This is a genomic window from Silicimonas algicola, assembly GCF_003148765.1.
Taxonomy (GTDB): domain Bacteria; phylum Pseudomonadota; class Alphaproteobacteria; order Rhodobacterales; family Rhodobacteraceae; genus Silicimonas; species Silicimonas algicola.
The window spans coordinates 1-110844 of record NZ_QGGV01000008.1 but is presented as its reverse complement, the minus strand read 5'-3'; the positions used below and the strand labels follow the sequence as shown (position 1 = coordinate 110844).

Annotated in this window: 110 protein-coding genes, 4 tRNA genes and 3 pseudogenes (1 of these 117 only partly in view); 65 read left to right on the top strand and 52 right to left on the bottom strand. The window is 64.9% G+C overall.

Going from position 1 to position 110844, the window contains the following annotated elements:
- The 3 genes in view from pepN to C8D95_RS16180 are tightly spaced (at most 52 nt apart) and all read right to left on the bottom strand, a layout consistent with a single transcriptional unit that may run on beyond the window.
- Positions 1-845, bottom strand: partial view of an aminopeptidase N gene (pepN, locus tag C8D95_RS16190; RefSeq protein ID WP_109760235.1) — the start only. 1774 nt of this gene lie to the left of the window's left edge; only the first 845 of its 2619 coding nucleotides appear in the window; its start codon is at positions 843-845; its stop codon lies off the left edge, out of view.
- Positions 846-897: 52 nt separating this feature from the next.
- On the bottom strand, positions 898-1368 hold the full coding sequence (locus tag C8D95_RS16185; RefSeq protein WP_109760234.1) for an SRPBCC family protein: 471 nt from the start codon (positions 1366-1368) through the stop codon (positions 898-900).
- On the bottom strand, positions 1365-1706 hold the full coding sequence (locus C8D95_RS16180) for an ArsR/SmtB family transcription factor (protein WP_109760313.1): 342 nt from the start codon (positions 1704-1706) through the stop codon (positions 1365-1367). Before C8D95_RS16180 ends, C8D95_RS16185 begins: the two co-directional genes overlap by 4 nt.
- 163 nt (positions 1707-1869) lie before the next feature.
- Here C8D95_RS16180 and C8D95_RS16175 point away from each other — a divergent pair, with 163 nt between their 5' ends.
- The 3 genes from C8D95_RS16175 (at position 1870) to C8D95_RS16165 (ending at position 5233) form a co-directional block, all read left to right on the top strand.
- Positions 1870-2115, top strand: a complete 246-nt coding sequence (locus C8D95_RS16175) for a hypothetical protein (RefSeq protein ID WP_109760233.1) — start codon at positions 1870-1872, stop codon at positions 2113-2115.
- A gap of 110 nt (positions 2116-2225) precedes the next feature.
- A complete protein-coding gene (locus C8D95_RS16170; protein ID WP_109760232.1) occupies positions 2226-4346 on the top strand; it encodes a malate synthase G in 2121 nt (706 codons plus the stop codon).
- A gap of 116 nt (positions 4347-4462) precedes the next feature.
- Positions 4463-5233 carry a gamma-glutamyl-gamma-aminobutyrate hydrolase family protein gene (locus C8D95_RS16165; protein ID WP_109760231.1) on the top strand — a complete coding sequence of 257 codons (771 nt, stop codon included), beginning with the start codon at positions 4463-4465 and terminating at the stop codon, positions 5231-5233.
- Positions 5234-5251: 18 nt separating this feature from the next.
- On the opposite strand, the gene C8D95_RS16160 is transcribed toward C8D95_RS16165, so the two are convergent.
- The gene (locus C8D95_RS16160; protein ID WP_109760230.1) at positions 5252-7234 is read right to left on the bottom strand and encodes a Hint domain-containing protein; all 1983 of its coding nucleotides are present in this window, start codon (positions 7232-7234) and stop codon (positions 5252-5254) included.
- Positions 7235-7420: 186 nt separating this feature from the next.
- Positions 7421-8614, bottom strand: coding sequence for a kynureninase (gene kynU / locus C8D95_RS16155; protein WP_109760229.1), 1194 nt, complete (start codon positions 8612-8614; stop codon positions 7421-7423).
- Positions 8615-8795: 181 nt separating this feature from the next.
- Between kynU and C8D95_RS16150 the strand changes: the two genes are divergently transcribed.
- On the top strand, positions 8796-10367 hold the full coding sequence (locus C8D95_RS16150; protein WP_109760228.1) for a Re/Si-specific NAD(P)(+) transhydrogenase subunit alpha: 1572 nt from the start codon (positions 8796-8798) through the stop codon (positions 10365-10367).
- A gap of 16 nt (positions 10368-10383) precedes the next feature.
- Positions 10384-11862 (top strand): NAD(P)(+) transhydrogenase (Re/Si-specific) subunit beta, encoded by a 1479-nt coding sequence (locus C8D95_RS16145; RefSeq protein WP_109760312.1) that lies wholly within the window; start codon positions 10384-10386, stop codon positions 11860-11862.
- A 44-nt stretch (positions 11863-11906) separates the two neighbouring features.
- On the opposite strand, the gene C8D95_RS16140 is transcribed toward C8D95_RS16145, so the two are convergent.
- On the bottom strand, positions 11907-13379 hold the full coding sequence (locus C8D95_RS16140; RefSeq protein ID WP_109760227.1) for a glycosyltransferase family 39 protein: 1473 nt from the start codon (positions 13377-13379) through the stop codon (positions 11907-11909).
- 212 nt (positions 13380-13591) lie between these two features.
- Here C8D95_RS16140 and C8D95_RS16135 point away from each other — a divergent pair, with 212 nt between their 5' ends.
- Positions 13592-14149: a DUF4453 domain-containing protein gene (locus C8D95_RS16135; protein ID WP_109760226.1), complete on the top strand. Its 558-nt coding sequence runs from the start codon at positions 13592-13594 to the stop codon at positions 14147-14149.
- Between the two features lie 40 nt (positions 14150-14189).
- On the opposite strand, the gene C8D95_RS16130 is transcribed toward C8D95_RS16135, so the two are convergent.
- Both C8D95_RS16130 and C8D95_RS16125 read right to left on the bottom strand, forming a co-directional pair.
- A complete protein-coding gene (locus tag C8D95_RS16130; protein WP_109760225.1) occupies positions 14190-14594 on the bottom strand; it encodes an SET domain-containing protein in 405 nt (134 codons plus the stop codon).
- Between the two features lie 140 nt (positions 14595-14734).
- Positions 14735-15274: a pseudouridine synthase gene (locus C8D95_RS16125; protein WP_109760224.1), complete on the bottom strand. Its 540-nt coding sequence runs from the start codon at positions 15272-15274 to the stop codon at positions 14735-14737.
- 243 nt (positions 15275-15517) lie between these two features.
- Here C8D95_RS16125 and C8D95_RS16120 point away from each other — a divergent pair, with 243 nt between their 5' ends.
- The 4 genes from C8D95_RS16120 (at position 15518) to C8D95_RS22100 (ending at position 19474) form a co-directional block, all read left to right on the top strand.
- Positions 15518-16684: a type III PLP-dependent enzyme gene (locus tag C8D95_RS16120; RefSeq protein ID WP_109760311.1), complete on the top strand. Its 1167-nt coding sequence runs from the start codon at positions 15518-15520 to the stop codon at positions 16682-16684.
- A gap of 135 nt (positions 16685-16819) precedes the next feature.
- On the top strand, positions 16820-18028 hold the full coding sequence (locus tag C8D95_RS16115) for a TsoY family (seleno)protein (protein WP_241239824.1): 1209 nt from the start codon (positions 16820-16822) through the stop codon (positions 18026-18028).
- A gap of 90 nt (positions 18029-18118) precedes the next feature.
- Positions 18119-19228 carry a pyridoxal phosphate-dependent aminotransferase gene (locus tag C8D95_RS16110; protein ID WP_109760222.1) on the top strand — a complete coding sequence of 370 codons (1110 nt, stop codon included), beginning with the start codon at positions 18119-18121 and terminating at the stop codon, positions 19226-19228.
- 78 nt (positions 19229-19306) lie between these two features.
- On the top strand, positions 19307-19474 hold the full coding sequence (locus tag C8D95_RS22100; RefSeq protein ID WP_164721598.1) for a hypothetical protein: 168 nt from the start codon (positions 19307-19309) through the stop codon (positions 19472-19474).
- A gap of 3 nt (positions 19475-19477) precedes the next feature.
- Here the strand turns inward: C8D95_RS22100 and C8D95_RS16105 are convergent, their stop codons facing one another.
- Positions 19478-20674: a pyridoxal-phosphate-dependent aminotransferase family protein gene (locus C8D95_RS16105; RefSeq protein ID WP_109760221.1), complete on the bottom strand. Its 1197-nt coding sequence runs from the start codon at positions 20672-20674 to the stop codon at positions 19478-19480.
- A 136-nt stretch (positions 20675-20810) separates the two neighbouring features.
- Here C8D95_RS16105 and C8D95_RS16100 point away from each other — a divergent pair, with 136 nt between their 5' ends.
- On the top strand, positions 20811-22592 hold the full coding sequence (locus tag C8D95_RS16100) for an ABC transporter ATP-binding protein (protein ID WP_241239825.1): 1782 nt from the start codon (positions 20811-20813) through the stop codon (positions 22590-22592).
- Here the strand turns inward: C8D95_RS16100 and C8D95_RS16095 are convergent.
- Positions 22579-23274 (bottom strand): glycosyltransferase, encoded by a 696-nt coding sequence (locus tag C8D95_RS16095; protein WP_109760220.1) that lies wholly within the window; start codon positions 23272-23274, stop codon positions 22579-22581. The two genes, C8D95_RS16100 and C8D95_RS16095, sit on opposite strands and share 14 nt — an antisense overlap.
- 57 nt (positions 23275-23331) lie before the next feature.
- Here C8D95_RS16095 and ygfZ point away from each other — a divergent pair, with 57 nt between their 5' ends.
- The gene (gene ygfZ / locus C8D95_RS16090) at positions 23332-24075 is read left to right on the top strand and encodes a CAF17-like 4Fe-4S cluster assembly/insertion protein YgfZ (RefSeq protein ID WP_109760219.1); all 744 of its coding nucleotides are present in this window, start codon (positions 23332-23334) and stop codon (positions 24073-24075) included.
- Here the strand turns inward: ygfZ and C8D95_RS16085 are convergent.
- Positions 24066-25283: a LysR family transcriptional regulator gene (locus tag C8D95_RS16085; RefSeq protein WP_164721599.1), complete on the bottom strand. Its 1218-nt coding sequence runs from the start codon at positions 25281-25283 to the stop codon at positions 24066-24068. The two genes, ygfZ and C8D95_RS16085, sit on opposite strands and share 10 nt — an antisense overlap.
- Positions 25284-25389: 106 nt before the next feature.
- Between C8D95_RS16085 and C8D95_RS16080 the strand changes: the two genes are divergently transcribed.
- From C8D95_RS16080 to C8D95_RS16055, 6 genes are all read left to right on the top strand, one after another.
- Positions 25390-26124, top strand: a complete 735-nt coding sequence (locus C8D95_RS16080) for a PIG-L deacetylase family protein (RefSeq protein ID WP_109760309.1) — start codon at positions 25390-25392, stop codon at positions 26122-26124.
- Between the two features lie 10 nt (positions 26125-26134).
- Complete coding sequence (locus C8D95_RS16075; RefSeq protein ID WP_109760217.1) at positions 26135-27103, top strand: VOC family protein; 969 nt, start codon at positions 26135-26137, stop codon at positions 27101-27103.
- A gap of 67 nt (positions 27104-27170) precedes the next feature.
- Complete coding sequence (locus C8D95_RS16070) at positions 27171-27842, top strand: 4-carboxy-4-hydroxy-2-oxoadipate aldolase/oxaloacetate decarboxylase (protein WP_109760308.1); 672 nt, start codon at positions 27171-27173, stop codon at positions 27840-27842.
- Positions 27835-28902 carry a 4-oxalomesaconate tautomerase gene (locus C8D95_RS16065; RefSeq protein ID WP_109760216.1) on the top strand — a complete coding sequence of 356 codons (1068 nt, stop codon included), beginning with the start codon at positions 27835-27837 and terminating at the stop codon, positions 28900-28902. The genes C8D95_RS16070 and C8D95_RS16065 overlap by 8 nt, the downstream gene beginning before the upstream one ends.
- Positions 28903-29073: 171 nt before the next feature.
- Entirely contained in the window at positions 29074-29592 is a 519-nt protein-coding gene (locus C8D95_RS16060; protein WP_109760307.1) for a sigma-70 family RNA polymerase sigma factor, read from the top strand.
- Positions 29589-30224, top strand: coding sequence for a ChrR family anti-sigma-E factor (locus C8D95_RS16055; RefSeq protein WP_109760215.1), 636 nt, complete (start codon positions 29589-29591; stop codon positions 30222-30224). The genes C8D95_RS16060 and C8D95_RS16055 overlap by 4 nt, the downstream gene beginning before the upstream one ends.
- On the opposite strand, the gene C8D95_RS16050 is transcribed toward C8D95_RS16055, so the two are convergent.
- Together C8D95_RS16050 and C8D95_RS16045 are read right to left on the bottom strand one after the other, a co-directional pair.
- A complete protein-coding gene (locus C8D95_RS16050) occupies positions 30221-30946 on the bottom strand; it encodes an SDR family NAD(P)-dependent oxidoreductase (protein WP_109760214.1) in 726 nt (241 codons plus the stop codon). The genes C8D95_RS16055 and C8D95_RS16050 overlap by 4 nt on opposite strands.
- Entirely contained in the window at positions 30943-31716 is a 774-nt protein-coding gene (locus C8D95_RS16045; protein ID WP_109760213.1) for a DUF1365 domain-containing protein, read from the bottom strand. The genes C8D95_RS16050 and C8D95_RS16045 overlap by 4 nt, the downstream gene beginning before the upstream one ends.
- Positions 31717-31829: 113 nt before the next feature.
- Between C8D95_RS16045 and C8D95_RS16040 the strand changes: the two genes are divergently transcribed.
- Positions 31830-33134: an NAD(P)/FAD-dependent oxidoreductase gene (locus C8D95_RS16040; RefSeq protein ID WP_109760212.1), complete on the top strand. Its 1305-nt coding sequence runs from the start codon at positions 31830-31832 to the stop codon at positions 33132-33134.
- 97 nt (positions 33135-33231) lie between these two features.
- Positions 33232-34488 carry an AGE family epimerase/isomerase gene (locus C8D95_RS16035; protein ID WP_109760211.1) on the top strand — a complete coding sequence of 419 codons (1257 nt, stop codon included), beginning with the start codon at positions 33232-33234 and terminating at the stop codon, positions 34486-34488.
- Here the strand turns inward: C8D95_RS16035 and C8D95_RS16030 are convergent.
- Together C8D95_RS16030 and C8D95_RS16025 are read right to left on the bottom strand one after the other, a co-directional pair.
- Entirely contained in the window at positions 34485-36134 is a 1650-nt protein-coding gene (locus C8D95_RS16030) for a sulfatase-like hydrolase/transferase (RefSeq protein ID WP_109760210.1), read from the bottom strand. The two genes, C8D95_RS16035 and C8D95_RS16030, sit on opposite strands and share 4 nt — an antisense overlap.
- Positions 36131-36592, bottom strand: coding sequence for a MarR family winged helix-turn-helix transcriptional regulator (locus C8D95_RS16025; RefSeq protein WP_109760209.1), 462 nt, complete (start codon positions 36590-36592; stop codon positions 36131-36133). Before C8D95_RS16025 ends, C8D95_RS16030 begins: the two co-directional genes overlap by 4 nt.
- A gap of 94 nt (positions 36593-36686) precedes the next feature.
- On the opposite strand from C8D95_RS16025, the gene C8D95_RS16020 reads away from it, so the two are divergent.
- On the top strand, positions 36687-38621 hold the full coding sequence (locus C8D95_RS16020) for an FAD-dependent monooxygenase (RefSeq protein ID WP_109760208.1): 1935 nt from the start codon (positions 36687-36689) through the stop codon (positions 38619-38621).
- Here C8D95_RS16020 and C8D95_RS16015 read toward each other — a convergent pair.
- The gene (locus C8D95_RS16015; protein WP_109760207.1) at positions 38607-38867 is read right to left on the bottom strand and encodes a TFIIB-type zinc ribbon-containing protein; all 261 of its coding nucleotides are present in this window, start codon (positions 38865-38867) and stop codon (positions 38607-38609) included. The genes C8D95_RS16020 and C8D95_RS16015 overlap by 15 nt on opposite strands.
- A gap of 480 nt (positions 38868-39347) precedes the next feature.
- Here C8D95_RS16015 and C8D95_RS16010 point away from each other — a divergent pair, with 480 nt between their 5' ends.
- Both C8D95_RS16010 and C8D95_RS16005 read left to right on the top strand, forming a co-directional pair.
- The gene (locus C8D95_RS16010) at positions 39348-40586 is read left to right on the top strand and encodes a tyrosine-type recombinase/integrase (protein WP_109760206.1); all 1239 of its coding nucleotides are present in this window, start codon (positions 39348-39350) and stop codon (positions 40584-40586) included.
- Positions 40587-41160: 574 nt separating this feature from the next.
- A complete protein-coding gene (locus C8D95_RS16005; RefSeq protein WP_126918525.1) occupies positions 41161-41790 on the top strand; it encodes a hypothetical protein in 630 nt (209 codons plus the stop codon).
- Between the two features lie 882 nt (positions 41791-42672).
- On the opposite strand, the gene C8D95_RS16000 is transcribed toward C8D95_RS16005, so the two are convergent.
- Positions 42673-43227, bottom strand: coding sequence for a recombinase family protein (locus C8D95_RS16000; protein ID WP_109760204.1), 555 nt, complete (start codon positions 43225-43227; stop codon positions 42673-42675).
- A 609-nt stretch (positions 43228-43836) separates the two neighbouring features.
- Between C8D95_RS16000 and C8D95_RS15995 the strand changes: the two genes are divergently transcribed.
- Complete coding sequence (locus C8D95_RS15995; RefSeq protein ID WP_109760203.1) at positions 43837-47331, top strand: CheR family methyltransferase; 3495 nt, start codon at positions 43837-43839, stop codon at positions 47329-47331.
- Positions 47321-47689, top strand: a complete 369-nt coding sequence (locus C8D95_RS15990) for a response regulator (protein WP_109760202.1) — start codon at positions 47321-47323, stop codon at positions 47687-47689. Before C8D95_RS15995 ends, C8D95_RS15990 begins: the two co-directional genes overlap by 11 nt.
- Before the next feature lie 744 nt (positions 47690-48433).
- Here the strand turns inward: C8D95_RS15990 and C8D95_RS15980 are convergent.
- The 9 genes from C8D95_RS15980 to glpX form a co-directional block, all read right to left on the bottom strand.
- Positions 48434-51106 (bottom strand): bifunctional DNA primase/polymerase, encoded by a 2673-nt coding sequence (locus C8D95_RS15980; RefSeq protein WP_109760200.1) that lies wholly within the window; start codon positions 51104-51106, stop codon positions 48434-48436.
- A 66-nt stretch (positions 51107-51172) separates the two neighbouring features.
- A complete protein-coding gene (locus C8D95_RS15975; protein ID WP_109760199.1) occupies positions 51173-51466 on the bottom strand; it encodes a hypothetical protein in 294 nt (97 codons plus the stop codon).
- Between the two features lie 63 nt (positions 51467-51529).
- A complete protein-coding gene (locus tag C8D95_RS15970; RefSeq protein ID WP_109760198.1) occupies positions 51530-52117 on the bottom strand; it encodes a hypothetical protein in 588 nt (195 codons plus the stop codon).
- Positions 52110-52478, bottom strand: a complete 369-nt coding sequence (locus C8D95_RS15965) for a hypothetical protein (protein ID WP_126918526.1) — start codon at positions 52476-52478, stop codon at positions 52110-52112. The genes C8D95_RS15970 and C8D95_RS15965 overlap by 8 nt, the downstream gene beginning before the upstream one ends.
- Positions 52479-52609: 131 nt before the next feature.
- Positions 52610-53098 carry a hypothetical protein gene (locus C8D95_RS15960; RefSeq protein WP_109760196.1) on the bottom strand — a complete coding sequence of 163 codons (489 nt, stop codon included), beginning with the start codon at positions 53096-53098 and terminating at the stop codon, positions 52610-52612.
- Between the two features lie 8 nt (positions 53099-53106).
- Positions 53107-53679: a hypothetical protein gene (locus C8D95_RS15955; RefSeq protein WP_126918527.1), complete on the bottom strand. Its 573-nt coding sequence runs from the start codon at positions 53677-53679 to the stop codon at positions 53107-53109.
- A 259-nt stretch (positions 53680-53938) separates the two neighbouring features.
- Positions 53939-54013 (bottom strand) — tRNA-Glu (locus C8D95_RS15950).
- 82 nt (positions 54014-54095) lie between these two features.
- Complete coding sequence (gene recJ, locus C8D95_RS15945) at positions 54096-55850, bottom strand: single-stranded-DNA-specific exonuclease RecJ (RefSeq protein ID WP_241239827.1); 1755 nt, start codon at positions 55848-55850, stop codon at positions 54096-54098.
- A gap of 112 nt (positions 55851-55962) precedes the next feature.
- Entirely contained in the window at positions 55963-56928 is a 966-nt protein-coding gene (glpX, locus tag C8D95_RS15940) for a class II fructose-bisphosphatase (RefSeq protein WP_109760193.1), read from the bottom strand.
- 183 nt (positions 56929-57111) lie between these two features.
- Between glpX and C8D95_RS15935 the strand changes: the two genes are divergently transcribed.
- On the top strand, positions 57112-58404 hold the full coding sequence (locus tag C8D95_RS15935; protein ID WP_109760192.1) for an adenylosuccinate synthase: 1293 nt from the start codon (positions 57112-57114) through the stop codon (positions 58402-58404).
- Positions 58405-58469: 65 nt separating this feature from the next.
- On the opposite strand, the gene C8D95_RS15930 is transcribed toward C8D95_RS15935, so the two are convergent.
- Positions 58470-58691 (bottom strand): hypothetical protein, encoded by a 222-nt coding sequence (locus C8D95_RS15930; RefSeq protein WP_109760191.1) that lies wholly within the window; start codon positions 58689-58691, stop codon positions 58470-58472.
- Between the two features lie 291 nt (positions 58692-58982).
- Between C8D95_RS15930 and C8D95_RS15925 the strand changes: the two genes are divergently transcribed.
- Positions 58983-59207, top strand: a complete 225-nt coding sequence (locus C8D95_RS15925) for a DUF2842 domain-containing protein (RefSeq protein WP_109760190.1) — start codon at positions 58983-58985, stop codon at positions 59205-59207.
- Positions 59208-59284: 77 nt separating this feature from the next.
- Positions 59285-59731, top strand: coding sequence for a DUF302 domain-containing protein (locus C8D95_RS15920; RefSeq protein WP_109760189.1), 447 nt, complete (start codon positions 59285-59287; stop codon positions 59729-59731).
- Positions 59732-59740: 9 nt separating this feature from the next.
- Here C8D95_RS15920 and hisA read toward each other — a convergent pair whose 3' ends face one another.
- Entirely contained in the window at positions 59741-60460 is a 720-nt protein-coding gene (hisA, locus tag C8D95_RS15915; RefSeq protein ID WP_109760188.1) for a 1-(5-phosphoribosyl)-5-[(5-phosphoribosylamino)methylideneamino]imidazole-4-carboxamide isomerase, read from the bottom strand.
- Between the two features lie 155 nt (positions 60461-60615).
- Here hisA and C8D95_RS15910 point away from each other — a divergent pair, with 155 nt between their 5' ends.
- Together C8D95_RS15910 and C8D95_RS15905 are read left to right on the top strand one after the other, a co-directional pair.
- A complete protein-coding gene (locus C8D95_RS15910) occupies positions 60616-61005 on the top strand; it encodes a DUF2147 domain-containing protein (protein WP_109760187.1) in 390 nt (129 codons plus the stop codon).
- A 158-nt stretch (positions 61006-61163) separates the two neighbouring features.
- Positions 61164-61724 carry a VPLPA-CTERM sorting domain-containing protein gene (locus C8D95_RS15905; RefSeq protein WP_170121489.1) on the top strand — a complete coding sequence of 187 codons (561 nt, stop codon included), beginning with the start codon at positions 61164-61166 and terminating at the stop codon, positions 61722-61724.
- Between the two features lie 78 nt (positions 61725-61802).
- Here the strand turns inward: C8D95_RS15905 and C8D95_RS15900 are convergent.
- A tRNA-Thr gene (locus C8D95_RS15900) sits at positions 61803-61877 on the bottom strand.
- A 90-nt stretch (positions 61878-61967) separates the two neighbouring features.
- On the opposite strand from C8D95_RS15900, the gene C8D95_RS22095 reads away from it, so the two are divergent.
- The 19 genes from C8D95_RS22095 to xylA all read left to right on the top strand — a co-directional run bounded on the left by C8D95_RS22095 (position 61968) and on the right by xylA (position 78549).
- Positions 61968-62117, top strand: coding sequence for a hypothetical protein (locus tag C8D95_RS22095; RefSeq protein ID WP_164721600.1), 150 nt, complete (start codon positions 61968-61970; stop codon positions 62115-62117).
- A 2-nt stretch (positions 62118-62119) separates the two neighbouring features.
- Positions 62120-63388 carry a UDP-N-acetylglucosamine 1-carboxyvinyltransferase gene (gene murA / locus C8D95_RS15895; protein ID WP_109760185.1) on the top strand — a complete coding sequence of 423 codons (1269 nt, stop codon included), beginning with the start codon at positions 62120-62122 and terminating at the stop codon, positions 63386-63388.
- The gene (locus C8D95_RS15890; protein WP_109760184.1) at positions 63385-63870 is read left to right on the top strand and encodes a DUF2948 family protein; all 486 of its coding nucleotides are present in this window, start codon (positions 63385-63387) and stop codon (positions 63868-63870) included. The genes murA and C8D95_RS15890 overlap by 4 nt, the downstream gene beginning before the upstream one ends.
- A gap of 58 nt (positions 63871-63928) precedes the next feature.
- Positions 63929-65230, top strand: coding sequence for a histidinol dehydrogenase (gene hisD / locus C8D95_RS15885; RefSeq protein ID WP_109760183.1), 1302 nt, complete (start codon positions 63929-63931; stop codon positions 65228-65230).
- Between the two features lie 35 nt (positions 65231-65265).
- On the top strand, positions 65266-65745 hold the full coding sequence (locus C8D95_RS15880; protein WP_109760182.1) for a UPF0262 family protein: 480 nt from the start codon (positions 65266-65268) through the stop codon (positions 65743-65745).
- A 3-nt stretch (positions 65746-65748) separates the two neighbouring features.
- Complete coding sequence (locus C8D95_RS15875) at positions 65749-66222, top strand: arsenate-mycothiol transferase ArsC (RefSeq protein ID WP_109760181.1); 474 nt, start codon at positions 65749-65751, stop codon at positions 66220-66222.
- Between the two features lie 96 nt (positions 66223-66318).
- Positions 66319-66537 carry a translation initiation factor IF-1 gene (infA, locus tag C8D95_RS15870; protein ID WP_011455993.1) on the top strand — a complete coding sequence of 73 codons (219 nt, stop codon included), beginning with the start codon at positions 66319-66321 and terminating at the stop codon, positions 66535-66537.
- On the top strand, positions 66534-67124 hold the full coding sequence (locus tag C8D95_RS15865; RefSeq protein ID WP_109760180.1) for a Maf family protein: 591 nt from the start codon (positions 66534-66536) through the stop codon (positions 67122-67124). Before infA ends, C8D95_RS15865 begins: the two co-directional genes overlap by 4 nt.
- Positions 67121-68152 (top strand): ribonuclease E/G, encoded by a 1032-nt coding sequence (locus C8D95_RS15860; protein ID WP_109760179.1) that lies wholly within the window; start codon positions 67121-67123, stop codon positions 68150-68152. The genes C8D95_RS15865 and C8D95_RS15860 overlap by 4 nt, the downstream gene beginning before the upstream one ends.
- On the top strand, positions 68149-68331 hold the full coding sequence (locus tag C8D95_RS15855) for a DNA gyrase inhibitor YacG (protein ID WP_109760178.1): 183 nt from the start codon (positions 68149-68151) through the stop codon (positions 68329-68331). Before C8D95_RS15860 ends, C8D95_RS15855 begins: the two co-directional genes overlap by 4 nt.
- Before the next feature lie 84 nt (positions 68332-68415).
- Positions 68416-68490 (top strand) — tRNA-Phe (locus C8D95_RS15850).
- A gap of 64 nt (positions 68491-68554) precedes the next feature.
- Complete coding sequence (locus tag C8D95_RS15845) at positions 68555-70300, top strand: sensor histidine kinase (RefSeq protein ID WP_109760177.1); 1746 nt, start codon at positions 68555-68557, stop codon at positions 70298-70300.
- The gene (locus tag C8D95_RS15840) at positions 70297-71517 is read left to right on the top strand and encodes a sigma-54-dependent transcriptional regulator (RefSeq protein ID WP_109760176.1); all 1221 of its coding nucleotides are present in this window, start codon (positions 70297-70299) and stop codon (positions 71515-71517) included. The genes C8D95_RS15845 and C8D95_RS15840 overlap by 4 nt, the downstream gene beginning before the upstream one ends.
- A gap of 215 nt (positions 71518-71732) precedes the next feature.
- Positions 71733-72734 carry a DctP family TRAP transporter solute-binding subunit gene (locus C8D95_RS15835; protein ID WP_109760175.1) on the top strand — a complete coding sequence of 334 codons (1002 nt, stop codon included), beginning with the start codon at positions 71733-71735 and terminating at the stop codon, positions 72732-72734.
- Between the two features lie 78 nt (positions 72735-72812).
- A complete protein-coding gene (locus C8D95_RS15830; RefSeq protein ID WP_109760306.1) occupies positions 72813-73493 on the top strand; it encodes a TRAP transporter small permease in 681 nt (226 codons plus the stop codon).
- Position 73494: 1 nt separating this feature from the next.
- The gene (locus C8D95_RS15825; protein ID WP_109760174.1) at positions 73495-74889 is read left to right on the top strand and encodes a TRAP transporter large permease; all 1395 of its coding nucleotides are present in this window, start codon (positions 73495-73497) and stop codon (positions 74887-74889) included.
- A 78-nt stretch (positions 74890-74967) separates the two neighbouring features.
- Positions 74968-76023: a sugar phosphate isomerase/epimerase family protein gene (locus C8D95_RS15820; RefSeq protein WP_109760173.1), complete on the top strand. Its 1056-nt coding sequence runs from the start codon at positions 74968-74970 to the stop codon at positions 76021-76023.
- 10 nt (positions 76024-76033) lie between these two features.
- Positions 76034-77209 (top strand): Gfo/Idh/MocA family protein, encoded by a 1176-nt coding sequence (locus C8D95_RS15815; protein WP_109760172.1) that lies wholly within the window; start codon positions 76034-76036, stop codon positions 77207-77209.
- 29 nt (positions 77210-77238) lie between these two features.
- Entirely contained in the window at positions 77239-78549 is a 1311-nt protein-coding gene (gene xylA, locus C8D95_RS15810; protein WP_109760171.1) for a xylose isomerase, read from the top strand.
- 329 nt (positions 78550-78878) lie between these two features.
- Here xylA and C8D95_RS15805 read toward each other — a convergent pair whose 3' ends face one another.
- Genes C8D95_RS15805 through C8D95_RS15775 form a run of 7 tightly spaced genes read right to left on the bottom strand, consistent with a single transcriptional unit; the run spans position 78879 to position 85413 of the window.
- Complete coding sequence (locus C8D95_RS15805; RefSeq protein ID WP_109760170.1) at positions 78879-79808, bottom strand: AEC family transporter; 930 nt, start codon at positions 79806-79808, stop codon at positions 78879-78881.
- A 4-nt stretch (positions 79809-79812) separates the two neighbouring features.
- Positions 79813-80610, bottom strand: coding sequence for an MBL fold metallo-hydrolase (locus C8D95_RS15800; RefSeq protein ID WP_109760169.1), 798 nt, complete (start codon positions 80608-80610; stop codon positions 79813-79815).
- On the bottom strand, positions 80598-81398 hold the full coding sequence (locus C8D95_RS15795; protein ID WP_109760168.1) for a TatD family hydrolase: 801 nt from the start codon (positions 81396-81398) through the stop codon (positions 80598-80600). Before C8D95_RS15795 ends, C8D95_RS15800 begins: the two co-directional genes overlap by 13 nt.
- 42 nt (positions 81399-81440) lie before the next feature.
- Entirely contained in the window at positions 81441-82556 is a 1116-nt protein-coding gene (locus C8D95_RS15790) for a DNA polymerase III subunit delta' (protein WP_109760167.1), read from the bottom strand.
- Complete coding sequence (gene tmk, locus C8D95_RS15785) at positions 82553-83173, bottom strand: dTMP kinase (protein WP_109760166.1); 621 nt, start codon at positions 83171-83173, stop codon at positions 82553-82555. Before tmk ends, C8D95_RS15790 begins: the two co-directional genes overlap by 4 nt.
- Complete coding sequence (locus C8D95_RS15780; protein WP_109760165.1) at positions 83170-84348, bottom strand: D-alanyl-D-alanine carboxypeptidase family protein; 1179 nt, start codon at positions 84346-84348, stop codon at positions 83170-83172. Before C8D95_RS15780 ends, tmk begins: the two co-directional genes overlap by 4 nt.
- A gap of 24 nt (positions 84349-84372) precedes the next feature.
- A complete protein-coding gene (locus C8D95_RS15775) occupies positions 84373-85413 on the bottom strand; it encodes an SPOR domain-containing protein (protein ID WP_241239828.1) in 1041 nt (346 codons plus the stop codon).
- A 273-nt stretch (positions 85414-85686) separates the two neighbouring features.
- Between C8D95_RS15775 and C8D95_RS15770 the strand changes: the two genes are divergently transcribed.
- Positions 85687-85774 (top strand) — tRNA-Ser (locus C8D95_RS15770).
- Between the two features lie 20 nt (positions 85775-85794).
- Here the strand turns inward: C8D95_RS15770 and C8D95_RS15765 are convergent.
- Positions 85795-86007, bottom strand: a complete 213-nt coding sequence (locus C8D95_RS15765) for a hypothetical protein (protein ID WP_109760163.1) — start codon at positions 86005-86007, stop codon at positions 85795-85797.
- 75 nt (positions 86008-86082) lie between these two features.
- Positions 86083-86418, bottom strand: a complete 336-nt coding sequence (locus C8D95_RS15760; protein WP_109760162.1) for a hypothetical protein — start codon at positions 86416-86418, stop codon at positions 86083-86085.
- 162 nt (positions 86419-86580) lie between these two features.
- On the opposite strand from C8D95_RS15760, the gene C8D95_RS22595 reads away from it, so the two are divergent.
- Genes C8D95_RS22595 through C8D95_RS15745 form a run of 3 tightly spaced genes read left to right on the top strand, consistent with a single transcriptional unit; the run spans position 86581 to position 87438 of the window.
- Positions 86581-86721 (top strand): hypothetical protein, encoded by a 141-nt coding sequence (locus C8D95_RS22595; RefSeq protein WP_241239829.1) that lies wholly within the window; start codon positions 86581-86583, stop codon positions 86719-86721.
- Positions 86718-87242, top strand: coding sequence for a hypothetical protein (locus C8D95_RS15750; RefSeq protein WP_109760161.1), 525 nt, complete (start codon positions 86718-86720; stop codon positions 87240-87242). Before C8D95_RS22595 ends, C8D95_RS15750 begins: the two co-directional genes overlap by 4 nt.
- The gene (locus C8D95_RS15745; RefSeq protein ID WP_109760160.1) at positions 87235-87438 is read left to right on the top strand and encodes a hypothetical protein; all 204 of its coding nucleotides are present in this window, start codon (positions 87235-87237) and stop codon (positions 87436-87438) included. The genes C8D95_RS15750 and C8D95_RS15745 overlap by 8 nt, the downstream gene beginning before the upstream one ends.
- 594 nt (positions 87439-88032) lie before the next feature.
- Here the strand turns inward: C8D95_RS15745 and C8D95_RS15740 are convergent.
- On the bottom strand, positions 88033-88602 hold the full coding sequence (locus tag C8D95_RS15740) for a hypothetical protein (RefSeq protein WP_109760159.1): 570 nt from the start codon (positions 88600-88602) through the stop codon (positions 88033-88035).
- A 414-nt stretch (positions 88603-89016) separates the two neighbouring features.
- Here C8D95_RS15740 and C8D95_RS15735 point away from each other — a divergent pair, with 414 nt between their 5' ends.
- The 4 genes from C8D95_RS15735 to C8D95_RS15720 all read left to right on the top strand — a co-directional run bounded on the left by C8D95_RS15735 (position 89017) and on the right by C8D95_RS15720 (position 91031).
- Entirely contained in the window at positions 89017-89475 is a 459-nt protein-coding gene (locus C8D95_RS15735) for a phage terminase small subunit P27 family (protein ID WP_109760158.1), read from the top strand.
- Between the two features lie 152 nt (positions 89476-89627).
- Complete coding sequence (locus C8D95_RS15730) at positions 89628-90050, top strand: DUF6884 domain-containing protein (protein ID WP_109760157.1); 423 nt, start codon at positions 89628-89630, stop codon at positions 90048-90050.
- Positions 90034-90735 (top strand): GIY-YIG domain-containing protein, encoded by a 702-nt coding sequence (locus C8D95_RS23035; RefSeq protein WP_109760156.1) that lies wholly within the window; start codon positions 90034-90036, stop codon positions 90733-90735. The genes C8D95_RS15730 and C8D95_RS23035 overlap by 17 nt, the downstream gene beginning before the upstream one ends.
- Positions 90732-91031 carry a phage terminase small subunit P27 family gene (locus C8D95_RS15720; RefSeq protein WP_109760155.1) on the top strand — a complete coding sequence of 100 codons (300 nt, stop codon included), beginning with the start codon at positions 90732-90734 and terminating at the stop codon, positions 91029-91031. The genes C8D95_RS23035 and C8D95_RS15720 overlap by 4 nt, the downstream gene beginning before the upstream one ends.
- A gap of 203 nt (positions 91032-91234) precedes the next feature.
- On the opposite strand, the gene C8D95_RS15715 is transcribed toward C8D95_RS15720, so the two are convergent.
- Together C8D95_RS15715 and C8D95_RS15710 are read right to left on the bottom strand one after the other, a co-directional pair.
- The gene (locus C8D95_RS15715; RefSeq protein ID WP_109760154.1) at positions 91235-91738 is read right to left on the bottom strand and encodes a hypothetical protein; all 504 of its coding nucleotides are present in this window, start codon (positions 91736-91738) and stop codon (positions 91235-91237) included.
- 28 nt (positions 91739-91766) lie between these two features.
- Entirely contained in the window at positions 91767-91970 is a 204-nt protein-coding gene (locus tag C8D95_RS15710; protein WP_109760153.1) for a dodecin family protein, read from the bottom strand.
- A 404-nt stretch (positions 91971-92374) separates the two neighbouring features.
- On the opposite strand from C8D95_RS15710, the gene C8D95_RS15705 reads away from it, so the two are divergent.
- Positions 92375-93082 carry a hypothetical protein gene (locus C8D95_RS15705; RefSeq protein WP_109760152.1) on the top strand — a complete coding sequence of 236 codons (708 nt, stop codon included), beginning with the start codon at positions 92375-92377 and terminating at the stop codon, positions 93080-93082.
- Between the two features lie 465 nt (positions 93083-93547).
- Entirely contained in the window at positions 93548-94219 is a 672-nt protein-coding gene (locus tag C8D95_RS15695; protein WP_126918529.1) for a hypothetical protein, read from the top strand.
- Between the two features lie 55 nt (positions 94220-94274).
- Here the strand turns inward: C8D95_RS15695 and C8D95_RS15690 are convergent, their stop codons facing one another.
- Positions 94275-95243, bottom strand: coding sequence for an alpha/beta hydrolase (locus tag C8D95_RS15690; protein ID WP_164721601.1), 969 nt, complete (start codon positions 95241-95243; stop codon positions 94275-94277).
- A 479-nt stretch (positions 95244-95722) separates the two neighbouring features.
- Here C8D95_RS15690 and C8D95_RS22785 point away from each other — a divergent pair, with 479 nt between their 5' ends.
- Entirely contained in the window at positions 95723-95851 is a 129-nt protein-coding gene (locus C8D95_RS22785) for a hypothetical protein (RefSeq protein ID WP_277601038.1), read from the top strand.
- A gap of 310 nt (positions 95852-96161) precedes the next feature.
- Here the strand turns inward: C8D95_RS22785 and hemN are convergent, their stop codons facing one another.
- Together hemN and C8D95_RS21780 are read right to left on the bottom strand one after the other, a co-directional pair.
- Positions 96162-97517 (bottom strand): oxygen-independent coproporphyrinogen III oxidase, encoded by a 1356-nt coding sequence (gene hemN / locus C8D95_RS15685; protein ID WP_109760149.1) that lies wholly within the window; start codon positions 97515-97517, stop codon positions 96162-96164.
- Positions 97518-98099: 582 nt separating this feature from the next.
- Complete coding sequence (locus tag C8D95_RS21780) at positions 98100-98342, bottom strand: hypothetical protein (protein WP_126918530.1); 243 nt, start codon at positions 98340-98342, stop codon at positions 98100-98102.
- A gap of 113 nt (positions 98343-98455) precedes the next feature.
- On the opposite strand from C8D95_RS21780, the gene C8D95_RS15680 reads away from it, so the two are divergent.
- Positions 98456-100003, top strand: a complete 1548-nt coding sequence (locus C8D95_RS15680) for a winged helix-turn-helix domain-containing protein (protein ID WP_126918531.1) — start codon at positions 98456-98458, stop codon at positions 100001-100003.
- Positions 100004-100308: 305 nt separating this feature from the next.
- On the opposite strand, the gene C8D95_RS15675 is transcribed toward C8D95_RS15680, so the two are convergent.
- A complete protein-coding gene (locus tag C8D95_RS15675) occupies positions 100309-100926 on the bottom strand; it encodes a DUF1989 domain-containing protein (RefSeq protein ID WP_241239831.1) in 618 nt (205 codons plus the stop codon).
- Between the two features lie 563 nt (positions 100927-101489).
- Positions 101490-102242, bottom strand: a pseudogene (locus tag C8D95_RS15670) (IS5 family transposase); the annotation flags it as partial.
- A 270-nt stretch (positions 102243-102512) separates the two neighbouring features.
- Here C8D95_RS15670 and C8D95_RS15665 point away from each other — a divergent pair.
- Together C8D95_RS15665 and C8D95_RS15660 are read left to right on the top strand one after the other, a co-directional pair.
- Positions 102513-102956 (top strand): c-type cytochrome, encoded by a 444-nt coding sequence (locus tag C8D95_RS15665; protein WP_164721602.1) that lies wholly within the window; start codon positions 102513-102515, stop codon positions 102954-102956.
- Positions 102957-103051: 95 nt separating this feature from the next.
- Complete coding sequence (locus C8D95_RS15660) at positions 103052-103612, top strand: zinc metalloprotease (protein ID WP_211312653.1); 561 nt, start codon at positions 103052-103054, stop codon at positions 103610-103612.
- 2 nt (positions 103613-103614) lie between these two features.
- On the opposite strand, the gene C8D95_RS15655 is transcribed toward C8D95_RS15660, so the two are convergent.
- From C8D95_RS15655 to C8D95_RS15635, 5 genes are all read right to left on the bottom strand, one after another.
- Positions 103615-104373 (bottom strand): substrate-binding periplasmic protein, encoded by a 759-nt coding sequence (locus tag C8D95_RS15655; RefSeq protein ID WP_170121488.1) that lies wholly within the window; start codon positions 104371-104373, stop codon positions 103615-103617.
- A 62-nt stretch (positions 104374-104435) separates the two neighbouring features.
- Positions 104436-105269: an ABC transporter permease gene (locus C8D95_RS15650; RefSeq protein ID WP_241239832.1), complete on the bottom strand. Its 834-nt coding sequence runs from the start codon at positions 105267-105269 to the stop codon at positions 104436-104438.
- Positions 105266-106261 carry an ABC transporter ATP-binding protein gene (locus C8D95_RS15645; protein WP_109760144.1) on the bottom strand — a complete coding sequence of 332 codons (996 nt, stop codon included), beginning with the start codon at positions 106259-106261 and terminating at the stop codon, positions 105266-105268. Before C8D95_RS15645 ends, C8D95_RS15650 begins: the two co-directional genes overlap by 4 nt.
- The gene (locus C8D95_RS15640; protein WP_164721603.1) at positions 106261-107052 is read right to left on the bottom strand and encodes a substrate-binding periplasmic protein; all 792 of its coding nucleotides are present in this window, start codon (positions 107050-107052) and stop codon (positions 106261-106263) included. Before C8D95_RS15640 ends, C8D95_RS15645 begins: the two co-directional genes overlap by 1 nt.
- Before the next feature lie 149 nt (positions 107053-107201).
- Complete coding sequence (locus C8D95_RS15635; RefSeq protein ID WP_164721604.1) at positions 107202-108893, bottom strand: pyrroloquinoline quinone-dependent dehydrogenase; 1692 nt, start codon at positions 108891-108893, stop codon at positions 107202-107204.
- Between the two features lie 260 nt (positions 108894-109153).
- On the opposite strand from C8D95_RS15635, the pseudogene C8D95_RS15630 reads away from it, so the two are divergent.
- A pseudogene (locus C8D95_RS15630) lies at positions 109154-110222 on the top strand (IS1380 family transposase); the annotation flags it as partial.
- Between the two features lie 214 nt (positions 110223-110436).
- Positions 110437-110634: pseudogene (locus C8D95_RS15625) on the top strand (hypothetical protein); the annotation flags it as partial.
- On the opposite strand, the gene C8D95_RS22330 reads toward C8D95_RS15625, so the two are convergent.
- On the bottom strand, positions 110621-110844 hold a 224-nt coding region (locus C8D95_RS22330; RefSeq protein WP_211312657.1), incomplete at its 5' end, for a hypothetical protein. The pseudogene C8D95_RS15625 and the gene C8D95_RS22330 overlap by 14 nt on opposite strands.

Genomic DNA, 110844 nt, shown 5'->3' with positions numbered 1-110844 from the left:
GTCGCGGTTTCGGGCGAGGCAAGGACGTACTTGGAGTTGAAGATGTTCAGCCCCTTGTTCTCCATCGCGCCCATGTTGAAGTCGTCGACGGCCACGAGGTTGAAGACCTCGAGGTCGTAGGCGCGGCCATAGACCCGCTCGTCCCATTCCATCGACCGTTTCAGGGCATCGAGGGCATAGCCGGTGCGATCCTCGTCGCCGGGCCGGACCCAGACGTTCAGCGTGGCGTCGCGGCCTTCGGAGGTGCGGTGCGTCGTCGATGTCGCGCGCAACTCTCCGGCGACGAGGGCGAAGAGGTAGGCAGGCTTGGGCCAGGGGTCGTGCCATTCGGCCCAGCCATCGCCCGAGGCGGTCGGATTGCCGTTCGACAGCATCACGGGCTGATCGCTCTCGATCCGCACAGTGAAGGGAGCCATGACGTCAGGGCGGTCGGGGTAGAAGGTGATCCGGCGAAACCCCTCGGCCTCGCACTGCGTGCAGTACATGCCCTTCGACATGTAAAGCCCCTCGAGCCGCGTGTTGGCCTTCGGGTCGATCTCGACCTCGCACTCCCAGATGAAGGCGTCGTTCGGCGCGTCGACGCTCAGGCCTTCCGCGTCGATGCGCGGCTCGACCGCGCGACCGTCGATGCTGGCTGACAGGAGCTTCAGATCCTCGCCGTCCAGCCGAAAGCCGCGGTCCGCGCTGTCGGGGTTCGGGCGAAAGCGGATGCGGGACGTGACGCGGGTGGCCGTGGGGTGCAGGCGAAAGGTCAGATGGACGTCCTCGACCAGCCAGTTCGGCGCCTCGTACTGGGCGAGGCGGACAGGGTCGCTGCGGACGGTCTGGGGGGTGGCGTCTTTCAAGGGAAGCTCCGGCGTTGTTCGCGCCGGAGCCTAGGACGGGCCGGGGGTGGCCTCAAGCCGCTCGGTCGGCTCCGACCGCGCGGGCCAGCTTGCCCAGGGTCTGGAGCCCAAGCTCGACCGCCCCGAAGCCCTTGGCATTGTCGTGCTCCTCCTGCGTGACGAAGGTCATCTCCATCAGAACGTGCGTGCGCCCGCCCTGGTCCTCGAAGGTCACGACGCTGTCGGCGTGCTTGGGGCCGTCCTTCCCCCAGTGGAGCGTGTACTCGATGCGCTCGTTCGGGGTCATCCGCGTGTACAGGTGCCAGTTCGGATAGACGGTGCCGTCGGGACCGATCATGTCGAAGACCCATTCTCCGCCTTCCCGCAGGTCGATGCGGTCGGTCCGGCACGAAAATCCGTCCGGTCCCCACCACTGGGGCAGGCTGTCCGCGTTGGTCCAGGCGGCCCAGATGCGGTCGACGGGCGCGTCGATCACGCGCTCGATCCTCATGGTGCGTTGCGCGGCGGGGGTCTGGACGTTCATGTCCGGGGTCCTTTCGGTGTGTCGGTGACGAATGTCTCGAGGCGGTCGAGGCGGGCCTCCCACAGGTCGCGCTGGTCGTCGAGCCAGGTGCGGACGGGGGTGAAGGCGCCGGGGACGAGGGTGACGGTGCGCGTGCGACCGTCTTTCGAGGTCAAGACGAGGCCCGAGGCTTCCAGCTTCCGGATGTGGAGGAGGAAGGAAGGCAGCGTCATGTCGAAGGGGCGGGCGAGGTCAGACACCGTCGCCGGACCCGCCGCCAGCCTGTGGATCAGGGCGCGCCGGGTCGGATCTCCCAAGGCCTGAAAGAGGGCGTCGAGGCGTACGGGCGAAAGGTCCATGACGAGCACGATAGTTAGGGCGTTGCCTAACTGTTATCTCCGGGGTGGGGTAGCCGCAAGCGAAAACTTAGGCCGCACCCTAAGTGTCTTCACGGAACGAAGCGCCTCGGCAGGCGTTGAGTCCCCAAATCCCGATTCCCGCAAATTGAGAGGAGCGCTTTCCATGTCCGCACCCGATACCAATGTCGATCGCCAGGCCCGGCGCCACCGCACCCCTCTCGTGGGCATGGCGCTGGCTGTAGGTTTCGCCGCCGTTGCACTGTTCATCTGGCTTTCCTGGGAGGCTGCTGACGGCAACACTCCCGGAGAGGACAGCGTCGTGACCGACACCGAGCAGGTGGCGCCCGGCGTCGTTGTCGAAGAGACTGAACCGGTCGCTGATGGCCTTCCCGCCGTGACCGGAAACTGACGTCAGACCAACCGGAAAACAATGGTTCGAAGGGGCGGCAACGCCCCTTTTCCTTTTCGCATTCGAGGCCTAGCTTCGACCTTCGAAACTGAAAAACAGGAGAGGCAGGCATGGCGCGAGTTGAACGGCACAGGCTTCAGGTTGCGGCGGACCTTGCCGCATTCGTCGAGGAGGAGGCGCTTCCGGGCACCGATATCGACCCTCAGACGTTCTGGGGCGGGTTGAGCCGTATCGCGCATGACATGGCCGGCGAGAACCGCGCACTTCTGGACAAGAGGGCGGCGCTTCAAGGCAAGCTCGATGCGTGGCACCGCGACAATCCCGGGCCTGTTTCCGACATGGCAGCCTATCGCGCAATGCTGGAGGGCATGGGCTACCTCGTGCCCGAAGGACCTGACTTCTCGATCGGCACCGAGCGAACGGACGCCGAGATCGCGTCGATTCCCGGACCGCAACTCGTCGTGCCGGTGACAAACGCGCGGTATGCGCTGAACGCGGCCAATGCGCGATGGGGATCGCTGTACGACGCGCTTTACGGCACCGATGCGTTGGGCGACACCCCGTCAGGTGGCGGATACGACGCGCTGCGCGGCGGTCGCGTCGTCGCCTGGGCCAAGGCGTTTCTGGATCAGGCCCTTCCGCTGGCGAAGGGGTCTTGGGCGCTGGCGGCAAAGGCCGACGCCCACGGCGGTCGGCCATTTCCGAAGTTGGAGGACGAAAGCCTGTTCCTTGGCCGGAAGGGAAGCGAATTTCTGTTCCGCCACAACGGACTGGGGATCATTCTTGATTTCAGCACAGGAACCGAGATCGCTGCCTCCGACCTCCTCGGCCTTGCCGACGTCAAGCTCGAGGCCGCGGTGACGGCCATCATGGACCTCGAGGACTCCGTCGCCTGTGTGGACGCCGAGGACAAGATCGTGGCCTATCGGAACTGGCTGGGCCTGATGAAGGGTGACCTGACCGAGGTGGTGACGAAGGGCGGCCGGACCTTCACCCGCGCCCTCGTCCCCGACGATGCCTTCGCATCGGACGCCGGAGAAGTGCGGGTCAGGCGGCGTGCGCTCATGCTGGTGCGGAACGTCGGGCTTCTGATGACGAACCCCGCGATCCTTCTCGAATCCGGAGACGAGATTCACGAGGGCCTGATGGACGCGGCGGTCACGGTGCTGATCGCCATGCACGACCTGGAAAAACCTGTCTCCGATCTCCTTAAGAACAGCCTCGAAGGTTCGGTTTACGTTGTGAAGCCAAAGCTGCACGGGCCCGAGGAGACGGCGTTCTCCTGTCGGGTTTTCGACCGGGTCGAGGCCTTGCTCGGTCTGCCGGCCAACACCGTGAAGCTGGGCATCATGGACGAGGAACGGCGGACGAGCGTTAACCTCAAGGAGTGCATCCGGGCCGCGAAGGACCGCGTGGCCTTCATCAACACAGGCTTCCTCGACCGCACCGGCGACGAGATCCGCACCTCGATGGAGGCCGGACCGATGATCCGCAAAGGTGAGATGAAGGGGTCTGCCTGGATCAAGTCCTATGAGGATCGAAACGTCGACATCGGACTTGCCTGCGGGCTGTCGGGCCGCGCTCAGATCGGCAAGGGGATGTGGGCGATGCCGGACCGCATGGCCGACATGCTAGCCGAGAAGGGGGCGCATCCCCAGGCAGGCGCGAATACGGCGTGGGTTCCGTCGCCCACGGCCGCGACCCTGCACGCGACGCATTACCATGAAACCGACGTCTTCGACCGCCAGCGCGAGCTCGCCGCGCAAGGCCCGCGCGGCTCGCTCGACGACCTCCTGACGATCCCGCTCGCCGGGAATGCACGGTGGTCCGAGGACGAGATCCGCGCCGAGGTCGAGAACAACGCGCAAGGCATCCTTGGATACGTCGTGCGCTGGATCGACCAGGGTGTCGGCTGCTCGAAGGTGCCCGACATCCACGATGTGGGGCTGATGGAGGATCGCGCGACCTGTCGGATTTCTTCGCAAGCGCTCGCGAACTGGCTGCGTCACGGGGTGGTGAGTGAAGACGAGGTACGCGACGCGCTGAAGCGCATGGCCGCCAAGGTCGACGCTCAGAACGCGAACGATCCAGCTTACCGTCCGATGGCCCCCGGCTTCGACGGGGTGGCGTTCCAGGCGGCCTCGGACCTCGTCTTCGAAGGGATCGACCAGCCTTCGGGCTATACCGAACCGATCCTGCACCGCCGCCGCCTTGAGCTCAAGCAGGGGTGAGGCAGGCGGAAACGCCACGATTTCAGGCGTTTCTTCACTCATCCGTGCGATTGGATTGCCGTTCCTCCACGATTCGGCAAGACTGGGGTCAAGGGCTCGGAAAGGATAAGGTCCACATGGCGGTCGTCGGTATCATCGGTAACTCGTACCTCATGAACGATCAGTACCCCGTGCATGTCGGCGGTCAGATGAACAGCTGGGCGGTTCGACACGTCGCCGGGGCGCTGCCCCTTATCGTGCCAAGCTGCCCCGACCTTGTCGATCTGGCCGAACTCCGCCGGGCCTGCGACGGCTTCGTCTTCACCGGCGGCCGCGCCAACGTCCACCCCGAGGAATACGGCGAGGACGAGACGCCCGCGCATGGCACCTTCGACCGCTCACGGGACAGGCTGGCGCTGCGCCTGATCCGCGAGTGCGTGGCCGAGGGACAGCCGATCCTGGCCATCTGTCGCGGCTTTCAGGAGCTGAACGTCGCCATGGGCGGCTCGCTTTATCCCGAAATCCGCGAGCTTCCAGGGCGCATGAACCACCGTATGCCGCCCGACGGCACCATCGAGCAGAAGTTCGAGCTTCGGCACGAGGTGACGTTGACCGAAGGCGGCGTCTTCCATCGTCTGTTCGGCAAGCCGAAGGTGATGACCAACACGCTGCACGGGCAGGGGATCAAGGCAAAGGGCGAGCGCATCGTGATCGACGGCCACGCCCCCGACGGCACGCCCGAGGCGATCTATGTCGAGGGCGCGCCTGGCTTCGCGCTCGGCGTGCAGTGGCACCCGGAATACAAGGCCGACCAGGATCCCGTGTCGAAGCCCCTGTTCGAAGCGTTCGGCGACGCGGCGCGGTCCTGGGCCAAGGGCGACCGTCCAGCGAGGCTGAAGAGCGCCTGACGCGGCCCGCGCCGCGGCTCAGACCATTGCGAGAGCGCGCGCCTCCGAACCCTTCACGCAGGTGCGGCTTGCCGGTCCATAGGACCCGGCGTCCGACCGAAGGGTTGGGAACAGCCTGAACAACTCATCCCGCGACGGATCGGACAGGCTATCGAGTCCGCACCTCCCCGGATAGAAGCTTTCGGACGGGGCGCCGTTGGCGATGACGATCTCGTGCCGGTCGAACAGCATGTGGACATAGGTCACCATCCCGCCGTAGTCGATCGTCACCTGGAAATCGTCGACGAGGGATTTCGCGGGGGCCAGCACCTCGGTTTCGCCGAACAGAAGCTGCGCCGCATAGCCCCGGCACAGCATCCTGTGCTGCGGCGACACCAGAAGGTCGCGGTGGTTGCCATAGCTTCCGGTGGCGAAGCGGATCGGCGCAAGAACCCCCGTCGCGGGAACGGTGCGGCGCCCGATCCAGCGCAGAGGTTGCTCACCGCGGTCCAGCGTCGTGACCATGTCGCCGGGCTTGAGCGTCTCGATCTGCCGCTCGCCGCGCGGCGTGCGGATCATGGTGCCCGCCGTGAAACAGATGATCGTCTCGATTTCCGAGAAGGTGAGGACGGAACCGTCGATCAGCGTCGCCGTGCCGGAAAGGCCGCCCGCGCCGTCGTCGAGGTTGGAATAGACGATCGACCCCTTCTGGAGGACGCCGGTAAGGTCGAGTGTGTCGCCCGCACCGGATTCCGCGCTCTCGCCGCCGGCCACGGTTATGGCCGCCCCCGTCAGCGCGGCCGCGTCGATGGTGAAGGTGTCGTTGCCGTCGCCCCCCTGTCCGATGTCGCCGCCGCCGAGGACGATCACGTCGTTGCCCGCCCCGCCGTCCAGCGTGTCGGCCCCGTCGATCTCGACCGGCTGAAAGTGGACGTCGGTGACGAACACGATCTGGCTGCTTGCGGTGAGGTTCGAGTAGACGATCTCGATCCGCGCGACGGGGCCGGCGATCTGCACGAGGACCGATCCGTCCGGCTCGTTCGAGCTGTCGCCGCCGGGGCCCGCGATGATGGTACTCCCGGATACGGTGTCGTTGCCGGCGGCGCTCAGCGTGACCGGCACGGCGTTGCCGTCGGCGTCGTAGGCCAGCACCACGATCTGGTCCTGCCAGCCGCCGGTGTCGACGTCGTTGATGCGGAACCTGACGTTGGCGACCTCGTCCGAAACGTCTGGATCGTTGCTCGAGAATTCCAGCGTGGCGGTCGACGTGGCGCCATTTCCCGTGCCGCGCAGTTCCAGCGAGGAGTTGGTCGCGAAGGGTTCGCCCCCTGCGACGTACTGCACCGACCCGGTTTCGACCTGCCCGGAATCTCCGGCGCCATCGTCGGAATAGGTGAAGGTCACGGAAATCGTGCCGGTGTCCTGGGTGAACCCAGCCTCGAGCCCGGTTTCGTCGCCGCCCTGCTGGCTCCAGTTCAAGGATTTCTCGGCACGAAGTGAACTTGCGACCCCGCCGCCGCCGTTCAGCGTGTCGCTTCCGGAACCGCCCGAAATGCTGTCCGACCCGGTCCCGCCCGAGATGGAATCGCCGCCATCGCCTCCGAAGATCGTGTCGTCACCGGCACCGCCCGAGACGGTGTCGTCGCCTGTGCCAGTCGTCGGGTTGGGCAGGGTGCCGCCATAGATCGTATCGTCGCCGATGGTTCCCGTCAGCGCCGCGTCGTTGCCGGTGGTGCCGTAGATGGGTCCGGTATAGGCGGGCGTCGCCGTGGTCTGGGCCGAGACGATGGTTCGGCTGTCGGCGTTCGAGGCACTGGGGTCGAAGTAGACGTATCCATCGGTGGCAAGGTAGTACGTGCCACCGCCATTCGCGTTCACATTGAAAAAGCCGTTGAAATACGTGTAAGACCAGTTCCCGGTACCGATGGTCTCAGCCGCAGTGAAGGTGATCGGTGTGGTCCCGACGGAATCGCCGGGATCAAGCGTATTGCCGCCCAAATTGACGCGATAGCCGACAGGCATGGCAGAAAACTCCCGGCGGCCGTAATGCCGCTTGCCCCCAGTTTCTTGTAGACTTCCTTCAAGCTCGAGCTGGCAGCAGGGCGAAAAGGAATCGTTGAAGCTGACCCTGCTACAGCTTGTCGTATGTCGCAAGACATATGGAAAAAGGAGAATTCTCCCTCTAGATGTAGTGGAAGCGCCCGAGGATCACGTCACCGCAGCCCGGCGATGAAATCGAGGGTCGTTCCAGCTCCCCGAGCCTATGATCTCGGCAAGTTTTTCTGCGGCCCGGTCGATATCGCCTTCGGAGAGGTAGAGCGGCGTGATCCCGAACCGCAGGAGATCAGGTGCCCGGAAATCTCCGACGACCCCGGCTTCGATCAGGGCCTGCATGACCGCGTACCCTTGGGGATGTCGGAACGACACCTGGCTGCCGCGCGCTGTCGGGTCCTCGGGCGAAGCGAGGGCAAGGTCGGGGCAGCCTGCGAGGACGGCCGAGACGAACCGTTCGGACAATTCCATCGATCTCTGCCGAAGGTCGGCCATGTCGACCCCCTCCCAGACATCCAGCGCGGCGTCGAGCGCGGCCATCTGCAGGACCGGCGGCGTACCGACGCGCATCCGGTCGATGCCGTCCGCTGGCCGATAGTCCGGGTCGAAGTCGAAGGGTGCGCGGTGGCCGAGCCAGCCCGCGAGGGCAGGGGTGACGTTCGGAAGGTGGCGCGGCGCGACATGGATGAAGGCCGGGGCGCCCGGACCTCCGTTGAGATACTTATAGGTGCAGCCGACGGCGAAATCCGCCCCGGCGCCCGTCACATCGACCGGAATGGCCCCGGCGGAATGCGCGAGATCCCAGACGGTCAGCGCCCCTGCGGCCTTCGCCTGCGCGCTCAGGGCGGCCATGTCGTGCAGCCGTCCGGTCCGATAATCGACCTCGGTCAGCATCAGGACCGCCACGCTGTCGTCGATGGCGCTTTCCACCTCGTCCGGGGCGACCACGCGCAGATCGTGCCCGCGTCCGAGCGTGCGGATCAGGCCTTGGGCCATGTAAAGGTCAGACGGGAAGTTGCCGGAATCGCTCAGGATCACCCGCCGGCCGGGGTTCAGGTCGAGAGCGGAGGCAAGCGCCTGCCAAAGCCGGATCGACAGCGTGTCGCCGACCACCACCGACCCCTCCGGGGCACCGATCAACCGGGCGATGCGGTCGCCGAGCCGGCGTGGCATGTCCATCCACCCCGCGCGATTCCAGGCGGTGATGAGCATCCCGCCCCATTCCTCGCGCGCGGCGCGGTCGAGGCGGCGCACGGCGGCGCGCGGCAGCGGCCCCAGAGAATTGCCGTCCATGTAGATCACGCCTTCCGGCAGGTCGAACAGGCGGCGCGTGGCGGCGAAATCGGTCATGGGCCAAGTCGTAGCGGTGTCGCTCCGCATGTGCCAGACGGCTCTCTCCGGAATGCCGCGGTATACTGGTATACCTGCGCCAAAAGGCGCAGTTCCAAGAGCTTGGCAAAGCGTGGGGCCGCCTTTAGACAGGTCGGGCGGGCGTCGTACCGGACGGCCACCTAACGGGGGGATGCGACCCATGAGAATCGGAGCGCCGAAGGAATCGGCGGCGGGAGAGGCGCGCGTGGCGATGACGCCCCAAAGCGCCAGGGACCTTCAGAAGCTTGGCTACGAATGCCTGATCGAAAAGGGCGCGGGCGAGAAGGCGGGCTTCACGGACGCGGCCTACCAGGAGGCGGGCGTCAAGGTCGTGACCGGCGCGAACCTCTGGAAAGAGGCCGATATCGTCGCCAAGGTCCAGCCGCCCTCCGAGGCGGAGGCGAAGAAGCTGAAGGAGGGGCAGACCCTCATCTCGTTCTTCTGGCCGGCGCAGAACGGCGCTCTCATGGAAACGGCAAAGGCGCAGGGCGCCAACGTCATCGCGATGGACATGGTGCCCCGCATCAGTCGCGCGCAGAAGATGGACGCGCTGTCGTCCATGGCGAACATCGCCGGCTACCGTGCGGTGATCGAAGCGGGAAACAACTTCGGACGCTTCTTCACCGGCCAGATCACGGCGGCGGGCAAGGTGCCTCCTGCCAAGGTGCTGGTCATCGGCGCGGGCGTCGCGGGTCTTGCCGCCATCGGCACGGCGACCTCGCTCGGCGCGATCACCTATGCCTTCGACGTGCGTCCCGAAGTGGCCGAGCAGATCGAGAGCATGGGCGCGCAATTCGTCTATCTCGACTTCGAGGAGACATCCCAGGACGGCGCCGCCACGGGTGGCTATGCCGCACCGTCGTCGCCCGAGTTCCGCGAGAAGCAGCTCGAGAAGTTTCGAGAGCTAGCCCCCGAGGTGGACATCGTCATCACGACGGCGCTGATCCCCGGTCGCGACGCGCCCGTGCTCTGGACGCAGGACATGGTCGAGGCGATGAAACCGGGCTCGGTCATCGTCGACCTCGCAGCCGAACGCGGCGGCAACTGCGAGCTGACCGTCAAGGACCAGAAGATCGTCACCGACAACGGCGTGACCATCGTCGGCTACACCGATTTCCCGTCACGCATGGCGACGCAGTCGTCGCTGCTCTACTCCACCAACGTGCGCCACATGATGACGGACCTCACGCCGGCCAAGGACGGGCAGGTGGTCCACAACATGGAGGACGACGTGATCCGGGGGGCCACCGTCACGCATGGCGGCGACATCACCTGGCCGCCCCCGCCTCCGAAGGTGCCGGCCATCGCGGCGCAGCCGAAGAAGGACAAACCGAAGGAGTTGACCGTCGAGGAACGGCGCGCGAAGGAGAAGGCCGACTTCGCCGACGCAACGAAGCGGCAGGTGACCCTGCTCGTCGTCGGCGCTGCGGTCATGCTGATGATCGGGGCCTACGCTCCCGAGAGCTTCATGTCGCACTTCATCGTCTTCGCGCTGGCCTGCTTCGTGGGCTTCCAGGTGATCTGGAACGTCAGCCACGCGCTTCACACGCCGCTGATGGCGGTGACCAACGCGATTTCGGGCATCATCGTCGTCGGCGCGCTGCTTCAGATCGGGGCGTCGAGTTTGCTGGTGGTGCTTCTGAGCTTCGTGGGAGTGCTGATCGCTTCCATCAACATCGTCGGCGGGTTCCAGGTCACGCGCCGGATGCTCGCCATGTTCCAGAAGTCGTGAGGAGGAGGTAGTCATGCTGTCCAACGGACTCGTCTCTGCCGCCTACATCGCGGCATCCGTCCTGTTCATCCTGTCACTCGGCGGGCTGTCGAACCAGGAAAGCGCCAAGCGCGCGGTCTGGTACGGCATCGCCGGCATGGCCGTCGCGGTGCTGGCCACAGTGCTTGCGCCGGGCGTCCAGAACCTCTGGCTGATCGTCGTGGCCATCGCGGCGGGCGCCTTCGCCGGCCAGTACGTGGCCGGTCGCGTCCAGATGACCGAGATGCCGCAACTCGTCGCGGCGCTGCACTCTTTCGTCGGTCTCGCGGCGGTGTTCATCGGGCTCAACGCCGACATCATGCTGAGTGCGGTGAACGAGATGAAGGCGCAGGGCGTCAACATGTTCGCCGCCGACCTGACGGCCTTCGGCGAGACGCTGTGGCACAAGGACCCGACCGAGGTCGCAATCCTGAAGGTCGAGGTGTTCCTCGGCATCTTCATCGGGGCCGTGACCTTCACCGGCTCGATTGTCGCTTTCGGAAAACTCGCGGGCAAGATCGATGGCAAGCCCAAGAAGCTGATGCTGCCGTCGGATGAAAGCCCGGTGCCCTTCATTTCGGGTCACTGGCTGAACGCGATCTCGCTGGCGCTCTGCCTGATCCTGGGGCTTCTGTACTTCAACGGCGCGGGCATCTGGACGATGGTTCTGGTGGCGCTGATCGCGGGCTTCATCGGCTGGCACCTGATCATGGGGATCGGCGGCGCGGACATGCCGGTCGTCGTCTCGATGCTGAACAGCTATTCTGGCTGGGCGGCGGCGGCCATCGGCTTCACGCTTGGCAACGACCTCCTGATCGTGACCGGCGCCTTGGTCGGCTCATCGGGCGCGATCCTGTCCTACATCATGTGCAAGGCGATGAACCGGCACTTCGTGAGCGTGATCCTTGGCGGATTCGGCGGCACGCAGGGCCCGGCGCAGGACATCGAGGGCGAACAGATCGCCATCGACGCCGATGGCGTCGCGGCGGCGCTGAACGAGGCGGACTCCGTCATCATCGTGCCGGGCTACGGCATGGCGGTGGCGCAGGCGCAGCAGTCGGTCAGCGAGCTGACGCGCAAGCTTCGCGCGCAGGGCAAGGAGGTCCGCTTCGCCATCCATCCCGTCGCGGGACGTCTTCCGGGGCACATGAACGTGCTTCTGGCCGAGGCGAAGGTGCCCTACGACATCGTGCTCGAAATGGACGAGATCAACGACGACTTCCCCAAGACCGACGTCGTCATCGTCATTGGCTCGAACGACATCGTGAACCCGGCGGCGCAGGACGACCCGAACTCGCCGATCGCCGGGATGCCGGTGCTCGAGGTCTGGAAAGCCAAGCAGGTCTTCGTGTCGAAGCGCGGCCAGGGCACGGGGTATTCGGGCATCGAAAACCCGCTGTTCTACAAAGAGAACACGCGGATGTTCTATGGCGACGCCAAGGCCAGCCTGGACAACCTGATGCCGAAGATCGACTGAGACGGTCTGGACTTCGGGCGCCCCATGCGGGCGCCCGACGTCCGTCAGGACCGGGAGAGCCGCAGGGCGCCCGAAGTGTAGTAGCAGCCCTGTGAGAACGTCCCGTCGATTTCGGTCGACTGGTAGGATTTCGACAGCCGTTCGAGGTCCTCTCCGAGCCTCTCGCAGCTTTCGTTCAGAAACAGCAGGATGAAATCGGGCGGCAGGTCCGCCTCGCCCTCCGCATACTTCATGGCTTCGGCCTGGTCCGGCTCGGACAGGTAGAAAGCCATGATGTCGCGAAAGACCGGCGCCTTCACGTCATAGAGGAAAAGGGGCACGTCACCGGCCTCGGCCGCGGCCTCCGCATGGGCGAGCAGGGCTTGGTAGGGATGCGAGGGGTTCTTGCGCACCGCCATCTGAGTGGCGCTGTGCGAGATCGAGACGGTGGCGTAGAGGGCGCAGAAGGCCATCGCCGGGACGGACGCCCACACCGGTCCCCGTAATGCCCGCGCCAGCGGGATAGCGAGCGCCAGAGCACCGAACGGCACGAGTTCGATGAAGTTGCGCGACGTCGCGAGCGGCGTGTGCAGGCTGAGGGCGCCGACCACGAAGACAAGCGCGCCGACGGTCCCGCCCGCCAGCATCAGAAGTTTCGCATCCCGGCGCGCGAAAAGGACAACGGCAAGACCAAGCATGGTGACCACGGCCACTACCCCGAGGGCCGCCACGGTCTCCGCGGTCTCGCCCGCAAGTCCGAGCGCGCCCGAGACCTTCCCCATGAGCAGGTCCAGACCCGGCCAGGCGGCGGCGATTCCCAGTTCGACGGCGTGCCTGGACCCAGTACGGATCCAGAAGTTGCCGCCGAGAAGGTCGGCCGTGGATCCGGCCGCAAGCTGAGCCGCAGGCCAGGCCGCGATCAGGCAGAAGACAGCCAGCGCGGCAAGGAAGGTACGAGGCGTCGGGCGCGTCAGCACAAGATAGGTCAGCGCCAGGGTGCCGAGGATGGCGCCAAAATAGTGCGTCAGGCCCAGAAGCAGGGCCGAGACGTAAAGCAGACGCCGGTCACGGGTCACGAGGGCGCGAAGGCAGAGACAGCCGAGGAACAGCAAAAGCGCGTAGCTGCGCGTCTCCTGCGCGTAATACACGGTCTGAGGGCTAAGAAGGACGAAGGCCGAGAGCACCAGCGTCGTCGTCAGCCCGAGGTGCCTGCGTAGGCTCAGAAGGACACCGAGACCCGCAAGCATGGCCACCACCGACAGCGCGCGGGTCGCGCTTTCGCCGCTGCCGAAGAGCGACATCCACGCCCAGAGGATGACCTGATAGAGCGGAGGGTGGACGTCCTCGAACGTCAGGCGAAGGGCGCTGCCCAGATCGTCGCGGCTGATGACAACGCTGTAAAGTTCGTCGAACCAATAGGAATAGGCGGCCTGAAGTCCTGGCACGGTCGCGGCCGCAAACCAGACCAACGCAGGGGCCAGGAGCGCCATGGCGGCGACCTGTGCGGTGCGGGGGTTGCGATGGTGTGTCGACTGCATGACCGGATCGATTCATGTTGACGCGCAGACGGTTGACCGCCTGACACGCTCGGGCGGCCGATGCTTGATGATGTAGGGTGCTCCTGCCTTGGGCACAGGGCGGGAGGCCCCGGAAAGGGTGCAAGAACTGTTTCCGCACACGAAAATTGACGATGCCGCGAGAGGCGGAAAGCCGCATTGATCGAACCTCTGCCGATGGTTAATTCACGACAATGCGATTCATTCTCTTCTTCCTGTTGGTCCTGTTTCCATTCGCCGCCCGCGCGGATGCGGTCTGCGATGACCTCTGGTTCACGCGAAACCTGGTCATGGACCGGGGGGGATACTGCTTTGGCTCCACCCTGGGCCAGTCCGTGTTCGGCAATGAGGGCTGCACCGGCAAGACCGCGGCCGTGTCCCGGCGCGACGCCGGTCTCGTCGAGCGCCTGATGGCTCGCGAGGCCGAGGAGACATGTCAGGTCGACACCTCGCGGCCTGCGCTCGACCTCGACGATCTGGCCGTGCGGCAACGGCTTGTCGACCTGCCCGTGCGGGACTTGACGGATTCGCTTTGCCTCGGCTGGAACGGACCCGAGACGCCGCTCCGCGCCGGACGCTCGGACGCGGCCGAGGCCTTGGGCGCGATCGCCACCGCGGACGTCGTTCGCTTCGCGCATTGGGAAGAGGAGGGGTGGCAGTACGTCACCGTCTTCAACAGCGATCTGTCCGTGAAAGCTGGCGGCTGGCTGGCGCCGGGTCTGGATGCAAACTGCACCGCCTACGCCGGCTGAGGCCGCCCGGGTTCCTCGCGGGACCCGGGCGGTGATCCTGTCAGGCGTGAGCCGAAACGCGGTGGCGCGGCGGTTGCATGACGATCGGGCCTTCGGTGAAGGTCGAGTAGTGGCAGGTCAGTTCGGTTCCGGCGGGGATATCCCTGACGGCATAGCCGTGGGTCCCGTCCGAAAAATCGAGGTTCGGCTCGTCGGCGTGGTTCATGAACCGGCCCTCGTCGGTCTCGAGGATGACGTAGCCGGGGTTGTTCCAGTCAGGATAGGCGTAGCGGTCGACGAACTCGCGCACGTGCTCGGGCAGCGTCGAAACCTTGTCGGCGGGGATGCGCTGGTCGAGCGTATCCTCGTGGGCCCAGACGTTCTGTCCGGCCTTGATGTCGTCGTGGCAGAAGACGCCCAGACCCTCGATCGAGGACGGGGCGAGGTAGCAGCGCACAAGCATCATGCGCCAATCCTCCGAAGGCGCCGGGCCGCCGGCCGGACGTTGTTTACCCGGACCGTCCGGTCCGACGCGGGGCGGTCCGCGCGTCGTGAATGTGCGCGCGTTTCGAGGAATTGCAAGTGGGGTCGGAAGGCGTCGGCGGATCAGATCTCGCGCCACTCTCCGGGGGCCAGTCCGTCCAGCGTCCAGTCGCCGATCCGCCACCTCACGAGGCGCAGCGTGGGAAGCCCGACGGCGGCCGTCATGCGCCGGACCTGGCGGTTCCGGCCCTCGGTGAGGGTGACCTCGATCCATCGGTCAGGCACTGATAGCCGGACCCTCACGGGCGGGTCCCGCAGCCACAGATCCGGCGGGTCGATGAGACGGACGCGCGCCGCCCGTGTCGGTCCGTCCTTCAGCATCACGCCCCTGCGCAGCGGATCGAGATCGGCGTCCAGCGGATCGCCTTCGATCTGGACGAGGTAGGTCTTCTCTGTCCGGGCAGTCGGCGACGCGATCCGTGCCTGAAGGCGCCCGTCGTCGGTGAGCATAAGCAGCCCTTCGGAATCGCGGTCGAGGCGCCCGGCGGGATACACGCCCGCAGGCAGGCCGAACGTCGACAGCGTCGGGCGGGGCGAGGGCGATTTCGCGTCGGTGAACTGGCTGAGCACGCCCCAGGGCTTGTTGAACAGGATCAGGGTCATGGCCCTTGGTAGCAGGGTGCGGGGTGATGCGAAAAGCGCACAAAACCGCCGACGACGAAGCCTGTGAAAATCCGTGCGAATTTCCTCTTGCACGACTCGGGCACAAGCCCCATATCACCCGCTCAAGACGCCAACGCACGCGCCTCTGGCCGGCATCGTCAAACGCCCGCGTTTACGCAGCGACGGTAACGTCTCCCTTGGAACTGAGCGGTCATATCTTGGCCGGGTCTTTTGGAGATGAACATGACGATGCATGACGTTGGGCTTCCCGCCCGCGATGACCTGTCGCCTTCCCGTGCCGAAGTTTATGCCCGCGTCCACGCCTTCGACAGGCCGACGCTCGTGCTGGACGTCGATCGGGTCGAGCACAACTTCGACGCTCTCCAGGCAGGTCTGGGCGACGCGCACATCCACTATGCCGTCAAGGCGAACCCGGCGCGCGAGATCATCGAGCGTCTGGTTCAGGTTGGCTCGCACTTCGATGCCGCCTCGCGCGGCGAAATCGAGCTTTGCCTCAGCCAGGGTGCCCGGGCCGAGACGATCAGCTTCGGCAACACCGTGAAGCGTCCGTCGGACATCGCCTTCGCCTACGAGGCGGGTGTGACCCTCTTCGCGGCCGACGCCGAGGAAGAGCTGCAGAAGATTGCCGAGAACGCACCCGGCGCGGGCGTCTACATCCGCCTGATCGTCGAGAACAGCCAGGCCGACTGGCCGCTCAGCCGCAAGTTCGGCTGCCACGGCGAGATGGCGCTGGCGCTTCTCGACCGCGCGAAAGAGCTTGGCCTCGACCCGGCCGGTTTCTCGTTTCATGTCGGTTCGCAGACCCGCCGGTCGGAAATGTGGGGCCCGGTTCTGGATCAGGTCCTGGCGGTCTGGGCTGCCGCGCATGAGGCGGGTCATAAGCTGCGCCTCCTGAACATCGGCGGCGGCTTCCCGGCGTTCTACGGCGAAGTCATCGAGCCTGCGACCGCCTATGCGGCCGGCGTCATGCGCCAGGTGCGCGCCCGCTTCGGCGACGTGCTTGTGATGGCCGAGCCCGGCCGTGGCATGGTCGCGGACGCGGGCGTGATCGCCGCCGAGGTTCTGCTGGTGAGCCGCAAGTCGGCAAACGAGCTGCACCGCTGGGTCTATCTCGACATCGGCAAGTTCTCGGGTCTGGCCGAGACGATGGACGAGGCAATCCGCTATCAGTTCGCCACGCCCCGCGACCACGAGGCGATGGGCCCCTGCATCCTCGCGGGTCCGTCCTGCGACAGCGCCGATGTGCTTTACGAGAAGAAGATGGTGTCGCTGCCCGTGGGCCTCACCGCCGGGGACCGCGTCGTGATCCGCAACTGCGGCGCCTACACCTCGAGCTATTCGTCGGTCGGCTTCAACGGCTTCCCGCCGCTGGACGTCTGCGTCATCTGAGCCTTGGCCTCATACGAGGACCTGAGAACCCCGGCCCCCGCGGCCGGGGTTTCGCATTCAAGACTTGATATACGTCAATGCGGGCTCGGTTCGCGCATCATATTCGCATTACAGAATATGATGCAGGAGGCTCTCATGGCCCTTTCGACTTCACCCGCCGTCACTCGCTGGTCGCCACTGTACTTCCTGTCCTCTGTCGGGGCAGGGGGCCTTGTGGTGACGTTCTTCATGTACCTGATGTTCTGGGTGCCGCACCCAGACAGACCTGTGCCCGTGTTCGAGGATATCTCGGCCGCCTTCGCAAGTGGTCAACCCGCTCTTCAGGCTTCCATCGCTATCGCTCTTCTGGGTGTGGCATGGTTCGCCTGGCGAACGTTCGCGCTTCTCGCCTTCAACCTCCGCAGGGTCGGTGCCTTCCGCGCCTCCGAAGCTGGTCGGGCGCACGCGGCATCGAACGCAGGTACACAAATGATGGCTCTGCCGCTGGCGCTCGCCATGGCTGTCAATGTGGCGTTCATCGTGGGCCTAGTCTTTGTTCCAGGTCTGTGGGGCGTTGTCGAACTTCTATTTCCCTTCGCCCTTGCGGCCTTCGTGCTGATCGGCGCCATGGCGTTCCGACAACTCGGCGCGTTCCTCGGACGGGCCCTGTCGTCCGGCGGTTTCGACTGCGCGGCCAACAACTCGTTCGCGCAGCTGCTGCCTGCCTTCACTTTGGCGATGGTCGGCGTCGGCCTCGCCGCTCCGGGGTCCATGAGCGGCTCGGCCACAGTTGCGGGGATCAGCGTCATCCTCTCGGGGTTCTTCCTCGTCGCCGCCATAGTGATCGGCGCCGTGGCGATGGTTCTCGGGGTCAGGTCGATGATGGAGAATGGCGTCTCGGTCGAGGCCGCGCCCACCCTCCTGATCGTGCTTCCGCTCGTTACGGTGGCCTCGATCCTTCTCCTGCGCCAGTGGCACGGGCTTCACGTTCACTTCGACGGCCACAGCGGTCCGGCCGAGACGCTCGTTTTCCTCAGCCGCATGGTGTCGCTGCAAGTCCTCTTTGCGATGTTCGGCCTCCTCGTCCTGGCCAGGGTCGGCTACTGGCAGCGCTTCGTCTTCGGCGCCGAGACCTCGGCGGGGTCCTATGCGCTGGTCTGTCCGGGCGTCGCCTTCTCGGTCCTTCTCCAGTTCTGGATCAACAAGGGTCTTGTCGCGACCGGCCTGATCGCGAAGTTCGGCATCGCCTATTGGGGCCTGACGGCTGTAGCGCTGGTCGCGCAGGCGGCGATGATCGTCCTTGTGCTGCGGCTGAACCGGCAGCACTTCGGGCAGTCGAGTGTGGCGGCTGTCCCCGCTGAATGAGCCAGGTCGCGAGTGAGGTGGCCTCGTCCCTTGTGCGGGGCGAGGCCGTTTCTCTTGTCAGCACCGAGGGTTCCGTGCTTCCTCAACGGCATGAAAGCCCCCTCCGAGACACCGCTCTGCCAGTCGCTTCCCGCCACGGTTCCCTTCGTGGGACCGGAGGCTCTCGAGCGCTGCCGGGGCAAACGCTTCGCGGCGCGGCTTGGCGCGAACGAAAGCGTCTTCGGGCCCTCACCGCAGGTGATCGAGGCCATCCGCGCCGCCGCACCCGAGGCCTGGATGTATGGCGACCCCGAGAGCCACGACCTGCGTGCCGCGCTGGCCCGGCGCCTTGGCATTGCGCCGGACGAGATCGTGGTCGGCGAGGGGATCGACGGCCTTCTCGGCTACGCCGTTCGCCTCTATGTGGAGCCGGGCGACGCCGTCGTGACCTCGGACGGGGCCTATCCGACGTTCAACTATCACGTCGCCGGCTTCGGCGGCCGACTGGTCAAGGTGCCCTACGTCGACGATCACGAGGATCCGCAGGCGCTGCTGGACGCGGCGCGCAGCGAGCGGGCCAAGTTGATCTATCTCGCCAACCCGGACAACCCGATGGGCTCCTGGCACGACGGCGCGCGCATCGAGGAGATGATCGCCGCCCTTCCCGACGAGTGCCTTCTCGTGCTCGACGAGGCTTACGCCGAGTTTGCGCCGAAGGGCACGATGGCGCGGATCGACGTTGCCGACCCCCGCGTGATCCGGATGCGCACCTTCTCGAAGGCGCACGGGCTGGCGGGAATGCGGGTGGGCTATGCCTTCGGCCATGCCGAGGTGATTCGTGGCTTCGAGAAGGTCCGCAACCACTTCGGGATGAGCCGGATCAGCCAGGCGGCGGCGCTCGCGGCCCTGGGCGACGAAGGCTGGATCGGCGAGGTCCGCATCGAGGTCGAGGCCGCACGCGCCCGGATCGCGGCCATCGCACGGGACAACGGCCTGACGCCGCTGCCGTCGGCCACCAACTTCGTGACCATCGACTGCGGGCGGGACGGAGCCTTTGCGCGGGCGGTGCTCGAGGCGCTCGCGGACCGCGACGTCTTCGTCCGGATGCCCTTCGCCTCGCCCGGAAACCGCTGCATCCGCGTCAGCGCCGGCCGCACCCCCGACCTCGACCGGCTGGAAGGCGCGCTGCCCGATGCGCTGAAGGCTGCGCAGGCGGGCTGAGCTAACGCAATTTTCAGCCTGACCGACGCACATTCCGCGCTATGATCCGCGAGAAAGGATCTTGCGAAGGTGCCGCGCATGAGGGTTCCCGACTACACGAACGCCTTCCTGGTGTCCGCCTTCGTCCTTGTCTTCATGGCGCTGGTTTCGGTCTGGGCCATGTGGGGGCTTCTGATCGCCGGGCTTGTCAGCTGGATCGCCGACCGCCTGATGACGGTCGACTTCCGCAATCGACGCTCGAGCTAGGCGTCACGCCTCGGCGGCGATGACCTCTGCTGCCTTGACGACGCCGCCGGGTGCGTGCGGCAGGCCAACGGCCTTCATCCCCGCCTCCATCGTGGCGAGCGCGCCCAGGATCATCTGCGCGCTGACGTGACCCATGTGGCCGAGGCGGAAGAAGTGGTGCCACGCCGGGTCGTCCGGCTCGGTCATGCCGAGGCCGATGCCAAGCGTCAGGCCCGCCTTGTCCTCGCACCAGCGCCGCAGCGCCGTCGCCCTTTCCGAGCCCGCGCGGAAGGCGGTGACGGAATGGCCGCGCAACTCGCGCTGGCGGACGTTGAGTTCGAGCGTGCCCTCGGTCCCCCAGTGCTCGGCCGCCGCCCACACCGCGCGGGCGAGGCTGGCATGGCGCGACCAGACGTTCTCCAGCCCTTCTTCCTCGATCATGTCGAGCGCCTCGCGCAGCCCATGAAGGTGGAGCGTGGGCGCGGTGCCGCCGAAGTAGTTCGAGAAGATCTTGGGGAAAGCACGCGGCCGCCAGTCCCACGCCCATGTCACGCAGTTCGCCGTGTCGCGCGCGCGGTCTGCCTTGTCGTTGAACCACACGAAGGCGAGTCCCGGCGGCGTCATCAGACCCTTCTGCGAGCCGGCGAGCATGACATCGACGCCCCAGGCGTCCATCTCGAAGCGGTCGCAGCCGAGGGACGCCATGCAGTCGACCATCAGAAGAGCCGGGTGTCCGGCGGCGTCGATGGCGGCCCGCACGGCGGGAATGTCCGTGCGCAGCGACGTCGAAGTGTCGGTGTGGACGGCGAGCACGGCCTTGTAGCCCCGGTCGTCCGTCTTCAGCCGCTCGGTCAGCGCCGCCATGTCGATCGGGTCGCGCTTGCCGAAGTCCATGATGTCGACCTCGACGCCCAAGACCCGCGCGATCTCGGCCCAGCCATGCGAGAAGCGGCCCGTCGCCGGGACGAGGATGCGATCGCCGCGCGACAGCGTGTTGGTCAGCGCCGCCTCCCAAGCCCCGTGACCGTTGGTGATGTAGATCGTCACGTTATGCTCGGTCCGCGCCACCGCCTTCAGGCTGGCCACCAGTGCGGGCATCATGGCAGGCAGGGCGCCTTCGTAGATGTTGGGCGAGGTCCGGTGCATGGCGCGCAGTACGCGCTCGGGCGTGACGGAGGGGCCGGGAATGGCGAGGTAGCTGACGCCGTGGGCGAGGGACATGGGAAACGGGCTCCGAAAAGGCAACGCCATCGATTAGGCGGCGCGCGCGGAAGGGTCAATGACCTCCGGGGGCGCGGTGCTTGTGCGCGGGGGGAGCGAAGGTTAGTCAGTCGTGACTGAGCAAGCACGAGGCAGCGTGGCCGACACCGTCACAACCGGATCCGGATACACGGGCAGCGCCACCGAGCGCGGCCTTCTGTCGTGGGTCTGGCACGACTACCTGCGCCCGCACATGGGTCGCCTGGCCATCGCGATGATCTTCATGGCGATCGAAGGCGCAATGCTGGGTGCGATCTCGTATATAGTGCAGCCGATGTTCGACCAGGTCTTCGTCGCCAAGGATCGGGGCGCGGTCTACTGGGTCGCGGGTGCTCTGGGCGGGATCTTCATCCTTCGCGCGATCTCGGACTTCTCGCACCGCGTCATCATGAACGGCATCGGGCTCGACATCATCACCGCGATGCAGCGCGACATGGTGCGCCACCTCCTGACGCTCGACAGCGCCTATTTCCAGGCCAATCCGCCGGGAACGCTGATCGAGAGGGTCCGGGGCGACACCACGGTGGCGAACCAGATCTGGATGCAGGTCCTCGGCACCGCCTGGCGCGAGGTCGTCTCCATCGCCGCACTGCTCGCGGTCGCGATCTCGGTCGACTGGCGTTGGACGCTCGTCGCAATCGCGGGTCTTCCAGTGCTGATCGGGCCGATCCTGGGGATGCAGCGCTATGTCCGAAAGAAGTCTTTCGCCGCGCGCGAGGCGGCGGCGAAGCTGTCGACCCGGCTCGACGAGATATTCCACGGCGTCAACACCATCAAGCTGAACACCTCCGAAGCGCACGAATCCGAGCGTTTCGAAACCGTGATGCGGCGTTACATGGGGCAGGAGATGAAGGCCCGGATCGGGCGCGCGGGCGTGCCGTCGACGATGGACGTCGTCGCGGCCTTCGGTTTCGCGGGCGTGGTGATCTACGGCGGCAACGAGATCATCGACGGCGAGAAGACCGTGGGCGAGTTCATGTCCTTCTTCACCGCCATGGGTCTTCTGTTCGAACCCATGCGCCGGATCGCCAACATCTCGGCCAACTGGCAGTCGGCCAGGGCCAGCCTCGAGCGGATCCAGTCTGTGTTCCAGGCCGCACCGACGATCCTGTCGTCCGCCCGGGCGTCCGCTGCGCCGTCCGATCCGGGTGGGGCGGACGTGGTCTTCGAGGACGCGGTCGTGGCCTACGGCGGGGAGCGCGCGTTGAACGGCGCGACCTTCACAGCCAGGGCGGGCGAGACGACGGCGCTCGTGGGCGCGTCGGGAGCGGGCAAGTCGACGCTCTTCTCGGCCCTGACGCGGCTGGTGGACGTCGAGGCGGGACGGATCCTTGTAGGCGGAGTGCCAGTGCGCGAGATGAGCCTGCCGGACCTTCGCGCCCTCTTCTCGGTCGTGACGCAGGACGCGCCCATGTTCGACGAAACCCTGCGGGACAACATCACGCTCGCGACCCCCGGAGTGGACGAGGCGCGTCTCAGGTCCGCGCTGAACGCGGCGCACCTCGAGGCTTTCGTCGACGGGCTTCCCAGGGGGCTGGACACCCCGGCCGGGCCGCGCGGCTCGCAGCTTTCGGGCGGACAGCGCCAGCGCGTCGCCATCGCGCGGGCGATCCTGCGGGACGCGCCGATCCTTCTGCTGGACGAGGCGACAAGCGCCCTCGACGCCGAAAGCGAGGCCCGGGTGCAGGAGGCTCTGGAGACGTTGTCCCAGGGCCGCACGACACTGGTCATCGCACATCGGCTGTCGACCGTGCGGCGCGCGGACAAGATCGTCGTGATGGAGGCGGGACGGGTCGTGGACGAGGGTCGCCACGACGAGCTCATGGATCGCGGCGGTGTCTATGCCCGGCTGCACGCGCTTCAGTTCAGCGCGACCTGAACCTGTCGTAACGCCGTAGCAGCGTTTCGGGGTCCGCCCCGGCGGCGAAGCGTGCAAGCGTAACAAGGTTGCCGGACACTCGGCGTGTCCATCCTTCGCTTTCGTAACGGTCGGCCAAGGTCAGCGCGTCTGCCCGGAGCGGCATCAGGCGGCCCTTCAGCCGACGGGCGAGCGCCACGTCCTCCATCAGAGGCAGTTCGGGGAAGCCGCCCACATCCTCCAGCGTCCGGCGTGCAACGAGCAGCCCCTGGTCGCCATAGGGCAGGCCAAGGAGGCGCGACCGCAGGTTCGCCCCCCCTGCGACGACCCCCGGAGCAAAGCCCGAGGCGCGGAATCTCAGGCGGAAATATCCGGCGCGCGTCGGATGGTGCTCGATGAGCCGTCGCGCCTCCATCGTCCAGCCTTCCGACAACCAGGTGTCGGCGTGGAGGATCAGGACGAAGGGGGCCCTCGCCGCCGCCACGCCGCGCGCGATCTGGCCGCCGCGCCCGGGCGCGCCGGTCACCAGAGTCGCGCCAAGGTGATCCGCGATTTCCTTGATCCCATCCGTCGAACCGCCGTCCGAGATGACCATGTCGCGCACCAGCCCTTCCGTCGCGCCCAACAGAAGCGCGTCGCAGGTCGCGGGCAGGGATGCCGCGGCGTTCAGCGTGGGAATGACGATGGAAAGCGGTGCGGGCATGGGTGGTGACTGGAACGGTTGTCCCTATATTGGGTCCAAACGTCAGGGGAGGCCAGCATGGCCGCGCGCAGGGTCTATCGCATCACCGGAACGGACCGCGAGACGTTCCTCCAGAACCTCGTCACAAATGACGTCGGCCGCCTGAAGGACGGACTCGTCTGGACCGCGCTTCTGTCGCCGCAGGGCAAGTACCTCGCGGACTTCTTCCTGGTGCCGGACGGCGAGGCGATCCTCCTCGACGTCGACGCCGACCTCGGGCCGGGACTGGCGCAGCGGCTGGGAATGTATCGGCTGAGAGCGGACGCGAGGATCGAGGAGACGGACATAGCTGTCGCGCGGGGGACAGGGGACGCTCCGGATGGCGCCTTCGCCGACCCGAGGCATCCGGAGCTAGGCTGGCGCGCCTATGACGGTCGCGCCGGAGAGGAGGCCGACTGGGAGGCCGTCCGCATCCGCGCAGGCGTGCCGGAAAGTGGCGTCGACCTGATCCCGAACGACAGCTATCCGCTGGAAACCGGCTTCGAGCGGTTCCACGGGGTCGATTTTCGCAAGGGCTGCTATGTCGGGCAGGAGGTGACGGCGCGGATGAAGCACAAGACCGATCTGAGGAAGGGACTTGCGCGGGTTTCGCTTGCGGGGAACGCCAGGCCCGGAGCGGCGATCATGTCGGACGACGGACGCGAGGCGGGTGTCCTCCGTTCGGTCGCGGGAGACCGGGGGCTGGCCTACCTTCGCTTCGACCGCACCGGCGGATCCCTGACGGCTGACGGTGCGGCGGTCGAGGTTCTCGATCAGATCTGAGATTCCTTCCAGTCCGCGGCGACGGTTCGAAGGGCGGCGAGAACCGCTGTCTGGGCTGGCGTCGGCACCCAATCCGCGCGACTTGTGATCCCGATCGGTCTCGGACGATCGGCGAGGGTGACGGGCAGTTCCCGCATCAGCCCCGTCCGGACCTCCGTCGCGACCTGGTTCCGCGAGATGATGGTGAGACGCCGACCCGACTGCAGAAGCCCGCGCACCATCACCATCGACGACGTCTCGACCAGTTCGGGCAGGGCGGCGCGCAGGAGGTCGGGCAGCGCGGCCTCGATCCAGGTTCGCGTCGGGGTCCCGAGAGGCGAGAGAACCCAAGGAAAGTCTGTGAGGCGTCCTGTCGGATCGGGCAGGCCCAGAAGCGGATGTCCCGGCCCGCAAAAGACGCCGAGACGGTCCGCGAACATCGGCTCCTGCACCATGTCGGGCGGGCAGGGGTCGCGCAGGGCGCCGACCATCAGGTCGAGGTCGCCTTGCCGCAGCGCCCGGAGGAGGTCGGGGTAGGGTCCGTCGATGATCTGAACGCGCAGCGGCCCGGCGCCTGCCGTCACGCGATCGACCACCTCGGGAAGCACGGTCGACCGGGCGAGGGGCAACGCGCCGATCCGGATGCCCGGCAGCGCCCGCCCATGCCGCTGTGCGATCTCGCTGAGGCCCTGTCGCAGTTCCGCAAGCATCAATCGCGTCGCCCGCGACAGACGCAGCGCGGCGCGGGTGAGCGCCGTGCCCGAAGACGTTGTCTCGAAGAGCGCGAGGCCCGTCGCCAGCTCCAGATCCCGCGCGGCGCGATGCACGGACGGCTGAGCGAGCCCGAGCGCACGGGCGGCCGCCGAGAACGAGCGTGCGTCGTCGATGGCCACGAGCGCGCGCAGATGCGCTGCCGTCAGCCGCGCCGCCACCTTGGATGGCCTCGGTGTCCGCGCGCGACGGTACGCCTCGGTCAGGCCGGTCTCGAGGGTGTCGAGGCCGCGTTCCGACCTGAATGCGAGGATGCGCCCTTCGTCGCTCGGCGTCAGACCGCGGCCGTGCCGCACGAAAAGGGAGGCCCCGACGGCGGCCTCGAGCCGCGCAAGACCCTGCGTGATCGCTGGCTGCGACAGGTGGACGACCTCGGCCGCGCGTGTGATGCTTCCCGCTCGGCAGATGGCAACGAAGGCTCGCAGATGGCGCAGGTTCAGATGGGCGGGATCGATCATGTCCGGAGGGTCTATAGCCTGACTGAATATCGCCCGTACGATACGAATTGGCAATTCCGGGCGGTTGGACGGACTTTGCGAAGCGACAGGGAAGAGGAGAGATGCGATGTCCGCAGGCAATACCGCGCTGGTCATTTCGGCGCACTCGGCCGATTTCGTATGGCGCTGCGGCGGGGCCATCGCGCTGCATCAGCAGATGGGCTACGCCGTAACCGTCGTCTGCCTGTCCTATGGCGAGCGCGGCGAAAGCGCCAAGCTGTGGAAGCAGGAGGGAATGACACTCGAACGTGTCAAGGACGCGCGCCGGGCCGAGGCCGAGGCCGCCGCGCGCGCTCTAGACGTCCACGACATCCAGTTCTTCGACTGCGGCGATTATCCCCTCGACCTCGATCGCGCGCAGAAGGACCGGCTGGTCGATGTCATCCGCACAGTGCAGCCGAGCTTCATGCTGTCGCATTCGCAGTACGACCCTTACAATACCGACCACATGTACGCGACGAAACTCGCCCTCGAGACGCGGATGATCGCCCAGGCCTGGGGTCACAACCCCGGCCAGCAGGTGCTTGGCGCGCCGCAGCTCTACCTCTTCGAGCCGCACCAGACCGAGCAGATGGGCTGGAAGCCGAACACCTTCCTCGACATCACGCCGGTGTGGGACAAGAAGCGCGCCGCGATCGAATGCATGGAGGGGCAGGAGCACCTGTGGGAATTCTATACCCGCGTGGCGCAGCAGCGCGCGAACCACTTCAAGCGCAACTCGGGCGGGCAGTCGGGCGGGCGCGACTGCAAATATGCCGAAGGCTTCCAGTCGATCTTCCCCCGCACGGTGGACGAGCTGTGAGGGCCGCGACATGAGCCGCCCGACCATGCCCGTCGCCGACCTCGCCCACCTCGGCCATGTCGAGGTGCTGACCGACCGTTACGACGAGAGCCTCGACTTCTTCACCCGCGTCTATGGGCTGAAGCTGTCGGGCGAGGAGGGCGGCTCGGCCTATCTGCGGGCCTGGGACGACTACGAATTCCATTCGATGAAGCTGACGGCAGCCGACACGACCGGGGTGGGACACATCGCCTACCGCGTCTCGTCGCCCGAGGCGCTGGAACGGCGCGTCGCTGCCATCGAGGCGTCGGGGTATGTCACGCACGGCTGGACCGACGGCGACCTCGGCCACGGCCGGGCGTTCCGCTTCGAGGATCCCTTCGGGCATGTCTTCGAGATCTATTGGGACACGGTGCGCTACGAAGCCCCCCCTGATGATGCTTCGGCGCTCAAGAACCTGTCCTCGCGCTACCACGCGCAAGGCGTTTCGCCGCGCCGTATCGACCACGTCAACGTCCTCGGCGGGGACGTCACGGCCTTCCGCGACTGGGTCGACGCCTGCCTCGGATCGCGCGTGACCGAGTACATCCAGCTCGACAACGGAAGGATCGGCGGCTGCTGGTTCTCCTGCAACAACAAGACATACGACCTCGTCTGCTCGGAAGAGCGCGGCGGAGGCGCGGGGCGGCTGCATCACGTCACCTACGCCACCGACACGCGCGAGGACATCCTGCGCGCGGCCGACATCTATCTCGAGAACGGGGTCCACATCGAGACGGGACCGCACAAGCATGCCATCCAGGGCTCGTTCTTCCTCTACGCCTGGGAGCCGGCCGGAAACCGGATCGAGCTGGCGAACGCCGGCGCGCGTCTGATCCTCGCGCCCGACTGGGAGCCGGTCGTCTGGACCGAGGCGGATCGGAAAAAGGGACAGGCCTGGGGGCTGAAGACGATCGAGACGTTCCATACCCACGGGACGCCGCCGGTGAAAAAGGACTGAGGAGCGGGGCGTCGCCTCCGTCTCGCCGTCGGCCTTCGCCGCGGCGGGTATTTGGAAAGAGATGAAGATGGGAAAAGTCGTCACCGACATCCGGCGCGCCGACGCCGACCTGATCCGCCGCCTGGGAGAGGCGGGCGTCGCCACGGTTCACGAGGCGCAGGGGCGCAAGGGTTTGATGGCGGCGAACATGCGGCCGATCCAGCGGGATTTCGGCATGGGGGGCAGCGCCGTCACGATCAGCGCGCCACCGGGCGACAACTGGATGATCCATGTCGCCATCGAGCAACTCCGCGAGGGCGACGTGCTGGTGCTGGCCACGACGGCGCCGTCGCCCATGGGCTATTTTGGCGATCTTCTGGCGACCTCGGCCATGGCCCGTGGCTGTCGCGCGGCGGTTCTGGACTGCGGGGTGCGGGACACGCGCGACTTGCGTGGCATGGGTTTCGCGGTGTGGTCGACGGCGGTCTCGGCCGCGGGCACGGTGAAGGAGACCGTGGGCAGCGTGAACGTACCAGTCGTCTGCGCGGGCGCGCTCGTGAACCCGGGCGACATCGTGGTCGCGGACGACGACGGCGTCTGCATCGTTCACTTGGCGGAGGCCGAGGCGGTGATGGCGCAGGCCCAGGCCCGCATCGATGCCGAAGCCGGAAAGCGCAAGCGGCTGGCCTCCGGTGAGCTTGGGCTCGACATCTACGACATGCGCGGCCGGCTGGCCGAGAAAGGCCTTAGGTATGAGTGACGGCCTCCGCTGCATGTGGATGCGCGGCGGCACCTCGAAGGGCGGATACTTCCTCGCGGCCGATCTGCCTGAGGATGCGAAGGCCCGGGACCGCGTGCTTCTGGGGGTCATGGGCTCCCCCGATCCGCGGCAGATCGACGGGATGGGTGGCGCCGACCCTTTGACATCGAAGGTCGCGGTGGTCCGTCCGTCGCAGAGGCCGGGCATCGACGTCGACTACCTGTTCCTCCAGGTCTTCGTCGACCGAGCGGTTGTCTCGGACGCGCAGAACTGCGGCAACATCCTTGCCGGCGTCGGGCCCTTCGCCATCGAGCGAGGGCTTGTCGCGCCGCAGGGCGACGAAACGCCCGTGACGATCTACATGGAGAACACGGCGCAAGTGGCCGTGGCGCGGGTCGCGACGCCCGCCGGCAAGGTTCGATACGAGGGCGAGGCCCGGATCGACGGAGTGCCCGGCACCGCCTCTCCGGTGCCGATCGAGTTTCGCGACACGGCGGGATCGACCTGCGGCGCGCTCTTTCCTTCGGGTCGCGTGATGGATGTCATCGACGGGATCGAGGCGACGCTCATCGACAACGGCATGCCCTGCGTGGTCATGCGCGCCTCGGACCTGGGTATCGCGGGAGACGAAACGCCCGAGGCGCTGGAGGCCGACGACGCGCTGCGCGCACGGCTCGAGTCCCTCCGTCTGGCGGCGGGACCGCTGATGAACCTGGGCGATGTGGCGCAGTCCTCGGTGCCGAAGATGACGATGGTCTCGGCTCCGCGTGCGGGAGGGGCGATCTCGACCCGGACGTTCATTCCACACCGATGCCATAAGACCATAGGCGTTCTGGGCGCGGTCAGCGTCGCTACGGCCTGCCTGACGCCGGGTGCGGTGGCGCACGACCTGGCGGTCCTGCCGGACGGCGAGGCGCAGGCGCTGTCAGTCGAGCATCCGACTGGAGAAATGACGGTCCTGGGTCACGTAGAGGACGGCGTCGTGACCCGCGCCGAAGTCCTGCGCACGGCGCGCAAGCTCATGGACGGCACGGTCTATCTCGTAATCCACCGCAATTGAGAGATTTACGCGCCCTCGTGTGATCCGGGGGGTGTCGTGGCGCGTATCGAGGCTATGATAACGCTCGAGATCGGCATCGCGCGGTCGGGACGACCCCCGTCTGCGGCGGTGGTAACAAGGACGCTGCGGAAGGAACGGACGATTCCGACACCCTCGGAACAGACCGGATGGATGATCGCCGTCAGGGATCGGCGTGACCGCGCAGCCTTTTGCGCGCTCTTCGACCATTTCGCGCCCCGCCTGAAGGGCTTCGTCATGCGCTCGGGCACCACGGCCGCCGAGGCCGAGGACATCGTGCAGGACGTGATGCTGTCCGTCTGGCGAAAGGCGCATCTGTTCGATCCGCATCGGGCCGAAGCCTCGTCCTGGATCTATCAGATCGCGCGGAATCGTCAGATCGACATCATCCGCAAGGCCCGCCGCCTGGTGCCCGAGGAGCTTGCGGAGCCGCCTGGCACCGAGCCCGATCCGGCCCAGATCGTCGCGGTGGAACAGGAGACGGGCAAGCTGCGCGCCGCCTTGAGGCGGCTGAAGGGAGAGCAGCGCGAGGTGATCGAAAAGGCCTATCTGGGGGAACTGTCTCATCAAGAGATCGCGAACCAGACGGGGCTGCCGCTCGGGACGATAAAATCACGCATCCGGCTCGGGATGCAGCGTTTGAGACACGAACTGAAGGATCTGGAAGAATGACCGCCATTGGCCATCACACGCCTGACGCGATGTTGGCAGCCTATGCCGCCGGAAGCCTGCCGCATCCGTTCGCGGTGGTGATCGCGACACACGTCTCGATGTGCGAGGACTGCCGTGCGGCGCTCGAGGCGCATCAGGCCGCGGGCGGTGTCGTTCTGGACGAGACCGCGGGCGAAGCGCTGTCAGAGCGTCTGCGCGACCGGGTTCTCGGCCATCTGGACGATGCCGTAGAGGATACGCCGGTCCATGCCCGGACCGGCATCTATCCCGCACCGGTCGTCGCGGCGATGAGCGGCCGTGCCCCGCGCTGGAAGGCCCTGGGCATGGGCGTGAAGCAGGACATCCTGTCAGCGGATGGCGAAGGATCGCTGCGGCTGCTCTATATCCCTTCCGGCCAGGCCGTTCCCGATCACGGGCACCGGGGGACCGAGCTGACGCTTGTCCTTCAGGGCAGCTTCAGCGACGTCACAGGGCGCTTCGGCGTCGGCGATGTCGAGGTCGCGGATGAGGATCTGGAGCATACGCCGACCGCGGATGAGGGCCTGCCCTGCATCTGCCTTGCCGCGACTGACGCGCCCCTCCGCTTCAGCGCGCTGCTTCCAAGGCTTCTTCAGCCCATCTTCCGGATCTAGCGGCCTCGATAGGCCGCAAGGTCGGGCAGAAGGTCGAACGCGCGGATGGCCCAGGCGAAGGGTTTCGGGAAGTCGGTGCGGAAGCGCCGGCTTTTCATCGCATCCAGGACATGACGCGCGGCGTCTTCGGGCTCCATGATCTGCGGCATCTTGAAGGCGTTCTTCGCCGTCAGGCGCGTGCGGATGAACCCGGGATTGACGAGCCGGACCGTGACGCCGGTGTTCTTCAGATCGTGGCGCATCGTCTCGGCCAGGCTGATAAGTCCCGACTTCGATGCGCCGTATCCTATGTTGGCCGGCAGGCCGCGATATCCGGCAAGCGAGCCGACGATGGTGATGTCGCCCGCTCCCCTCCGGACGAAACGAGGTACGACTTCGCCCAGAACGCGGAGCGCGCCCATGAAGTTGACGTCGGCGATCTTCAGCGCCTGCTCGGTGTCCCAATCGCTTGCAGCCATCGGCTCGTAGGCGCCCGCGTTGTAGATGAGGCCGTCGATCTCGCCAGCTTTCTCGACCGCCGCTCGCACGGCATCGAGGTCCGTCACGTCGAGCGGCAGAACGCGAGCGCTGCCCAGATCAGCGGCCAGGCTCTTCAGCCGGTCCTCGCTACGGGCGGACAGGACAAGATGCGCGCCTTCCCGATCAAGCCGCTTTGCCAGGTCGCGACCCAGGCCCTCCGAGGCCCCGATCAGCCAGAATGTCTTATCTTTCAGGTCGGTCATGGGCGTCTTTCAAGTGAATGAGCGTCGGTGACGAGGTCGTTGGGTGGGGGCGGAGCGCTGGAAAAAGGCGCTCGCTTCGCCCACAGCTTGATCGCCTGCCAATGGATCAGCCCCACCACCCGAGCAGCCCCCAGAGGACGGCGGAGGGCGGCGGCCAGCAGCGAGGCGGCGGTGGCGGGACGTCGACTGCCGGACAGGGTCGCCAGCACGCCGTCCTCGCCGTTGCGAAAGTCGATCCGGACGCGGACGGCGTCGTCGTCGAGCCCGATATTGAAGCGATAGGAGCCCTCGACCTTCTGGAACGGCGAGACGTGCATCGCCTTTTCGGCCTCCAGCGTGTCATCATAGCCGATGGGCTCGAAACCTGGCCGGACGCAGACATAGCAGTGCCTGTGACCGAAGGTATTGTCGACTTCGGCGATCACGGCGCGGGGCACGCCCTCGACCAGGGCGAACCACAGACTGATGGGATTGAAGTGCAGGCCGAGGAATGTCGGCTGGGTGAGAAGAAGAATGCGCGCATCCGGATAGGGAAAGCCGCGTTCCGCCAGAACCTCGCGCGCCCAGGCCGCTGCGCGTCCCTCTCCGCGCGGTCCGCCATGACGGATGTCGTGGACGGACCAGAGATTGAAGCGGTTCCGCGAGAAGGGGATCGGCGTGGCGGCGGCTTTCTCGGGCTCGAGCAGCACGTAGTCCACGCCATAACGGAACGCATTCGATACGCGTCCCCGGCGCGCGTGGGTGGTATGGCCCTGGATGTGGTCGAGCATGATGGGTGAGTTACGCACAACCATCGGTCGCGGTTCAACTTTTTCCATCACGAATGAACCGGATAGCCGTACGCCGCGTATCATGCGAAGGTAAAAAGAAAGGCGAGGCAGTCATGTTCGACACGGCAGAGGCCCCCGGCCGCAGGATCGCGGTCATCGGGTCGGGCATTTCGGGACTCGCCGCGGCGCACTACCTCTCCTCCGATCACGATGTCACCCTCTACGAGGCTGCCCCCCGTCTCGGCGGACATGCCCGCACCGTGATGGCGGGCCGGAACGGCGACGTGGCCGTGGACACGGGCTTCATCGTCTTCAACTACGCCACCTATCCGCACCTTACCCGCCTTTTTGGCGAGCTCGACGTCCCCGTGATGAAAAGCAACATGAGCTTCGGCGCCAGCATCGACGGCGGGCGGATCGAGTACGGCCTGACCACGCCGCGCAGCCTCGTCGCGCAGAAGCGCAACCTGTTTCGGCCTCGTTATTACGGCATGATCGCCGACATCCTCCGCTTCGGGAAGCGCGCGGTCGCGGCGGCGACGGACGACGACAAGACCATCGGAGAGCTGATCGAGGAGCTTCGGCTGGGCTACTGGTTCCGCCACTACTACCTGATGCCCATGTGCGGCGCGATCTGGTCGACGCCGGTGTCCGAGATCGACGGTTTCCCCGCACGCTCGCTGGTCCAGTTCTTCCGGAACCACGCGCTCTTGGCCTTCACGCCCGAGCACCAGTGGTTCACCGTCAAGGGGGGCAGCATCGAGTATGTTCAGCGGATCGAGGCCTCGCTTCTGCGGAACCGGGCGACGATCCTCAAGGGCACGCCTGTGGGGAAGGTTCACCGCACGGACGTGGGCGTCATCGTGTCCTCGCCAGCGGGCGAGCAGGCGTTCGACGAGGTGGTCTTCGCCTGCCACTCCGACCAGGCTCTGAAGATCCTGGGCAGCGAGGCGACGGCGGATGAGCTCTCGGCCCTGTCCGCCATCCGCTACCAGACGAACAAGGCCGTGCTGCACCGCGACCCGAACCAGATGCCGCGCCGCAAGGCCTGCTGGTCGTCCTGGGCCTATCGAAGCCAGGACGGAGCCATCGGCGTCACCTACTGGATGAACCGCCTCCAGGGGATCCCGGACGACGAACCGATGTTCGTCACCCTGAATCCGCCCGTGCCGATCCCGGACGAATTGGTCTATGACCGCGTGGATTACGAGCATCCGATGTTCGATCGCGCCGCGATGAACGCACAGCGCCGGATACGTACGCTGCAGGGGCGCAATCGAACCTGGTTTGCCGGCGCGTGGAACCGGCATGGTTTCCACGAGGACGGAATCCACTCTGCCGTCGAAGTGGTCGAGGCGCTGCGCGCGCGGGAAGCCGCCGGCGCCCCCCCTGTCGATGCGGTGACGATGCCCGCCTAATCCTTTTTTGCGGTCCTTATGCCCCGTGGCGCCGCTTGTGTCGCATCGAGCCCAAATCTAGGATTGCGCCGTGACGGGTTGCGCCGGGAGGGGCGGAATGGGCACCGAGATCGCAGAGGCGTCGGGGACCGGCGAGGTATTCTGGATCGACAGCCCCGGCCACCGACGATGGCTCGCCCGCGACGCGCTGCGCTCTCTGGATTTCTTCCGACCAACCATCCGCGACGACGGCGGGTTTCACACCCTCGATGTGGACGGGACGCGCCTGGCTTCAGGCGTGCAGGAGTTGCACACGACGACCCGCCTCGTCCACTCCTTCGCGCTGGGCCACCTCGCCGGCGTTCCGGACTGCGCCGGAGTGATCGACGCCGGCATGCGCTATCTGGTGCAGGGTCACCGCGACGCCGACTTCGAGGGCTATCTGTGGGCCCGGAACGGCGCGTCGATCGTGGATGACCGCAAGCTGGCCTACGGGCACGTCTTCGTTCTTCTCGCCGCGTCGAGCGCTCTCATGGCGGGTCATCCCGAAGCCGACGCGCTGATCCTCGATGCGACGTCGAACCTCGACCGCCACTTCTGGGAGGAGGGGCCGGGTCTCTTCGCCGACGAGTGGACGCGCGAGTGGCTGCCGTTCTCGGATTACAGGGGATTGAACGCCAACATGCATGGCGTCGAGGCGCTGCTCGCGGCGTTCGAGGCCACGGGGCACGAGGTCTATCTCGAGCGTGCGGGCCGCATTCTAGACTTCTTCATGGGACGCATCGCCCCCCAGCACGGATGGCGTCTGCCGGAGCATTACCACGCCGACTGGACGGTCGATCCGTCCTACTCGGGCAACCCGATGTTCCGTCCCGCAGGAACGACGCCGGGCCATTCGTTCGAGCTGTCGCGCCTGGCGTTGCAGCATTGGGACCTTGCCGGTCGGCCGCACAGCAGCGCGCCCGACGCGGCCCGGCGGGTCACGATGCAGGCGCTGGCGGACGGCTGGGACGACGCGCGGGGCGGCGGCATCGTCTACACCCTCGATCACGACGGCACGCCCGCGATCCGCGACCGCTACTGGTGGCCCGTGACCGAGGCGATCGGGGCCATTGCCTCCCTCATCAAGCTCGATCGGACGGCCGAGGACGAGGCGTGGTACAGGCGTCTGTGGACCTTCGCCGACGCGCACTTCGTCGATCATGCGAATGGCGGCTGGTTCCACGAGATCGACGGCGGGGGGCGGCCGACGGCGACGCAGTTCACGGGCAAGCCCGACATCTATCACGCGCTTCAGGCTGACCTTTTCCCGCTGGCGCCAGGGCTGTCGCAACAGGCGGCCGGGCTGCCGAAACTGACGGAGGTGGCGGCCTAGTCGCTGTCGCGGTGATCCTGCCGGGCGGGACCTCGATAGCGTTCCGTCAGGTCGGCCGGAACCTCCGAACCGTCGACGAGGAAGGGAAGGATGCCGCGCCTCGCCGACTTGCCGCGGCGGTTCCGGATCTGGTCATCGGAAATAGTCACACGCTGAGACATGCGGCGGGACCAACGGGCGAGGTGGTCGTAAAGCCTCGCGATCTCTCCCGAAGCTTCAGTGTCGTCTCCCAGGTCCTTGAATTCGCCGGGATCGTTCGCAAGATCGAAGAGCATCGGACGAAAGCCACCCTCGGCGTGGATCAGCTTCCAGCGCCCGTCGAATACCATGAAGAGGCGTGCGTCTCGGGGACTGACACCGAGCGCTTCGGCACGGGGTGTAACGGAATAGTCGTATTCGCTGACGACGACCTCGCGCCACGTCTTCGGCGGCTGGCCGTGAAGCCAGGGCATCAGCGACCGGCCTTCGACGATGTGGTCGGGCACCGCGCCGCCCGCGGCCTCGATGAAGGTGGCGCAGAGGTCGATCGCCTCGACAAGCGCGCCGCAGGTTGTGCCGCGCGTCGCATCGGCGTCGCGTCGGGGGTCGAGGATGATGAGCGGAATCTTCACCGAGGCTTCATGGAAAAAGTCCTTCTCGCCCAGCCAGTGATCCCCCAGATAGTCGCCGTGGTCGGAGGTCAGGACGATCATCGTGTCGTTGGCTTCTCCTGACGCCTCGAGATGATCGAGGAGGCGGCCGAGCTGGTCGTCGCACTGGCGGATGAGACCCATGTAGGCGGGGATCACCTTGCGCCGCACCTCGTCCTGCCGGAAGGCCTGAGAGACGCGCGTATCGTGATACGCGGCGAGAACGGGGTGCGGGGCTTCCAGTTCGGACGCATCCCGCACGGGCGGCAGGATGTCGTCGGGCCCGTACATCGCATGATAGGGCGCGGGCACGATGTAGGGCCAGTGGGGCTTGATGTAGCTGACATGGGCGCACCATGGCGCCATCGCCTGATCGACGAAACGCATCGCCTCGCGCGTGAGCCATGGCGTCTCGCTGTCCTCCTCGCGCACGTTGGCCGCGCGTTCTGCGTTCTCGAACATCCAGCCCGACGCCATCTGCGCCTCGTCCGAGACGCCGGCGTTGGCGTAGTCGGCCCAGGGGTTCTCGCCGTCATAGCCCTGCGACGCGAGGTACTCGTTGTAGGGCGACCGTTTCTCATCGTACCAGCCGTCCGGGCCATAGCCCCAGAGACCGTCGTCGCGCACGAAGGCGTCGAAGCCGCACTCGGCCTGGCGCGCGCCGATCAGGCTGTCGGACGCGAGACCGAGGCGACCCATCCCTTCGGCATCGGCCTTCATGTGCGTCTTGCCGATCAGCCAGCAGCCCATGCCGAGCGCGCGCAGGTGATCTCCTAGCGTCAGTTCCCCGACGCGCAGAGGATAGCCGTTCCACTGAGCGCCGTGGGACGAGACATACCGGCCGGTATAGAAGCTCATCCGCGACGGGCCGCAGACGGGGGACTGGACATAGGCATTGGTGAAGCGGACGCCGCGCGCCGCGACGCGGTCGAAATTCGGCGTCTTCAGGTGCGGATGGCCCGAGCAGGATAGGTAGTCGAAGCGAAGCTGGTCGTACATCACGAAGAGGATGTTCACGGCGTATCCTCCGCGCGGCCAAGGGTCAGGGACTTGCGCATCAGGCGCACCAGCGTGCGGCGCTCGTCTGCATCGAGACCGTCGAGGATGGTGCGCTGAAGTGCTGCGACGAGAGGCAGGAGGCGGGAGTGCAGGGCGAGACCCTCGGGCGTCAGCGCAAGAACGCGGGCGCGGCGGTCCTGCGCGTTGACCGAGCGCTGGATCAGGCCGCGTCGCTCCAGCCGGTCGACGACGCCGCCCATGGTCGCCCGGTCGCAGGCGACGAGATCGGCCAGCCGCGCCTGATCGATGTCGGTCTGGTGTTTGAGCGCGTCGAGGGCGGCGAACTGGACGGGCGTCATGTCGCCGTCGGCCTCGCGCATCGCCGCCTGGAAGCTCTGGGTGGACCGCTGGTTCATGCGGCGCAGCAGGTGCCCCGGCATGTCGAGAAGGTCCGAGACGATGGGTCTGTCCGTCATGGAACCACGAGTAGCCCAAAACGGTAGTCATTCAAACGGTTTGACGCCTGACAAGCAGTAAGCATACATACTAATATTCCGGCAGGAGTCGTCGATGCAGTTCCACCTCAACGGTTTCCGGCCCGGAGATCCCGACTGTCTTCCCGAAGATGAAAAAGCTCGCGACGCCGCGCGCGGCTCGGAGATCGACGTCCTGATCGTGGGCGCTGGACCGGCAGGGCTGACGCTTGCCGCACAACTCGCGCGCTTCCCCGAAATCGTGACGCGTCTTGTCGAAGTGAAGCCGGGTCGGATCGAAAAGGGGCAGGCCGACGGCATCTCGTGCCGGTCGATGGAGATGTTCGCGGCCTTCGGCTTTGCCGACCGCGTCGAGCGCGAGGCCTGCGCCATCACCGAGACTGTATTCTGGACGCCCGACCCTCACGACCCGACGCGCATCCGCCGTGCGGGCCGGGTGCAGGACGTCGAGGAGGGGCTGTCGGAGATGCCCCACGTCATCCTGAACCAGGCGCGCATCCACGACATGCTTCTGGAAGAGGTGCAGCGCGGTCCGGCCCGCATGGAGCCCGACTACGGTTTCCGTCTTATCTCTCTCGAGACGGACGAGATGGCCGAACACCCTGTCGCGGCGACGGTCGAGATGGCGACGGGCGAGATCGAGGTGATCCGCGCGCGCTACGTCGTTGGATGCGACGGCGCGCGCAGCGTCGTCCGGCGCGAGATAGGGCGCGAGCTTCGGGGCGACAGCGTGAACCGCCTGTGGGGCGTCATGGACGTCCTTGCCGTGACCGATTTTCCCGACATCCGCTTCAAGGGCGTAATCCAGTCCGCTTCGGACGGGACCATCGTCGTCATCCCGCGCGAGGGCGGCTACCTTGTCCGGCTCTACGTCGAAATGGGCGAACTCGAGGAGGGAGCGAGGGCCGGCGAGACCGGATTGACCGCTGAGACGATCATCGCCAAGGCGCAGGCGATCCTGAGGCCGTTCCGTTTCGAGGTGAAGGACGTGGTCTGGTGGTCGGCCTACCAGATCGGACAGCGGGTGACCGATCGCTTCGACGACAGCGAGGGGGACGGCTTCCCACACGTCTTCATCGCCGGCGACGCCTGCCACACCCACAGCCCCAAGGCCGGGCAGGGGATGAACGTCTCGATGGGGGACGCCTTCAACCTGGGTTGGAAGCTGGCCGCCGTCCTGCGGGGGCACGCGACACCCGCCTTGCTGCGCACCTATTCGGAGGAGCGACAGGCCGTGGCGCAGGAGCTGATCGACTTCGACCGGCACTGGGCGCGTGCGGTACGAGAGGCGCAAGCCGACGGCACCGACGAAATACCGGCCGTTCAGCGTCAGTTCATCAGGCAGGGTCGCTATACCGCCGGTCTGGGGGTCACCTATGCACCCTCGATCCTGACCGGCGCGGCGACCTGCCAGGATCGGGCGTCCGGGTTCGAGATAGGGGCGCGCTTTCACTCCGCGCCCGTCGTGAGGCTGGCGGACGCGCGCCACATGCAGCTTGGTCGCGTGGTCGAGGCGGACGGACGTTTCCGGTTGTTTGTCTTCACGCCCGAGGGCGACAGGGGCGGTCAGGGAGGCGTTCTCCGCAGCCTCTGCGACTGGCTTCGGGACGACCTCGCGTCGCCTCTCGTGCGCGCGACGCCGGAAGGCGCGGATCCGGATGCAAGGATCGACGTTCGCGGCATCCTGCGTGCGGATGCGCGCGGTATGGACGTCACGGACCTGCCCGATCTTCTTCTGCCCGCGAAGGGGACTTTTGGCCTTCTCGACTACGAAAAGGCGTTCTGCGCCGACCCCGCGTCCGACGTCTTCAGGATGCGGGGCGTGTCGCCAGAAGGCGCCTGCGTGATCGTCCGCCCGGACCAGCATGTGGGCCACGTCCTCCCGCTGGAGGAGCGGGAGGCCATCGCGTCGTACTTCGAGGGCATATTCAAACCCTGGACGCGGGGCGCTGCCCTGGATGTCCGGCAGAACCGTCGGACGGAAGGGTCGGGCGACCTAGAAGTCGAATAGCTCGCCGAGAAAGCCCTCGCGCTTCTTCTTGTAGGGCCGGCCCCCCTGTGCATCCTGCCGATAGTCCTGTCCCCGAGGATCCTGCGACCGATGCTCTTGCGACGGCATGGAGGGCGGCGCGCGGTCGATGATCTTGTCGAGTTCGCCGCGATCGAGCCACACGCCGCGACACTTCGGGCAATAGTCGATCTCGACGCCGCTTCTTTCGGCGATGACCAGGATTTCTCCGTCAACCGGACACTGCATGGGGTTCTCCGTTCCTGCTAAGCTTCCCGAAAGCTAATCACTCGTCGCAAAATTCCAACGGGCGGCGGAGGCTCCGGCGCTGCGGCGCCCAATGTATCCGTTACGGCCAAGACAGATACTGACCCCCTGCCTGCGGAGACCGTTTTCCGTCCGTGAAGTGCGCTGTCTTCGCCAAAAAAACACGCAGCTGGCCCTCGCGTCGATCATCGGCGACGTCGGCCGCCTCGAACTCCTCAAGGTGTCCGTTCTACTCACGCCGGCGTCTTGGCAGGAGGTCTAGAAGGTCGGATGGGGATCGGAGGAGGACATGGCAGCCCGTAGGAGTATCGTACGGGAACGGAACCACAACATATAGCGAACAGCGCTCTCGCCATATTCAATTATTTCAATGAGTTAGATATTCGTTGCGACTCTGCCATACCACCTGTACCCTGTACATATTTCGTACATATCCGGGTTCGACTGTAGTGGAGAGTGGTGATGGCGCGACGGTCTCTTGGAGGCAAGCTTTACGTCGAGGAGCGGGAGGGAGGCGGCAGCTACCTCTACCGCTATCGGCTCGACGGACGGGACAACTGGATGAGCGTCGGCAAGGTCGCGGACGTGTCGGAGGAGCAGGCGCGGCAGGAGCTGGCAAGGCAGTCGGAGATCGTCCGCGAGGGCAGGGATCCTGTGAGAGAGCGGGTCGCCGTCAGGCGAAGGGGTCTGACGGTGGAGGACGCGGTGCGGGAGTACTGGTCGCTTCACTGCCGACACCTCGCGAAGCACGAGGTATGGATACGCATGTTCGAGATTCACGTCTTCCCGAAGGTGGGGCGCGTGCCAGTGGCGCAGTTGACGGCTGACGAGGTCTTGAAGGTCTTAAAGCCGATCTGGAAAGATCAGTACCCGACCGCGAAGCGGTTGCGGACGCGTCTGGGGCTGGTCCTCCGCCACGTCAGTATCGACGACCCCCGCGTGGACATCGCGATCCCCGACCGCGTGAAGGCGCGGCTGGGGACCGTCCAGTGGCAGGAGAGGCCGCACCCGGCGTTGCCGTGGGAGAAGGTCCCTGCCGTCTTCGAGGCGCTGTCGTCGTCGGTCGCGCACAACGCGCTGAAGCTCCTGATCCTCAGCGGTGTCCGCGTCGCTTGTGTGACGCGCGCGGAGTGGAACGAGGTCGACTTCGACGCTGCCATCTGGACCGTGCCCAAAGAGCGGGTGAAAGGTTGGAAGTCAGGCTTCAGGGTCCCCCTGACGGGGGGCATGATCGACGTCCTGCGACGGCAATGGCACCGCCGCGGCGAGTCGAAGTTGGTCTTCGCGTCGAAGGATGCGTGGAAGCGGGCCTACGTGTCGGAGAACACCTTCAACAAGTGGCTGCGTGAGAATGACTGGAAGGACGAGCAGGGCGAGGCGGTGACCGCCCACGGGTTCCGGTCCTCCTTCCGCGACTGGGCCTCTCAGGCGCGCGTGGAGCGGGATCTGGCTGAGCACTGCATCCAGCATGTCTCGGCGCAAGGCACCCGCGTAGAGCGCGCCTACTGGCGCGAGGACCGCCTTGAGGCGCGGCGTGGCGTGATGGAGGCGTGGAGTGCCTTCGTCACCGGGATCAGTGCTGAGGAGCGCCGTGAGGCGCTGGCGCAGAAGTCCGAGGCGCTGCACCGGTGGCATCGGGACGTGCCATACGTGGAGGCCGACCTGCGTGGCATCAAAGCGGACTGGGATGACGTTGACTAACCTATTGTAATCCGTGGTGCTTCGTATGCGGACTTATGCGACCCTCGCCGAAGCATCTCCACCGTCAGATTCGGCTATTGGCGCACGTTGACCCGTTCTCGGGGCGAAGCCGGCGGCGGGCTCAGACCAGAAGTTCATGGGCCCCTCACGCCGCAGTGCATCATCCTCATTGCCGACTTTCAAACATGGAAGAACTTGAATGCGAATAGACGTTCCTCACGATTTGTCGCCCACTTGCCTTGCAGGGTTTGCATGCGTGCTTCGAGACCTCCCTGAGGCCGCTGAGTACGAGTTCCATTTCGGGGAGGAACGTTGGTTTCCACCGTTCTCTATGCTGCTACTTTCCGCGATGCTTCGTCAGTTCCGGACAAGCAGGCCAGAGGCCCGAAGGCGTGCGCGGGAGCACGAGAAACATACCTACGCGGCCCATTTCGGATTCTTTCGGTCCTTCGGACTCCCTCACGGCAAAGCGCCCGGCGAGGCACCGGGAAGCTCTAGATACGTCCCTATCAGCGAACTCGACGCAAATGAGATACGGCAAGAGGCTTTCGACTCATTCCAAGAGGTCGGTGACGTGATCGAAGGCAAAGCTGCCGAGCTGGCCGGAATACTAACCCGCCAGCAAGCGGGAGAACTGCAAGATACCCTCACCTATTCTATCCGCGAGATTATGCGTAATGTTGTCGAGCATAGCGGCTCTGACAAGATCCACCTTTGTGCCCAGTACTGGCCCCTACGCAACGAAGTCGAAGTCGGGATTGTTGATGATGGCGTTGGCATCCACAGGGCTTTGACCGAGAACCCCGCCTTTGAATGGCTGACTGAAGTCGAGGCGCTCCAGATGGCGCTAATGCCGGGCATCTCGGGCAATCCACTCGCTGGTCGCGGAAATGACCAGTGGAACAATTCTGGGTACGGCCTCTACATGACCAGCCGCATTTGCCGAAACGGCGGAAGTTTTCTGCTGTGCTCTGGCACTGGGGGTATCGAACTTGACCACGATGGAAAACGGACCTTCGAGACCGATTTCCAAGGAACTGCGATCCGGTTGGTGATCAACACGGCTGACCTCAGTGCACTTCGAGAACGCCTCCAACATTTCGCGGAGGAAGGGAGGGCGGCAGCCGCACAGATCGCAGGAGCGAACCTCAACGTGGCATCCACTGCGTCTCAAATGCTGACAAGGGATTTCCGCAAAGAGTAGTCAGAGAGGTCGTGATTCAACCAACTGCCTGAGTTCAACCACGGCCTTAAGGTGTCATTCCCGAGCGAACACCATGCCGTAGCCCGGCTTCCCGTGGACCGCCAGTCACTGCACGCGGAAGATATCCAACGTTGCAGCTCGCGCGTCGCCGGTGCACAGAAGTTCCCATTCGTGGTGATGGCGGGCGCGCCGCGAGCGGGGGACCACAACATCTGGCGTCCGATCCGGATGAGAGCGTAGCCACCCCACCACCAAGACATCGTGCCAATGCCCGCTGTCTCCAGATGGAAGGGCTCCACGAAACGTTTGGCGGCGTGCGCGACGCGCTCCTTCGGGTGTGGACGGTCTTGCAGCCAATCGCGTGGAGCGCGGATAAGGCTGTCCGCCAACGCCTGCTCATCGGGTCGAGTGAGGCTCTTCGAATTCTGTCGCAATAGCCGTTGCTTCAATTGATAGGACGTGACGCGACACGGCCGACCGGAGGGTGTCAGCCAGAGAGGACTGGCTGATCTTACTCTGATGTGGGGCTGCTGTTGAGATTCATAACGGAATAATGTGCCCGTAGCACCCGTAAGCCTGCATCACCCACGGGGGGTATCCCCCTTTGGGTCCCTAGGTGCTTTGGGCGTCGGACGGGCGAGTCGCGCAGAGCTGGCAAGGCGAGTTTTCAGGCAGACCTTCGCCAAGGTCCAGTCTACCGGATGGCACCGTCCCGGACGGGGTGCGCCTGTGTCAGATGGTCGGGGCCTAAGGCGGGCGCAGTCATGCAGCGCCGTGACGCCACAGGCGTGGCGTCGGCAGTCTCAGGTCCTGACGTCGCGGCCTTCCGTCAAAACGAGCACGGATAAAATCGAAAGCCCGCTGACGCGGGCCTTCACTTAATCACTGAGCCAGCAACCGATACACGCTGTCACGGCTGATCCCGAGCGCCTTGGCAGCCCCCAGCTTCGATCCGGCCTCCTCGACCGCCTTCAGCACCGCAGAGCGCTTGATCGACGGCGGACGACCCTTGAACGGGCTGTCAGGACCCTTTGCCAGTGCGGCTACGATGCCTTCACGCTGACGCTCGGCGCGGAGCTGGGTCTCGAACTGACCTATGGCGGCGAGGATGGTGAAGAACAACTCGCCTGCAGGGGTGTTGGTGTCGACGTCCTGTTCGAGGACCTTCAATGCGACGCCCTTCTCTTTCAGCGTCGCGCCGATGTTCAGCAGGTCCCGCGTCGAGCGGGCAAGGCGGTCGAGCCTCGTGCAGACCAGCGTGTCGCCTTCGCGGACATAGTCCAACATGCGCTCCAGTTCCTCGCGACCTTTCCGCTTGGTGCCGCTACGCTTCTCGGCGAAGAGCTTCTTGCAACCGGCGCGCGTCAGCGCGCTCTCTTGCACGTCGAGCGACTGGCCCGTGGTCGAGACCCGCGCGTATCCAATCAATTCTCCCATGATCGCCTCCTTCTGTCCGTTTAGAGTTCCTGTCATCGTACATACTGTACGAAAACGTGATTCGGAACTCTAATCGTACAATAAGCGTGCCTAAATCGACTGCACGGCCTGAGTATACTCAATTAGGACACTCCCGATGACGCGGGTGCATCGAAGAAGTCGCGAGGAAGTGAGACTGTCTTAGAACTTACAGCGATGGCAGGTTAATGAGACGGCCCTACCCAGCTTCAGTGGGTGTCTTTGATTGCGTCCCTAGTGAGACGCGGTCCCGCATAAGGCGAACCCCTAGATAGGCAGCTCAGTGGTAATACGTGCATTTGCCCCATACATGCGCACACCACACGCTTATGTAGCTCTGGGATTGGGAGATGATGCGTGCTGGAGCCGCTACTCCCTCGCAACGTATGCGTCTTTATGCATACGTCTGAGTTGAACAGCGAGATCCCCCTATAGTTCAACGGATTCTTAGTACTCGAAGGCGCGCAGCCGCTAGACGACGTTTTCAGCGCACGTGCCGGTCCAAGGTGGAACAAACTTCTCTGTTGGTTTCTTGTTGAAAGGATTGCGGCAGAAGAAGAGGCTTCCAACCGAACAACCCAAAGGTGCTCAATGGTTGATGTGACCAAGAAGGGGCGATCCGAAGGGCCGCTGACACCGGTCTGCGCCATCGGCGCTTCGGCTGGTGGAGTTCGGGCGCTTCAGAAGTTCTTCGAGAGCATAGACCCCGAACTCGGGCTGGCCTACGTCGTCATCGTCCACCTGTCGCCTGACCACGAAAGCCAGTTGAGCGAGATCCTGACCGGCCGCACCAAGATGCCGGTTCTTCAGGTCGAGGACTCGCCGAAGCTCGAGCCGAACTGCGTCTACGTCATCGCGCCGGACCGCGAGCTTTTCATCGACGGCAACAGCGTCGCGTCGCGCCCCTTTACCGAGCCGAGGGGACACCGCGCGCCGATCGACATGTTCTTTCGGTCCGTCGCCAGCGGGCGGGGCGACGGCTTTGCCGTGGTGATGAGCGGTGCCGGATCCGATGGCGCCGTGGGTGTCCGCAAGATCAAGGAGGCCGGCGGCGTCATCTTCGTGCAGGACCCGAGCGAAGCCGAGTTCAGCATGATGCCGCGAAGCGCCATCGCCACCGGCGTCGCCGACTTCGTCGAGCCGATCGAACGCATGACCGAACTAATCGCCGAGGTTGCGCGAAGCAAGGACGCTCTCCGTCGGTTGAAAGATGACGAGGCCAAGGACGCCGTGCGGCAGATCCTGGCGTTCCTCCATGGGCGGACGGGGCACGATTTCTCGAACTACAAGCGGGCGACGGTGATGCGCCGGATCGCACGTCGCATGCAGGTGACGCGGCGGACCAGTCTTGCGGCCTATGTCGAGTACCTGCGCGAGAACCCGGAGGAAGCGCAGGATCTCTTCGGCGACCTGCTGATCTCGGTCACCGCGTTCTTCCGCGATCCGGCAGCCTTCGAATCCCTGGTCGAGAAGGCCCTGGAACCGCTTATCCGGAACCTCGACGGGGACTCGAAAATCCGTGTCTGGTCGGCTGGCTGCGCCACCGGAGAAGAAGCCTATTCCATCGCCATGCTCGCGGTCGAGGAGGCCGAGCGGCAGCAGGTGGTGCCTGCGGTCCAGATCTTCGCAAGCGACCTTGACGATGGCGCGCTGGCCACTGCGAGGGAAGGGCGATACCCGAAGGCCATCGAGGCCGACGTCTCCCCCGAGCGGCTGAAGCGCTTCTTCGTCGAGGAAGGCACGCACTATCGGATACGGAAGGAAATCCGGGAGATGGTCCTCTTTGCGCATCACAGCGCGCTCAAGGACCCGCCCTTCATCCATCTCGACCTCGTGGCCTGTCGCAACCTGCTGATCTACCTCGAGCGCGAGGTGCAACATCAGCTTCTCGCCCTCTTTCATTATGCGCTGGAGCCGGGCGGCTATCTCTTCCTTGGATCGGCCGAAAGCGCCGATACCGATCCCAAACTGTTCGCGCCCTGCGACCGCGAGGCACGGGTCTATTCCGCGAAGCCCAAGAACAGACGCAGCATCGACCTTCTGATGCAACTGCCCGCCGAACACCGGCCGCCGCTTCCTTTGACGCGCGACTACGAGGGACGCGTGCAGGCAAAGCCATCCCCCGTGGTACACGCCGCGGCGCTGGAACAGTTCGCGCCGCCAAGCGTGCTGGTGGACGAGGAACACCGCATCCTCAACCTCTCCAAATCCGCCGGCCAATTCATCCGGCTGCCCGAGGGGCCCTTCACGTCGGACCTGCCCTCGGTCCTCCGCGCCGAGTTGCGTCCCGAGGTTCTTCTGGCGCTTGACCGCGCGTTCGAGGCCGGAGAGCCGACGCTGACGTTGCCGGTCAATGTCGGGCTGAACGGCGACGCGAGGCGGGTGGTGATGCATGTCCAGCCCGTCGTCGCCGAAGGGCAGGGGGGGAAGCAGGCGCTGGTCCTTTTCATCGATACGGGCGCTGCGTCCGGCGATCGGGCGCCGGACGTCCTCGATGGAGATGTGGCAAGCATCGAGCGCATCCGCCAACTCGAATCCGAACTCAGGACCACGCAGGACCGTCTCAGCTCCAGCCGGCGCGAGCACGAGAGGTCGAACCAGGAGCTTCGCGTCGCGAACGAAGAGCTTCAGTCGATCAACGAGGAGTATCGCTCGACCGCCGAGGAACTGGAAACCAGCAAGGAAGAGCTTCAGTCGATCAACGAGGAGCTTTCGACCGTCAACAGCGAGCTCAAGGACAAGCTTGACGATGTCGCCTCGGCCCACAGCGACCTTCAGAACCTGATCAACGCGACCGACATCGGCACTCTGTTCCTTGACGCCAAGCTTCGCATCAAGATGCTGACGCCTGCGGTCGAGCAGCTTTTCAGCGTCACCGACAGCGATGTCGGCCGGCCCATCACCGACTTCACGCACAAGCTCGCCCACGACGGGGTGGCGCGCGAGGCCGAGAAGGTCCTGCGCGATCTTGTCCCGATTGAATCCGAGGTCGAGACCAAAGACGGCCGCTGGCTGATGATGCGGCTGCGTCCGTACCGGACGGTCGACGACAAGATCGAGGGCGTCGTCCTCAGTTTCGTGGACATCACCGTGCGCCGCCAAACCGAGGAGCGGCTGCGCGAGAGCGAGGCGCGCTATCGCCGGCTCTTCGAGTCGATGGACGAGGGATACATCCTGGCCGAGGTCATCCGCGACGACGCGGGCAAGGCCGCCGATGTCCGTTACCTCGACGCCAATCCCGCTGCCCGCCGGCTGGTGAACACCGATTTCATGGGCAAGCGTCTTTCGGACGTCGGCGGCGACTTCGAACGCCATTGGTACACGCTGCCGGGCCAGGTCCTCGACACCGGAACACCCGAGCACGCCGAGCTTTTCGCCAAGCCGCTGGATCGCTGGTTCGGCGCCAGCTTCAGCAAGCTTGACGACAGCCGCGTCGCGATCCTGTTCCAGGACATCAGCGATCGGAAACGCCACGAGGCGGAGCGCGAGATGATGATGGGCGAGTTGAACCACCGCGTGAAGAACATGCTGGCGGTGGTCCAGTCGATCGCCAGCCAGACCCTTCGGTCTTCGTCCGATCCCGAAGCGTTCGTCTCGGCTTTTCAGGACCGAGTGCAGGCTCTGGCACGGACGCATGGCCTCCTGACCAAGGAACGCTGGCTCGGCACCGACCTGCGCGAGCTTGCCGACGCCGTTCTGGGAGGCTTCGTGGACGGACAGGACAGGCTGGTGTTCGAGGGGCCGGCTGTCCGGCTGTCGCCGAACGCCGCCATCACGATCTCGATGGCGCTGCATGAGCTGTCCACCAACGCGCTGAAGTATGGCGCGCTTAAAAACTCCGACGGGACGGTGAGCCTGTCCTGGGAATTGCGGAAGGACAAGGAGGGCCAGCGGCTGGACGTGTCCTGGAGCGAACACGACGGCCCGAGGGTCGAAAAACCGGAGCGCGACGGATTCGGAAGCCGGATGCTGGAGCGGGGCATCGCCTACGAGCTCGACGGCAAGGTAACGCTCGACTATGCGCCGACGGGACTTACCTGTCGTATGTCGTTTCCTGCTGAAAGGATCTTGAGCGATGACGGATGAGCCCCTCACGATCCTCGCGGTAGAGGACGAAGCGCTGATCGCGATGGAGCTAGAGGATCTTCTCAAGGATCTCGGACACAACGTCATGGGGCCCGCTTCCACGCCGGCCGCAGCGATTGAGCTGCTTCAATCGCGTAAACCTGATGTTGCCGTCGTTGATGCGAATCTCGCTGGCAAAAGCGCACAACCCGTCGTCGATGCTTTGAAAGACGCCGGGGTCCCCGTCATTCTTGCTTCAGGCTATGAGCCAAATGAGTTGAAGCAATTCGGCTTAGAAGGTCTGCTTGTAAGCAAACCTTATCGCGCAAAAGATCTTGCACGAGCGCTGGAGCACGTACTCAGGTCAGGAAAGGATTAGAGACGACGTGAGCCCTTCCTCTGTCGTTCTTAATCCGCCACGTTTGGCTGTAGTCGATCGACCGCTTTCGCGCTTTCAATACTTTCGTTGGCTCTAGCGTCAGAACCTCAGGCCGAAGAGCGTCGCTCCAGTGAAACCGGTAGGCGATGACACCGCGACGGTACGGCTGAGAGAGCCCTTGGAAGCGCTCAAGATCCCCGCCGGGGTTCGCGCTCATCGAAGCCGCTGACGCGGTCCCGTACCAGTCTCCGTGTCGCCTCGGCGTGAGGACGATGACGTGGAACAACTGGAACAAAATGTTCCACGCTAGGTCCCTGTACTTCCTTGCTTGTTCCTCTTGTTCCTTTTGTTCCTTTAAGAAGAAGAGAAGAAATAAGTAGAGCAGGTAAGGCGGCGGCGGACGCATTCGCTCGCGCGGGGGAACTGCTTCTCAAAATCGGGAACTTGCGGAACATCCGGTATTTGCCCTATAAACTCAATGGCTTATCATGGAACAAAGACGGTCGGTTCGTGGAACACCGGAACAAAATGGCGGGTGCAGGGGGTCGAAAAGGAAAGAGGCCGCTAACGCGGCCCCTTGGCATGTTGGAACTTCTCTGTATCGCTGGCGTGGTGGCGTGTCGTGGCGCTGTCTCGGGAAGGATACTGATCCGCTTCGATACTGATCCGCCTGAGCCGCCCCGCACAGAGGCCACGCCCCGCCGTCAGGCGGCAGCGTCCCCCTCGTACTCGTCCTCGTCGGCATCAGCGGGCGTCAGCGGCGCGGGGGTCGCCCCGGCGCTTGGCGATGACCTCCAGCATGTGCTCCAGCTTCGGGAGACGGTAGCACCACCTGTTGCCCTCGTACTTCTCCCATTCACATCCGGTGAGGCGCACCCGCCCCTCGAAGCGGGTCCGCTTGCGGGGAAGCTCCTCGCCGAAGACGTGCTCGAACACGGCAGCAGCGCATGCCTCGTTCTCGTTCCGGATGTCGCCGGTCTTGGCAGCGATAGCGTCGAGAAGCTGCGTCGGGATGCGCGTCTCGTTGTCCGCGTTCAGCGGGAAGCTGTAGGTCTCGCCACCGTCGCGCCAGACGATCTCGCCGTCTTCGATCATGCGGACCAACTGGCGGTGGACCGGGCGCAGGCTCTGGAACCACATGGCCCTGCGGTCGTCGGTCTCCGGAGCAAGGCGGACGTTCCCCCACTCCAAGCCCGCTGACGCGGGGTCGTAGCTCATCAGCTCATACAGCAGGGCCTCGAGCTCCGGCCCCTCGATCATCGCGTGCAGCATGTCGAAGTAGGCCTTGTCGCCCCGCCGCTCGTCGCTGACCTCCAGCACCTCGTAACGCCGGTCGGAGCCATTGTTTTCGATCATGATGGCGTCGGCGAAGTTGGAGTCGAAGACGTACCTCATGTACGACTTCATCCAGATCGGCTGGACGTTCTTCACCTCGACCTTGATCATCTTGGCGTCGACCTTGGTCTTCAGCGCGTTGGAGATGCGGCGGTCGCCCGAGAAGACGGCCTCCTCAGACACTCCAAGGATGTTCATCGTGTGGACCGGTCCGGAGAACCGCCCGACGATGTCATCGGGGTCGGCGAACTGGACGCCGTAAGGCGCGACCAGCGCGCGCAGGAGCGTCCCGAAGGTGCCCTTGCCTGCCCCGCCCTTGCCCCAGATCACGAGGGCCGTTCCCGGCTTCTCTCCGGGGCGCTGGACCATGTGCGCCATCCAAAGCCAGACCCACGCGAAGATGGCGTCGTCGCCCCGGCAGATGATGTCCTTGATGAAGCGCTTCAGCTCCTCGCAGTTGCCTGCGGCAGGCGTCCGGGCGAAGCCCCGGAACAGGTTGTAGGCGTTGCGCGGAGTCTGGGCGGGGTACGGTGCGAAGACGATATCGCTCCAGCGCTGGCACTGGGTGAAGAAGATGGGAACGGGGTTGGCCCACTCACCGCTGTGCGTCTCGAACTTCTCGTGCGCGTACCACTTCCCCAACTGGACCGTGTCCCAGAGATCGAGAGCGGGAGCCTCACCGCGCGGCTGGACCCGCAGGAAACGCCCGCCGCCCGGAACCCGGACGTACTTGAACCCAAGGTCGAGAGAGACGAGTGCTTCGTCGAGGCTGCGTCCCAGAGGGGCGGACATGTCGAACGCAACGTCCTCGTCCTCACACTCCTCCTCTTCCCGCGTCGTCTCTGCATAGGCGCGCGCGCTTTCGATCCGCTCGTCGAGATACTCGTCGGTCGCGTAGCGCTCTTCGGCCCGGTCGTCCTCGCAAGGCGCATCGAGGATGGCGTCGCGAAGCAGTTCCTTCAACTCGTCCGCGTCACCGTTCGGGTTCCTGCCCCACCATGCGACCGCCGCCCGGTTGATGGGCGCGTCGAAGCCTTCCCGGTCGTCACCGTCGCCGATGGACTCGACGATGGCGTCGAAGCCTGCCGCGCGGGTTCCGGTGGACGGCTTGTGCTGCCTCGGTGCCCGCACCTTCGGCTTCTTGGTCTGGTTCTTCTTGCTGGCGGTCCAAGCCAACTCTTCGAGCCACTCAGGTGCCTCCGCGATCTCGACGTCCCACGGCGCGCGACCCTCCGCCCACCGGTAGAAGTTTCCGCTCTCGTGGATCGAGGGCGCGGCGATGATCTGCCCGCCCTGACCACGGACGTCGACCTTCGGTGCGACGGCGCTGGCGGTGTTGCGAAGCTGGCGCTTGGCGCGGAACAGGTAGTGCGCCCCGCCGGAGCCGCTGATGCTGGTCGGGGTCACGGGGAGAGCGCCGTGCTCCGCCTCAAGTGCGGCGAGATTGGCCGCACCCTCTGCGCCGTCGATGTCGAGGACCCAGACGGCCTCGCCCTCTGAGAACACGATGGACACGTTGCGCGGGGCCGTGGCACTTGCGTAGCCGAAACCGTCCGGGTGCTTCTTGGTGCCGGGGTAGGTTCCCTCGCCCCTCCAGAAGGCGATGATGTCGTCGCGGTCGGTACTCGCCCTCTTCTGCCACTCAGAACCGCGCGGGAGCTTGGCGGTGGCATTGCCTCCGCTCTTTCCCGTGCCCTTGCCGGTACTGGGATCAATCGCATGGCTGTCGACCACGTGAAGCCCGTGGTCCGCATAGGCGAGGGCGTGCGCGAGGGTGAAGAGGTTATGGTCGGAGACATCGGCGATGTCAGCCGCGTGACGCTTGATCACGCCGTCGAGGGCAGCGCGCGCTTCCTCGACGTACTTCTGCGGGATCACCAGAGGATCGCGACAGGCGGCGCGCATGCTCGCGGCCCGCTTGGTGTGATAAAGGCTCGCTTTCGGGGGCGCTCCGAAGAAGCGCTTGCACGGCAGGCGGTCGAACGGGACCGCGTGGATGGGGTTTTCAATGTCCACAAGTTCGCCAGCCGCACCAGCTCCGGCGCGCGCGAATGGATTGTCTTCGGTAGCGTAGGAGATCATTTCTTGTATTCTTCTCTACGGGTTATGGTCGTCTGTTAAGGTCGTCGGGCCAAAGGTTAAGATTGGCTAACGGAGCGTCCGGTAGGCCTTGAGGACGTCCTCGGGGTCGAGTTCGCACAGGGCGTCATCGCAGTCCTGCGCCAGCCGCTCAGGCGTCTGCCCACAGGCTGTGGGATGGCTCCAGAGGCCGCGCTCTTCCTTCGGGACATACCCAGCGCGGCGAAGGCTGAGGCGCGTCAGGCGCGTGCCCAAGCTCGCTGCGAGGGTGTCTGCGTTGATGATGTGGGAGTTGCTCTCGATCAGGATGGCGACGATCTCTGCGATCACGGAATCCTCGATCCATTCGATGGCAAGGCTCATGGTTCTCTACCTCTTCATTTCGGTGATCTCCTTGTGGGGTGTCGGGTGTCGGGTCGGCGTCGCCTAGGAGAGGGTGCGACGGCGTCTCTTCTTCGGGGGCTGAGCGGGCAGACCGCATTCAGGACAGCAGGGGGTTTCGGGCGGCAGGATCGGTCCGCCCAACCTCGCGAGGTCTACGGCCTCTGCGTCCGAGAGGACGCCAATTCTACGGCGGATAGAGAGCCACTCGCGCCGGTCCAGCACTTCCGCACCGATTACGGCGTGGCCATCCCCGGTGTCGACGCCCTCGTGTGCGTCGAGGTCGCGTGCCAAGCGCTGGATGCGCTGATCGGCAATAACACCTGCTGCATAAGAGAGCGCCGAGCCTTCGAGGTGATTAAGGGCGGCTGCGATCTTGCTATTCGCGCGCGGCACGGGGACGACCATCTTTCTGTCCACGGTACCCACGTCGGCAAGGGCCACAGCCAGCTTCGACACGGCCTTCGAGCAATTCTGCGCATCAGACATACACACACGCAAAGACGAACTCGGGTCGGGGGCGGTCCGAGCCATCTGCATATGCGAGCGGAGGCTCCTCAAAGAGTCCTGAAGCACTTTGTAGACGTGCTTGACCGTCGCGGACTGCAGGACGTCGTCGGGGATCTTACTCACAAGCGCACCTCGTGGTCAGGACGCGCACGGCGACGTCCGTCATTTCGTCGTCGACGATCACCCCGGCAGAGCGGTCGAGAGCTTTGATGGCCTCGATGTGCGTGAGGGTCCTTGTGGTACTCGTCAGGATCCCAGACCGGATCTGCGATGCGTCGGCGTAGAGGCCGTGGTGGACGCAGAGTTCGACGAGTTCGTCCATGCATCCCAGCACGTCGAGGATGCTCTGCTCGAACCCGGCGAAAGGTTCGTCGGCGTCGATGGCGCTCAGCTCTTCGGCGTGCTTGAAGCGCAAATACTTGATCCGCGCGGCGACCTCGGGCCTTTTGGACAGGTTGGAACCCGCCTGAGCGGGCGTCTTCACCTGCCCGTACACTGCGAGATACGCGGAGCTTTTCGTGCTTCCACTTGCACAAAGTGCGGAGAAGCGCTCGTGCTTCAAGCTGGCCAGCGCAAACGACCCATCTGGTGCAAGCGCATTTTCCGCTTTGCGCGTCACTTCGTGAGTCCGAGCTTGCGGGCCGCGGCGATCCTGTCCGCCGGGCGCAAAGACGCGAGACTTTCAAAAATGGCCCTACTGCCGGAAGCGTCGGCGATTGAACCTCCGGACTTCGGCCCCTCGTTCTGAGCCTGCAGGTGGGTACGCGCGTATTCCATGCGCTGGACGCGCGAGAGGGAATTCACGCGGTCCAGCTCTTCCTTGTCGCCCGCCAGAACCATGTCGGCGCGGCTGCGCTCGGCAAGCTGGGTCTGGGTCTTGGTCAGCTTGCTGGCGTCTACCAACAGGCTGACGAGGTCGAAATCTTCCCCAATGACGGCGGCGAGGCGGACGCGGTCGAGGTCGAGGACGTCATCGGCGGTAAGGTCGATGCCAATGCTGGCCTTCACCTCCGCGATGGCGGCGTTGGCATAGGCGTCGAAGCGCGCCTTGATTTCAGGGCTGCTTTCGCAGATGGCGGCGAACCGCTGGCGGTGTTCAGACATGGGTGCTCCTAGGCAGCGTTGGCGGCGTGGAAGGGGTTCTGAGTCCCTTCGAAAAGGTTGGAGAGGACGAAGCTGACGGCCCAGCCGTTCTCCACTTCGGGGGCGGTGGTGTTTCCGAGCAACACGTGTGCCGCCACCTCGCCGTTGAGGATCGTGGCGTCCAAATAATCGAGAAGCGAGGAGAACACGGCCTGCTGCCAGAACGTGGCGGTGAGGCTGGTGGTCATCTTGCGGCGGAAGGTCTCGAAGCGCTCACGCTCGTCCGGCGTCAGCGCGCTGATCACGTACCGGGCGCGGCGTGCGGCGTCTTCACCTACGTGCAGGCTTCGGTCGGCCTGACGCGCGCGAAATTCGACATCACGGACGGCGAGTTCTTCGATCTGCTCAGCGGTCGGCTTTTTACCCGGTGAAAGCCTGAGCCGCGCCACGGTCTCGGGAAAACTGTGGTGCCACTTGCCAAGCGGCCCAGCGAGGACGCGAGCGATGCTGCCCTCCGGTGCGTAATTCAACCGGTTGCGGATAGCTGCGTCCGTAAGCGACATGCTCCTCGCGACACACGGGATGGTCAAACTGTAGATCATGTTCGGTCCTTGGTAGGGAAGGTCGGCGTCAGATGAAGAATGCATCTTGACTTTCCAGAAAACCGTACCACAGAAACCCGGTTTTGTCGAATCGCCACGGTAAAACGGGTCACGGGGCGAACGCTTGACGGCGGCATGACGGGCAGGGCAGGGGGAAACGAACCTCGCCCGCTGACGCGGGCGCTGTACAAAACTCCGTACAGCCGCTTTTTCAGGGACCTGTTTTAGTGAATGATTTCAGGGGTTTAGGGGGGTTTACTGGCAGCCCGTAGGGGAATCGAACCCCTCTTTCCAGGTTGAAAACCTGGCGTCCTAACCGATAGACGAACGGGCCGCGCTGTGGGGGGCTAATTAGGCGGCTTCGAGGGGCGTGGCAAGTGGAATTTCGAGGAAATTCTCAGGCGCGAAAGAGGTCTTCAGGACCCCGCGCGGGCAGCGTCCTCGAGCCTCAGTTCGACGCGTTGCCGGCCTCCCCAATGGCTGACCTCGATGCGGCCGGCGAGGTGGAAACGCGCGCCGCCGTGACCGGCGAGAGCCTGGCCGAGAGGGCTCTCCCAGGCGTCGAACGCGATGCCGTCGAGGCGCGCGCCGAGGCCGTCGCCGAAGCTGACCTTGAGGTGGTTCGCGCCGACCTGGCGGCAATTCAGGATGGCGACGTCGGGAAACGCGAAGCGCGGCGCGGGCGATCCTTGCCCGAAAGGGCCGGCGGCTTCGATCCGGGCGACGAGTTCTGGCGTCGCCGCGCCCGGCATCAGCGGCGCGTCGAGGCGCAGGTCCCGCGGACCGGTGCTCCCCGCGCCTTCGCGGGCAAGAAGGTCGCCGAGCCGGGCCATGGCGTCTTCGATCCGGTCCTGCTCGACAGTCAGGCCCGCGGCCATGCGGTGCCCGCCACCCTTCAGGAGAAGCCCTTCGGCGGCGAGCCTCTGGATGGCGTGGCCGAGGTCGACGCCGTGGACCGACCGTCCCGACCCCTTGCCGACGCCGCCCTCGAGACCGATCACCACCGCCGGACGGTTCGTGGCCTCTTTCAGACGCGCGGCGACGATGCCGACGACACCGGGATGCCAGCCTTCGCCGGCGGCCCAGACCAGAGGCCCGTCGAGCCCCCGCGCCTCGGCCTGCGCGAGTGCGGCGTCGCGGACCGCCGTTTCGATCTCGCGCCGTTCCCGGTTCAGTTCGTCCAGCTTGTCGGCCAGGGCGCGCGCCTCGTGCGGATCGCGGGCCGAAAGGCAGCGGGCGCCAAGGTTGGCGCGCCCGACGCGTCCGCCGGCGTTGACGCGGGGGCCGAGGACGTACCCCAGGTGATAGGCCGTCGGCGCCGTGCCCAGGCCCGCCACGTCGGAAAGCGCGGTGAGACCGGGCCGTGCGCGCTGCGCCATGACCTTGAGGCCTTGCGTCACAAGAGCTCGGTTCACGCCGATGAGCGGGGCCACGTCCGCCACGGTCGCCAGCGCCACGAGGTCGAGCATCTGCATCAGGTTCGGCGTGGCGCGGCCTGCGTCCCGCAACTGCCGGTTGGCCTCGACGAGAACCAGAAAGACGACCGCCGCCGCGCAGAGGTGGCCGAGGTCGCCCGTTTCGTCCTGGCGGTTGGGATTCACGATGGCCAGCGCCTCGGGCAGGGTCTCGGCGCCGAGGTGGTGGTCGATCACGACGACATCCGTTCCCCTGGCCGCCGCGATGGCCTCGAACGAGAGGGTGCCGCAGTCGACGCAGACGATCAGGTCATGCGCCCCGGCCAGCGTTCGCATGGCGGTCGGGTTGGGACCGTAGCCTTCGTCGATGCGGTCGGGGACATAGAGCGTGGCGTCGCGGCCCTGGGCGCGGAGCCAGTCGAGAAGGAGGGCGGCGGACGCGCCACCGTCGACGTCATAGTCGGCGAAGATCGCGATCCGCTCGCCCGCGGCCATGGCGCGGACGATGCGCTCCGCCGCGATGCCCATGTCGCGCAGGCTGCGGGGGTCGGGAAGAAGCTCGCGCAACGTCGGGGTCAGATACCCCAGGGCCTCCTCGCAGGCGACACCGCGCGCGGTCAGCACCCGGCAGACTGCCGCATCGAGGCCTGTCGCCTGGACCATCGCCTCGGACAGCCGGATCTCTTCTCCGGCGGGGCCGGTCCAGCGGCGCCCGGAAAGCGAGGTCTCGACGCCGAGAAAGGCGAGCGGCTTCATGTCGTTCGGCAAGGATCCTACCATATGTGGTGGCGCGGTTCTGCGCACACCATACCTGAGGGATAGTGGTTCGCAAAGCCCGAGTCTTGCCGCAACGGGAGTCCGGCGCGTCCTATTTGTCGAGTGGATGCCGGTAGGTCATGCGCCGGACCGATCCCGTCTTGGACCGCATCAGGATCGTCTCGGCGGTCAGGACGCCCGGTTCGCGCTTGATCCCCGGAAGGATCGAGCCGTCCGTCACGCCCGTCGCGGCGAAGATCACGTCGCCCGTCACCATGTCGTCGCGGGTGTACACACGGTCGAAGTTGGTGATGCCCGCCTTCTTCGCCCGGCCGCGCTCGTCGTCGTTCCGGAAGAGCAGCTTGCCGAAAATCTGCCCGCCCATGCACTTGAGCGCGGCGGCGGCGAGAACGCCCTCGGGTGCGCCGCCCGAACCCATGTACATGTCGATGCCGGTCGTGGGCTCGGCGCAGTGGATGACGCCCGCCACATCGCCGTCGGTGATGAGCCGGATCGCGCAGCCCGTCGTGCGGAGTTCCGCGATCATGTCCTCGTGACGGGGGCGCTCCAGCACGCAGACGGTGATATCCTCGGTCGACACCCCCTTGGCGGTCGCGAGCGCCGAGACGCGCTCGGCCGGGCTCATGTCCATCGTGACGACGCCGCGACGGAAGCCCGGCCCGATGGCGAGCTTGTCCATGTAGACGTCGGGGGCGTGCAGCATCGAGCCGCGCGGGCCCATGGCGATGACGGTCAGCGCGTTCGGCATGTCCTTCGCCGTCAGCGTGGTGCCTTCCAGCGGATCGAGCGCGATGTCGACCTCGGGGCCGGTGCCCGAACCCACCTGCTCGCCGATGTAGAGCATCGGAGCCTCGTCGCGCTCGCCCTCGCCGATGACCACGACGCCCTTGATGTCGAGTTGGTTGAGCTGGTTCCGCATCGCGTTGACGGCGGCCTGGTCGGCTGCCTTCTCGTCGCCACGGCCGATCAGCCGCGCCGATGCGAGGGCGGCCGCCTCGGAAACGCGGGCGAGGCCCAGGGACAGCATGCGGTCGTGAAACTCGGGGGTCTCGGCCATCGGGCACTCCTTGGCAACGGGTTGCGCCCTGCCTACCGGGGGGTCTTCCCTGCGGCAAGAGCGGTTGCGCTAACGCTACATGGCCTGTGACACAGGCGCACGACAGGGTGAAACGGGACTTTCGTGTTCAAGGGGGCGCCTGTATAGAGCGCCTGTTTGACCAGAACCGGAAGGACATCGAGCATGGCCAACGTCGTGGTGGTCGGCGCCCAGTGGGGCGACGAGGGCAAGGGCAAGATCGTCGACTGGCTGAGCGAGCGCGCCGACGTGATCTGCCGCTTCCAGGGCGGCCACAACGCGGGGCATACGCTGGTCATCGGCGATCAGGTCTTCAAGCTTCATGCGCTGCCCTCCGGCGTGGTGCGTCCCGGCAAGCTCTCGGTGATCGGCAACGGCGTCGTCCTCGACCCCTGGCACCTGGTCAAGGAAATCGAGACCGTGCGCGCCCAGGGGGTCGTCATCAGCCCTGAGACGCTGATGATCGCAGAGAACACGCCCCTCATCCTGCCGCTTCACGGCGAACTCGACCGGGCGCGCGAGGCGCAGGCTTCGGTCGCCAAGATCGGCACGACAGGGCGCGGCATCGGTCCCTGCTACGAGGACAAGGTGGGCCGTCGTGTGGTGCGCGTGGCCGACCTCGCCGACACGGCGACCCTCGAGACGCGGGTGGATCGTCTCCTCGTCCACCACGACGCGCTGCGCAAGGGCCTGGGCATGGAGCCGATCGACCGCGGCGCGCTGATCGCCTCGCTGAAGGAGATCGCGCCTTCGATCCTTCAGTACGCAGCGCCCGTGTGGAAGGTGCTGAACGAGAAGAAGAAGGAAGGCCGCCGCATCCTCTTCGAAGGCGCGCAGGGTGCGCTTCTCGACATCGACTTCGGCACCTATCCCTTTGTCACGTCGTCGAATGTCCTCGCCGGCCAGGCGGCGGCGGGCACCGGCATGGGTCCCGGGTCGATCCACTTCGTCCTCGGCATCGTCAAGGCCTACACGACCCGCGTGGGCGAGGGTCCGTTCCCGACCGAGCTGTTCGACGCCGATGGCGACCGGCTGGGAGAGCGGGGCCACGAGTTCGGCACAACGACGGGCCGCAAGCGCCGCTGCGGCTGGTTCGACGCTGTGCTCGTGCGCCAGACCTGCGCGACATCGGGCGTCTCGGGGATCGCGCTGACGAAGCTCGACGTTCTCGACGGCTTCGACGAGCTGAAGATTTGCGTGGGATACGACCTGGATGGCCAACGGCTCGACTACCTGCCGACGGCGGCGGACCAGCAGGCGCGGGTCACGCCCGTCTACGAGACGTTGAAGGGATGGTCGGAATCGACCGCCGGCGCGCGAAGCTGGGCCGATCTTCCGGGCGAGGCGATCAAGTACGTCCGCCGCATCGAGGAGCTGATCCAGTGTCCGGTGGCATTGCTGTCGACATCGCCGGAGCGCGAGGACACCATACTCGTCACTGACCCTTTCGCCGACTGAAGCGAGGGACGTGCTGCACGGAAAACGCCCGCCGTCGACCGGCGGGCGTTTCCTTTTGGGGCGGCTCAGTAGCGAGCGCGCGAGCACATCCCGGCGTCGTCGCAGAACACGCCGGCAAGGCCGCCGATGATGGCGCCGCGGTCGTGGTTGCCATCGACGACTTCCGCCGCACCATAGCCGACGGCCGCGCCGACGAGGCCTCGCTCCATGTCGCTGTCGATGAAGCCTCCGGGGCCGCAGGCGGCGAGAAGCGGAAGGACGAGGGCGAGGGGCAGAATGCGTTTCATGTCGTGTCTCCTGTGAAGCCGGTTTCTCACCGACCGGGTTTGGGGTCGTTCCGTGACGCGATCCCACCGCAAGGTCCGCTCGCTGGGAATCGGGACCTCGCATGTCGGATGCGGTCGAAAGAAAGATAGGGTGGTGCCTCATCGCTAAACGATATCGGCGAGCCCGTTTCGGCGGGCGTCAGCCGGTTTATATGGCGTTATCCGATAACAGGGGACGCCAAGGCCTTGAGAAAAAGGGGTGCGGCGCCTTCCTCCCTTGACCCCGGAGGCAGGCACGACATAACCCGGGCCATGCCTCTTTCCTACAAAGCCCGGCGGCGATGGTCGCTCGTCATCCTGCTCGTCGGCCTGCCGCTTTACATCGTCGTGGCGGTCAACGTCGTGGCCCTGTTCGACCGGCCTCCGCTCTGGCTCGAGTTCGTCATCTACGTTGCGTTGGGCTTCATCTGGGCCCTGCCGTTCCGCGCGGTGTTCCGGGGTATCGGCAAGGCCGATCCGGACAGACGAAGGCCCTAGGCCGCCGGCCGTAGCGCGGGAACGGGACCTCACGCCTCAAGGCGCTATGTTTGACCTCGTAACCGGAGGATAGACCCATGCACCGCACCGCCGCCGTACTTTCCGCGCTTCTGCTGACCGCGGCCCCCGCCATCGCCGACGACTTCGTCACCCTCGACGCGGAAGGCAGTGTCACCGAGACCGCCGACCGGCTTGTCGCGGCCGTCGAACAGGCCGGGGCCACCGTTTTCGCCCGCGTCCCGCACTCGAAGGGCGCCGAAAGCGTCGGCATGGAGCTTCAGGACGCGGAACTCGTGATCTTCGGGAACCCGAAGCTGGGGACGCCGGCCCTTCAGGAAGACATCCGCGCCGGGCTCGTCCTGCCGCTTCGGGTTCTTGTGCATGACGACGGGGGTCAGACGCGGATCACCTATGAAGAGGTCGATGACATGTTCGATGACCTCGACATCGATGACGACGCCGAGTTCGTGGACCAGATGAAGGGGGCGCTCGAAACGCTCACCACGGCCGCGGCGGGAAGCTGACGTTTCGCGTCAGCGCGCGAGTTCTGCCAGAGCCTCGCCAAGGTCGATGGCGCCGTCATAGAGGGCCCGCCCCGAAATCGCGCCCGCGATCACGCCAGTCGCTTGCAGGCGACGCAGATCGTCCATCGACGAGACACCGCCCGAGGCGATGACCGGAACCGAGACCGCGCGCGCCAGGGCCTCGGTGGCGGGTATGTTCGGGCCCTGCATCGCGCCGTCGCGGTCGATGTCGGTATAGATGATAGCGGCGATGCCCGCGTCCTCGAACGCGCGGGCGAGGTCGGTGACCTGTACGTCGGTTTCGTCGGCCCAGCCTCGCGTCGCGACGCGACCCTTGCGCGCGTCGAGCCCGACGGCGACCTGACCCGGAAAGGCACGCGCCGCGTCGCGCACCAGCGCCGGATCCTCGACCGCGACGGTGCCGAGGATGACGCGCGACAGGCCCTTCGCCAGCCAACCTTCGATCGTGGCCATGTCGCGGATGCCGCCGCCAAGCTGGGCGGGGATCGTGACGCGCGACAGGATGGCCTCGACCGCGTCCGCATTCACCGGACGGCCGGCGAAGGCTCCGTTGAGATCGACGAGGTGGAGCCATTCGGCTCCCGCCGCCTCGAAGGCCGCGGCCTGCGCTCCGGGGTCGTCGCTGAAGACCGTCGCCTCGGACATCTCGCCCTTGAGGAGACGTACGCACTGCCCGTCCTTCAGGTCGATGGCTGGATAGAGGATCATGGGACCGTCCTTCGGAGTCGTCGTCTCATGCCAACCCGAGGCGCCGGGGGCAACCCCGGGCGTGACGCCGCGGCGCGGGGCATCCTGTCGCCACGTCACGCTTGCCTGACGAGGGGGGCGCGACGGACGCTCCGTCCCATATCGGGAGGACATCCATGACGCTTCGACACATCCTGTTCGCACTCGCCCTGACCGCCACCCCCGCTTTTGCGGCGGACCCGGTGCTTGGTCTCTTCAAGACGCAGCCCGACGACAACGGCGCATTCGGCCACGTCGAGATGTATGAATGCGGCGACGCCATCTGCGGCGTGATCCGCAAGGCGTTCAACCCGGACGGAAGCCCGCGCCAGAGCCGGAACATCGGCAAGCGGTTGATCTGGGACATGCAGCCCCAGGGCGACGGACGGTATGGCAAGGGTCGCATCTGGGCGCCCGACCGCGACAAGGTCTATTCCTCGAAGATGGAGCTCTCGGGAAACTCTCTGAAGGTCTCCGGCTGCGTCATCGGCATCTGCCGCGCGCAGAGTTGGTCGCGTGTGCAGTGACCTCTGAGCGGTCTTCCGCCAGCGATGCGGCGGGGCAACGATCACCGTCGAGGATAGGCAGGAATCCCCGGACGGGCGATTCCGGGCTTGGTTCGGAAGGGAACCGCATTTAACCTGACGTGGTTGTATATGATCAAGAAATGATCGGATTTTTCCCCATGCGCACGACCGTTCTGACTGCTTTGCTGATGTCGGCCACCCCGGCACTGGCAGCGACCTACGACTTCGACCTGTCGATGAACTTCGACCGCGAGTATTTCCAGGACGTGTACGACTCTGAATCCGGGGACAATATTCCCGTCGTCTTCGACGGGTCTCCCTACGGCTTCGAAGGCACCTTCAGCAACCTCGCTCCGGGTGCCCTGACGTCGGCGCGAATCACGCTCGAGGATGGCCCCTCCGGGGACCTCTCGCTGGTGTCCTGCGAGTTCGCCGGGCAGAGCTGCAGCGGCGACATGATCTCGTTGTCGTCCGACGGCAAGAAACTCTTCGTGGGGTCGATCAGCGATCCCACGATCTCGATCGATATGGCCGCGATGACGGCCGAATACTACGAGGACGGACCCGGCGGTTACACCGACGCGGGCGAGTTCAACTTCTACGGCGCGCAGTTCAAGCTCATCGCCGAGGATCTGGTCGAGGCGCCGCTTCCGGCGTCGGCGGCCCTTCTTCTGGGTGGTCTCGCCGTCTTCGGCGTCCTGCGCCGCCGCCGCGCCTGACGCCGGCACAAGCTATTCGAAAGGCGCTTCGCTGACGGCGGGGCGCCTTTTTCATTGCGTGTTCAAAAGGAGGGGGGCTGGTGCTGCTGGGGAGGATTGAACTCCCGACCTCACCCTTACCAAGGGTGCGCTCTACCACTGAGCTACAGCAGCGCCGGTCGATGCTGGCGCGGGATACGATCATTCCCCCGCCCGCGCAAGGGTTATCTGGACGCTTTTTGCCACCTGCGCTAGGTAGGCAGCATGGCAGGATCCCCAAGCTCCGAAAGACCTCCGAAAGAGCCCGCGACGCGGGACGACAAGCTGAAGGCGGCCCTCAAGGCGAACCTCCAGCGGCGCAAGGCACAGGCGCGGGCGCGGGCGAAGAAGACAGAACAGGGCAAGGCGGGCTGAGCATGGATTCAATAGTCGTGACGGGCGGGGCGGAGCTTCGCGGATCCATCCCCATCGCAGGCGCGAAGAACGCCTGCCTGACGCTGATGCCGGCCACGCTTCTGACCGAAGAGCCGCTGACGCTGATGAACGCGCCGCGGCTGTCGGACATCACGACGATGACGACGCTCCTGCAGTCGCTCGGGTCCGAGATCCAGAGCCTTCAGGACGGGCGCGTGATCGCCATGTCGTCGCTCGGGCCGGTTTCGACCCACGCAGACTATGACATCGTGCGCAAGATGCGGGCCTCGAACCTCGTTCTGGGGCCGCTTCTGGCGCGGGAAGGTCACGCGGTCGTCTCTCTGCCCGGCGGCTGCGCCATCGGCGCCCGCCCCATGGACATCCACATCACCGCGCTCGAGGCGCTCGGCGCTCAGATCGAGCTGAGGGACGGCTATCTGCATGCCAAGGCGCCCGGCGGTCTGAAGGGTGCCCGAGTGCCGCTGCGTTTCGCCAGCGTGGGGGCGACCGAGAACACGCTCATGGCCGCGACTCTGGCCAAAGGAACGACGGTGATCGAGAACGCGGCCCGCGAGCCCGAGATCGTCGACCTCGCCGCCTGCCTCGTGCGCATGGGCGCACACATCGACGGGGCAGGGACCTCGACCATCACGATCGAAGGCGTCGACCGTCTCGGAGGCGCCACCCACCCCGTCGTGCCGGACCGGATCGAACTCGGAACCTACATGCTCGCTCCCGCGATCTGCGGCGGCGAGGTCGAATGCCTGGGCGGGCGCCGCGATCTGGTCTCGGCCTTCTGCGACAAGCTCGACGAGGCGGGGATCGAGGTGACCGAGACCGGCCGCGGCCTGACGGTCGCGCGCAAGAACGGCCGCGTGTCCGCCATCGACGTCCGCACCGAGCCCTTCCCAGGTTTCCCGACCGACCTACAGGCGCAGATGATGGCGCTTCTCTGCACGGCCGAGGGCACGAGCCACCTCGAGGAGACGATCTTCGAGAACCGCTTCATGCACGCGCCCGAGCTTCTGCGCATGGGCGCGCGCATCGACGTCCACGGCGGCACCGCGACCGTGACCGGGGTCGACCGCCTGAAGGGCGCGCCTGTGATGGCGACGGATTTGCGGGCCAGCGTGTCGCTGATCCTCGCCGGTCTCGCGGCCGAGGGCGAGACGATGGTGAGCCGCGTATATCACCTCGACCGCGGCTACGAACACGTCGAGGAAAAGCTGGGCGCCGTCGGCGCCAGGATCGAACGGGTGGCGGGACGATGACGGACGACGCACGCTTCGAGGATGCCGCCGAGCGTCCCCTTCGCCTGAAAGCCGAGACGGCGGAGGACGTCACTGTTCTCGCCGCGCTCGTGCAGGACGCGATCCTGTCTTCGACCGAAATGAAGTGGGAGAAGGGACATCGCCGTTTCGTCTGCCTTCTCAACCGCTTCCGGTGGGAAGACAAGGTTGCGGCCAAGACGCGCGGGCGCGGCTTCGAACGGGTGAGGGCGGTCCTGTCGATCGGGGATGCGCTTGCCGTCCGTCAGCAGGGCCTGGATCGCTCGGTCCTGGATGGCGACACGGTCCTATCGCTCCTGACGCTCGCCTTCGAACCCGGCGAGGACGGCGCGGGTCGCGTCGTCCTGACCTTCGCCGGGGACGGGGCGGTGGCCGTCGAGGTCGAGGCGGTCAACCTTGTCCTTCAGGATGTCACGCGCCCCTATCTTGCGCCGTCCGGGCGTGCTCCATCGCACCCTGACTAGGGGCCTGGGACTTGAGCGTGCCGCGCCCGGCGTCTAAGAGCCGGTGAGAGGAGCGAGGATGCCCCATTTCCTGAACACCGAAGACGCGGATTTCGAGGATCGCTTCCGCGCCCTTTTGTCTCTGAAGCGCGAGGATGCTCCCGACGTGGCGGCCTCGGTGGCCGACATCGTCCAAGACGTGCGAACGCGCGGCGATGCGGCCCTTATCGACCTGACGCGCAAGTACGACCGCTTCGAGGTGACGCCCGCCACTCTTGCCCTCTCGAAGGCCGAGATCGACGCCGCCGTGGCCAAGGTGCCGGCGGCGGAGCGCCAGGCGCTTCAGGTGGCGGCCGAACGCATCCGCGCCTACCACGAGCGCCAGAAGCCCGCGAACGAAAGCTGGACCGACCGCAGCGGCGCCATGCTGGGGTGGCGCTGGACCGCCGTCTCGGCCGCGGGGCTCTATGTGCCTGGCGGGCTTGCGACCTATCCCTCGTCGGTCCTGATGAACGCCATCCCGGCTCAGGTGGCCGGTGTCGAGCGTCTGGTGATGTGCGTGCCGACGCCGGACGGTCTGGCCAACCCGCTGGTCCTCCTCGCCGCGAAGCTGTCGGGGATCGAGACGATCTATCGCATCGGCGGCGCACAGGCCATCGCAGCGCTGGCCTACGGGACCGAGACCATCGCGCCCGTCGACAAGATCACCGGCCCCGGCAACGCGTATGTCGCCGCCGCGAAGCGCCATGTCTTCGGCCGCGTCGGCATCGACAATATCGCGGGCCCGTCCGAGATCCTCGTGATCGCCGATGGCGACAACGACCCGGATTGGATCGCGCTCGACCTTCTCAGCCAGGCCGAGCACGACCAGAGCGCGCAGGCGATCCTCATAACCACCGATCCGACATTCGCCGAACTCGTCGTCGACGCCATCAACCAATACCTTCAGGTCCTCGAGCGCCGCGACATCGCGCGTGCCTCGTGGGAGTCGAACGGCGCGGTCATCCTGGTGCAGAACCTGGGCGAAGCGGCCGCATTGGCGGACGACATCGCCGCCGAACACCTTGAGCTTTGCGTGGCGAACCCCGAGTCGCTTGCGGGCAATATCACCCACGCCGGCGCGATCTTCCTCGGCCCCTGGACGCCCGAGGCCATCGGTGACTACGTCGCGGGACCCAACCACGTCCTGCCGACCGCACGCTCCGCGCGCTTCTCGTCTGGCCTGGGCGTGCTCGACTTCATGAAGCGCACCACGATCACCCGCATGACCCCCGGCGCCCTCGCCGACATCGGCCCTGCCGCCGAAACGCTGGCCGCAGCCGAGTCGCTCCAGGCCCACGGCCTCTCGGTCGCAGCGCGCTTGCGTCGGCTGAACGAGTGATTTGATTTCCTACGCCTTTGACGTATCCAGCACCCATGTCCCGTCTCGTTCACATCGACATCGACGATACCGCGCTGCCGCCTCCGACGCCTCAGATCGAGCAGGAGAGGCGGGTGGCGATCTTCGATCTGCTCGAGGACAACAGCTTCGACATTCCGGGCCGCGACGGACGGGCCGTGCCGGACGGGCCCTACCACCTGCTGCTGGCCATCCGGGACAAGCTCCTGGTCTTCGATATCCGCACGGAGGAGGGCGAGCCCGCCGCCGAGTTCCGGCTGTCCCTCGGGCCGTTCCGGCAGGTCGTGAAGGACTATTTCCAGATCTGCGAGGCCTACTTCGACGCCGTGAAGCGCCTTCCGCCGGGTCAGATCGAGGCCATCGACATGGCGCGACGCGGTATCCACAACGAGGGCGCGCGCGTCCTTCAGGAGAGGCTGGACGGCAAGGCCGATCTGGACACCGACACCGCTCGGCGTCTCTTCACCCTCATCTGCGTGCTGCATTTCGGGGGTTGACGGGTGCCGGACCTTCCCCAGTCGGTGCTCTTCTGTTGCGATCACAATGCCGTCCGGTCCCCCATGGCCGAAGGCATGATGAAGCAGTTCTATGGCCACGAGACCTATGTCCAGTCGGCGGGCGTCTACAACGACATGGAAATCGACGGCTTCTCGATCGCGGTCTGCAACGAGCTTGGGATCGAGCTGTCGCGGCACCGATCGCGCAGCTTCGACGAGATGCAGCAGTGGGGCGACGACCTGTCGGCCTTCGATCTCGTCGTGGCGCTGTCGCCCGCGTCGCAACGGCGCGCGCTGGAACTCACCCGCTTCTTCCATCTCGACGTCGACTACTGGCCGATCCTCGATCCCACGGGGCTTGGCGACACGCGGGAGCAGAAGCTCGAGCACTATCGGCAGTCGCGCGACCAGATCCGGGAACGGATGCTCGCGCGATTCGGCCCGCCCACGGTCCCGCAAGACCGCGCACAGGCATGATTCCCCCACGGCGTGGTGCGTTTTCGGGCTTGATCCGGGGGGCGATCGCCCCAATATTCGCTGCGCCCGAACGACGGGTGATTTGAAGGAGAGACCATGGCCAAGGAAGAGATGCTCGAATTTCCTGGTGTCGTGAAGGAACTCTTGCCGAACGCGACATTCAGGGTCGAGCTGGAAAACGGCCATGAGATCATCGCGCATACGGCAGGCAAGATGCGCAAGAACCGCATCAGGGTCCTCGCGGGCGACAAGGTGCAGGTCGAGATGACCCCCTACGACCTCACCAAGGGTCGGATCAACTATCGGTTCAAGTGAGCGCGGACCGACCGCGTCTCGTGCTCGGTTCGGCCAGTCCGCGCCGGCTTGAGTTGTTGCGGCAGATCGGCGTCGAGCCGGATGAGGTGCGACCCGCCGACATCGACGAGACCCCCCTCAAGGGCGAGCTTCCCCGGGCCTATTGCCGTCGTGTGACGCGCGAGAAGGCCGAGGCCATCCCCCGCAACCCGGGCGAGGTGGTGCTGGTCGCCGATACGACGGTCGCCGTGGGGCGCCGCATCCTCGGCAAACCCGCGGACGAGGCCGAGGCGCGTTCCTTTCTCGGCCTGCTGTCGGGGCGGCGCCATCGTGTCGTGACGTGTTTGGCCGTCATTTCGGACGGCGGGTTGCGGGAGCGTGAGGTCGAAAGCATCGTCAAGCTCGACCGGCTTTCGTCCGGCGACCTCGACGCGTACATCGCCACGGGCGATTGGAAAGGCAAGGCGGGGGCCTATGCCATACAGGGCCCGGCGGGCGCGTTCATTCCCTGGATGTCAGGGAGTTATACGGCGATCATGGGCCTTCCCCTCCGTGAGACCGCGCGTCTATTGGCGGCAGTCGGGCTGACCGTGACGGAGGCCGCATGAAGGGGTCCATCGCCGTCTTCGACACCCTGAACGGACGCGAAGCCGCGGCCCTGATCGTCGATGGGGCGCTGGCCGATCTTCTGGTCGATGCCTCAGAAGACCGCATTCGCCCCGGCGCGATTTACCGCGCGCGCGTCGGGAGGCCTCTCAAGGGGCAGGGCGGGGCCATTCTCGAGACCCCGGATGGACCGATGTTCCTCCGCCAGGCCAAGGGCGTTTCGCAGGGTGACACGCTGATCGTTCAGGCCTCGACCTGGGCCGAGCCCGGCAAGGCGACGCCGGTCGCGGCGCGTGTTCTCTTCAAGAGCCGGTTCGCGATGGTGACGCCCGGTGCCGAGGGGCTGAACATCTCGAAGGCGATCCGGGACGAGGAACGTCGGGTGGAGTTGCGCGCGATCCTCGATGCCATAAAAGCCCCGGACGGCATGGGCGTCGTCCTGCGCACGGCTGCCGAAGGGGCAGAGGACGACACCGTCGCCGAGGATGTCGCGGCCCTCGTCGACCTCGCGTCCCGCGTCATGGCCGAGCCTCGCCTTGGCGCGCCCGAGATGCTGTTGGACGGACCGTCGGCGACCGAGATCGCCTGGCGTGACTGGCCCGCCCCCGACGTGACGGACGACCGTCCCGGAAGCCTTGCGCGCAGCGGGGCGGATGACATGATCGCCGCCCTCTCCGATCCCAGGGTGGAGCTGACGGGCGGGGGCTTCATGTTCGTCGAGCCGACCCGCGCTCTGGTGGCCGTCGACGTGAACACCGGCGCCGACACCTCCCCCGCTTCCGCCCTTAAGGTGAACCTTGCCGCCCTCGCCGCCCTTCCGCGCGCCCTTCGCCTGCGCGGCCTTGCCGGACAGATCGTCCTTGATCTGGCGCCCGTGGCCAAGCGCGATCGCCGCCGGGTCGAGGATGCCGCCCGCGGCGCCTTCCGCTCCGACGGGATCGAGACGACCGTGCTGGGCTGGACCCCCCTGGGGCACCTCGAGTTGACGCGCAAGCGCGAGCGGCTGCCCTTGGCGGAGTGCCTTCGATGAGCTGTCCCATCTGTTCGAAGCCCTCGACGCCCGAGTACCGGCCGTTCTGTTCGAAACGCTGCGCCGACGTCGATCTCGCGCGCTGGCTAAAGGGCACCTACGCCATCCCCGCCGAACCCGTCGATCCCGACGAGGATGCGTCGCCTGACGATCCGTCCGATCAGCCGCTGCGGCACTGAGATTTTTGTCTCCCCGACCACTGGACAGCCCTTCCCGCCGCCATTAGAAGAACGCGACCTGAGCGGAGCCACGCCTCCGCCCGTGCCCGGGTAGCTCAGGGGTAGAGCAGCGGATTGAAAATCCGCGTGTCGGTGGTTCGATTCCGCCCCCGGGCACCACTTCAAGCCTGATCCTCCCTCTACGCCTCTGGCGCCATGCGGTGTCGCTCTGTAAGCTCCCGGAATGAGATGGGATTTCCGGATAGCGCGTGGCCTGACCCTCGGGGTTGCCGCGGTCTGTCTGGCCGGGGCGGTCTGGTGGGCGGGGCTGGGGCAGTCGCTCGACCAGTTGGGGCAGCGGGGGGCATCCGACCTCGCGCTTGCGTCGGACCGGCTGGTCAAGAGCCTGACGCGGTATCGCGAGTTGATCGTGGTTCTCGCCGACGACGAGCAGTTCGACGGGCCCGCGCCCGATCCCCAAGGCGCGGCTCGGCTCCTGCGGCGGGCGGCGGACCTGACGGGGGCGCTTGACCTCATGCTTCTCGACGGCGCGGGGCGGGTGGTTGCCAGCGCCTCGGGTGCGCAAGGGCCCGATTGGGAGGACGACGCCTTCGTCGACCGGGCGCTGACGGGCGCGCTCGGGTCCTTCCACGCCATCAGCGACCGCTTCCTGACCCGTGCGTTCTACTTCGCGGCGCCTGTGTTCTCGGAGGCGGGGCCCGTGGAGGGGGCGCTCGTCGCGGTCGTCGACCTGGACCGCATCGAGGCCGAGGGGCGCGGCGCCATCCCGGTCGTGCTCTTCACCGACGAGGACGGTGTGGTGATTTCCTCCAACCGGTCCGAACTCGTCCTGATGCGGCGCGAAGGCGAGCGGCGGTCGGCATTCCCCGAGAACAGGCTTCGCCCGTTCTTCCCCTACGACGCGCTTGGCGTGCGCGGCACCGACGTCTGGCGGATCGACGCCGGCCCCTATGTCCCGAAGCGGGCACTTCATGTCGAGCAGCGGATCGAGATCCTGGGGCTTCGCGCCGAGGCCCTTCTCGACGCCCGGCCGGCCTATGTCACCGCCGGTCTCCAGGGCACGGTCGCCGGGGTTCTCGCCGCCTTCTTCGGCACCGTCATCTTCTTGACGACCGAACGCCGCCGCGCCCTGGCGCGGGCGAATGCGGCGCTCGAGGTCCGCGTGGCGGAACGGACGGACGAGCTTTCGCGCATCAACGTGGCACTCCGCGACGAAATTGCGGAACGGCGCGAGGCCGAGGCGGCGCTGAAGCGCGCGCAGGACGAACTCGTACAGGTCGGCAAGCTGTCGGCTCTCGGGCAGATGTCGGCGGGCATCAGCCACGAACTCAACCAGCCCCTCATGGCGATCCGGTCCTTCGCCGAAAACGGGTCCCGCTTTCTCGAGATGGGCAAGGGCGACATGGTTGCGGGCAACCTGGCCAAGATCGCGGACCTTGCCGCGCGGGCGGGGCGGATCATCAAGAACCTCAAGGCCTTCGCGAGGCAGGAGAGCGAGCCCTCGACGCGCGTCGACCTCTGCGCCGTCGCGCGCGCCGCTCTCGAGATGACCGAGGCGCAACTCGAACGGGACGCGGTCGGCGTCACGGCGCACCTGCCCGGCGCTCCCGTCTGGGTGACGGGCGGCGAGGTGCGGCTGACGCAGGTGGTCGTAAACCTGCTGACCAACGCCGCCGACGCCATGTCGTCCTTGCCCGAGAAGTCGCTGACCCTGACGGTCTCCGCGAACCCGGAGCCATCGGTCACCGTCCGCGACAGCGGCCCGGGCATAGCGGACCCCTCGCGCATCTTCGAGCCGTTCTACACCACCAAGTCCGTGGGTGACGGCGAGGGAACGGGGCTGGGCCTTTCGATCTCCTACGGTCTCGTCCAGAGCTTCGGGGGCGATATCTCGGGCGAAAACGCGCTCGGAGGCGGTGCCGTCTTCACCGTCCGCCTCCAGCCCTGGCGCGAGGAACGCGCGGCATGAGCCGGGTTCTTCTGGTCGAGGACGACGCGCCCGTGCGCGAGGCGCTGGCGCAGACGCTGGAGCTTGCGGGCCTGACAGTGACCGAGGCGGGATCCTTCATTGTCGCTAAGGATCACATCCGGCGGGACTTCGCGGGCGTGGTCGTGTCCGACATCCGGATGCCGGGCAAGGACGGCATAGCGCTTCTCGATCATGCGCAGTCCGTGGATCCCGAACTGCCGGTGATCCTGCTGACCGGAGAGGGCGATGTGCCGATGGCGGTCGCGGCGGTGAACCGGGGCGCGTTCGATTTCCTCGAAAAGCCCTGTCCGACCGAGACGCTTGTCGAGACGGTACGCCGCGCGCTCGATCGCAGGCGGGCGTCGCTCGAGGATCGCCGGCTTCAGGCCGAGCTGCGAAAGGGCGACGCCGCTCAACGCATGCTCTTCGGCACATCGGCGGTGGCCGAGAGGTTGCGGGCAGAGGTCCGCCAGATCGCGCGGGTGCCCGGCGTCGTGCTGATCGAAGGGGCGCCGGGGTCCGGCCTCAGCAAGGTCGCCGAGGTGCTGCACCTTCTGTCGCCCCTCGCGCAGGGGCCCTTCATCAAGCTCGGGGCCGCGGCGCTGACGCCCGCGGCGCTTGACGACGCGGTTGCCGCGGCCGACGGCGGAAGCCTTTTCCTGAACGAGGTCACCTCGTTGTCCAAGGCCTGCCAGTACGCGCTTCTGGAGCATCTGGACCGCGAGGCGGGCGCGCGTCTTCTGGCGGGGACGACACAGGACGCCCTGGCCTTGTCCGAGCAGGGAGCGTTCCTGCCCGACCTCTACTACCGCGTCGAGGCGCTGCGCATCCGCATCCCGGCGCTGAAGGAACGCCCCGAGGACATTCCTGTCCTCTTCCGGCACTACGTTGCACAGGCCTCCGAGCAGGCCGGGGTGCCCGAGCGTGCTATTCCTCCCGCCCTTCTGGCGTCGCTCATGTCGCAGGACTGGCCCGGCAACGCACGCGCCTTGATGAACGCCGCCATGCGCTTCACCCTCGGCCTCATGCCCGACGAGATCGAGGAGATCGGGTTGGCCGAGAAGATGGCGCAGATCGAGGCCTCGCTGATCGTCGAGGCGCTGCGCCGCAACAGGGGCAATGCGACACTGACCGCCGAGACGTTGAAGCTGCCGCGCAAGACATTTTACGACAAGCTGGCCCGCTACGGTGTCCGGGCCGAGGACTTCCGCGACTGATCTGTGCGGAATTTCGCACAGTCAGGCGGTAACTGCTGTCCGAGATTCCGCACACGGGGCCTCCGAATACTTCAATTTTTTGCTTTAACATTATGATAAGTAAGAAATATATCTTCAGGCAACATCCGGCTTGCCGTGAGGTCCAATACGATGATCCTCCGCGCAGGGGAGGAAACTCGCCGCAAAATCTTGTTTCCGTATCAGGGAGGATACCGATGAAAAACTTCACAACCGCCGTGGCGGCCGCCACACTGAGCCTGGGCGCAACCGGCGCCTTCGCGTCCTGCGAGGACGGAGAGATCGTCGTCAAGTTCGCGCACGTCGTCAACGCGACCGGTCACCCGAAAGGCGTCGCCGCCGACACCCTCGCGGGCCGCGTCAACGACGAGATGAACGGCACCATGTGCATGGAGGTCTTCCCGAACTCCACACTCTATGACGATGACCAGGTGCTCGAGGCGATGCTTCAGGGCGACGTCCAACTCGCCGCGCCGTCGCTGTCGAAGTTCGAGACCTTCACCAAGGTTTTCCGCATTTTCGACCTGCCGTTCATGTTCAAGAACGTCGATGCCGTCGATGCCTTCCAGACCTCCGAGACCGGCCAGGCGATGAAGGATTCGATGCAGCGCCGCGGTCTCCAGGGCCTCCAGTTCTGGCACAACGGCATGAAGCAATTCTCGGCCAACGTGCCGCTCGTCTCTCCAGCCGACGCCCAGGGCCTCAAGTTCCGCGTGCAGCCGTCCGACGTGCTTGTCGCGCAGATGGAAGCGCTCGGCGCCAGCCCGCAGCCAATGGCCTTCTCCGAGGTCTACGGTGCGCTTCAGACCGGCGTCGTCGATGGTCAGGAGAACACCTGGTCCAACATCTGGGGCCAGAAGTTCTTCGAGGTGCAGGACGGCACCACCGAGACGAACCACGGCATCATCGACTATCTTGTGGTGGCCTCGGTCGACTGGCTCGACAGCCTCGATCCGGCGGTCCGCGACCAGTTCCTGACCATCCTCGAGGAAGTCACTGTCGCCGGCAACGCGGCCGTGGGCGATCTCGATGCGCAAGCCCGCCAGTCGATCCTCGACGCCGGCGGCGTCATCCGCGAGCTGTCCGATGAAGAGCGTCAGGCCTGGGTCGACGTGATGAAGCCGGTCTGGGAGCAGTTCGAAGGCGACGTGGGCGCGGACAACATTGCCGCGGCTCAGGAAATCAACGCTTCGATGTAATCGACGAATGGGCAGGGCGCCGGTGCGCCCTGCCTTCCGCCTCACGGGAGAGGGGCGGGACACAGGGGGAGGGAAATGATGTCCGGACAGACGGATGCGGCGGTGTCGCCGCTCGGCCGCTTCGTGAACGCGCTTGAGGAAATGGTGATCGCCTATATCCTCGCCGCGATGACGGTGATCACTTTCGTTAACGTCGTCCTGCGCTACGTCTTCAACCACACGATCCTCTGGGGTCTCGAGGTCACGACGATCCTCTTCGCCTGGCTTGTCCTTCTGGGTATTTCCTATGGGTTCAAGCGAACGGCTCACCTCGGTGTCGACGCCATTCTGAACATCGTCGGTCCGGGCCCGAAGAGAGTTATGGTGCTTCTCTCGGCACTCGCCTGCCTCGTCTACGGGGGCCTTTTGATGAAGGGCGCATGGGACTACTGGGCGCCCTTCGCGGGCTACCAGCGCACCGAGGGCCGCATCATCCCCACGGGCTTCGACGACCGCACGCGGGACCAGGCCTTCTACCACACCGAGCAGGTGCCCGTGCCCTTCGGTGGAGAGTTTTTGGCCGAGCGCTTCAACATGGGCGAGAGCTACGACAAGCTGCCCCGCTTTATCCCCTACTTCGTCCTGCCCTTCGGCGTCGCCCTGATGCTCTTCCGGATCATCCAGGCGACCATCGGCGTCCTCGCCGGCCGACGCGACAGCCTGATCGTCAGCCACGAGGCCGAGGACGCCGTGGCCGAGGCCCGGATGGCGGAGAACTGAGATGCAGGTCGTCCTTCTCTTCACCATGGTCATGGGCCTCCTGCTGATCGGCACGCCGATCGCGGTGGCGCTGGGACTGTCGTCGATCATCTTTCTGCTGGCCTTCTCGGACACTTCGCTCGCCTCCGTCGCGCAGTCGCTCTACCAGGCGATGGAAGGGCACTACACGCTGCTCGCCATTCCCTTCTTCATCCTCGCCTCGTCCTTCATGTCGACGGGCGGCGTTGCGAAACGCATCATCCGCTTTTCCATCGCCTGCGTCGGCCACCTGCGTGGCGGCCTCGCCATCGCGGGCGTCTTCGCCTGCATGATCTTCGCGGCGCTCTCGGGCTCGTCCCCCGCAACCGTCGTTGCCATCGGCACTATCGTCATCGCGGCGATGAAGCAGGCGGGCTACACCAAGGAATTCGCGGCTGGCGTCATCTGCAACGCGGGCACGCTCGGCATCCTGATCCCGCCTTCCATCGTCATGGTCGTCTATGCTTCGGCCACCGACGTTTCGGTCGGGCGCATGTTCCTCGCCGGCGTCATTCCGGGGCTTCTCGCGGGCTTCATGCTGATGGTCACGATCTACGTCATGGCCATCGTCCGCGACATGCCGAAGGGCGAATGGAGAGGCTTTGGCGAGATCGGCGCCTCGTTCCTCGATGCCCTCTGGGGCCTGATGCTGATCGTCATCATCATGGTCGGCATCTACGGCATACCCGGTTTGACGGGGGCCATCTTCACTCCGACCGAGGCCGCCGCCGTCGCCTCCGTCTATGCCTTCGTCGTCGCGGTCTTCGTCTACCGCGACATGGGCCCTCTGGCGGCGCGCGACGGACAGGGCCGCAAGTCGCTTCTCCAGAGGCCGCAGGCCCTCGTGACGGCGCTGTTCCACCGAGACACGCGGAACACGCTTCTCGATGCGGCGAGGCTGACGGTGATGCTGATGTTCATCATCGCAAACGCCCTGATCCTGAAACACGTCCTGACCGACGAGCAGATCCCCCAATCCATTGCGCGGGCCATGCTCGACGCGGGCTTCGGCCCGATCATGTTCCTCGTTGTCGTCAACGTGATCCTGCTGATCGGCGGGCAGTTCATGGAGCCCTCGGGTCTGATCGTGATCGTGGCGCCGCTGGTGTTCCCGATCGCGATCCAGCTTGGCATCGACCCGATCCACCTCGGCATCATCATGGTCGTGAACATGGAAATCGGGATGATCACGCCGCCTGTTGGCCTGAACCTCTTCGTCACCTCGGGCGTGGCCGGGATGTCGATGATGGCGGTCGTCCGCGCGGCGCTGCCGTTCCTGGCCGTCCTCTTCGTCTTCCTGATCATCGTGACCTACGTGCCTTGGCTTTCGACCTGGCTTCCGACGTCGAGGATGGGACCCGAGATCATCACGAATTAATATTAAACGGTCTTGCGACCTTAAACCGGATCGGGTTTCCTCCCGCAGGCAACGAAAGAGTGCCGACGGGAGGAAAAGATGAAAACGATCAAGGGGCCGGCCCTTTTCCTGGCTCAGTTCGCGGGCGACTCCGCGCCCTTCGACAGCTGGGACGGGATCACGAAATGGGCCGCCGATTGCGGCTACAAGGGGGTTCAGGTCCCAAGCTGGGACGCCCGGTTCATCGACCTCGACAAGGCTTCTTCGTCCAGGGACTACTGCGACGAGGTCAAGGGCGCGGCGGCGGCCAACGGAATCGAGATCACCGAGCTTTCGACGCACCTCCAGGGCCAGCTCGTCGCCGTCCACCCGGCGTATGACGAGGCTTTCGACGGCTTTGCCGCGCCCGAGGTGCGGGGCAATCCCAAGGCCCGTCAGGAGTGGGCCGTCGACCAGGTGAAGAAGGCGCTGACCGCGTCACGGAACCTCGGCCTGACCGCGCAGGCGTCCTTCTCGGGCGCGCTTGCCTGGCCGTACCTCTACCCTTGGCCGCAGCGGCCTGCCGGGCTCGTCGAGGCCGCCTTCGACGAGCTCGGGAAACGCTGGACGCCGATCCTCGACCATGCCGAGGAAATGGGTGTCGACATCTGCTACGAGATCCACCCGGGCGAGGATCTGCACGACGGCATCAGCTACGAGATGTTCCTCGACCGCGTGAAGGGCCACGGCCGTGCCTGCATGCTTTACGACCCTTCGCACTATGTGCTTCAGGCGCTCGACTACCTCGACAATATCGACATCTACCACGACCGGATCCGCATGTTCCACGTCAAGGACGCCGAGCTGAACCCCACGGGACGGCAGGGCGTCTATGGCGGCTACCAGTCCTGGGTCGACCGCGCGGGCCGGTTCCGGTCGCTCGGTGACGGACAGGTCGACTTCCGGGCCGTCTTCTCGAAACTCACCCAATACGATTTCGACGGATGGGCCGTGGTCGAGTGGGAATGCGCCATGAAGCACCCCGAGGACGGGGCGCGCGAGGGCGCGGCCTTTGTCAAGGATCACATCATCCGCGTGACCGAGAAGGCGTTCGACGACTTCGCCGGCGGAGGCGCCGACGACGCCGCCAACCGGCGGATGCTGGGACTGGACTGAGGGGGACGACATGCCGATCGACGGAACTTCGGAACAGACCACCGGCCGCCTGCGTCTCGGCATGGTCGGCGGCGGGCGCGACGCCTTCATCGGCGGGGTCCACCGGATCGCCAGCCGCATCGACGGCCATTGGGATCTGGTGGCGGGAGCCTTCTCCTCGACCCCCGAAAAATCGCAGGCCTCCGGCGCCGACCTCGGCCTCGACCCCAAGCGCGTCTACGACGACTTCTCCGCGATGGCGAAGCGCGAGGCGCGCATGAAGGGCGGCATCGACGCTGTCGCCATCGTGACGCCGAACCACATGCATTATCCCGTCGCGCGCGAGTTCCTGAAGCGCGGCATCCACGTCATCTGCGACAAGCCCCTGACGTCGACCCTCCCCGAGGCGCGCAAGATGGCGAAGGCGGCCGAGACGTCGGATGCGCTGTTCGTCCTAACCCACAACTACACGGGCTACCCGATGATCCGGCAGGCGCGCGAGATGATCGCTGCCGGAGACCTGGGCGAGATCCGCGTCGTTCAGGTCGAATACGCCCAGGATTGGCTGACCGAGGACGTCGAGAGCACCGGCCAGAAACAGGCCGGCTGGCGGACGGATCCCGAACGCTCGGGCGCGGGCGGCTCGACCGGCGACATCGGCACGCACGCCTTCAACCTGGCAAGCTTCGTGACCGGTCTGACGCTGGAAAGCCTTGCCGCCGACCTTCAGAGCTTCGTCGCGGGCCGACGGGTCGACGACAACGGCCATGTCATGCTGCGCTTCGAGGGCGGGGCACGGGGGATGCTCTGGTGCAGCCAGGTCGCGCCCGGCAACGAGAACGGCCTTCGCCTGCGTGTCTACGGCACCAAGGGCGGGCTCGAATGGGCGCAGGAGGATCCGAACTATCTCTGGCACACGCCCTTCGGTGAGCCGAAGCGCCTTCTGACCCGGAATGGCGCGGGATCGGGCCCGGCGGCGGCACGCATGTCGCGCATCCCCCCTGGACATCCTGAAGGCTATCTCGAGGGCTTCGCCAACATCTATTCCGAAGCCGCCCGCGCGATCCGGGCGAAGAAGGCGGGGGAGCCAATCCCCGAGGACATCCATTTTCCCGACATCCTCGACGGCGTAACCGGAGTGGCTTTCGTCGATGCCTGCGTTCGGTCCTCGGCGCGGAACGCATCCTGGGTCACCCTGAACATCTGAACGCGCGCACTGCGCGAACTTCTGGAGCTATCATGTCGTTTTTCAAGGACATTCCGTCTGTCGCCTATGAAGGCCCCGAGACGTCGAACGATTTCGCCTACCGCCACTACGATCCGGACGCACAGGTCGCCGGTCGCCGGATGGAGGATCACCTGCGATTCGCCGTCGCCTACTGGCACAGCTTCGCATGGGAGGGCGGCGACCCCTTCGGCGGACGGACCTTCGACCGCCCCTGGTTCGGCTCGACCATGGATCACGCGCGCACGAAAGCCGACGTCGCCTTCGAGATGTTCCGTATCCTCGGCCAGCCGTTCTTCTGCTTCCACGACGCCGACGCCCGGCCCGAGGTCGAGAGCTATGCCGAGAACACCAAGAACCTCGAGGCCATCACCGACTACATCGGCGGGAAGATGGAGGAGACGGGCACACGGCTACTCTGGGGCACCGCAAACCTATTCTCACACCGCCGCTTCATGTCGGGCGCGTCCACCAACCCCGACCCGGACGTCTTTGCCTACGCCGCCGCGACCATCAAGGCGAACATGGACGCCACGCGCAAGCTGAACGGCGAGAACTACGTCCTCTGGGGCGGTCGCGAAGGTTATGAGACGCTCCTGAACACCGACCTCGGCCGCGAAGCCGACCAGATGGCGCGGATGCTGTCGATGGTCGTCGACTACAAGCACAAGACCGGCTTCAAGGGCACGATCCTTGTCGAGCCGAAGCCTCAGGAGCCGACGAAGCATCAGTACGACTACGACGTCGCCGCCTGCTACGCCTTCCTCAAGCGCTACGGACTCGAAGACGAGGTGAAGCTGAACATCGAGCAGGGACACGCGATCCTCGCAGGACACACCTTCGAACACGAGGTGGCACTTGCGATGAGCCTGGGTGTCTTCGGCTCGATCGACATGAACCGCAACGACTACCAGTCCGGCTGGGACACCGACCAGTTTCCGAACAACGTGCCGGAAGTGGCGATGGTCTATTACGAGATCCTTAAGGCGGGCGGCTTCCAGACCGGCGGCACCAACTTCGACTCGAAGCTCCGGCGCCAGTCTCTCGACCCCGAAGACCTGATCCTCGCGCATGTGGGGGCGATGGATGTTTGCGCCCAAGGGCTGAAGGCGGCGGCGGCTATGCTGGAGGATGGCTCGCTCGAAGCGGCACGGCGCGAGCGCTATGCGGGCTGGGACAGCGATCGCGGCAAGAAGCTGATGTCGTCGTCGCTGGAAGAGATCACCGAGATGGTCCTGTCCGAGGACCTGCAACCGGAGCCGCGTTCGGGACGACAGGAAAGGCTGGAGAACCTGGTCAACCGGTTCGTCCAGAAGGCTTGAGCGAAGTCTACTTCGCCTCGGCCCGGCCCGATGTGTCGTCGGCGCGGCTGTCTGCGATGTGCATGATCAGCGTCGAACGCCGGACGTGAAGGAAGAGGGTCATCGGGCGGGCCGGCCGCCTGGTGGCCTTTTGCGTCTGTGTCGGCGCGGCTGGAAACGAAACCACTTTCATCAGTCTGCTCCATATTTCCTTACGCTAGGGGAACCCTTCTTTGTGACCGAGTATGGGCACAACCGGGGTATCATTTCGGTTAATGTTCCGGACGCGTGAACCATCGGGACACATATGTCGCCAAAAGGACTCAATCCCATCCGATGCGTGGCGGCGTTCAGGGGATGACAAGCAGCCAGAGCCACACCGTTCCGATCGACAAGCCGGTCGAAATCAGGACGGACGAGGCCGCGACCCGCCGCGCCGCGCCGTACATGTTGGCGAAGAGATACGTGTTGACGCCCGGCGCCATGGCCGCCGTCAGCACGACCGAGCGGAAGGCGTCGCGGTCCAGATCGAGAAGCGTGGCGGTGGTGAAGGATACCGCCGGATGCAGCACCAGCGAGATCACGCAGACCATGGCGATGGTCTTGAGGTCACCCTCGGGACGGTAGCGATAGAGGACGCCGCCAAGCCCGAAGAGGGCCGAGGGCAGGGCTGCGCGGGCCAGAAGATCGACGCCGTCCGTTATGACCTCGGGCATCGTCATTCCGCTCAGGTTCACGATAAGCCCAAGCGAGATGCCCACGATCAACGAATTGTGGAACATCGCCCAGATCACGTTCCGCGCCGTGCCAATGGGCCCTGCGCCGGTGCCCCGCGCGATCTCCATTGCGGTGACGCCGATCAGATAGCAGATGGGCGGATGAAGCGCGATGATGGCAAAGTTGCCGGCCAGCGCTTCGGTCCCGTAGGCGCGCTCGGTGATCGGCAGGCCAAGGAGGACCGAGTTCGAGAAGAGGCCGCAGAAACCGATCGCGACGGAGTCCGTCCAGTTTCGGCGAAAGATGAACCGCGCGCCGGTCAGGGCGGCGAAGAAGCCCGTCACCGCGCCGATATAGAAGCTGAAGAGAAGCGGCAGGTTGAAGTCCGCGCCGAGGTCGAGCGTCGAAATCGCGCGGAACAGAAGGCAGGGGATCGCGAAGCCCTGGCTGAACTTCATCAGGGCGTCCACGCCCGCATCCGAGAAATAGCCTTTCCAGACTGCGACATAGCCTCCGCCGATCACCAGGAAGACGGGGAGGATGACGTCCAGAAGGGCCTGCACCCGATCAGCCCGGCAGGCTCAGGCGCATCCCGTCGTAGGCGGGCACGACGTGGTCGGGCGTCTCGTCGAGGATGGTCCTGTAGTCCAGGTCGATGTGCATGTTGGTCAGGATGGCGCGCTTCGGCTGCACCTTCTCGATCCAGCCGAGCGTCATGTCGAGATGCGCGTGGGTCGGATGGGGCGTGCGGCGCAGCGCGTCCACGATGAAGATGTCGAGGTTCTGAAGCGACGACCAGGCCGCATCGTAGATCTCGACCACGTCGGGTAGGTACGCGAGGCCGCCGATGCGGAAGCCGAGTGCGTCGATGGAGCCATGCCCGACGCGGAAGGGATGGAAGACGATGTCTCCGCCGGGACCGCCGACGGTCACGTCGCCCTTGATCGTGTGCATGTCGAGGATCGACGGATAGGGCGATCCCTCGGGCTGGATGAAGGCATAGCCGAAGCCCGAGTAGAGCCTCTCCTGCGTCGGCCCGTCGGCCCAGACCGGCAGGCGCTGGCGCGTGTTGAAGACGATCATCCGCAGGTCGTCGATGCCGTGAACATGGTCGGCGTGGCCGTGCGTGAAGACGACCGCGTCGAGGCGACCGACGCCCGCATCCAGAAGCTGCTGGCGCATGTCGGGCGAGGTGTCGATCAGGACGCGCGTCACGGCGTCGCCCTCGGTCCGCTCGACAAGAAGCGAGCAGCGGCGGCGGCGGTTTCGCGGCTCGTCGGGATCGCAGGCACCCCAGAGACCGCCAAGCCGCGGCACTCCGCCCGACGAGCCGCAGCCGAGGATGGTGAAGGTCAGCTCCGCCATTCCGCAGCCTTGGAGAAAAGACGCTCGAAGTTCGCTTCGGTCGCGCGGGCGAAATCCGCGTAGGAGAGCCCAAAGATCTGGGCGCCGACCTTCGCGGTGTCGACGACGTAGGCAGGTTCGTTGCGCTTGCCCCGGTTCGGCGGCGGCGCGAGGTAGGGGGCGTCCGTCTCGACCAGCACCCGGTCCAGCGGCGCATCCGCAAAGATGGCGCGCAACTCGGTGCTTTTCGGGAAGGCGGCGATCCCCGAGATGGACAGGTAGAAGCCAAGTTCGAGTGCCGCCTCGGCCAGCGCCCGACCGGACGAGAAGCAGTGCATGACGCAGGCATAGGCGCCGGCGCGGTGCTCCTCGCCGAGGATCCGGGCCATGTCGTCGTCGGCGTCCCGGGCGTGGATGATGAGCGGCAGGCCCGTACGGCGGGCAGCCTCGATATGGACGCGCAGGCTCTCCTGCTGGATCGGCTTCGTCTCGGCGGTGTAATGGTAGTCGAGCCCGGTCTCGCCGATACCGACCATCTTCGGATGCCCGGCGATCTCCTCAAGCCGCTCGACCGTCACCACAGGCTGCTCATGTGCGGACATAGGATGGATGCCGGCGGCGTAGAACACCCCGGGGTGGGTCTCGGCCAGGGCGCGGACCTCGGGTTCCTTCCCGAGCTTCGTGCAGATGGTCACCATGCGATGGACGCCCCGCTGTTTCGCACGCGAAACCAGCGCCTCGACCTCACTCTCGAACTGGGGGAAATCGAGATGGCAATGGCTGTCCGTGATGGGGGTCGCGTCGGTCATGGCTCCCGTATCGGGCAGCCCGCGGGAAGGGTCAAGGCGGGGTCAGTCGCGCGCGGCCTCGTCGATGCGGAGAAAGGCGTCGGTCAGAAGACTTTGCGCGTCGATGTTCACGGCCCGGCCGTGCGCGATGCGCGACGACAACTCCTGCTGAAGCGTCGCCCAGACCTGCGCGCGGCCAGCATCGGGCGCGAGGCGGCGCCAAGCCTCGATCTCGCCCGGTGCGGCCTCGGCGAGGGGAGGTCGGCCCGCGCCGGTCCGCGCAAGCCTAACCAGGGCGAGGTTGAGAAGTCGGACGGCAAGGTCCTGGCGTTCCTCTGCCCCGCGGACGGTCACGTTCTCTGCAAAGGCGCGCAAGGCCTGACGGTCCATCCGGGGACCACCCGAGATCAGCCTCACGATCGTTGCATACAAGCCCGGCCCGTCCTGCGAGAGAAGCCGGATCGCCTCGCCGACCGAGCCTTGGGCAAGCTCGCTCAGAGCCAGCCCGTCCTCGGGCGTCACTCCGGCCTGCGACAGGGCCCGCGCCATGTCCTCGGGCCCGACCTCGCCAAGCCGCAGCGTCCGGCAGCGCGACCGGATCGTCGGAAGGAGACGGGCAGGCTGGTGGCTGACGAGGATCAGGACCGCCCGCTTGGGCGGTTCCTCGAGAACCTTCAGAAGCGCATTCGCGGCCGAGGGGTTCAACTCGTCCGCTGCATCCACGATGACGATGCGCCGTCCGCCATCCGTCGCGGTGAGGCCGAAGAACTCGTTCAGTTTCCGCACCTCGTCGACGGTGATCTGCGACTTCAGCTTCTTGCGGTCGCTGTCCCAGGCGCGGCGGATCAAGAGGAGGCCCGGTTCGGACAGGGCCGCAATGCGTCGCGCGACGGGATGGTCCCGCGGGATGTCCAGAGACGTGGGGGTAGGGGGCGCGTCGCCGAAGAAGCCGGCGTCGGCAGGAGCCTCGGCCAGAAGGAAACGCGCCAGCCGCCACGCGAGGGTCGCCTTCCCGACGCCCTTGGGCCCCGTCAGAAGCCAGGCGTGATGCAGCCGGTCCTGCGCGACGGCCTCGAGAAACGCGGCCTCCGCGTCACCCTGTCCGAAAAGGTGAGCGGTCTCGCGCGGGTGGGGCGCGCCATCCGCGCGATCCGCTTCGGCCGGAAGGTCGTCGCTCATAGAGCGGCGTCCGCGATCCGGGCAACCTCTGCGGCGATGCTGTCGGGATCGCGCTGACCGTCGACAAGATGGCAGCGGCCCGGAAAGTCCTGCGCCAGCCTGTGAAAACCGTCGCGGAGACGGTGCTGGAAGCCCTCTCCCATCTCCTCGAAACGGTCTTCGCCGCTCTTCCGGGCAAGACCCCGTTCAAGCGCGCGCGAGGGGTCCATGTCGATGATGAGCGTCAGGTCCGGTTCGATCCCGATGACGGCCTCGTGCAGGCGGTCGACAAGGCCGCGAAGCTCGCCCCGCGCCGCGCCCTGATACACCCGCGTCGAGTCCGCGAAGCGGTCCGAGATGACGGTCGAGCCGCGTTCGAGCGCCGGGCGTATGGTCTTTTCGAGGTGGTCGCGACGGGCGGCGGTAAAGAGCAGGATCTCGGTCTCGGCTGACCAGCGGTCAGGATTGCCCTCGACGAGAAGGCGCCTGATCTCCTCGGCTCCCGGCGACCCGCCGGGCTCGCGCGTCAGGACGACCTCGATGCCCTTCGAGCGCAGGTAGGCGGCCAACAGCCTTGCCTGCGTGGATTTTCCCGAACCGTCGATGCCTTCGAATGTGATGAACCGCCCGCGCGTCATTCCATCAGGCTTTGCACCTGACCCTTGGCCTTGTCAAACAGCACGTAGGACGAGGCGCGCACGCGAGGCAGGAAGCCTCCGCGCGTGACGGCGCGGTCCGATACGAGGGGGATTCTCTTCTCGGGCATGTCGGGCGCGGTGATGACCAGTTCGGCGACCTGTCCGCCCTCCTCGATCGGCGCTTCGATAGGGCTGCGGAACTCGACGCGGGTCTGAAGGCTGTCCTGCCCGATCGCCGGAACCAGAAGCGTGATGTCCTCGCGCGCGATGGCGTTGACGCGCTCGAAGTTGCCCATCCACACCGGCACTTCGGTCACGACGGCCCCCGACTTGGCGAGGTTCTTCGGCACGAACTGACGGAAGCCCCAGTTGATCATCGCCTCGGCCTCCTGCCGGCGTTCGGCCATGCTGCTCAGGCCCGAGAAGACGAAGACGATCCGGCGGTCACCCTGCTTGGCCGAGCCCACGAGGCCATAGCCGGCTTCCTCGGTGTGGCCCGTCTTGAGCCCGTCCGCGCCGAGGCCAAGCCCCAGGATCGGGTTCCGGTTGAAGCGGTTCGAGGGCGAGCGTCCGTCGAAGTCGTACTCCTCGAGGGCGAAGAACCCATAGTACTCGGGAAACTCGGTGATCAGCAGAGTGGCCACGCGGCCGAGATCACGCACCGACATGCGGTGGTTCGGATCGGGCCATCCGGACGCGTTGGTGAAGGTCGAGTTCGTCAGACCGATCTCGGGCGCGCGCGCATTCATCTGGCGGGCGAAGGCGTCTTCGGTGCCAGCCAGGCCCTCGGCAACGACCACGCAGGCGTCGTTGCCGGACTGCACGATGATGCCCTTGATCAGGTCTTCGACGCGCGGACGGTCGGTTTCGTCCAGAAACATCGTCGAGCCGCCCATCTCGCGGGCGCGTGTCGAAACGCTGAACGTCGTGTCCATCGTGACGCGTCCGTCGCGGAGCGCCTCGAACAGCATGTAGAGCGTCATCAGCTTCGACATCGAGGCGGGCGGCAGCGGCTCGTCGGCGTTCTTCTCGACGAGGACCGTGTCGGTGGTGATGTCGTACATGTACGAGGCCGTCGCCTGCGTCTCGTACTCGGCGCGCGCAGGGACGGGCGCGCTCGTCGCACAAGCCGAGACGAGGACGAATACGGCGAAGGTGGCCAGGGGGCGGAACATGAGCTGTCCTCCGGAAGGGTGATCTTACTGGGCGGTCAGGAAGGCGTCCTTGTATCCCATGCGCTTGATTTGAGCGAGCAGGGCGGCCTGGTCGTCGGCCGTCGAGACCGGCCCGACCACGACGCGCCAGAGCGTCTTGCCGTTCGAGGTCTTCGGGGCGACTGCGGGCAGGATGCCCTCTCGACGAAGCGCCTCGGCTGCCGTGTTGGCATTGGCCTCGACGCTGAAGAGACCGACCTGGACATAGGGGTTCTTGATCGCGGACGGGGCGGGAGGAGGGGCCGCGGCAGGCTGCGGCGCAGGGCCGTCCGCCGGCCTTGCGACAGGCGCGTTCTCGGCCTCGGCGGCGTCTATCGCGGCGGCGGCCGTGGCCGCGACCGGGTCGAGCGGCGCGGTCTCGACGCCGGGCACCGACGCGTCCGCGGCGGGGGCGAGGTCGGGATCGACCGCGACGGTGGGCTCTGGCGGCTGCTTGCGCCCGAAGATGCGCTGCAGGAAATTAGGCTTGCGCGTGGTGCTGGTGGTCGCCGCGGCTCCGGCGGCTGCGGCCATGGCCGCATCGTCGGCGGTCGCGGAGTCGGTCGGGGCGGCTTCGCCCGGCGTTTCCTCGGCGATCGGCAACGGCTCGGGCGCGGCTTCGATCTCCTCGGGACGTACGACCATGATCGAGACCTCGGTCGGCTGACCGGCGAGGATGGCCAGTGCCGACGCTGCGTCCGACGAGAGCTGGATGCGCGGCCCCGGGTTTTCACGCTCGCGCCGGAACAGGGCGCCCGGCACCGACTGTCCGTTCGAGACGTTCGTCAGGATCGCCCGCTCGGGCTCCTTGACGTCGGGATGCGCCACCCAGACCCCGCCAAGCGACGGTCGCCCGTCCCAGAGCGCCTCTTCCGTGGTCTGGAAGATGTCCGGCCGCTCGACATCGCGAGACCCTGGCCGCGTCACGGTCGGAACCGCGGCAGCCATCGTCGTTCCCGCATCGCGTCCACCCAGGCCCTGCTCGCAGCCCGCCAGCGCAAGGACGAGGGTCGCAGAGATCGCCCCGGATCGCACAAACCTGTTCATCTTCTGCTCCATTGCCCCGCCAAGGCCGTTTTCTGCGGCGTCAGGACGCCATTTTCGACGAAGTCTACTCGCAAGCGGGGTGCAAGAAAAGGGAAGATGCCCGGGCGGCGCAAAGCCGCGCCCACATGCCCGCTTTCAGAATCGCGCCGTGCCCACTAGGCAGGTTCGGACGGAAAAGACCCCGCACAGGCGCCGATCCTGCCAGTCTCACATGCGGATGTGGGGCCGAGAGGCGGAAGGCACAGGTGTAGAAAACTTGTGCGGGAGTATTGTGGAAGGGTGGCAGAGTGGTCGATTGCACCGGTCTTGAAAACCGGCGATGTGCAAGCATCCGTGGGTTCGAATCCCACCCCTTCCGCCAATTACTTGGGTAAGCAATTGTTATTCTAGAACTTTCTGTTCTGGGGTTTTGGCACCTTCCAACCTACCGCCAGTCACGTCGAGCGCTTGCTTCAGCCCTGCCAGCCGATCCCGCGCCTCGGCCAGCAGCGCCCGCACCGCGAAGCCATGGCCGGGGGAGTCGATGAGCTGGTCGACGGCGCCGACGATGTCGATAAGTGCGGCCGTCTCGTCTTGGGCGTCCAGGAGGCTCATGTTGCAGCCTCCGGCTTCGCCTTCCTCTCGGCCTCGAGAAGTTCGCCGCCGGCCTGCGCGCGCGCGAGGACAGCCTCAAAGGGTGTCCATGCTGAACAACAGCGAATCCGCGTCTAGGGTTGTGTTGCTTGCCGCAACCCCGACGCGGCAGAGGCATTCGATGTCATAGAGCGCGCGCTCGGCATCGTCTTCAGCGCGGGGATAGGTGTTCTCGGTCATTGCGTGGTCTCCTTTCACGATGTCCAAGTCGATCATTAGCTCCTTGGAAAGTTTCGCTGCGATTTCGGTCGTCGACACGATGGCGTCGCCCCAAATCTTCGCGTTGGTTTCGTTGTGCATGAGGGCCAGCCCTTCGATCAGGCCGGCCAGGTGAGTGGCGGCCACTCGGCATTCGTTGAGCGTCTTAGTCATTGCGCGGTTCCTCCGTTGTGGGTTAATGTTCCCAAACAGAACAATAGCGGATGTTCTAAATTGGAACAAGCGAAGAATATCACGCCGGCACAGATACGGGCGGCACGGGGACTGCTCGGCTTCTCTCAGGAAACGTTGGCACACGCCGCGGGTGTTTCGTCCATGAGCGTCAAGCGTGCCGAGGGCTCAGGGAAGCCGCAGGCGGCGGCCGCGGTCATGACTGCCATCCGCGCCGCATTCGAAGCCGCCGGCGTCGAGTTCATCCCGCAGAACGGCGGCGGGCCGGGCGTGAGGCTGCGGTGACTCAGGAGCAGCTTTGGATCAGCAGCGTGATGCCGGCAGACTTTTTGTTAAAGCAAGGTCAGTACGTCCAAACCGCAGCACATTTAGAGAAGATGCTGTGGCTCATATGGATTGATGCCGAGGACTACGACGTGTCGGATCCGGATCAAGCAAACGTTGTCCTGCAAAATAGAAAGGTGACGCAGGATCTTCGTGATGGCCTGAGAGCTTCGATTGCCTCGGGCAAGGTCCCGTTTGCGGAGCAAGTCACCGAAATTCTTGATGAAATAGATGACACCATCAGCGGGCGGCATATGGCGGTCCACGGCGCTTGGAAGGCGCGCCCTGACGGCCTGTTTGAGTGTGAGTACTTCAGGAACTTCGGAACAAGGAAGCATCCAGATTGGAAGTCATATTCACTCCCGATCAGCATGGAAGACGTTGACGAGGCCTTGCATGCCGTGGACCGCCTTCTCGGCCAAGCGATCAAAACTTGGTCTGCCATTAGGAATCTGCGTCGTCCCGAAGACGCCAATGCCTGACCGCCGCGGCCGCAAGGGCTCCAAGTATGACCTGATCCCGAAGGAAGGGCGCCGCCAGTGGGCGGAAGGCATCTGGCGCGACCAAACCGAGCTCCGTTTGTCATACACCGGCATCGGCCTTCTGAGGGAAGCGGCGAAGATCCTCGGTTATCCTGAGGAAGCCGTCGATAGGATCATAAAGCCGCCGAGGAAGTGAGGGTCAGGTGGGGCGCAAGGCGTGGTTGGAGACATGCCCTGCGCCCCGAGTTGAACCGAGGGAAAATGTTCGGTGCAGCATGTCCGTCAATGATCCCGCTCCGCGGCACGAATTAGGCTCAATTCTGTCAACAATGCGACTGAGCGGAAAGGCACCTTGCGCCTTGCTCAGCCCAGTTCGCGGCCTAGGGTCTTAATCGGGACGATGCGCTCTCCGTCCCTCCGGGCGGTCTGCATTCCGTGCTGGTAGTGCGGCCGCCCGGGTCACTCCGAGGAAGCCGTGGACCTAAACATCAAGCCGCCGAGGAAGTGAGGGTCAGGTGGGGCGCAAGGCGGACTCACCTACGCCCTGCGCCCCGTAACCGATCAGAGGGGACCGCTCGGTTCTGCACTTCTCCAAGAAAAGCAGTCCAAGGCGGCGACAGTTAGGCGCGACTCTGGCAACAATGCGCCTGAGCGGGGATCCCCCTCCTGCGACCTTGCCTGTCGGTCCACCAGCACTACTTTCTCACCGGGACCGAAACACATACCCCTTCTGTCCCTCCGGGCGGCCGGCTCCGCCGTTCCTATATCGTTGCCGACGCGGCCGCCCGGATCATCCCACCTCCGCCGCCACGCTCACCACCTTCGCCGACCCGCAGCAATACTGCGTGATACGCTTCGCGAGCTCGGCGTCCTGCTCATCCTGCGACAGGACGGACACCAGCGCCGCGAGTCTCGGATTCTGCTCCAGGTGCTGTTCCACCACCATGAGCGCCGATCTGAATTCCTCGAGGTCCGCATAGACCGGCCCGACAGGTTCAACCTCGTACACGGTGCCGCCGATCCGGGCCGCGTACTTCGCCGCGGTCTCGTAATCGCTGGCGATGAAAACCCAACGCCTTCGATCTTCAGCGTGGCCTCTTACGTGCCGCCGTGGGTTCGCGCCCGTCTGCCCGGCCGGCAGCAACGTGAAGCCCTCGCAGAAGCCGCTGGGGCCACCATGGAACCAGGATCGGCCCAGGTGGTGCCGGGCGATGGCTTCGGCCCTCTCTGCCTCTTCTGGCATCATCGGCGCGCCCAGGCTCAGGTTCACGGCCGCTTGGGCCAAGACGTACGTCTCGCCGAGGCTCTTGCCCCGTGACAGGCTCTTGACGGCCCTGCGCTGTTGTCGGTTCAGGCGCATCCGGCGATCCCCCGTCTCCGAACTTTTTCTCGGGGCAAAAACTTTTTTTGTTACGGTTTATGATCGTTCCACTCCCACGCCGGTCAGGCGGTTCATGCGTTGAGAACTTTATTCTCCCCCCCCGCCTAAGTCACCGATCTAGCAAGCACCAGTGACTGCGCGGCACTCGGTCGACAGTTGGCTCTGCCCGTAGGCTCTCACCTGAGGGGGGGGCGGGTCAAAACTCTAGGAGCACAGTCGCCTCCACCGTCCCCGACCTACCATAAACGCGAAATTGGCAGGGGGGTATCCCCGTAAGGTTCGGACGATGGAACCGCAGATAATTGGGGAAAGTTGCCCGTCCGAGGCAGTGTCGCCTGCGAAAACGGTCGACCAACTCGGGGTCACCAAGCCGAAGCTTGCAGGAAGCGCTGCATGAGAGGCCGCAGACCCAAGCCCACGGCGCTGAAGCTGATCGACGGCAACCCCGGCAAGCGGTCGCCGAACGCACGCGAGCCAAAGCCCGTGCACGAGCGCCCGACCTGTCCCGCTCACCTCTCGCCCACGGCCAAGGCCGAGTGGAAGCGCCTTGCCGCCTCGCTGAACGCGATCGGGCTCCTGACGCAGATCGACCGGACCGTGCTCGCGAGCTACTGCCAGGCCTACGGCCGCTGGGTCGAGGCGGAGAAGAAGCTCTCTGAGACGCCGATGCTGCTAAAGACGCCTGCGGGCTACGTGCAGCAGTCGCCCTGGCTCACGATCTCGAACAAGCAGGTCGAGCTCATGACCCGGCTCATGGCGGAGATGGGCCTGACGCCGTCGTCGCGGTCGCGGATCACCATCCAGCTGCCGACGCGGCCGAAGCCCTGGGAATGGACGCCGGATGATGATTGAGCACCAGCCCCCCTCGGAGCCTGTCGTCGCGTGTGGCGGTGTCGAATAATGAGATGAGGCTCGCGCGTCGTCTTAAGTGCTGGCGATGGAGGTTGCATCGCCTTAGTCCTATGTCGGGTGCACGTGGGGACATCCGTGATCGAGGTGTTCATATGGAGCGAGTTTTTCTGGTGTCTTGCGTGGCTGGGAAAAGACCAGAGCCAACGCCAGCGGCAGAACTTTATACATCGTCCTGGTTCGTCAAGGCGCGCCGTCTGGTTGAATCGAGCCGCGAGCCTTGGTTCATCCTGTCGGCCGAACATGGTCTCCTTTCACCTGATCGGATAATCGCTCCATACGAGCGGACCCTGAACGCCATGTCTTCGGCGGAGCGGCAAGAGTGGAGTCGTCGTGTGCAGAGGCAGATGGACGAGAAGCTTCCTGAAGCCGACGAGGTCGTGGTGTTGGCGGGAAGCCGCTATCGCGCGAACCTGATGCCGTATCTGCGCGAGCGGTTTCGCAACGTCGTTGTCCCGATGGAAGGGCTCAAGATCGGGCAACAGTTGAGATGGTTGAAAAATGCCACGTCAGTCTGACCTCGACACCTTCTACTGGCTGCTCGATGATCTCGAGGCTCGGGTTGGAGGGCGGCGCCGCTTGGCCGAATGCCATGGACGGCTGCATTGGCCGCGGCGTGGGGTCTACTTCTTTTTCGAGCCTGGAGAACACCGCGATGCCGCATCCACCGACTATCGCGTCGTGCGAGTGGGCACGCACGCACTGACTTCGAAATCGCGCACGACACTCTGGAAGAGACTCGGCCAGCACCGCGGCACAACCAGCCCCCCAGGCGGCAACCACCGTGGCTCCATCTTCAGACTCCTCGTGGGCGAGGCCCTTCTCAACCGCGATGCATCACTATCCGTTGATAGCTGGGGGCAAGGGTCCTCTGCCTCAGGTGAACTGCGCGCTAAAGAACGTGAGCACGAAATGAAGGTTAGTGAGTACTTGGGTGGAATGACTTTGCTGTTTGTGGACGTTCCAGATGATCCCGGTCGGGAGAGTGGGCGGGGTATCCTCGAACGTAACAGTATCGCCCTACTGAGCAGCTACGTCGAGCCGACGTCAGACCAGCCCAGTAGCCATTGGCTTGGACATCGTAGCGGACGCGAACGAGTACGCAGGTCGGGGCTCTGGAATAACAACCACGTCGATGAGGCCTACGATCCAGGGTTTTTGGACGTCTTCGAAGAGATGATAGCACACACGCAAGTCGGCTGAATGCTTCGCCGCTCCACAAGCTCGGCATCCTGACCGTGGCGGACCGCGCCGCCTTCGCGGCCTACTGCCAGGCCTGGGAGCGCTGGGTGGAGGCCGAGGAACAGCTCCAGAAGACGCCGATGCTCCTGAAGACCCCCTCGGGCTACGTGCAGCAGTCGCCCTGGCTCTCGGTCGCCAACAAGCAGATGGAGCTGATGGCGCGCTACATGGCGGAGCTCGGGCTGACACCGTCGTCGCGGTCGCGGATCACCATTCAGGTTGCCGACGCGGCCCAAGCCGTGGGAATGCACTTATGACGACTAATCGCTAGCAGGAGATGGCTGTGACCGCCTGCTCTTCATTCTTGCGGTCACGAGTGAGACGCCAGGCGGGGCCAGCCCTGCCGCGCCTGCGCTTAATTGGATACGTCGGCGCCTAGGTTCCGTAACCCTGCCCTTGTCGGCCTTTGGCGCCCAACAAGCCTTGCGACCCCTGACAGACCCGGGGACCGCCCGCTACCTCAGCCGACGGACACGCCAAGAGCCGACCGTAGCTGGTCGAGAGTTTTGTGCTCGGCCTCAGAGATTCTCGCGCCACCAAATCCGAGGAAGCCGCCCTCGGTACTTGCCTCGGCCGTCTTGGTTGCCGTGTCGATCAGGAACTTCCTGAACCCCGCCGCATGTTCCGGGACTGTGCGCTCGACCAAGGCCATAATCTCGCCGAGCCGCGAGACGGCGGCGTCCGAGGCCTCCGCAGGACGCTTGCCCTTCACCAGCGACTTGAGTCCGTCCGTCGCTGCGGACCGACCTTCCGACGTCGTGTAGGCCTCGGCAACCGCGTGAGCCAACGATCCCTCGCCGCCGTCCTTGGCGGCCAATCTTAGCGATCCGGCTATCGCGGCACTCTCCTGCACCGCGCTAATCAGGCCGCCCGGATCGGCGGCCGTGATCGCAAACCCTGCCAGCATCGGTGCCTCCAGCACGCGTGACCAGTCGTCGCTGGAAAATCTGTCCATCAAAGTCATTCTGGTTTTTCCTGTGATTTTGAGCTCGTTAGTCGTCGAGAACAAAGGTCACCATCATGTTCACCTGGTACTCCACCACCTCACCGTCTTCGACGCGGACCTGCTGTTCTTTCACCCAGGCCGAACGAACGCCACGAAGAGTTTGGGACGCGCGCCTGATGCCCTCGCGCACGGCATCCTCGAATCCCGTCGTGGATGTCGCCGATATCTCGGTTACGCGTGCAATGCTCATTCTCGTTCTCCCTTGCTGTTGGAACGGCCCCGTCTTCGGGGCGCGCCGATTACCTCGCCGCCCACTGCGCTGGCACCTAGCGGTCATCGTCAGATCAACGGTATCCGCTGCGGTGCTTGCCACGCATTGTGGCTGCCGTCTCGTAGCGGTGCTTGCTGGTAACCATGCAAGTTAGAGCGCTGTGCTGGAGTGACAACGCTCCGGGAGGCAAGAGGCACGCCAAGCGGATTGATTTGACCGTACCCTCCCAAGCGGCATCAGTTCGCAAAAAAAATCACTGGGTGTTCACCGCCGACACATCAGCCGGACCGATATCCACACCGGCTCTTGTCCAAAACCGTCACCCGATCTAGCTTAAAATATCGGCGCGGAGTCTCGGATCGCGACAGAACCGAAGGACCCGAATGCCGCTGCCCAGACCTCTTGCATTCGCGTTCATCGCCATACTCGCCGCCTGCGACGGCGACCCGCCCGAACTAACGCCGCCCGGCAGCCCCGAGGACTTTCTGCGCGCCGCCGACATTCTGGTCGCTGCGCAGTGCGAACTCGACGCCGCAGCGGCTCGCGCCGATCCTGGATTTATTGCAAGGAAGGCCGACATCACGCTTAGTCTGCTGGTTCGCGTTTCGGAATCTACCGGCGGTGGTATCACCCTGACGATCCCCATCGCGTCGACCGATTTGACGCTTCGCCGAGACCGCGTGCCGGAAGGCACGGCGATCCGGCGCATGGATTTCCGCATCATCCACACCTTAGGCGATACCCTAGCCTGCCCGAGTGCCGACGCGCCGCTTACGGCGACTGGCCTGCGGTTCATCGAAGGCGGCCTCGGTCTTGCCGAATGGGTCACGGAAACCGACCGGCTGGTGGCGCACGCCGGCCACGCTCCGAGCGAAGTGAACTATGCCATGAGCTTCGACGTCACCCTCTCGGACGACCGCTCGCCGGTCTTCTCGCGGCCTACTGATTCCATCGAGACTGATTTTACCCGACAGGATGCCAGTGCGCGCGAAGTCCGCCACCGTATCGCCGTTACCATCGTCCCAGGCCAGCCATTCGACGGCGCGCTCCATGACGCCGCCACCCGCTTCCTCGACCGCATCGGCGGCTGACGTAGCTTTCAGCCGCAGGCCAGCGAAATCTCTTGTCGACCCACCGTTTCGTGCTGAAGGTTCATTTGGCTGGATTGGCACGTATGTGAGATATCGAACCCCGGCGTAGTTCACGGCCGCATCAGGCAGGTTTGTCCGCATAACTGCGGTTAGGGCATCGTGCAGCGAACGGCCGCTTCTTCGCCTGAGATATGCCGGAAGCGAACGACCTGACGGTCGGCATTATGGCGTTGGTCGCCCAGCAGGAGCGCGAGGCCACCGGGGGCTTCTCTGCAGGTGCCAGGAAAGCGGGCGATGTCGAATGCCGACATACATCGAAGGCATTTTTTGCCCCTGCCTCAAGTCTGTACTGCGCGTCAGATGCGAGCTTTTCTTGACGTTTCGCACTCATCGCGCTTCACACACGAATTTGCGGCGTCGTATGCTCCGTCCGGGCAATGGGCTATCCGATACGGGAGACTCGCCGTGACACGAGTGATTTACCGGGTCCTCATTACCGCGGCGGCTTTCGGACTTGTCGTGTTCGCGGCCTGGCACCCCGAGCTATGGGAGCCGTGGCTGAATGCGCAGGGGATCACGCGTGACGACTTCATGTTCGAAAAGGGCTTGAAGCTGATTCTCGTGATCGTCGTGGGGGTGCCGCTCACCGCGCTAATTTACGCGATAGGCCGCCTCGGCTCGGACAGGGCGCAGAAGGATATCCACGGTTATACGGTCCTGCGCCTGAGAGCCGGTACCCTCTGGTTCATGACGATCTCCTGCCTTGGCTTGGCCGCTCTATTCTTTGCCTATCCCATGGTGGATCCAGCGTCCGCTTACCCCTGGGCGTTTCAGGCGGCGGGTCTTCTCTGCCTTCTCGTTATCCCGGTGATCCTCACCGCCAAGGTGCGCTACGACGGCTCGACCCTGAACGTCTCGAACTCCTTCGGCGGTCGCTCAACCCATTACTGGTCCGACCTCGCCGATGTTCGACAGGTGCCGGAAATGAAGCACTATCTCTTCACGTTCAAGAATGGGAAGAAGGCATCGGTGTCTTATAGCTACGCCGGTCTTGGCGACTTGCTGGAGACCGCAAGAGCGAAGATGGATGTTCATACGGGTAGTGCTCGCACTGCAAGCTACAAGATGCGGAAGTGAGCGACATGCCTGCCGAGCGGGCGGGCAACATTCGCAGAGAGTTCGGACAGTCGTGCTACAATCCGATCATCTTCAACGCGGCACGACCATTGGGTCCGTAGGGGTTGCCGAGCGACTCCCACATGTCCTGGTGGAAGAAACTGCTTCCAACGACGAGTTCGACCGGCTTGCCCGCACTTTCCAACGCAGCGGCGAACTCCTTCGCCTGACGAATGAACTCCGGTGTCTCCAGTGTGCCGTAGGACACGACCACGGGCGCGTTGATGCGGTCGAGGTGGCGTAGCGGGCTCATCGCGTCTTCCATCTCGTCCGTGAACGCGATGTATGCGTTTCGCCAGGACAGCCGCACAGGCTCGAGATCGTACATTCCGCTCATCACGAGGCCGCCTTTGACGGCATCAGCGGGCAGGCCGTGATCTGACCAGTCGGTGGTCAACGCGACCGCTGCCAGATGTCCGCCCGATGAATGTCCTCCGAGGTAAACGCGGTCCGGATCGCCGCCGAAGTCCTTCGCGTTCTTGATGACCCAGGCGATACCGCGACGAACCTGCTCCGCCATCAGAGCCAGGTCCCCGCCAAGCCGATTGACCGGAGCAAAATCCAGGGCCACGAAGTGCGCGCCCCGGTCCATGAACATCTCTGCGGCGAAGCCCGACATTGCGGCGTTCAGGGAGAGCCAGATGCCGCCATGCACGAAGACGAACACTGGGGCGTCTGTCACGTCGGCGCGGTAGATGTCCATGCCTTCGTCCGGTCCATCCCCGTAGACGGCACGTTCCGGATAGCCGCGCTGGAAACGCAAGTCGAAGCTAAGGGAGGACAGGCGGCCGTTCACCTCATCGGTATGCGGCTGGTAGGATTCCTGTCGGTAAGCGGCGTCCAACTGCGCTTGATCGAGATCGCGCCAAACAACGGGACCCTTGGCGCCGTCCGTGGCCGGAACCCCGTAGAGGCATGGCGACTGGGCCATGGCAGGCGCCGCGAGAAGTCCGGCGCCCGCAACCAGTGCGGAGCGGCGCGTCATTTTGGCAGTCTGGTCAGACGGCATCGAGACGTTCCTCAAGGGAGCCGACGACTCGGGCACTTAGAGCCTTCATCTCTCCCATATCGTTATTCAACTCGATGTCCCCTCGCTACCTTTCTCGATCGGGCTGCCCGTGCGGCCATCGCCAAAGTTTCAGCTTGGGTCCGGTGTTAGGCACTGCAATGGCAGCGCTTAGCGAGCAAGGACGCGGTTCGACCGCCGCTCTGCACGCCGCGGAGAAATCGTCACACCGCATGGGAGAGATGCCGCTCCTGAACGAATGCTGCACAAGAATCCCGAGCAGCGGGAAAGGGCTCGTGTGTAGGATTTCGCGGGGAATGCACGGATTAGCTGTGAGCACAGTCTATTGCAGAGCACGCGTGCGCGGGGCCGAGCGAACTAGACTGGCAGCGGGGGGAAGCTAGGTGCAGGCGCCAATCGATCGAGGCTCGCGTGTGGAAAAAGCCCGATGGGACGAAATGGACGCAACGGACGACGCTGTCTACGACGATCAGTCGGACCGTAATCCCCGAGCGGAAAGACTTTTGGAGGCCCTTACGGTCTTCGCTGTGGCTTTCGCCGTGGCCTATTTCGTGGGGTTCCTTTGATCCCGCGGCTCCAATCGTCACCATGCAAGTCATCTGCTGCAGAGGATGCTACCGTGATCAGCGGTGGACTGCGATGAAGATGAGAACGTCCTAAAGCCATAGGTGACTTCCCGCCCACGTCGGTGACTATTCGGAGAACGGCCCTAGGTGCATTAGGGGGTCTTCATCACCCTCGTCGCCGGGCGGTGTCGCACGCATTTCGAGCTCCGTCGTCTATACCGTCCGGAACCTCCAAAGCGCTTCGGGCGAAGAGCTGCTAGAGCGTGAAACCCTCAAGTCCTCTGCCTAATGTTGCGTCGGCGCCAGCGTCTCAAGTCGCTCGGGAGTAGACGACCCCTGCGGGCGTATAGGCGTCGTATCCGGCGGCCACCATCCGGGTCAGTGCCGCGCCGCTGGAGTCGATCGCGATGCAGTCTGCCGTTCGCGTGATATACGGCGAGTATCTCGCCACTATCAGGTCGTGTATCGGGTTGAGCGTCCGCGCGAGAGCGCCGAACTCGCTGAGAAGAGAGTTGAGGTCGATGCGGAATTGACACATCAGCATCTCGATGGCTCGTGCGCGCAGTTTGTCGTCTTGCGTCAGGGCGTGGCCGCGGTAGCCGGCCAACGAACCGGAGTCGATCCGCTGCATATATGCGCCGGTCGCTACCGCATTCTGCACGTAGCCCTGCGGGAACCGCGAAATCGCAGAGGCACCGATCCCAATCAAGGTCTGACACGCGTCTGCGGTGTAGCCTTGAAAGTTCCGCCGCAATGTACCGCGCCTGAGAGCCTCGCTCAACGCATCCGCTGATTTGGCGAAGTGATCGATGCCGATGGCCGCATACCCCTTGCCCACGATCGTCTCTGCGCACTCGACGAAGAGGCTGTGACGCAGGCGGTCATCCGGCAGATGCGCCTCGTCGATGAGCTCCTGCCGCTTTGCCATCCAGGGGACGTGCGCGTACCCGAAGAGCGCGATTCGGTCCGGCTCGAGGCTGAGCACCTGTCGCAGCGAGGCCGCCACGACCTCGCGCGTCTGGTGCGGCAGTCCGTAGACGAGGTCGACGTTGAGCGAGACACCACCTGCCTTACGGAGCGTCTCAACGCAGCGGCGGGTCGCCGCGAATGTCTGCTTCCGTCCGATCGCCGCCTGCACCTTCGGATCGAAGTCCTGAATGCCGATGCTTGCGCAGGTCATTCCCACGGACTGAAGCGCCGCGACCTTCTCTGCATCGAAAAGCGTCGGGTCGACTTCGACCGAAAATTCGAACGGTGAAGCAGGTGGCACCGCCGCCTTGATTGCCTCCGCGAGGGTGCAGATGAGGTAAGGCGGAAGGATGGTTGGTGTTCCGCCACCCCAGTGCAATCGGCCCATGCGGATGCCTACCGGCAGGGCGGCTCGCAGGAGCGCGAGTTCGGCCAGCAGCGTGTCGAGGTAATGCTCGACCGGGCTCAGCGTCCGTGTTCCCTGCGTGCGATAAGCGCAGAACCAGCACAGCCTCTCACAGAAGGGGATATGAACATAGACCGAAACCGGATCGGCAGGATCAAGGGCACTCAGACACTCCTCCTGCAACGCCAGGCAGGATGCGATCGAGAAGACGGGCGCCGTCGGGTAGCTCGTGTAGCGCGGAACGCGCGCGTCAAACAGGCCCAGGGCTTGGAGGCGGGACAGGTCTTCCATGATCCCAGAATGAGACGGGACCGTCTCGCTGTGTTTGCGCCAGATCAAAACGACCGGACAATGATTTTGACCGACTGGTTGTCGCAGGTCGGCGCAAGCGACCGGCCCCCACTTTCTCTGATCTTGAACCTCGAGCTCCCGTCCGACGCGGCCGACCGCGCCGAGGGGTCGGCGGCGGGGCGGTTCGGTGCGATTCCCAAGCTACGCGCTCTCTGATTGCGCACGCTCCTGGCCCCCGTTCTTGCCCAGTGTGGACCAGCGAGAATGCTCGACTGCTGCAGGATGCCGGAGACCTTGTGGCGGATGGAACGCCGGCCTCAGGCGGGGCGCCCGATGCACGGGAACAGGAATCTGTAGTCACGCCCTCCCAGAACCGGTAGCCGGCGACGGGCCCCGCGGCGGAGAGACGTTCCCCGCCGCAGAACCGACAGCGGGCTCCGCCGTCGCAGGAGATCATTCCGGCTGGAACCCGCACGATCAATGAGTCCTGAGCGTAGTAATGGTGCAATCCATCTCCGGACGTCGCTGTGCCTTCTGTTGGCGCTCCTGCCAGCAATCTTACGCCAAGTGCGCATGAGGACCTCAATTTCGACGTTCCAAGAAGTTGTGTTGCATGAAGAAGGGCAATTCCGGCTGGTAGCGCGGTATGCCAACGACGTGATCTCGCGAGAGGCAGACATCACTGAGATCTCGCTCTGTCAGCGCGAGATGTTGACGTGTTGCTTCATGGGCGGCAGTCAACCGATCATTGTTTGCACGAATGCGGTGGAACAGTCGCGGGAGGGACCAGGACGTCACGGGAAACGTTTCAGTTTGCGCGGTCATCTTCAAAACTCCTCCACTATCCGCACAAGGTTTACGCCGGCGCGAAATGGAGCGCTTGAGGATGGCGTGGGGAATTGCTGTGGATTTCGGAGCCCGCACAGCTAAAGTTGCGCATGCTGCTGCGGTTCGGGGACTTCACGCTTGACTCAGACCGAGCAGAGTTGCGCGGGCCGGACGGACTTGTGCACATCGAACCGAAGCCTCTGGCACTTCTGACCCTTCTTATCGAGAACACTGACCGAGTGCTGACCCGCGACGACATGATTGAGGGCGTCTGGGGCGGTCGCATCGTATCGGACGCCGCTGTCTCGACGGTCCTGAAGCAGGTGCGCAAGGCGCTTGGAGATGACGGTCGGACACAGAAATACCTTCGAACCGTCCATGGCCAGGGGCATCGCTTTGTGGCAGAGGTCAGGATCGCGGCCGCGGCATCGGCGGCTTCGAGACGAGTCAGCGAATACCGGGCCGATGGCCGCCCGACGCTTGCGGTATTGCCATTTAGAGAATGGGACCCATCCGGACGACGGTCGATCCTTCCCGACGCGATCGCGGCCGAGGTGATTTCCTCCCTGTCACGCCTGCGCTGGCTGAAGGTGATTGCGCGCGAAACCACCTTCCGTTTCCGCAATGCCGCGATGGATGTCGAGGGTGTGCGGGATGTGCTGGGAGCAGAATACGTGCTATCCGGAGTGGTCCACACCTTCGACGGTCGGCTTGATGTCGAACTGGAGCTGTCTGAGACCGCTGAGGGCTCGGTGATCTGGGCCGAGCGGCTTATCGGTCAATTCGGTGACGCGCACAGCCTTCCCAAATCGATCATCAACTCTGTACTTGCAGCCCTTGAGATTACCGTGTCGCGCCACGAGGCCGAGATCGCTCTGCGACTGCCGTCGGAAAGCCTAGATGCCTGGAGTGCGTTTCATTTGGGGCTGGCGCATGTCTATCGCTTCAACCGAAATGACAATGCGATTGCCGCAGGTCTGTTTCGCCAGGCCACCGAGCTGGATCCGGCATTTGCCGCCGCTTGGGCAGCACGGTCGTTCACCTCTTTCCAGGATGCCTTCATGGGCTTCCTGCCGGATCGTGAAGCCGCCGTGCGAGAGGCCCAAGCCACAGCGGAACGCAGCGTAGAAATTGACCCGCTGGAGCCTTTAGCAAATTTTGCGATGGGTCGCCTGCCAATCCTGACCGGCAGTCTGGGTAGTGATACGGGCTGGTTGGACCGCGCGGTGGAGCTTTCGCCGAGCTTTGCCAAGGGACATTACTCGCGAGCATTGGTCAACGTCCTTGCCGGACGCACCGGAGAGACCCGCCAGGACATCGAGCGTGCCATGCAGCTCAGCCCTCTTGATCCGCTCATGGGTCCGATGTTGGGGGTTCGGGCATTATCGCTTCTGATCGACGGGCGCCAGGACGAAGCGCAAGAGCAGGCCCTGAGGGCGGTTCGTGCGGGACCCTCGCACGTTATTAACGCGATGACGGCGGCTGCAATATCCGCGCTTGACGGGAAAGCTGACGAGGCGGCGCAACTGGCCGCGCGGGTCCGCGAGCGGCGCCCCGATGTCACAGTGGGGCTGTACTTCTTGGCTCTGCCCATAGTCGATTGTTCGACACGCGACCAGTTAGCCGGCGCACTGAGTGGACTCGGCTTTGCGCGATAGCCCGGATCGCAAAGCGAGGCGCACGACGATCTGAATCGGCTGACGCCGAGGCTGTCTACGAACTCCGAGTCTGGAGAATAGCATAATCAATGGCTTGCGAGGTGGAGATGGGGTGGATGCCGCTCTCCCCCTGACGGCATCGCGATGTGCCAAACTCGTGGTGTCATCACACAAGCTGAAGGAGAGGGTATCCACGGGAGAAGTTACCATCATCGGCGTCGATCTCGCAAAGAACGTGTCCTTGCAAGACCGCAGCCGTCAAAAAATTACCAGTGCAAGAAATGCTGTCTGCAAGCACGGTTTCGTCAGCGGGCGGGCGGCAAGATGCGGTAATGCGCCTCCGTCGGCTGGCAAGCCGCGCCATTGATTGGCAGTATGTCCTGCGGGCAAGCCGACATGGCTACGATGCAATCCATCTGCGCGCGGAGAATTACCGAGTCACCCGGTTTTGAAAGGGGCTCGCCCCAGCTAGTGGTTCCGTCATCCGCCACCGGGATGTTCATCCACAGGTTCAGCGGGCTAGGACACTCAGATAGCTTGATGCCGATGCGACGCATTGCGACGTAGAGATTGTCCGTGCAGTTGTCGTGATACTCGGTGCATCCCAGAAGCCCGTAGCGATAGTCGTCACAGGCTGCGATCAGCGTGTCGTGCTTGCCGGGCGACGTATCCTTCTCCAGAACCATGATCGACCGTCGCCGGTTCGTTATCAGGGCATCACCCTCGGCCGGCCAAAGCTTGCCTAACGTGGCACGCATATGCTCGTTCGACAAAAATTCCATGGGGTCCTCGGCACTGAAAACCCAGGTGTCGACAACCTGTTTACCGTGAGTATTAATGATCTCGATAGCTTCGCCTGTGGTGAGCCGGACAGCCCTGCCTTTGCGAGCCGGTATCATAACGCTTTCAGGTTCTTCGGTCATCAGGAGCTCTCCGATCGTTCGACCTGTGCGATCCGATCAGGTTGTTGTGGTCGAAGCAAGCTCACCGCGGATCGACGAAAGCCGCAGGCAAGGCGCGAACAACGAACTCTCCGCTCGGGGCGTCTGGCGTCACGTTAGTGGAGAAGATCTTCGACAATGAATTTCTTAACTTCTTTTTTTTCGACTTGAGGTCAATAGAACCCATCGCTTCCCTCATTTGAGCCATAGAGCACTCATTCTCCCCATCGTGGAACCGGATCGCCCGGGCACACCTTGGACCGTAAAATCGTCACTTCGAGGCTCCCATGTCTGGGTTCGATGTCCGCTGGATTCGGCATCACGCTGTATGCGTGATTGACCTCAAGCGTGAAACGGGCCGCGCGATATGTCCTTCGATTGTACAGAGCCTCTTCGTGCCACATGGCAATTCGGTTCTTCGCGCGCGCGATGACGGGGGAAAACTTGGCTGCCAGTCGGCATCGTTGCGCGCTATGGGGTCTTCGGTGCTCCGCCTGTCACGCGTAGTGTTTCGTGCCTCGCGGCCTGATTTCTGATCCCCGGGGTCACGCCGGGCACGGGTTCAGGCGGCGCAGCTGGACGAGGCGGCGCATGTTGTAGACGAGGTTCTTCATCCCGATCTTGGCCTTGGCCCGCACCATGCCGATGGTGCGCACCAGCGTGCCGCCCATGTCGTTGGTCCGCGCGCCGAAGATGTGCTCGACACGCGCGCGCACCGAGGATTTGGTCCGGTTGCTGCCCTTGCCCTGTTCGGTCAGCGGCTTGCCGCGCTTGCCCTTGCGGTGGATGTGGCTTTTGAGGCTCCGGGCGCGCAGCTTGGCCTCCATTTCCTCGTACCGATACGCCGGATCGGCCCAGACGCCGGCGCTGGTATTGCCCTGCATCAGCCAGTGATCCACCGCCTGGCTGTCGTGCAAAGCCGCATCTCTGACATGGTAACGGCGGACCAGCTTGTGCGTGCGGTCCACGTTCACATGGTTCTTGTAGCCGTATTGGGATTTGCCGTGCTTCTTGGTCCAGCGTGCATCGGTATCCTTCTGACTGCGCTTGCCGGGCGTGTTCGCCCAATCTTCGGGCACCTTGCCGGACTTGATGGCTTTGTTTTCGTCGCGGCTGTTGTGGTTGCGCGGCACCGGCACGATGGCGGCATCGAGGATCTGCCCGCCCCGCGCGATGTAGCCCTGCCGCGCCAGATGACCGTCGAATTGCTTGAACAGCGCCTGCACCATGCCCGCCTGCGCCAGAGCCTCGCGATAGTGCCAGACCGTCTTGGCGTCCGGCACACGATCCTCCATTCCAGCTCTGGTCATCTTCCTTCCAGGTCTGGGGCCCAGCTCTAACATGGCGCTCCATGCCTTCACCGGTCCGGGCGGCGCGGTAACGCAGGAAACGCCGGTGAACAAGCCTCTGCGCATCGCGACGGGGTTAGAGAGCGCCATGCCCGATGGGAAAGATGGCGCTTGCAATCAATATTCGGGTCAGCTTCGCTGAGGGTGTCCATGTCTTTTCGTCAACTGCGGATGCCGTGCAAGACCCCGAGGACGTCTAACAAAATGCGGGAGAAAAGAATGATGCTCACCACTCAAAATACCGCAGCATGCTTCATGCTGGCAGTCGGTCTGATCGTCGGCTTCACAAATCAGCCGGCCGCCCAGGCCGCCGCAGAACCGCCTGAAACTCCAGTCTCCTACTCATCCGAACAGGTCGATAGCGGAGAAGACAGGTACAAGAAAGATTGCGTGGAGTGCCACGGAGACGACCTGAGGGGCGGGATGAACGGCGGGCCGCCACTGCGCGGTCTGGCGTTCGAGGAAAAATACTTTGGGGAATTGCCGGCATCGGTGATGTTCGGGTTCATGAGCGCTACGATGCCGCCAAATGCGCCCGGGCGATACTCCGAGAACACGTATGCTGATCTCATGGCCTACATCCTGAAGCACAACGGATTCAAGGAGGGTGCACCTTTACCCTCCGACCTCGATGCTCTCGACTACATAATCATGTCGAAATGAACTCGGTCCGGCGCGGTGACCACGCCGTGTATCCGATCGGTTCGTGACTAGTGTGGTTGCCCGACATCACGCTGCAGGCGATCGGCTTCCGCGTCGTGACGCTGATGGTCCTGGCAGGAGTTCAGGGCGGCGTCGTCTCGGCGACATCAGTCTTGCTGGGTGACAAGGGCCCGAAATACGATGGCCGGCTGACCCTCGTCCCGATCAGCCATATCGATCCTGTCGGCGCGATTGGCCTTATTTTCTATGGCAACGGCTGGGCGAAACCGGTTGCCGTCGACGCGGAACAATTCCGCGTTGGTCCTGTTGGCCTCGTTGTGGTCATCCTTGCCGGCTTCGCTGGCGTGATTGTCACGGCGGCCGCGCTCAACGCCCTCGTTCTTCCTGCGCTGACGATCCTGCCCCACACTGCTGCGCTTGCGGCGGCGGCGTTCCTTCGGACCGCGAGCGACTTAGCGATCTGGTTCGCGCTCTTCAGCCTCGTTCCAATTCCGCCGCTGACCGGCGGGCTCCTGGTCGGTGTGCTCGCCCCCCAGATGCCACGGATGGAACGGATCCTTGCCCTACTGCTGCTGGTGGCGGTGGCGACTGGCGTGGTGAGACTGGTGCTTGGTCCCGCCCACTCGATGGTGGCGTCGTTCATCCTCGGCGCATGAAGTCAGCGCTTGTGCATGAAATTTGCCGTTCCCATAGGCGCCGCCCCATAGCGTGCGAGGATGGCCGCCAACGTTCCGTCCGTATGCAGCTGGCGGAAGGCCTCGTCGATCTTGCGCTTTAGCGTGAGGTCGCCCTTCCAAATGCCAAAAACGAGATTGTAGCGGGCAAGCTCATCGGGCATCAAGGCCGCCCACCAGCCGTTCTTCGCCGCTAGCCCGCTGGCCAGCAGAGCTTCGGAGATTCCGCCGGCGAGGTCTCCGGCGGCAATTCCTTCGACAAACGCCCGGTCATCTCGCATGACGCGGACGGATACGTTGTGGCTGCGCAAGTATGTAGCCAGTCCAATGCGGTCCAGGCCGGACACGAGGGTGAGCGCCCCGAGGGTGAGACCGTCTATGCTCTCCAAAGGCGCCGGCGCCATGATCGCCCAGCCGGTTTCTGCATAGGGCGGACCGGTATCGAGGAACGACCGAGTCAGCGCCGAATCGACGACGCCTCCAGCTAGTAGCTGACACTTGCCGCGGTTGATCGCCCAGTTTCGCGGATTGAAGTCTCGTCCCATGGCATCGCTGGGAGTGAAAAGCAGTCGGACGCCAAGATGGTCGGCCACGGCACGCAGCAGCTCTATGTCGATACCCGGCCGGTCAGCGTCTCCGGTAACCAGCGGCGGATAGCGTGTCGGAACGCAGGCGCGGATCACACCTTTCGCCTTAACTTCTTTGAGAGAAGTGTCCGGCGGCAGGAAGGTGACCAGCAGCATGAGGCCGACGACGGTGACCATACCGCCAAGATCACGTGCCTGTCGCCTGAGCGTCTGCACACTCACGCCTTGCGGAAATCGTTGAGCGCGATCGCAAACAGCACCACGCCGGCCACGCCCATAACCGCGATGCCTAGGCGCGGATCGAACTGGTTGTAGTTGATCAACACGCCGCGCAGCGCGTCCACGGCATAGGTCATAGGATTCCACTCCACGATGGTGACGAGCCATTCGGGGTAAGTGACGCGGGTCTGCGCCCCAGTCAGCGCCGGGTCGAGGGGAAAAATAGAGCTGGATGTGAAGTAGAGCGGCAGGATTACGGCGTTGGAGAAGATTCCGAAGCCCTCAAAGCTACGGATGCGGCCCGCGATCACCACGCCGAGCGAAGTCAGCGCGAAAGCAAGCATGGCCATCAGCCCAAGCGCCTTCAGCATCTCCATCGGCGTCAGGCTGACATCAGCGAAACGCGCTAGCAAAAGCACCAGGCAGCCGTGCAGGACGGCGACGGTTGCCCCGCCAAGCACCTTTCCCAAAAGGATCGTGCCACGCGACAGCGGTGAAACCAGAACCTCGCGCAGGAAACCGAACTCGCGGTCCCAAATAACCGACACCGCGGACTGCACCGAGGTGAACATGATGTTTAGCGCGACCACGGCGGGGAAAATGAACTGAAGGTAGGTGAAGGGCACGACAAAGGTGACCTCACCATAGACCTCACCGCGAAAATAGGGATTCAGGCCGATGCCAAGGATAAGCACCCACAGAATGGGACGGCTGACGCCACCGATCAGCTGGCCTCGATCGCGGAAGGCGCGTTTCACCTCGCGCAGCCACAGTCCATAGAGGCCACCTAGCTGCACCATCAGCACCAGTTGTTCTGCGCCCCGCAGGCTCATCCCGTGTGTTCTCCACCGATCTTGCCGAAGGCTTTCGTCAAGTCGCGCGGTGAGGCTTCGTGATCGCGGATGTCGCGACCGGTCAACGTCAGAAACACCGATTCCAGGCTTGGCATTTCGATCGACAAGGCTCGGATCAGTGCGCCGTTTTCGGCCAGGAAGTTTTCAGAGAAGGCGTCATCCGACGTCAGGATGATTTCATTTTCGTCCTGTCGCTGCAGCCGAGCTGCGTAGCGCGCCGCTATTGAGGCGTGGTCGGCATCGGTCTTCGGCACGATGCGCAAAAGTTGCTGGCCGTGGTTGCGCTTTAGCACGGCGGGCTTGTCGAGTGCCAGAACCTTGCCGTGATCTACCACGCAGACCCGGTCGCAGGTCTCGACTTCCTCAATGTAGTGGGTGGTAACCAACACGGTAACCTGCCGCTCTTCGCGCAGTTGCCGAATGTAGGACCAAATGCGGTCGCGCGTCTGGGCGTCGAGCCCCACCGTGGGTTCATCGAGCAGCAAGATCTCGCTGTCATGGATCAGAGCGCGAGCAATCTCCAGCCGGCGTTTCATGCCTGAGGAGAGCGACCGCGCCGGTCTGTCGGCCCAAGTGGTCAGCTCTACCAGCGCCAGCATCTGATCGATCCGTTGCCGCCGCAACTTTCGCGGCACTCCGTAGACAAGGCCATGCAGATTGAGGTTCTCGTACACTGTTAGCCGACCGTCGAGGCTCGGCTCTTGAAATACAACTCCAAGTCGCCGACGCGCGGCCAGCGGCTGGCGGGATACGTCGAATTCCCCGATCAGCGCCACGCCGCTGTCTGGGCGCAAGAGCGTGCAGAGGATGTACAGCAGCGACGTCTTGCCGGCGCCGTTTGGCCCGAGCAGCGCGAAGATCTCGTTGCAGCGGACCTCAAAACTGACCTCGTCCAGTGCTAATGTGCGCCCATATCGCTTGGAAACGCCCTCCACCCGAATGGCCGGTCCGGGACTGTGTGCCCGCGTCATCACTGTTCGACCCTCGCCGGAAATCCGTACTCCGCGAGGATATCGGTGATGGTTCCGTCCGCGCTCAAGGCGGAAATCGCCTCATCGAGAGCGGCGCGCAGGAAGGTCTCGTTCGACAGCATTATCGCCCCCACGCCGAGGGTTGTAGGCGGGAGCGGTGCGGGATCGATAATACGAAGGCCGGCATAGGCGGAGTCCTCGCGCTGCTTCGCCCATAGAGTGGGTGCCCAGACTAGCGCGACATCGACGGTGCCGTTGAGGAGCGAGGTGAGTGCGAGGTCGTTCGTGCCCATTGGAAAGGCTGGCCAGCGTTCTTCGGCGGGGAGGGCCGTGAGGTATGATACCAGACGAATATGCGCCGCGGTTCCAAGAGTCGCGCCAATCGGCCTCGTCGGTGCGAGGTCGTCAAGCGCGTTGATGTCGGGGTCAGCGGTCACGAAGACATAGTCCGCCTCGTAGTACGCACGCGTCAGCATGGCCCAGTCGGAGTAACTGCCGGGGATCAGCTTGAAGCCCATGTGAATGTCACAATGCTCCAGTAAGATTGCATAGACTTTCGTGATGTCTTCGCTGACGTATTCGCTGTCGATCACGTATCTCTGCGGTTCAAGCAGTAGGCCCTGAGCCAAAGCGTCGGCTATGGCAGTGGCCACTTCCCAGTCGGGGTCACGCGGGTCCACGCAGTAGCGAAGCTGCGACTCGTCGAGCCGCCGCCCGAACGTCCACTGGTTCGGCGCGGACGGTCTCTCGAAAAATTCCGGCTCGTCGCCTCTGATCGGCCCTGCAGACAACACAGCCACCGCCAACGCGGAACTCATAATCGTGCCAGCCAGACGCGAATAAGGATGGGGTGTAGGCAAAATCGGTACTCCCAACGACACCGGGCGGACTGGAAATCTCCAGATCCGCCCGGGCCGGATGCTAGCGTGAAGTCACGCGGTCAGTCGGGAAGCGCGAATACGAAGAGCGTGATCGGGTCGTTAGCGGGAAGTTTTACTTCCGGGGTCAGAGACGCCAGACGTCCCAAGCCGGATGCGAAGTTGGCCGTGATCGCAACGTATTGCTTGCCGCCTGCCTCGTAGGTGATCGGGAAGGACTCGAGCGAACTGCTTAGCTTGCCGCTTTCCCACAGCTTTTCGCCGGTTTCGTCGTCGAAGGCCATGAACTTGCGATCAAGGCTTCCCACGAACACCAGACCACCGCCCGTTGGCAGCGTGGACGATGTGACCGGTGGACGCTGCCGGTACTGCCACATCTCCGAGCGGTCGTTGAGGTTGATCGCACGTACTTGGCCGATGTTGCCGTCGCCGTCAGGATGCTCGACCCGCGAATAGGTCTGAAGTCCGCCGCCTGTATAGATCGCGCCGGGATCGAGCGGGTTGACGGTCGTGTTGGAGCAGAATTCCACGGTCGGCAAGTAGAGCGCCTCGGTCCGCGGGCTGTAGGCGGTAGCCTGCCATGCGCGTCCGCCGGGGTCGGCGGGGCAGTTGAAGGTGGTCTCGCCAATGACCGGGATCACCTCGGGGTTGATGGTCTTGTCACCCGTCTCGGGATCGATCGACAATACCACGTTCTGTGGGACTGTCTCGACGTCCCAGAGGTATTCCCCAGTTTCGCGGTCGAGCGCCTCGATGATACCGATCTTGCCGGTCGTGACTGCCATCTTGCGGGTTGTCCCGTCGACGGGCAGGTCGATTAGAAGCCGCTCATAGACATAGTCGAGGTCAAGCGAGTCGGTGGGCAGATGCTGGTGGTACCACTTCAGTTCACCATTACTGGGGTCGATTGCCAGCGTCGAGTTGGTGTAGAGCGCCTCGTTCGTCACATTGGGGTCAGAGCTTGGCGGGGTCAGCCCCGCTATCTCCGTGTTCCAGGGATAAGGCTGTCCGACGCCGGCGAAAATCAGGTTCTGTTCGGGGTCATAGGTCCCCGGAATCCAGGCCGAGGCCCCATAGCGACTTTCGACAGGTACGCCGTTCCACGTATTGCTTTCAGGCGAGTCGCCCTGTGCGATCGTGTTGATGCGCCAAATTTCCTCGCCCGTATTCACGTCGTGGCCTGTGAAGAAGCAGCCGCCCGGCTGGCCTCCGCCGCATCCGGTCATGCCCTGCACGATCACGCCGTTGACCACCATCGGACCGCTAGTGAAGTTGTAGCCGAAGGTGTGGTTGGCGACCGTCTTGTCCCAGACCAACTGGCCGGTCTTGGTGTCGAGAGCGATCAGATGAGCGTCGCGGGTCGCGACGATGAGCTTGTCCTGGTAAATTGCCTTGTTGCGGACCCCGCGGGGCTCGACGTCGTCAGGCAAATCGTACTGATACTCCCATATCAGGTCGCCGGATGCGCCGTCGAGCGCCTGGATCGTCTGATCGGAATTCTGGATGTAGATGATTCCATCATGGACCAGCGGGGTCTCCTGTGTCCGCCCCGGCGTCATCGCCCAGGACCAGGCGAGCTGGAGGTCGCCGACATTTTCCTTGTTGATCTGGTCAAGCGGACTGTAGCCCCATCCGTTGTAGGTGCGCCGCCACATCAGCCAGTCGCCGTCCGGCGGGTTTAGCAGCATCTCGTCGGTGACCGGCGAGACCTTGTCGATCGGGTTCTCCTGAGCCGCGAGCGTCGTCGCGGACATGCCGGCCGTAAGCGCTGTTGCTGTCAACAGAACTGACCGCAATTTGAAATAAGTCATAGTGCTTCCTCCCATTTTTTTATTGATGGTCTGGGATCGTGCCGAGAGCCCGCTGGGTTCTCCCGCTCAACGCTGCTGGTTAAATCGACTCGAGACTGATCACCAGAAGACACGTGAAGGTTAAGACCGCTCCATGCGTCAAAGCAAGCTTTCAGATGAGGAAGGGCTCTGATGATGTGACCGCCCCCCGACGGCATCTGTGTGTGGCCCTTGATCCCGTCATGCGCCAAGTTGTGGGCGGGCGTGCTTTAGACGCTCAAGCGGCCTCTGCTTCGCAGATGGGGCGGTTCGAAACCAGGACGCTGGCCTTGCCCGAGAATCGGGTGGCTCTGGCCGATCTCAGTGGCCAGTGGTGACCGTTTCCATGACCGCCGCGGGCTGAAGTATATCAGTTTGGACATGGACAGCTCGGTCAGCCCGACCCATGGCGATCAGGAAGGCACCGCCTGGAACGGGCATTTCGACTGCACCTGCTACCATCCGCTCTTCGTGTTCAACCAGTTCGGGATGCTGGAGCGTTGCGCCCTGCGGCACGGCAACGTGCACAGCGCCGACGGCTGGCAGGATGTGCCTGACCCGGTGATCGCCCGCTGTGCCAAGTGTGACCTCATGCGTTTCTTCCCGGCTGATGCCGCCTATGCCAGCCCCGCGATCTACGCACGGCTTGAAGCGGTGGGCTACGCCATCTTGCTGCCCGCCAATGCCGTGCTTCGCGAGAAGATCGTGCACCGGCTTACCCGGCCGGTCGGGCGTCCTTCGCTGACCAAGGTCAAACGGTTCTTCGAAGACTTCCATTACCAGGCACAAAGCTAGGACGAGGAGCGCCGCGTCATCGCCAAAATCGAATGGCATCCGGGCGAACTTTCCCCCCACGTCGGCTTCATCGTCACCAACCTACCCATGGAGCCGAACTGGGTGGTGCGGTTCTATAACCAGCGCGGCACCGCCGAGCAGCATATCAAGGAAGGCAAGTACGCCTTCCGCTGGACCCGGCTGTCGTGCAAGCGGTTCCGCGACAACGAGGTGCGGCTGCAACTGCACGCACTGGCCTACAACCTGGCCACCTTCCTGCGCTGCATCGACCTGCCCGAGGCGATGGCCGACTGGTCGCTGACGAGCCTCCAGCTGAAACTGATCAACATAGGCGCCCGCGTCGTGCGCCACGCCCGCGCCATCACCTTCCAACTCGCCGCGGTGGTCGTAACCGGCCCCATGGTCCGTGCCATTCTTGCCGCGATCCGTCGATTGCGAGCGCCGCCGTCATGTCCATGACCTTGATCCCGAACGAAACCGAACGAAAACGGCTAAACAGGTCTGTCCGTCGCGCTGACCAACGTCGCTGCTGGGCCGGAGTGAAGAGAGTTTGCAGCCCGATCCGCTCAAATTCGGGTGTATTGATGCACTCAACTGCCGACCGGTGCACGAGACACTTGATCGGCAGGCAAAATCCGGCAAACTTGCTATCAAGCGGCACCCCACTTGGGGAATGTCGGCTGGACCCGACCCTGAACTCTTCATCCTCGAGCCGTCCGGTCAGCGTCTCTACATCGCGAACGAGGACGACAACCTGGTGACCGTCACGGACACCCAGAGCTGCACCGTGGTCGCCGAGGTTCCCGTAGGCGTCGAACCCGCGGGCATGGGAATGAGCCCTGATGCGAAGTGGGTCGTCAACACGTCCGAGTTACGAACTGGACGACGTGATCTGCGAAGGCGGACAACAGATGGACATCGAGTTGGACGCAGACCTGAACGAGGTTGATCGCCGTCTGGAGTGAGACGGGATCGGAACAGATGAAAAGAGACATCCGCCGGTAGCTGCGACGCTGCCCGGCGAAAACCCTGGGAGGATGAAAGTGAAACTTCTGGCATTGGCTTCCGCGCTTCTCGCGCT

Excerpts from the sequence above, each read along its gene's own strand:
- C8D95_RS16060 (WP_109760307.1), top strand. The coding sequence starts at position 29,074 with ATGATCGCCGTCAGGGATCGGCGTGACCGCGCAGCCTTTTGCGCGCTC.
- recJ (WP_241239827.1), bottom strand. The coding sequence starts at position 55,850 with ATGAAGCCGCTCGCCTTTCTCGGCGTCGAGACCTCGCTTTCCGGGCGC.
- C8D95_RS15955 (WP_126918527.1), bottom strand. The coding sequence starts at position 53,679 with ATGATCTACAGTTTGACCATCCCGTGTGTCGCGAGGAGCATGTCGCTT.
- C8D95_RS16185 (WP_109760234.1), bottom strand. The coding sequence starts at position 1,368 with ATGAACGTCCAGACCCCCGCCGCGCAACGCACCATGAGGATCGAGCGC.
- C8D95_RS15740 (WP_109760159.1), bottom strand. The coding sequence starts at position 88,602 with ATGCGCCTGAACCGACAACAGCGCAGGGCCGTCAAGAGCCTGTCACGG.
- C8D95_RS16075 (WP_109760217.1), top strand. The coding sequence starts at position 26,135 with ATGAGCCGCCCGACCATGCCCGTCGCCGACCTCGCCCACCTCGGCCAT.
- C8D95_RS16015 (WP_109760207.1), bottom strand. The coding sequence starts at position 38,867 with ATGCAGTGTCCGGTTGACGGAGAAATCCTGGTCATCGCCGAAAGAAGC.
- C8D95_RS15860 (WP_109760179.1), top strand. The coding sequence starts at position 67,121 with ATGAAGGGGTCCATCGCCGTCTTCGACACCCTGAACGGACGCGAAGCC.
- C8D95_RS16115 (WP_241239824.1), top strand. The coding sequence starts at position 16,820 with ATGGCCCTTTCGACTTCACCCGCCGTCACTCGCTGGTCGCCACTGTAC.
- C8D95_RS15920 (WP_109760189.1), top strand. The coding sequence starts at position 59,285 with ATGCACCGCACCGCCGCCGTACTTTCCGCGCTTCTGCTGACCGCGGCC.
- murA (WP_109760185.1), top strand. The coding sequence starts at position 62,120 with ATGGATTCAATAGTCGTGACGGGCGGGGCGGAGCTTCGCGGATCCATC.
- C8D95_RS15635 (WP_164721604.1), bottom strand. The coding sequence starts at position 108,893 with ATGTCCGCGACGACGCTCGCGGCTCAGGAGAACCCGATCGACAAGGTC.
- C8D95_RS16025 (WP_109760209.1), bottom strand. The coding sequence starts at position 36,592 with ATGACGGACAGACCCATCGTCTCGGACCTTCTCGACATGCCGGGGCAC.
- C8D95_RS15995 (WP_109760203.1), top strand. The coding sequence starts at position 43,837 with ATGGTTGATGTGACCAAGAAGGGGCGATCCGAAGGGCCGCTGACACCG.
- C8D95_RS15650 (WP_241239832.1), bottom strand. The coding sequence starts at position 105,269 with ATGAGCCTGCGGGGCGCAGAACAACTGGTGCTGATGGTGCAGCTAGGT.
- C8D95_RS15820 (WP_109760173.1), top strand. The coding sequence starts at position 74,968 with ATGAAAACGATCAAGGGGCCGGCCCTTTTCCTGGCTCAGTTCGCGGGC.
- C8D95_RS15855 (WP_109760178.1), top strand. The coding sequence starts at position 68,149 with ATGAGCTGTCCCATCTGTTCGAAGCCCTCGACGCCCGAGTACCGGCCG.
- C8D95_RS16120 (WP_109760311.1), top strand. The coding sequence starts at position 15,518 with ATGACGATGCATGACGTTGGGCTTCCCGCCCGCGATGACCTGTCGCCT.
- C8D95_RS16065 (WP_109760216.1), top strand. The coding sequence starts at position 27,835 with ATGAGTGACGGCCTCCGCTGCATGTGGATGCGCGGCGGCACCTCGAAG.
- C8D95_RS16070 (WP_109760308.1), top strand. The coding sequence starts at position 27,171 with ATGGGAAAAGTCGTCACCGACATCCGGCGCGCCGACGCCGACCTGATC.
- C8D95_RS15715 (WP_109760154.1), bottom strand. The coding sequence starts at position 91,738 with ATGACTTTGATGGACAGATTTTCCAGCGACGACTGGTCACGCGTGCTG.
- C8D95_RS22100 (WP_164721598.1), top strand. The coding sequence starts at position 19,307 with ATGAGGGTTCCCGACTACACGAACGCCTTCCTGGTGTCCGCCTTCGTC.
- C8D95_RS15840 (WP_109760176.1), top strand. The coding sequence starts at position 70,297 with ATGAGCCGGGTTCTTCTGGTCGAGGACGACGCGCCCGTGCGCGAGGCG.
- C8D95_RS15990 (WP_109760202.1), top strand. The coding sequence starts at position 47,321 with ATGACGGATGAGCCCCTCACGATCCTCGCGGTAGAGGACGAAGCGCTG.
- C8D95_RS15960 (WP_109760196.1), bottom strand. The coding sequence starts at position 53,098 with ATGTCTGAACACCGCCAGCGGTTCGCCGCCATCTGCGAAAGCAGCCCT.
- C8D95_RS16110 (WP_109760222.1), top strand. The coding sequence starts at position 18,119 with ATGAAAGCCCCCTCCGAGACACCGCTCTGCCAGTCGCTTCCCGCCACG.
- C8D95_RS15735 (WP_109760158.1), top strand. The coding sequence starts at position 89,017 with ATGAGAGGCCGCAGACCCAAGCCCACGGCGCTGAAGCTGATCGACGGC.
- C8D95_RS16050 (WP_109760214.1), bottom strand. The coding sequence starts at position 30,946 with ATGACCGACCTGAAAGATAAGACATTCTGGCTGATCGGGGCCTCGGAG.
- C8D95_RS16080 (WP_109760309.1), top strand. The coding sequence starts at position 25,390 with ATGTCCGCAGGCAATACCGCGCTGGTCATTTCGGCGCACTCGGCCGAT.
- C8D95_RS15680 (WP_126918531.1), top strand. The coding sequence starts at position 98,456 with ATGCTGCTGCGGTTCGGGGACTTCACGCTTGACTCAGACCGAGCAGAG.
- C8D95_RS15780 (WP_109760165.1), bottom strand. The coding sequence starts at position 84,348 with ATGTTCCGCCCCCTGGCCACCTTCGCCGTATTCGTCCTCGTCTCGGCT.
- C8D95_RS15845 (WP_109760177.1), top strand. The coding sequence starts at position 68,555 with ATGAGATGGGATTTCCGGATAGCGCGTGGCCTGACCCTCGGGGTTGCC.
- hemN (WP_109760149.1), bottom strand. The coding sequence starts at position 97,517 with ATGGAAGACCTGTCCCGCCTCCAAGCCCTGGGCCTGTTTGACGCGCGC.
- C8D95_RS15905 (WP_170121489.1), top strand. The coding sequence starts at position 61,164 with ATGCGCACGACCGTTCTGACTGCTTTGCTGATGTCGGCCACCCCGGCA.
- C8D95_RS15745 (WP_109760160.1), top strand. The coding sequence starts at position 87,235 with ATGCCTGACCGCCGCGGCCGCAAGGGCTCCAAGTATGACCTGATCCCG.
- C8D95_RS15790 (WP_109760167.1), bottom strand. The coding sequence starts at position 82,556 with ATGAGCGACGACCTTCCGGCCGAAGCGGATCGCGCGGATGGCGCGCCC.
- ygfZ (WP_109760219.1), top strand. The coding sequence starts at position 23,332 with ATGGCCGCGCGCAGGGTCTATCGCATCACCGGAACGGACCGCGAGACG.
- C8D95_RS16000 (WP_109760204.1), bottom strand. The coding sequence starts at position 43,227 with ATGGGAGAATTGATTGGATACGCGCGGGTCTCGACCACGGGCCAGTCG.
- C8D95_RS16095 (WP_109760220.1), bottom strand. The coding sequence starts at position 23,274 with ATGCCCGCACCGCTTTCCATCGTCATTCCCACGCTGAACGCCGCGGCA.
- C8D95_RS15925 (WP_109760190.1), top strand. The coding sequence starts at position 58,983 with ATGCCTCTTTCCTACAAAGCCCGGCGGCGATGGTCGCTCGTCATCCTG.
- C8D95_RS21780 (WP_126918530.1), bottom strand. The coding sequence starts at position 98,342 with ATGACCGCGCAAACTGAAACGTTTCCCGTGACGTCCTGGTCCCTCCCG.
- C8D95_RS15815 (WP_109760172.1), top strand. The coding sequence starts at position 76,034 with ATGCCGATCGACGGAACTTCGGAACAGACCACCGGCCGCCTGCGTCTC.
- C8D95_RS15710 (WP_109760153.1), bottom strand. The coding sequence starts at position 91,970 with ATGAGCATTGCACGCGTAACCGAGATATCGGCGACATCCACGACGGGA.
- C8D95_RS16135 (WP_109760226.1), top strand. The coding sequence starts at position 13,592 with ATGCGATTCATTCTCTTCTTCCTGTTGGTCCTGTTTCCATTCGCCGCC.
- C8D95_RS16010 (WP_109760206.1), top strand. The coding sequence starts at position 39,348 with ATGGCGCGACGGTCTCTTGGAGGCAAGCTTTACGTCGAGGAGCGGGAG.
- C8D95_RS15880 (WP_109760182.1), top strand. The coding sequence starts at position 65,266 with ATGTCCCGTCTCGTTCACATCGACATCGACGATACCGCGCTGCCGCCT.
- C8D95_RS15665 (WP_164721602.1), top strand. The coding sequence starts at position 102,513 with ATGATGCTCACCACTCAAAATACCGCAGCATGCTTCATGCTGGCAGTC.
- kynU (WP_109760229.1), bottom strand. The coding sequence starts at position 8,614 with ATGACCGATTTCGCCGCCACGCGCCGCCTGTTCGACCTGCCGGAAGGC.
- C8D95_RS15835 (WP_109760175.1), top strand. The coding sequence starts at position 71,733 with ATGAAAAACTTCACAACCGCCGTGGCGGCCGCCACACTGAGCCTGGGC.
- C8D95_RS15910 (WP_109760187.1), top strand. The coding sequence starts at position 60,616 with ATGACGCTTCGACACATCCTGTTCGCACTCGCCCTGACCGCCACCCCC.
- C8D95_RS22785 (WP_277601038.1), top strand. The coding sequence starts at position 95,723 with ATGGACGCAACGGACGACGCTGTCTACGACGATCAGTCGGACCGTAAT.
- C8D95_RS16175 (WP_109760233.1), top strand. The coding sequence starts at position 1,870 with ATGTCCGCACCCGATACCAATGTCGATCGCCAGGCCCGGCGCCACCGC.
- C8D95_RS16085 (WP_164721599.1), bottom strand. The coding sequence starts at position 25,283 with ATGATCGATCCCGCCCATCTGAACCTGCGCCATCTGCGAGCCTTCGTT.
- C8D95_RS15760 (WP_109760162.1), bottom strand. The coding sequence starts at position 86,418 with ATGACTAAGACGCTCAACGAATGCCGAGTGGCCGCCACTCACCTGGCC.
- C8D95_RS15800 (WP_109760169.1), bottom strand. The coding sequence starts at position 80,610 with ATGGCGGAGCTGACCTTCACCATCCTCGGCTGCGGCTCGTCGGGCGGA.
- C8D95_RS15690 (WP_164721601.1), bottom strand. The coding sequence starts at position 95,243 with ATGACGCGCCGCTCCGCACTGGTTGCGGGCGCCGGACTTCTCGCGGCG.
- C8D95_RS15765 (WP_109760163.1), bottom strand. The coding sequence starts at position 86,007 with ATGAGCCTCCTGGACGCCCAAGACGAGACGGCCGCACTTATCGACATC.
- tmk (WP_109760166.1), bottom strand. The coding sequence starts at position 83,173 with ATGACGCGCGGGCGGTTCATCACATTCGAAGGCATCGACGGTTCGGGA.
- C8D95_RS16140 (WP_109760227.1), bottom strand. The coding sequence starts at position 13,379 with ATGCAGTCGACACACCATCGCAACCCCCGCACCGCACAGGTCGCCGCC.
- C8D95_RS16160 (WP_109760230.1), bottom strand. The coding sequence starts at position 7,234 with ATGCCTGTCGGCTATCGCGTCAATTTGGGCGGCAATACGCTTGATCCC.
- hisA (WP_109760188.1), bottom strand. The coding sequence starts at position 60,460 with ATGATCCTCTATCCAGCCATCGACCTGAAGGACGGGCAGTGCGTACGT.
- C8D95_RS15930 (WP_109760191.1), bottom strand. The coding sequence starts at position 58,691 with ATGAAACGCATTCTGCCCCTCGCCCTCGTCCTTCCGCTTCTCGCCGCC.
- infA (WP_011455993.1), top strand. The coding sequence starts at position 66,319 with ATGGCCAAGGAAGAGATGCTCGAATTTCCTGGTGTCGTGAAGGAACTC.
- C8D95_RS15730 (WP_109760157.1), top strand. The coding sequence starts at position 89,628 with ATGGAGCGAGTTTTTCTGGTGTCTTGCGTGGCTGGGAAAAGACCAGAG.
- glpX (WP_109760193.1), bottom strand. The coding sequence starts at position 56,928 with ATGGCCGAGACCCCCGAGTTTCACGACCGCATGCTGTCCCTGGGCCTC.
- C8D95_RS15980 (WP_109760200.1), bottom strand. The coding sequence starts at position 51,106 with ATGATCTCCTACGCTACCGAAGACAATCCATTCGCGCGCGCCGGAGCT.
- C8D95_RS15655 (WP_170121488.1), bottom strand. The coding sequence starts at position 104,373 with ATGCTGCTGGTCACCTTCCTGCCGCCGGACACTTCTCTCAAAGAAGTT.
- C8D95_RS16180 (WP_109760313.1), bottom strand. The coding sequence starts at position 1,706 with ATGGACCTTTCGCCCGTACGCCTCGACGCCCTCTTTCAGGCCTTGGGA.
- C8D95_RS16045 (WP_109760213.1), bottom strand. The coding sequence starts at position 31,716 with ATGCTCGACCACATCCAGGGCCATACCACCCACGCGCGCCGGGGACGC.
- C8D95_RS15890 (WP_109760184.1), top strand. The coding sequence starts at position 63,385 with ATGACGGACGACGCACGCTTCGAGGATGCCGCCGAGCGTCCCCTTCGC.
- C8D95_RS16105 (WP_109760221.1), bottom strand. The coding sequence starts at position 20,674 with ATGTCCCTCGCCCACGGCGTCAGCTACCTCGCCATTCCCGGCCCCTCC.
- C8D95_RS15935 (WP_109760192.1), top strand. The coding sequence starts at position 57,112 with ATGGCCAACGTCGTGGTGGTCGGCGCCCAGTGGGGCGACGAGGGCAAG.
- C8D95_RS15705 (WP_109760152.1), top strand. The coding sequence starts at position 92,375 with ATGCCGCTGCCCAGACCTCTTGCATTCGCGTTCATCGCCATACTCGCC.
- C8D95_RS16130 (WP_109760225.1), bottom strand. The coding sequence starts at position 14,594 with ATGATGCTTGTGCGCTGCTACCTCGCCCCGTCCTCGATCGAGGGTCTG.
- C8D95_RS16170 (WP_109760232.1), top strand. The coding sequence starts at position 2,226 with ATGGCGCGAGTTGAACGGCACAGGCTTCAGGTTGCGGCGGACCTTGCC.
- C8D95_RS16165 (WP_109760231.1), top strand. The coding sequence starts at position 4,463 with ATGGCGGTCGTCGGTATCATCGGTAACTCGTACCTCATGAACGATCAG.
- C8D95_RS23035 (WP_109760156.1), top strand. The coding sequence starts at position 90,034 with ATGCCACGTCAGTCTGACCTCGACACCTTCTACTGGCTGCTCGATGAT.
- hisD (WP_109760183.1), top strand. The coding sequence starts at position 63,929 with ATGCCCCATTTCCTGAACACCGAAGACGCGGATTTCGAGGATCGCTTC.
- C8D95_RS15795 (WP_109760168.1), bottom strand. The coding sequence starts at position 81,398 with ATGACCGACGCGACCCCCATCACGGACAGCCATTGCCATCTCGATTTC.
- C8D95_RS15675 (WP_241239831.1), bottom strand. The coding sequence starts at position 100,926 with ATGACCGAAGAACCTGAAAGCGTTATGATACCGGCTCGCAAAGGCAGG.
- C8D95_RS15825 (WP_109760174.1), top strand. The coding sequence starts at position 73,495 with ATGCAGGTCGTCCTTCTCTTCACCATGGTCATGGGCCTCCTGCTGATC.
- C8D95_RS22095 (WP_164721600.1), top strand. The coding sequence starts at position 61,968 with ATGGCAGGATCCCCAAGCTCCGAAAGACCTCCGAAAGAGCCCGCGACG.
- C8D95_RS15975 (WP_109760199.1), bottom strand. The coding sequence starts at position 51,466 with ATGAGCCTTGCCATCGAATGGATCGAGGATTCCGTGATCGCAGAGATC.
- C8D95_RS16055 (WP_109760215.1), top strand. The coding sequence starts at position 29,589 with ATGACCGCCATTGGCCATCACACGCCTGACGCGATGTTGGCAGCCTAT.
- C8D95_RS22595 (WP_241239829.1), top strand. The coding sequence starts at position 86,581 with ATGAGCGTCAAGCGTGCCGAGGGCTCAGGGAAGCCGCAGGCGGCGGCC.
- C8D95_RS16035 (WP_109760211.1), top strand. The coding sequence starts at position 33,232 with ATGGGCACCGAGATCGCAGAGGCGTCGGGGACCGGCGAGGTATTCTGG.
- C8D95_RS16040 (WP_109760212.1), top strand. The coding sequence starts at position 31,830 with ATGTTCGACACGGCAGAGGCCCCCGGCCGCAGGATCGCGGTCATCGGG.
- C8D95_RS16020 (WP_109760208.1), top strand. The coding sequence starts at position 36,687 with ATGCAGTTCCACCTCAACGGTTTCCGGCCCGGAGATCCCGACTGTCTT.
- C8D95_RS15775 (WP_241239828.1), bottom strand. The coding sequence starts at position 85,413 with ATGAACAGGTTTGTGCGATCCGGGGCGATCTCTGCGACCCTCGTCCTT.
- C8D95_RS15645 (WP_109760144.1), bottom strand. The coding sequence starts at position 106,261 with ATGACGCGGGCACACAGTCCCGGACCGGCCATTCGGGTGGAGGGCGTT.
- C8D95_RS16150 (WP_109760228.1), top strand. The coding sequence starts at position 8,796 with ATGAGAATCGGAGCGCCGAAGGAATCGGCGGCGGGAGAGGCGCGCGTG.
- C8D95_RS16125 (WP_109760224.1), bottom strand. The coding sequence starts at position 15,274 with ATGACCCTGATCCTGTTCAACAAGCCCTGGGGCGTGCTCAGCCAGTTC.
- C8D95_RS15830 (WP_109760306.1), top strand. The coding sequence starts at position 72,813 with ATGTCCGGACAGACGGATGCGGCGGTGTCGCCGCTCGGCCGCTTCGTG.